At 67.5% G+C, this 114,128-nt stretch carries 101 protein-coding genes (2 of these 101 running past the window's edge); 44 read left to right on the top strand and 57 right to left on the bottom strand.

Going from position 1 to position 114,128, the window contains the following annotated elements:
* From katG to C1926_RS17715, 6 genes are all read right to left on the bottom strand, one after another.
* A protein-coding gene (gene katG, locus C1926_RS17745) for a catalase/peroxidase HPI (protein WP_108760110.1) crosses the window boundary here: on the bottom strand, nt 1-1,567 show its 5' portion. Its footprint begins 674 nt before the window's first position; the window shows 1,567 of its 2,241 coding nt (coding positions 1-1,567); its start codon is at nt 1,565-1,567; its stop codon lies off the left edge, out of view.
* Between the two features lie 146 nt (nt 1,568-1,713).
* The gene (locus C1926_RS17740; protein WP_079221137.1) at nt 1,714-2,364 is read right to left on the bottom strand and encodes a DUF937 domain-containing protein; all 651 of its coding nucleotides are present in this window, start codon (nt 2,362-2,364) and stop codon (nt 1,714-1,716) included.
* Nucleotides 2,365-2,437: 73 nt separating this feature from the next.
* A complete protein-coding gene (gene mutS, locus C1926_RS17735) occupies nt 2,438-4,993 on the bottom strand; it encodes a DNA mismatch repair protein MutS (protein WP_254057317.1) in 2,556 nt (851 codons plus the stop codon).
* 1,010 nt (nt 4,994-6,003) lie between these two features.
* Nucleotides 6,004-6,471: a DUF4145 domain-containing protein gene (locus tag C1926_RS17730; protein WP_108760109.1), complete on the bottom strand. Its 468-nt coding sequence runs from the start codon at nt 6,469-6,471 to the stop codon at nt 6,004-6,006.
* Between the two features lie 239 nt (nt 6,472-6,710).
* On the bottom strand, nt 6,711-7,529 hold the full coding sequence (locus C1926_RS17725) for a reverse transcriptase family protein (RefSeq protein WP_216822029.1): 819 nt from the start codon (nt 7,527-7,529) through the stop codon (nt 6,711-6,713).
* Nucleotides 7,530-8,535: 1,006 nt separating this feature from the next.
* Nucleotides 8,536-9,033: an Lrp/AsnC family transcriptional regulator gene (locus C1926_RS17715; protein ID WP_108760106.1), complete on the bottom strand. Its 498-nt coding sequence runs from the start codon at nt 9,031-9,033 to the stop codon at nt 8,536-8,538.
* A gap of 274 nt (nt 9,034-9,307) precedes the next feature.
* Between C1926_RS17715 and C1926_RS17710 the strand changes: the two genes are divergently transcribed.
* Genes C1926_RS17710 through proC form a run of 7 tightly spaced genes read left to right on the top strand, consistent with a single transcriptional unit; the run spans nt 9,308 to nt 19,010 of the window.
* A complete protein-coding gene (locus C1926_RS17710) occupies nt 9,308-11,557 on the top strand; it encodes a TonB-dependent receptor (RefSeq protein ID WP_108760105.1) in 2,250 nt (749 codons plus the stop codon).
* A 22-nt stretch (nt 11,558-11,579) separates the two neighbouring features.
* Nucleotides 11,580-13,115 (top strand): amino acid permease, encoded by a 1,536-nt coding sequence (locus tag C1926_RS17705; protein WP_254057315.1) that lies wholly within the window; start codon nt 11,580-11,582, stop codon nt 13,113-13,115.
* A complete protein-coding gene (locus C1926_RS17700) occupies nt 13,112-14,551 on the top strand; it encodes an amidase family protein (RefSeq protein ID WP_108760103.1) in 1,440 nt (479 codons plus the stop codon). The genes C1926_RS17705 and C1926_RS17700 overlap by 4 nt, the downstream gene beginning before the upstream one ends.
* Before the next feature lie 13 nt (nt 14,552-14,564).
* Nucleotides 14,565-15,203 (top strand): FMN-binding negative transcriptional regulator, encoded by a 639-nt coding sequence (locus C1926_RS17695; RefSeq protein ID WP_108760102.1) that lies wholly within the window; start codon nt 14,565-14,567, stop codon nt 15,201-15,203.
* The gene (locus tag C1926_RS17690; RefSeq protein ID WP_108760101.1) at nt 15,200-16,192 is read left to right on the top strand and encodes an alpha/beta hydrolase; all 993 of its coding nucleotides are present in this window, start codon (nt 15,200-15,202) and stop codon (nt 16,190-16,192) included. Before C1926_RS17695 ends, C1926_RS17690 begins: the two co-directional genes overlap by 4 nt.
* Complete coding sequence (locus C1926_RS17685) at nt 16,189-18,192, top strand: S9 family peptidase (RefSeq protein WP_254057313.1); 2,004 nt, start codon at nt 16,189-16,191, stop codon at nt 18,190-18,192. Before C1926_RS17690 ends, C1926_RS17685 begins: the two co-directional genes overlap by 4 nt.
* On the top strand, nt 18,189-19,010 hold the full coding sequence (gene proC / locus C1926_RS17680; RefSeq protein WP_108760099.1) for a pyrroline-5-carboxylate reductase: 822 nt from the start codon (nt 18,189-18,191) through the stop codon (nt 19,008-19,010). The genes C1926_RS17685 and proC overlap by 4 nt, the downstream gene beginning before the upstream one ends.
* A gap of 33 nt (nt 19,011-19,043) precedes the next feature.
* Here the strand turns inward: proC and egtB are convergent, their stop codons facing one another.
* From egtB to C1926_RS17605, 15 genes are all read right to left on the bottom strand, one after another.
* Complete coding sequence (gene egtB, locus C1926_RS21945; RefSeq protein ID WP_108760098.1) at nt 19,044-21,191, bottom strand: ergothioneine biosynthesis protein EgtB; 2,148 nt, start codon at nt 21,189-21,191, stop codon at nt 19,044-19,046.
* Nucleotides 21,157-21,738, bottom strand: coding sequence for a DUF308 domain-containing protein (locus C1926_RS17670; protein ID WP_108760097.1), 582 nt, complete (start codon nt 21,736-21,738; stop codon nt 21,157-21,159). Before C1926_RS17670 ends, egtB begins: the two co-directional genes overlap by 35 nt.
* Before the next feature lie 159 nt (nt 21,739-21,897).
* The gene (locus C1926_RS17665) at nt 21,898-22,488 is read right to left on the bottom strand and encodes an HD domain-containing protein (protein ID WP_108760096.1); all 591 of its coding nucleotides are present in this window, start codon (nt 22,486-22,488) and stop codon (nt 21,898-21,900) included.
* 30 nt (nt 22,489-22,518) lie between these two features.
* Nucleotides 22,519-23,106, bottom strand: a complete 588-nt coding sequence (locus tag C1926_RS17660) for a TetR/AcrR family transcriptional regulator (protein WP_079221150.1) — start codon at nt 23,104-23,106, stop codon at nt 22,519-22,521.
* A gap of 63 nt (nt 23,107-23,169) precedes the next feature.
* Complete coding sequence (locus tag C1926_RS17655; RefSeq protein ID WP_216822027.1) at nt 23,170-24,246, bottom strand: sialidase family protein; 1,077 nt, start codon at nt 24,244-24,246, stop codon at nt 23,170-23,172.
* Nucleotides 24,247-24,260: 14 nt separating this feature from the next.
* Nucleotides 24,261-25,820 carry a sodium/sugar symporter gene (locus C1926_RS17650; RefSeq protein ID WP_108746227.1) on the bottom strand — a complete coding sequence of 520 codons (1,560 nt, stop codon included), beginning with the start codon at nt 25,818-25,820 and terminating at the stop codon, nt 24,261-24,263.
* A 26-nt stretch (nt 25,821-25,846) separates the two neighbouring features.
* Nucleotides 25,847-26,749, bottom strand: coding sequence for an SMP-30/gluconolactonase/LRE family protein (locus tag C1926_RS17645; RefSeq protein ID WP_216822026.1), 903 nt, complete (start codon nt 26,747-26,749; stop codon nt 25,847-25,849).
* Nucleotides 26,746-27,531 (bottom strand): SDR family oxidoreductase, encoded by a 786-nt coding sequence (locus tag C1926_RS17640; protein ID WP_108760094.1) that lies wholly within the window; start codon nt 27,529-27,531, stop codon nt 26,746-26,748. Before C1926_RS17640 ends, C1926_RS17645 begins: the two co-directional genes overlap by 4 nt.
* 5 nt (nt 27,532-27,536) lie before the next feature.
* Nucleotides 27,537-28,685 carry a galactonate dehydratase gene (gene dgoD / locus C1926_RS17635; protein WP_108760093.1) on the bottom strand — a complete coding sequence of 383 codons (1,149 nt, stop codon included), beginning with the start codon at nt 28,683-28,685 and terminating at the stop codon, nt 27,537-27,539.
* Nucleotides 28,682-29,302: a 2-dehydro-3-deoxy-6-phosphogalactonate aldolase gene (locus C1926_RS17630; RefSeq protein ID WP_254057311.1), complete on the bottom strand. Its 621-nt coding sequence runs from the start codon at nt 29,300-29,302 to the stop codon at nt 28,682-28,684. Before C1926_RS17630 ends, dgoD begins: the two co-directional genes overlap by 4 nt.
* 25 nt (nt 29,303-29,327) lie before the next feature.
* Nucleotides 29,328-30,044 carry a FadR/GntR family transcriptional regulator gene (locus C1926_RS17625; RefSeq protein ID WP_108760091.1) on the bottom strand — a complete coding sequence of 239 codons (717 nt, stop codon included), beginning with the start codon at nt 30,042-30,044 and terminating at the stop codon, nt 29,328-29,330.
* Nucleotides 30,045-30,143: 99 nt separating this feature from the next.
* Nucleotides 30,144-32,900, bottom strand: a complete 2,757-nt coding sequence (locus C1926_RS17620) for a TonB-dependent receptor (protein ID WP_108760090.1) — start codon at nt 32,898-32,900, stop codon at nt 30,144-30,146.
* 73 nt (nt 32,901-32,973) lie between these two features.
* On the bottom strand, nt 32,974-34,122 hold the full coding sequence (locus C1926_RS17615) for a cellulase family glycosylhydrolase (RefSeq protein ID WP_108760755.1): 1,149 nt from the start codon (nt 34,120-34,122) through the stop codon (nt 32,974-32,976).
* A gap of 122 nt (nt 34,123-34,244) precedes the next feature.
* Nucleotides 34,245-35,303, bottom strand: coding sequence for an aldose epimerase family protein (locus C1926_RS17610; protein WP_254057309.1), 1,059 nt, complete (start codon nt 35,301-35,303; stop codon nt 34,245-34,247).
* Nucleotides 35,304-35,477: 174 nt separating this feature from the next.
* Nucleotides 35,478-36,398, bottom strand: coding sequence for a 2-dehydro-3-deoxygalactonokinase (locus tag C1926_RS17605; RefSeq protein ID WP_108760088.1), 921 nt, complete (start codon nt 36,396-36,398; stop codon nt 35,478-35,480).
* On the opposite strand from C1926_RS17605, the gene C1926_RS17600 reads away from it, so the two are divergent.
* The gene (locus C1926_RS17600) at nt 36,397-37,503 is read left to right on the top strand and encodes a glycoside hydrolase family 43 protein (RefSeq protein ID WP_216822024.1); all 1,107 of its coding nucleotides are present in this window, start codon (nt 36,397-36,399) and stop codon (nt 37,501-37,503) included. The two genes, C1926_RS17605 and C1926_RS17600, sit on opposite strands and share 2 nt — an antisense overlap.
* 96 nt (nt 37,504-37,599) lie before the next feature.
* Here C1926_RS17600 and C1926_RS17595 read toward each other — a convergent pair whose 3' ends face one another.
* Nucleotides 37,600-38,646 (bottom strand): alcohol dehydrogenase catalytic domain-containing protein, encoded by a 1,047-nt coding sequence (locus C1926_RS17595; protein ID WP_216822023.1) that lies wholly within the window; start codon nt 38,644-38,646, stop codon nt 37,600-37,602.
* 107 nt (nt 38,647-38,753) lie between these two features.
* Between C1926_RS17595 and C1926_RS17590 the strand changes: the two genes are divergently transcribed.
* A complete protein-coding gene (locus C1926_RS17590; RefSeq protein WP_108760086.1) occupies nt 38,754-39,692 on the top strand; it encodes a LysR family transcriptional regulator in 939 nt (312 codons plus the stop codon).
* A 66-nt stretch (nt 39,693-39,758) separates the two neighbouring features.
* On the opposite strand, the gene C1926_RS21590 is transcribed toward C1926_RS17590, so the two are convergent.
* Nucleotides 39,759-40,442, bottom strand: a complete 684-nt coding sequence (locus C1926_RS21590) for a hypothetical protein (RefSeq protein WP_159095137.1) — start codon at nt 40,440-40,442, stop codon at nt 39,759-39,761.
* Nucleotides 40,443-40,548: 106 nt separating this feature from the next.
* Between C1926_RS21590 and C1926_RS17580 the strand changes: the two genes are divergently transcribed.
* Both C1926_RS17580 and C1926_RS17575 read left to right on the top strand, forming a co-directional pair.
* On the top strand, nt 40,549-41,004 hold the full coding sequence (locus C1926_RS17580) for a PaaI family thioesterase (protein ID WP_108760084.1): 456 nt from the start codon (nt 40,549-40,551) through the stop codon (nt 41,002-41,004).
* A gap of 63 nt (nt 41,005-41,067) precedes the next feature.
* The gene (locus C1926_RS17575) at nt 41,068-41,529 is read left to right on the top strand and encodes a DUF6130 family protein (protein ID WP_108760083.1); all 462 of its coding nucleotides are present in this window, start codon (nt 41,068-41,070) and stop codon (nt 41,527-41,529) included.
* Between the two features lie 31 nt (nt 41,530-41,560).
* Here the strand turns inward: C1926_RS17575 and C1926_RS17570 are convergent, their stop codons facing one another.
* On the bottom strand, nt 41,561-41,953 hold the full coding sequence (locus C1926_RS17570) for a ribonuclease inhibitor (RefSeq protein ID WP_108760082.1): 393 nt from the start codon (nt 41,951-41,953) through the stop codon (nt 41,561-41,563).
* A 146-nt stretch (nt 41,954-42,099) separates the two neighbouring features.
* Between C1926_RS17570 and C1926_RS17565 the strand changes: the two genes are divergently transcribed.
* Together C1926_RS17565 and C1926_RS17560 are read left to right on the top strand one after the other, a co-directional pair.
* A complete protein-coding gene (locus C1926_RS17565) occupies nt 42,100-42,462 on the top strand; it encodes a glycine zipper 2TM domain-containing protein (RefSeq protein WP_079221169.1) in 363 nt (120 codons plus the stop codon).
* A gap of 147 nt (nt 42,463-42,609) precedes the next feature.
* The gene (locus C1926_RS17560; RefSeq protein ID WP_108760081.1) at nt 42,610-43,986 is read left to right on the top strand and encodes a hypothetical protein; all 1,377 of its coding nucleotides are present in this window, start codon (nt 42,610-42,612) and stop codon (nt 43,984-43,986) included.
* On the opposite strand, the gene C1926_RS17555 is transcribed toward C1926_RS17560, so the two are convergent.
* From C1926_RS17555 to C1926_RS17540, 4 genes are read right to left on the bottom strand one after another with little or no spacing between them, the layout of a single operon-like run.
* Nucleotides 43,955-45,091 (bottom strand): ABC transporter permease, encoded by a 1,137-nt coding sequence (locus C1926_RS17555; protein ID WP_108760080.1) that lies wholly within the window; start codon nt 45,089-45,091, stop codon nt 43,955-43,957. The two genes, C1926_RS17560 and C1926_RS17555, sit on opposite strands and share 32 nt — an antisense overlap.
* On the bottom strand, nt 45,088-46,275 hold the full coding sequence (locus C1926_RS17550) for an ABC transporter permease (RefSeq protein WP_108760079.1): 1,188 nt from the start codon (nt 46,273-46,275) through the stop codon (nt 45,088-45,090). The genes C1926_RS17555 and C1926_RS17550 overlap by 4 nt, the downstream gene beginning before the upstream one ends.
* On the bottom strand, nt 46,260-47,273 hold the full coding sequence (locus tag C1926_RS17545) for an efflux RND transporter periplasmic adaptor subunit (RefSeq protein ID WP_108760078.1): 1,014 nt from the start codon (nt 47,271-47,273) through the stop codon (nt 46,260-46,262). Before C1926_RS17545 ends, C1926_RS17550 begins: the two co-directional genes overlap by 16 nt.
* On the bottom strand, nt 47,266-48,612 hold the full coding sequence (locus C1926_RS17540; RefSeq protein ID WP_254057420.1) for a TolC family protein: 1,347 nt from the start codon (nt 48,610-48,612) through the stop codon (nt 47,266-47,268). Before C1926_RS17540 ends, C1926_RS17545 begins: the two co-directional genes overlap by 8 nt.
* A gap of 175 nt (nt 48,613-48,787) precedes the next feature.
* On the opposite strand from C1926_RS17540, the gene C1926_RS17535 reads away from it, so the two are divergent.
* Nucleotides 48,788-49,339 carry a hypothetical protein gene (locus C1926_RS17535; RefSeq protein WP_108760076.1) on the top strand — a complete coding sequence of 184 codons (552 nt, stop codon included), beginning with the start codon at nt 48,788-48,790 and terminating at the stop codon, nt 49,337-49,339.
* 24 nt (nt 49,340-49,363) lie between these two features.
* Here the strand turns inward: C1926_RS17535 and C1926_RS17530 are convergent, their stop codons facing one another.
* Nucleotides 49,364-50,257: a LysR family transcriptional regulator ArgP gene (locus C1926_RS17530; RefSeq protein ID WP_108760075.1), complete on the bottom strand. Its 894-nt coding sequence runs from the start codon at nt 50,255-50,257 to the stop codon at nt 49,364-49,366.
* A gap of 105 nt (nt 50,258-50,362) precedes the next feature.
* Between C1926_RS17530 and C1926_RS17525 the strand changes: the two genes are divergently transcribed.
* Together C1926_RS17525 and C1926_RS17520 are read left to right on the top strand one after the other, a co-directional pair.
* Nucleotides 50,363-50,977, top strand: a complete 615-nt coding sequence (locus C1926_RS17525) for a LysE/ArgO family amino acid transporter (protein ID WP_108760074.1) — start codon at nt 50,363-50,365, stop codon at nt 50,975-50,977.
* A 69-nt stretch (nt 50,978-51,046) separates the two neighbouring features.
* Nucleotides 51,047-51,613: a hypothetical protein gene (locus C1926_RS17520; protein ID WP_159095136.1), complete on the top strand. Its 567-nt coding sequence runs from the start codon at nt 51,047-51,049 to the stop codon at nt 51,611-51,613.
* 32 nt (nt 51,614-51,645) lie between these two features.
* Here the strand turns inward: C1926_RS17520 and map (C1926_RS17515) are convergent, their stop codons facing one another.
* From map (C1926_RS17515) to C1926_RS17470, 10 genes are all read right to left on the bottom strand, one after another.
* Complete coding sequence (gene map / locus C1926_RS17515) at nt 51,646-52,434, bottom strand: type I methionyl aminopeptidase (RefSeq protein WP_174214135.1); 789 nt, start codon at nt 52,432-52,434, stop codon at nt 51,646-51,648.
* 10 nt (nt 52,435-52,444) lie between these two features.
* Nucleotides 52,445-52,657, bottom strand: coding sequence for a ParD-like family protein (locus tag C1926_RS17510; RefSeq protein WP_079221179.1), 213 nt, complete (start codon nt 52,655-52,657; stop codon nt 52,445-52,447).
* A gap of 64 nt (nt 52,658-52,721) precedes the next feature.
* Nucleotides 52,722-52,982: a MafI family immunity protein gene (locus C1926_RS17505; RefSeq protein WP_108760071.1), complete on the bottom strand. Its 261-nt coding sequence runs from the start codon at nt 52,980-52,982 to the stop codon at nt 52,722-52,724.
* Nucleotides 52,972-53,340: a VOC family protein gene (locus C1926_RS17500; protein WP_079221181.1), complete on the bottom strand. Its 369-nt coding sequence runs from the start codon at nt 53,338-53,340 to the stop codon at nt 52,972-52,974. Before C1926_RS17500 ends, C1926_RS17505 begins: the two co-directional genes overlap by 11 nt.
* A gap of 116 nt (nt 53,341-53,456) precedes the next feature.
* Nucleotides 53,457-54,584, bottom strand: a complete 1,128-nt coding sequence (locus tag C1926_RS17495) for a metallophosphoesterase (RefSeq protein WP_108760070.1) — start codon at nt 54,582-54,584, stop codon at nt 53,457-53,459.
* Between the two features lie 137 nt (nt 54,585-54,721).
* Nucleotides 54,722-56,929 (bottom strand): TonB-dependent siderophore receptor, encoded by a 2,208-nt coding sequence (locus C1926_RS17490; protein WP_108760069.1) that lies wholly within the window; start codon nt 56,927-56,929, stop codon nt 54,722-54,724.
* A 21-nt stretch (nt 56,930-56,950) separates the two neighbouring features.
* Nucleotides 56,951-57,250 (bottom strand): DUF3325 domain-containing protein, encoded by a 300-nt coding sequence (locus C1926_RS17485; protein ID WP_079221184.1) that lies wholly within the window; start codon nt 57,248-57,250, stop codon nt 56,951-56,953.
* A complete protein-coding gene (locus tag C1926_RS17480) occupies nt 57,247-58,827 on the bottom strand; it encodes a PepSY-associated TM helix domain-containing protein (protein ID WP_108760068.1) in 1,581 nt (526 codons plus the stop codon). Before C1926_RS17480 ends, C1926_RS17485 begins: the two co-directional genes overlap by 4 nt.
* Nucleotides 58,824-59,159 carry a hypothetical protein gene (locus C1926_RS17475; RefSeq protein ID WP_200732770.1) on the bottom strand — a complete coding sequence of 112 codons (336 nt, stop codon included), beginning with the start codon at nt 59,157-59,159 and terminating at the stop codon, nt 58,824-58,826. The genes C1926_RS17480 and C1926_RS17475 overlap by 4 nt, the downstream gene beginning before the upstream one ends.
* 93 nt (nt 59,160-59,252) lie before the next feature.
* Nucleotides 59,253-59,681, bottom strand: coding sequence for a helix-turn-helix domain-containing protein (locus C1926_RS17470; RefSeq protein WP_108760067.1), 429 nt, complete (start codon nt 59,679-59,681; stop codon nt 59,253-59,255).
* 83 nt (nt 59,682-59,764) lie between these two features.
* Between C1926_RS17470 and C1926_RS17465 the strand changes: the two genes are divergently transcribed.
* The gene (locus C1926_RS17465; RefSeq protein WP_108760066.1) at nt 59,765-60,934 is read left to right on the top strand and encodes an MFS transporter; all 1,170 of its coding nucleotides are present in this window, start codon (nt 59,765-59,767) and stop codon (nt 60,932-60,934) included.
* A gap of 21 nt (nt 60,935-60,955) precedes the next feature.
* Here C1926_RS17465 and C1926_RS17460 read toward each other — a convergent pair whose 3' ends face one another.
* Nucleotides 60,956-62,371 (bottom strand): GGDEF domain-containing protein, encoded by a 1,416-nt coding sequence (locus C1926_RS17460; protein WP_108760065.1) that lies wholly within the window; start codon nt 62,369-62,371, stop codon nt 60,956-60,958.
* A 201-nt stretch (nt 62,372-62,572) separates the two neighbouring features.
* On the opposite strand from C1926_RS17460, the gene C1926_RS17455 reads away from it, so the two are divergent.
* Nucleotides 62,573-63,526, top strand: coding sequence for a cation diffusion facilitator family transporter (locus tag C1926_RS17455; RefSeq protein ID WP_108760064.1), 954 nt, complete (start codon nt 62,573-62,575; stop codon nt 63,524-63,526).
* 131 nt (nt 63,527-63,657) lie between these two features.
* On the opposite strand, the gene nfi is transcribed toward C1926_RS17455, so the two are convergent.
* Nucleotides 63,658-64,347 (bottom strand): deoxyribonuclease V, encoded by a 690-nt coding sequence (nfi, locus tag C1926_RS17450; protein ID WP_108760063.1) that lies wholly within the window; start codon nt 64,345-64,347, stop codon nt 63,658-63,660.
* Nucleotides 64,348-64,441: 94 nt separating this feature from the next.
* Between nfi and gpmA the strand changes: the two genes are divergently transcribed.
* Entirely contained in the window at nt 64,442-65,191 is a 750-nt protein-coding gene (gene gpmA, locus C1926_RS17445) for a 2,3-diphosphoglycerate-dependent phosphoglycerate mutase (protein ID WP_108760062.1), read from the top strand.
* A 108-nt stretch (nt 65,192-65,299) separates the two neighbouring features.
* Here gpmA and C1926_RS17440 read toward each other — a convergent pair whose 3' ends face one another.
* Nucleotides 65,300-65,761: a hypothetical protein gene (locus C1926_RS17440; protein WP_108760061.1), complete on the bottom strand. Its 462-nt coding sequence runs from the start codon at nt 65,759-65,761 to the stop codon at nt 65,300-65,302.
* Between the two features lie 141 nt (nt 65,762-65,902).
* Here C1926_RS17440 and C1926_RS17435 point away from each other — a divergent pair, with 141 nt between their 5' ends.
* Nucleotides 65,903-67,996 carry a M13-type metalloendopeptidase gene (locus tag C1926_RS17435; protein WP_108760060.1) on the top strand — a complete coding sequence of 698 codons (2,094 nt, stop codon included), beginning with the start codon at nt 65,903-65,905 and terminating at the stop codon, nt 67,994-67,996.
* A gap of 1,186 nt (nt 67,997-69,182) precedes the next feature.
* On the opposite strand, the gene C1926_RS17430 is transcribed toward C1926_RS17435, so the two are convergent.
* The 5 genes from C1926_RS17430 to rlmJ form a co-directional block, all read right to left on the bottom strand.
* Entirely contained in the window at nt 69,183-69,773 is a 591-nt protein-coding gene (locus C1926_RS17430; RefSeq protein WP_079221194.1) for an HD domain-containing phosphohydrolase, read from the bottom strand.
* A 145-nt stretch (nt 69,774-69,918) separates the two neighbouring features.
* Nucleotides 69,919-70,434, bottom strand: coding sequence for a hypothetical protein (locus C1926_RS17425; protein ID WP_108746258.1), 516 nt, complete (start codon nt 70,432-70,434; stop codon nt 69,919-69,921).
* Nucleotides 70,435-70,519: 85 nt separating this feature from the next.
* Entirely contained in the window at nt 70,520-73,984 is a 3,465-nt protein-coding gene (gene mfd / locus C1926_RS17420) for a transcription-repair coupling factor (protein WP_108760059.1), read from the bottom strand.
* 121 nt (nt 73,985-74,105) lie between these two features.
* Nucleotides 74,106-74,651 carry a GNAT family N-acetyltransferase gene (locus C1926_RS17415; RefSeq protein ID WP_079221197.1) on the bottom strand — a complete coding sequence of 182 codons (546 nt, stop codon included), beginning with the start codon at nt 74,649-74,651 and terminating at the stop codon, nt 74,106-74,108.
* Between the two features lie 128 nt (nt 74,652-74,779).
* A complete protein-coding gene (gene rlmJ / locus C1926_RS17410) occupies nt 74,780-75,637 on the bottom strand; it encodes a 23S rRNA (adenine(2030)-N(6))-methyltransferase RlmJ (RefSeq protein ID WP_079221198.1) in 858 nt (285 codons plus the stop codon).
* Nucleotides 75,638-75,672: 35 nt separating this feature from the next.
* Between rlmJ and creB the strand changes: the two genes are divergently transcribed.
* The 7 genes from creB to C1926_RS17375 all read left to right on the top strand — a co-directional run bounded on the left by creB (nt 75,673) and on the right by C1926_RS17375 (nt 83,430).
* The gene (gene creB / locus C1926_RS17405) at nt 75,673-76,401 is read left to right on the top strand and encodes a two-component system response regulator CreB (RefSeq protein ID WP_108760058.1); all 729 of its coding nucleotides are present in this window, start codon (nt 75,673-75,675) and stop codon (nt 76,399-76,401) included.
* Between the two features lie 3 nt (nt 76,402-76,404).
* Complete coding sequence (gene creC / locus C1926_RS17400; RefSeq protein ID WP_108760057.1) at nt 76,405-77,865, top strand: two-component system sensor histidine kinase CreC; 1,461 nt, start codon at nt 76,405-76,407, stop codon at nt 77,863-77,865.
* 81 nt (nt 77,866-77,946) lie between these two features.
* Nucleotides 77,947-79,266 carry a cell envelope integrity protein CreD gene (creD, locus tag C1926_RS17395; RefSeq protein WP_108760056.1) on the top strand — a complete coding sequence of 440 codons (1,320 nt, stop codon included), beginning with the start codon at nt 77,947-77,949 and terminating at the stop codon, nt 79,264-79,266.
* A gap of 10 nt (nt 79,267-79,276) precedes the next feature.
* On the top strand, nt 79,277-79,687 hold the full coding sequence (locus C1926_RS17390; protein ID WP_079221202.1) for a hypothetical protein: 411 nt from the start codon (nt 79,277-79,279) through the stop codon (nt 79,685-79,687).
* Between the two features lie 163 nt (nt 79,688-79,850).
* Nucleotides 79,851-81,407, top strand: a complete 1,557-nt coding sequence (locus tag C1926_RS17385; protein ID WP_108760752.1) for a M20/M25/M40 family metallo-hydrolase — start codon at nt 79,851-79,853, stop codon at nt 81,405-81,407.
* 93 nt (nt 81,408-81,500) lie between these two features.
* Nucleotides 81,501-82,904 carry a glutamate--tRNA ligase gene (gene gltX / locus C1926_RS17380; protein WP_108760055.1) on the top strand — a complete coding sequence of 468 codons (1,404 nt, stop codon included), beginning with the start codon at nt 81,501-81,503 and terminating at the stop codon, nt 82,902-82,904.
* A gap of 34 nt (nt 82,905-82,938) precedes the next feature.
* Entirely contained in the window at nt 82,939-83,430 is a 492-nt protein-coding gene (locus C1926_RS17375; RefSeq protein WP_108760054.1) for a Fur family transcriptional regulator, read from the top strand.
* A gap of 111 nt (nt 83,431-83,541) precedes the next feature.
* Here the strand turns inward: C1926_RS17375 and C1926_RS17370 are convergent, their stop codons facing one another.
* Complete coding sequence (locus C1926_RS17370) at nt 83,542-84,207, bottom strand: hypothetical protein (RefSeq protein ID WP_108760053.1); 666 nt, start codon at nt 84,205-84,207, stop codon at nt 83,542-83,544.
* A gap of 654 nt (nt 84,208-84,861) precedes the next feature.
* Nucleotides 84,862-85,350 carry a bacterioferritin gene (gene bfr / locus C1926_RS17360; protein WP_004151115.1) on the bottom strand — a complete coding sequence of 163 codons (489 nt, stop codon included), beginning with the start codon at nt 85,348-85,350 and terminating at the stop codon, nt 84,862-84,864.
* 124 nt (nt 85,351-85,474) lie between these two features.
* Between bfr and C1926_RS17355 the strand changes: the two genes are divergently transcribed.
* A complete protein-coding gene (locus tag C1926_RS17355; protein ID WP_108760051.1) occupies nt 85,475-87,805 on the top strand; it encodes a penicillin acylase family protein in 2,331 nt (776 codons plus the stop codon).
* Nucleotides 87,806-87,877: 72 nt separating this feature from the next.
* Here the strand turns inward: C1926_RS17355 and C1926_RS17350 are convergent, their stop codons facing one another.
* Nucleotides 87,878-89,266 carry a cation:proton antiporter gene (locus C1926_RS17350; protein ID WP_108760050.1) on the bottom strand — a complete coding sequence of 463 codons (1,389 nt, stop codon included), beginning with the start codon at nt 89,264-89,266 and terminating at the stop codon, nt 87,878-87,880.
* Between the two features lie 142 nt (nt 89,267-89,408).
* The gene (gene asnB, locus C1926_RS17345; RefSeq protein WP_108760049.1) at nt 89,409-91,100 is read right to left on the bottom strand and encodes an asparagine synthase B; all 1,692 of its coding nucleotides are present in this window, start codon (nt 91,098-91,100) and stop codon (nt 89,409-89,411) included.
* 359 nt (nt 91,101-91,459) lie between these two features.
* Here asnB and C1926_RS17340 point away from each other — a divergent pair, with 359 nt between their 5' ends.
* Nucleotides 91,460-92,338, top strand: coding sequence for a tetratricopeptide repeat protein (locus C1926_RS17340; RefSeq protein WP_108760048.1), 879 nt, complete (start codon nt 91,460-91,462; stop codon nt 92,336-92,338).
* Between the two features lie 75 nt (nt 92,339-92,413).
* On the opposite strand, the gene dapE is transcribed toward C1926_RS17340, so the two are convergent.
* The 6 genes from dapE to map (C1926_RS17310) are packed head-to-tail and all read right to left on the bottom strand — an operon-like array spanning nt 92,414 to nt 99,265.
* A complete protein-coding gene (gene dapE / locus C1926_RS17335; protein WP_108760047.1) occupies nt 92,414-93,541 on the bottom strand; it encodes a succinyl-diaminopimelate desuccinylase in 1,128 nt (375 codons plus the stop codon).
* On the bottom strand, nt 93,538-93,909 hold the full coding sequence (locus tag C1926_RS17330; protein ID WP_174214102.1) for an arsenate reductase: 372 nt from the start codon (nt 93,907-93,909) through the stop codon (nt 93,538-93,540). Before C1926_RS17330 ends, dapE begins: the two co-directional genes overlap by 4 nt.
* A 31-nt stretch (nt 93,910-93,940) precedes the next feature.
* The gene (locus C1926_RS17325; protein ID WP_108760046.1) at nt 93,941-94,807 is read right to left on the bottom strand and encodes a hypothetical protein; all 867 of its coding nucleotides are present in this window, start codon (nt 94,805-94,807) and stop codon (nt 93,941-93,943) included.
* Nucleotides 94,808-94,809: 2 nt separating this feature from the next.
* Entirely contained in the window at nt 94,810-95,859 is a 1,050-nt protein-coding gene (gene dapD, locus C1926_RS17320; RefSeq protein ID WP_108760045.1) for a 2,3,4,5-tetrahydropyridine-2,6-dicarboxylate N-succinyltransferase, read from the bottom strand.
* Nucleotides 95,859-98,486: a [protein-PII] uridylyltransferase gene (locus tag C1926_RS17315; RefSeq protein WP_108760044.1), complete on the bottom strand. Its 2,628-nt coding sequence runs from the start codon at nt 98,484-98,486 to the stop codon at nt 95,859-95,861. The genes dapD and C1926_RS17315 overlap by 1 nt, the downstream gene beginning before the upstream one ends.
* A 2-nt stretch (nt 98,487-98,488) precedes the next feature.
* Nucleotides 98,489-99,265: a type I methionyl aminopeptidase gene (gene map / locus C1926_RS17310; protein WP_108747792.1), complete on the bottom strand. Its 777-nt coding sequence runs from the start codon at nt 99,263-99,265 to the stop codon at nt 98,489-98,491.
* A 239-nt stretch (nt 99,266-99,504) separates the two neighbouring features.
* Here map (C1926_RS17310) and C1926_RS17305 point away from each other — a divergent pair, with 239 nt between their 5' ends.
* The 15 genes from C1926_RS17305 to rseP all read left to right on the top strand — a co-directional run.
* Nucleotides 99,505-100,032: a spore coat U domain-containing protein gene (locus C1926_RS17305; RefSeq protein WP_108746297.1), complete on the top strand. Its 528-nt coding sequence runs from the start codon at nt 99,505-99,507 to the stop codon at nt 100,030-100,032.
* 10 nt (nt 100,033-100,042) lie between these two features.
* Nucleotides 100,043-100,777 carry a molecular chaperone gene (locus C1926_RS17300; RefSeq protein ID WP_108760751.1) on the top strand — a complete coding sequence of 245 codons (735 nt, stop codon included), beginning with the start codon at nt 100,043-100,045 and terminating at the stop codon, nt 100,775-100,777.
* Between the two features lie 28 nt (nt 100,778-100,805).
* Entirely contained in the window at nt 100,806-103,151 is a 2,346-nt protein-coding gene (locus tag C1926_RS17295) for a fimbria/pilus outer membrane usher protein (RefSeq protein ID WP_108760750.1), read from the top strand.
* Nucleotides 103,148-104,167: a spore coat U domain-containing protein gene (locus C1926_RS17290; RefSeq protein WP_254057306.1), complete on the top strand. Its 1,020-nt coding sequence runs from the start codon at nt 103,148-103,150 to the stop codon at nt 104,165-104,167. The genes C1926_RS17295 and C1926_RS17290 overlap by 4 nt, the downstream gene beginning before the upstream one ends.
* 67 nt (nt 104,168-104,234) lie before the next feature.
* Nucleotides 104,235-104,510, top strand: a complete 276-nt coding sequence (locus tag C1926_RS17285; protein ID WP_108760043.1) for a hypothetical protein — start codon at nt 104,235-104,237, stop codon at nt 104,508-104,510.
* Entirely contained in the window at nt 104,510-105,226 is a 717-nt protein-coding gene (locus tag C1926_RS17280; RefSeq protein WP_254057305.1) for a fimbria/pilus periplasmic chaperone, read from the top strand. Before C1926_RS17285 ends, C1926_RS17280 begins: the two co-directional genes overlap by 1 nt.
* A gap of 219 nt (nt 105,227-105,445) precedes the next feature.
* Nucleotides 105,446-106,252 (top strand): 30S ribosomal protein S2, encoded by an 807-nt coding sequence (gene rpsB, locus C1926_RS17275; protein ID WP_079221259.1) that lies wholly within the window; start codon nt 105,446-105,448, stop codon nt 106,250-106,252.
* A gap of 126 nt (nt 106,253-106,378) precedes the next feature.
* On the top strand, nt 106,379-107,254 hold the full coding sequence (gene tsf / locus C1926_RS17270) for a translation elongation factor Ts (protein WP_108760042.1): 876 nt from the start codon (nt 106,379-106,381) through the stop codon (nt 107,252-107,254).
* 337 nt (nt 107,255-107,591) lie between these two features.
* Nucleotides 107,592-109,130, top strand: coding sequence for a GGDEF domain-containing protein (locus C1926_RS17265; protein WP_079221257.1), 1,539 nt, complete (start codon nt 107,592-107,594; stop codon nt 109,128-109,130).
* A gap of 119 nt (nt 109,131-109,249) precedes the next feature.
* A complete protein-coding gene (gene pyrH, locus C1926_RS17260; RefSeq protein ID WP_079221256.1) occupies nt 109,250-109,978 on the top strand; it encodes a UMP kinase in 729 nt (242 codons plus the stop codon).
* Nucleotides 109,979-110,075: 97 nt separating this feature from the next.
* Nucleotides 110,076-110,630: a ribosome recycling factor gene (gene frr / locus C1926_RS17255; RefSeq protein ID WP_079221255.1), complete on the top strand. Its 555-nt coding sequence runs from the start codon at nt 110,076-110,078 to the stop codon at nt 110,628-110,630.
* 5 nt (nt 110,631-110,635) lie between these two features.
* Nucleotides 110,636-111,403: a polyprenyl diphosphate synthase gene (uppS, locus tag C1926_RS17250; RefSeq protein ID WP_079221254.1), complete on the top strand. Its 768-nt coding sequence runs from the start codon at nt 110,636-110,638 to the stop codon at nt 111,401-111,403.
* Nucleotides 111,400-112,236: a phosphatidate cytidylyltransferase gene (locus C1926_RS17245; protein ID WP_108760041.1), complete on the top strand. Its 837-nt coding sequence runs from the start codon at nt 111,400-111,402 to the stop codon at nt 112,234-112,236. Before uppS ends, C1926_RS17245 begins: the two co-directional genes overlap by 4 nt.
* Before the next feature lie 2 nt (nt 112,237-112,238).
* Nucleotides 112,239-113,429, top strand: coding sequence for a 1-deoxy-D-xylulose-5-phosphate reductoisomerase (locus tag C1926_RS17240; RefSeq protein ID WP_079221252.1), 1,191 nt, complete (start codon nt 112,239-112,241; stop codon nt 113,427-113,429).
* A 55-nt stretch (nt 113,430-113,484) separates the two neighbouring features.
* Nucleotides 113,485-114,128: the beginning of an RIP metalloprotease RseP gene (gene rseP, locus C1926_RS17235; protein ID WP_108760040.1), read on the top strand. The gene runs 715 nt beyond the window's last position; only the first 644 of its 1,359 coding nucleotides appear in the window; the start codon lies at nt 113,485-113,487; the stop codon falls past the right edge of the window.

The following is a 114,128-nucleotide window of genomic DNA, read 5'->3' as shown; positions in this document are numbered from 1 at the left end:
CCAGCTGCTGCGGCTGGTTCACCGCCCAGTCCTTCTGCGGGGCCAGGCGGATACGCGCGCCGTTGGCGCCACCACGCTTGTCCGAGCCGCGGAAGGTCGAGGCCGACGCCCACGCGGTGGACACCAGCTCGGCGACACTGAGGCCGGTTGCGGCGATCTTCTGCTTCAGCGCGGCGATGTCCTTGGCGTCGATCAGCGGATGCTTCGCTTCCGGCACCGGATCCTGCCAGATGAATTCCTCGGCCGGGATTTCCGGGCCCAGGTAGCGCGCGCGCGGGCCCATGTCGCGGTGGGTCAATTTGAACCAGGCGCGGGCGAAGGCATCGGCGAAGGCCTGCGGATCCTCGAGGAACTTGCGCGAGACCTTTTCGTAGGCCGGGTCCATGCGCAGCGACAGATCAGTGGTCAGCATGGTCGGGCGATGCTTCTTCGACGGATCGTGCGCGTCGGGAATGACCGCATCGGCGTTCTTGGCCACCCACTGGTGGGCGCCGGCCGGGCTCTTGGTCAGTTCCCATTCGTGGCCGAACAGCAGCTCGAAGAAGTCGTGGCTCCACTGCGCCGGGGTGCGCGTCCAGGTCACTTCCAGGCCGCTGGTGATGGTGTCGCCGCCCTTGCCGCTGCCGAAGCTGCTGGCCCAGCCCAGGCCCTGGTTCTCCAGGCCGGCCGCTTCCGGTTCCTTGCCGACGTTGTCGGCCGGGCCGGCGCCGTGGGTCTTGCCGAAGCTGTGGCCGCCGGCGATCAGGGCGACGGTTTCCTCGTCGTCCATGGCCATGCGGGCGAAGGTGTCGCGGATGTCATGCGCGGCCAGCACCGGGTCGGGGTTGCCGTCCGGGCCTTCCGGGTTCACGTAGATCAGGCCCATCTGCACGGCGGCCAGCGGGTTTTCCAGCTTGCGCGAGTGCACGTCGCCATCGGCATCGTCATCGGACACCAGCACGCCGTGGTCTTCCTGCACGCCTTCAGAGCCGTGTGCGTAGCGCACATCGCCGCCCAGCCAGGTGGTTTCGCGGCCCCAGTACACGTCCTGGTCCGGTTCCCAGGTATCAGGGCGGCCACCGGCGAAGCCCAGCGTCTTGAAGCCCATCGATTCGAGGGCGACATTGCCGGTCAGGATCAGCAGGTCGGACCAGGAGATGGCCTGGCCGTACTTCTGCTTGATCGGCCACAGCAGGCGGCGCGCCTTGTCCAGGCTGACGTTGTCCGGCCAGCTGTTGAGCGGGGCGAAGCGCTGCTGGCCGCGGCCACCGCCGCCACGGCCATCGCCGATGCGGTAGGTGCCGGCGCTGTGCCAGGCCATGCGGATGAACAGGCCGCCGTAATGGCCGAAATCGGCCGGCCACCAGTCCTGCGAATCGGTCATCAGCGCCTTCAGGTCGGCCTTCAGCGCGGCGTAGTCCAGGCCTTTGAAGGCCGTGGCGTAATCGAAGCCCGCATCAAGCGGATTGGAGCGGCTGGAGTGCTGGTTGAGCAGGTCCACGCGCAGCTGGTTCGGCCACCAGTCGCGGTTGGTCGTCGCGTCACCGACGACGGCGTGGTTGAACGGGCACTTGGCTTCGCTTTTCATGGGTCTCTACCTGTGGACTGGCGAAAGGTGGAATCGGGGGAGGCCTGACCACCATAGGTGGCGCCTACTGATGGGTAAATTCGATTGATTCAACCGATGCGATAGTGGCGGCCTATCAAGGGCAGGGCTTGGACCGTTGTGCGCGATCAGCGCTTGAGCAGGCCCGCACCGAGCTTGAGCAGATCGCTGGCACCAAACTGGCCGTCGCCGTCCTGGTCGAGTGCGCCCCCCAGCAGGCTGCCGAGGCCGCCGCCAGCGTGCTGGGCTTCCTGGCCGAGGGCCGAGCTGAGTTCGCCGGGATTGCCCTGCTGGGCAAAGCGCTGGGCCAGGAACGACATGACGATGGGGGCGAGAATGGCCAGCAGCTTGCCGGTGGTGCCGCTGTCCAGGCCGGTCTTCTGGCCGAGCAGCTCGGCCGCCTGCGGTTGCTGGCCGCCGAATACATGGCCGAGGATGCCAGCGCCGTCGGTGGCACCGCTGCCACCACCGCCCATCACCGCGCCGAGGATGCCGCCCAGGTCGAAACCGCCGCCGCTGCCGCCGCCAAGATGATCGCGCTGCAGTGCATTGAGCAGTGACTGCGCGCCCTGCGGCTCACTGGCGTTCTGGCCCATCGCGCCCAGCAGCAGCGGCAGCGCGCTGCCCACCGCCTGGGTGGTCTGGCTGCTGTCCAAGCCGAGCTGCTGGGATACCTGCTGCAGGCCTTGCCCCTGCTGCAGCTGCTGGAAGAGGGAAGCGGCGAGGGATTCGGTGTTCACGGCGGTCTCCGTTCTGTGAAGGAAGGACCGCCCGAGCATAACGCCGGGTACACGACGGAAATGCGAAGGGTTCATGGCGCCGGGCGAGGGCCCGGCGCCATGTCAAACCCGCTTACAACAACGTCTTCAACCGGTACAGGGCTTCCAGCGCCTGCTTCGGGGTCAGCTCGTCCGGGTCGATCGCGGCCAGCGCTTCTTGCGCCTTGCTGGCCGGTGCGCTGAACAGGCCGAACTGCTGCGGTGCATCTAGCGCCTGCGGCGAGACTTCAGCGGCATGGCTTTCGCCACCGCGCTGTTCCAGCTCGGCCAGGCGACGGCGAGCCTGCGCCACGGTCGCCCGCGGCAGGCCGGCCAGCGCGGCCACCTGCAGGCCGAAGCTGCGGTTGGCCGGGCCATCCTTCACCGCGTGCATGAACACCAGTGCTTCACCGTGCTCGACCGCATCCAGATGCACGTTGGCGATGCCGCTGCGGCCACCTTCGTGCTGTTCGTCGGCCAGTGCGGTCAGTTCGAAGTAGTGGGTGGCGAACAACGTGTAGCAGCGGTTCTGGTAGGCCAGGTGGCGGGCCACCGCATCGGCCAGGGCCAGGCCGTCGTAGGTGGACGTGCCGCGGCCGATCTCGTCCATCAGCACCAGCGAATGCGCGGTGGCGTGGTGCAGGATGTAGCTGGTCTCGGCCATCTCGACCATGAAGGTCGATTGCCCGCGGGCCAGATCATCACCGGCGCCGATGCGGGTGAGGATGCGGTCGATCGGGCCGATCAGCACGCGGCTGGCCGGCACGAAGCTGCCGATGTGGGCCAGCAGCACGATCAGCGCGTTCTGCCGCATGTAGGTCGATTTACCGCCCATGTTCGGGCCGGTGATGACCAGCATGCGACGGTCCGGATGCAGGTCCAGATCATTCGGCTCGAACGGCTGTTCGCGCACGGCTTCGACCACCGGGTGGCGGCCGCGTTCGATCTTCAGGCAGGGCTCGGCCTGCAGCTCCGGGCGCGCCCAGTCCAGCGCCTGCGCGCGTTCGGCAAAGGCGGCCAGCACGTCCAGTTCGCTCAGCGCGGCGGCGCACTGCTTCAGCGGTTCCAGCTGGCCACCGAGGGTGTCCAGCAGCTGCTCGTACAGGTACTTCTCGCGCGACAGCGAACGGTCGCGCGCGGACAGCACCTTGTCCTCGAAGGCCTTCAGTTCCTCGGTGATGTAGCGCTCGGCATTGGTCAGCGTCTGCCGGCGGGTGTAGTGCACCGGCGCGCGGTCGGACTGGCCCTTGCTGATTTCGATGTAATAGCCGTGTACGCGGTTGTAGCCCACTTTGAGGGTGGCGATGCCGCTGCTCTCGCGTTCGCGCTGTTCCAGGTCGACCAGGAACTGGTCGGCATGGGTGGACAGGCGGCGCAGTTCGTCCAGCTCGGCATCGAAGCCATCGGCCAGCACGCCGCCGTCGCTCAGCTTCAGCGGCGGCATCTCGGCGATGGCGCTGGCCAGCAGGTGCGCGCACTCGTCGTGCTCGCCCAGCGCGGCGTGCAGGGTCTGCAGGCGCGGCGAATCCAGCGGTGCCAGCACTTCGCGCACGGCCGGCAGCAGGCCCAGGCCATCGCGCAGGGTGGAGAAATCGCGCGGGCGCGCCGAGCGCAGCGCCACGCGGGTGAGGATGCGTTCCAGATCGCCCAGGCGACGGAACTGTTCGCGGATGTCGGCGTCGCTGCCGCGGTCGATCAGCGTTTCCACCGCGTGGTGGCGCTGCACCAGCACCTCGCGCAGGCGCAGCGGGCGGTGCAGCCAGCGGCGCAGCAGGCGGCCGCCCATCGGCGTCACCGTGCTGTCGAGCACGCCCAGCAGCGTGTTGCGGGTGTCGCCGTCCACGCGCGTATCCAGTTCCAGATGGCGGCGCGTCGCGGCGTTCATCGCGATCGCTTCACCGGCGGTTTCCATCGCGATCGAGGTCAGGTGCGGCAGGCGCTGCTTCTGGGTCTCTTCGACATAGCCGAGCAGGGCGCCGGCGGCTGCAGTGGCGCGCGGCTTGTCGTCGATGCCGAAACCGCTCAGGTCGTGCAGCTTGAAGAAGGCCAGCAGCTGGCGGCGGCCGCTGTCCGCATCGAACAGCCACGGCGCACGGCGGCGCACGCCGGTGCGCTGGCGCAGGAATTCGGGCCAGTTCTCTTCGTCAGGCACCAGCAGCTCGGCCGGCTCCAGGCGGGCAAGTTCGGCTTCCAGCGCGTCGTCGGTCTCGACTTCGTTGACCAGGAAGCGGCCACCGGCCAGGTCGGCCCAGGCCAGGCCGTAGCCCTGCTTCGTGCGCGACAGCGCCATCAGCAGGGTGTCGCGACGCTCGTCCAGCAGCGCTTCGTCGGTGACCGTGCCGGGGGTGACGATGCGCACCACCTTGCGTTCGACCAGGCCCTTGGCCAGGGCCGGGTCGCCGATCTGTTCACAGATGGCCACCGATTCGCCCAGCGCCACCAGGCGGGCCAGGTAGCCCTCATAGGCATGCACCGGCACGCCGGCCATCGGGATGGGCGCGCCGCCGGAGCTGCCGCGCTGGGTGAGGGTGATGTCCAGCAGCCGCGCCGCCTTGCGGGCGTCGTCGTAGAACAGCTCGTAGAAGTCGCCCATGCGGAAGAACAGCAGCAGGTCCGGGTAGTCGGACTTGGCTGCGAAGAACTGCTTCATCAGCGGGGTGTGTTCGGTACTGCTCTTCGAAGATGAAGTTTTCGTTTTGGAATCAGTGATTTGCAAGAAACGTCCTTACGGAATGTAGCGGTCAATCCGGGTGACTGGCGGCAAGTAACCGTGTTTCTTGTTGCGCCGCGATAGCGCCGGTCACTCAAACGGGATCAGACAGATGTTGCGACGGACGCACAGCGGATCGACCATGGATACGGTTGTTGCGGCGGAGGCACTGCCCCGCGTCGCCGAGGTACTAAGTTTAAGCTGACCTACCGGCAAATCTGCGAACTGAGCGTGGTCAACGGCCCCGTTGAGGGACCACAGGGTCGGGCCTCCCCCTACGCCCGGCAGGGGACGCAGGAAAGCCCTATCGGCTCTTGGATGGTAACCAGGGAGCGCCCACCGGCTTTGGCTTCTACGTAGGCACCACGCGGATGACGTATGAGGTCGTGGTTCGAGGGCCGTCAGGGGTTCGACGGTTCTCGCTGGGAATGTGGCCGATATGCGGCCCAAGCAGGCCTATGTGCTGGCCCGACAGAAGCTGGCTGTGGTTCCGGAGATCGACCCGTCTCGGCAGGAGGCCCGCAGCGAGCACCTGCTTGAGCTCAGAGGGGGCACCCTGCCGATTGCTTTGCCGCCTATATCAAAGAACTCGAAAAGAAGGCTCGCAACAAGAAGGCCAAGCCGGCGAGCGTCCGAGCGGTTCAATACATTCTGGCGCGGTTCGCGCGCGCTGAAGATGGACGGGCCGACAACTTCAACCTCCGGCTGACGGACCTGGACATCAATGAGGCCTTCGAGAACCTGCGGCGTTCGTGGAGCATCATTGCGTCAGTCAGGGGTGAATTTAGGCAATTCTATGATCGTTATGATATGCGCACTTGGTTGGCGTCTTGGGCCTGTACCGAATACTCAGAATATAAGGCGATTGGCTATTTTTAGGGCTAGATCGCCCTGGGAGGTGCTTTGTTCTTAGAGAGGGGCGGTCGATGGCTGGAAATGAAAGGTGTGCCTTAAGGTCCCTTCTTCTTCTTGGGGCGAGCGGGGATGGCTGCCCCAATTTGATCGATTGGTAAGTCAAAGAAGCTTCTTCGTAGAAACTGCTCAAGGACATGGAGAAGGACTGCAAGATCTTCATCGGTCGGGCTCCAGCCGCGGTGGGCGGCAGCGTTACCGGCGTTTACGGCCACCTGCATGTGCTCGGCTTCTATCTTTCCTAGTCGCCCATCATCTAGGAGCTTTTCTATCTTTTTGTTGAGGTCCAAGCTCTCGTCGATCCCGAGTAAGAACGTCGCTCTGTCAAAGGCTATTCGCAGGCCTATAGCTGTGAGAACATTCAAATTGCTAGCTCTGGCAACATACATTTCATGGACAACTTGCGAGAGCACGCTGTCCTTCCGATGCAGATCCCAAGTCCAGTCTGGATTTTCAGACTTGGGCTTTGGCGGCGGGTAGAGGGAGACTGTCTTCGGGTTGAACATCACATCTTGACCTGATTTCGGATCAAACTTGTAGTCCCAGTCTTCTGAGTGCCAGCTTTCAGTCTTGTAGAAGACCGTCTCGCATCCACGGCAGCGGAGAAGTTGATGGCTCGTGCCTCCCCACGTTGGATGCTCCGGATGCGTATGGTCTTCGCTCTCTTCTGTTAGGTCATGCAAAAGATCACAAGAGCGTTCTCCACCGCATCGTGGACAGAGAGTTCGGACGATGCTTTGGTCATTCACGTTGCAATCTCCGACCGGGTCTTGACTGGACGGGCAGTGGCTCTACGTCGACGCCTTGGGCGAGGCAGAGTGCTTCGTAGCTTCTTGGCCTCCGCCTTCAAGCTTGTTCCGCGTTCTTGATCAAGATTTCCTATGTTTTCGAGCTGACCTACTAGCCCACGTTTGGCTTTGATGGTCGCCCGGCCGCTCTCAATCTCAGCCCGCGCCTCATGCATCTCCTTGTGCTTTCTGTTTGGAGCTCGACTGATGCCATGCCGAAATGCGCGGCCCGTGACAACCTTTGCACGGGTCTTCCGAAACAGTTTTGCCTTCTCGACCTTCGAGCTAAAACCGAACCTTCTCAGCAAACGATCCAGCCACTGGATGTCGCCGTGTCCGATTGTGTCCCCAGTGATGGCGACATCGTCAACGTAGAGCGTGAATGTGCCTCCCTGCGTGGCCACACGCTGAGCCATTGAGTCAAACATGTCACGGCAGGCCCAAAAAGAGACGAGCACACTGGCCGGGGATCCAGTTGCCAACTTCCCTTGATAGCAGACCAAGTCGGCCATCGCATCTGCAACGTCTCCACGGCATTGAAAGACGTTTTTGAAAAGCCTGAAGACACGTTGACGTGTGATGCTGGGATAGAAGTCGGAAACATCAACCGTCACGGTTGCCCCCGCCGCGAGCATGTGCTGCTCGGAATTCGAGAGGTGAGATCGCTTGGGGATCCCTGAGTGAAGATAGTCTGGCACGCGAACTTGCTTGAGCAGCACGTTAAGCCGCTTCTGAAGCGGCTTAATGACCTTACTCGGGGCTTGAATCAGACGCATCTTTCCAGTCCTAGGATGAGCCTGGTAGAACTCGCTGAAGTTATCCGGACGTTTGCACAGGGCACGAAGGGCACTCGGTGAACCCTTCCATTCGAGAAATCTTGCGAGTGCCTTTAGCGTCGGCAGCCGATAGAGCGCCGAAGAACTAACGTCATAGCGATTCGCGCTTTTTCGGGGAAGTGTCATGGTCGGCGTCCAGGGTCCATTCCAGAACTTTCATCAGCCTCTTGGCGTTCCTTTGTCGGCGCTCCGAGGGGCCCTCAATTGCTTCGGCGAAGCTTAAGAACGTAGAAGGTGGCACATCGAACACTTCTGCGAACTTGTGTAGAAGTTCCACTGACGCTGCCTTCTTTCCTGACTCAATCTCGGAAAGATGGGAGCGCGATATGCCCAAGCGCTCCGCTAGCTCACCTTGTTGCATTCGGTGAACCTCGCGGACCGTCTTTAAAGCCTGGTGAAGCATTTCTTCTCTTCCCGCATGTGTAGATAAAAAGGAGGGTGCTACTGATAGGTCTTAGAGTCCGAATTTCCTTCGCCGCGCTTAGCGATCGAAGTGGTCATACAACTTCCACACGACCATCAAGAGGCGAAACAACCACGGACCACAAAAAACCCGTTTGAACCATTTCAGCAGCAGCTGGCGCTTGTCATCTTTCCTGTCAACAGGTGAAACCATGTTGGTGTCCTCGATGCACCTCTCCGGGATTGGAGAAGCTCCGTTGCAACATCGAGTGTGGGGAAACGCCAGTACTACCCTCCTCCAATCTATGGCTGCGAGCCGTTGCCGCAGCCACCTGACCCTTCCCAATGGTCCCGACCGTGGCCGGCCGCTGACGCGTCGCTCGGGGTGTTTTGGGCTGTTCGCCCTCGAGTAGTTACCCACTCACACCATTGCACGGATTGTTGCTCCCCGCGATGACGGATCCAGACTAACAGCCATTAAGTAGAATGTCGCTTAGAGCGACATCGTTTCGCAAATTTCGTTCAGTATTTATTCATTCGCCTGTCAGCTGCTTCGCTTCCCGGTCGGACCGTCTCCCAGGGGGTAGCCACTGAATGGCTTCACCTCGTCCATCAGGAACTGCGACACGATCTTCTCCACCCCGTAGTCGCCGCCCAGCAGCAGCCGCGCGATGTCCTTCCAGTGGTGCACATCGTTGACGATCACCCGCAGCAGGTAGTCGTACTCGCCGGAAATGCGGCTGGCCTCGACGATTTCCTGCATGCCCAGGATGCGCCGGTCGAAGGCGGTGAACTCCTCCAGTGCGTGCCGCCTGAAGGCCACCATGGCCAGCACCACCGTGGCCGAGCGGATGCGGTCCACCGCCACGTGCGCGCGGTAGCCGCGGATCAGCTCCTTGGCCTCCAGGGCGCGCACGCGTGCCAGGCACGCGCTGGGCGACAGCGCAACACGATCTGCCAGGGCCTGGTTGGTGATGCGTGCATCCTGCTGCAGCACGTCGAGGATCTTCAGGTCGATGCGGTCCAGCGATTTGGCGATCATCAGGGCTTTCCCGGTGCGGCAGCGCGCCGCAGTTTGTTCGCAATTTGAGGGGCCGGGCCGCAGAACCTGCGTATTTCACATGTGATAACGCCCACATCCACGGCTCCCCATGAAATAAACATAATTCAATCAACACGTTGTCGCTAGTGCGGTGTCCGTTGATTCTGCTGGACAGCGGTGGCTGTTTTCACTTTCACTCGACCTCAGCCATGTGGGTTGCCGCTGCGCAGAGCGCGACCGGCGCCACGTCCATCGCCACCTGGGGGACCGTCTCATGCCGTTGCAGCTCCGCCTTCGCCCGCTCAGCCATGCTGTCCGTTTCGCGTGTTGTTTCGGCCTGTTCGCCACCGCCCCGGCCTGGGCGCAGGAGGCGCCCGCTGGCGCTGCGGCCGACCCGGCCCGTACCTTGGACACGGTGGTGGTCACCGCTGGCAAGCTGAAGGAATCGGTGCGTGAGATCGCCGGTTCGGTCTCGGCAGTCACCGACCAGCAACTGCAGGACATCGGCGCGCAGTCGCTGGCTGATTACATCCAGCGCACTCCCGGCGTGGTCTTCAACAACTACCAGCCGGGTGTCTCGCACGTGGTGATGCGCGGCATCGCCACCAGCGCTGGCAATGTGCAGGGCCAGCCCACGACCGGTTACTTCCTCAACGAAGTGCCGTTGACCGAACCGGGCTGGACCATCGCCATTCCCGATATCGATGCCTTCGACCTGAACCGGGTGGAAGTGTTGCGGGGGCCGCAGGGCACGCTGTTCGGGTCGGCCTCGATGGGCGGGGCGGTGAACTACGTGGCCAACATCGCCGATACCGGCGCCTTCGATGCCGCTGCCGAAGCGACCGTCAGCCAGACCCGCAACGCTGACGTGGGCTTTGCCGGCAAGGCAATGGTGAATGTGCCGATCAAGCAGGACCTGCTGGCGGTACGTGCGGTGGCGCAGTACCGCGACGATCCCGGCTTCATCGACAACATCGGCACCGGCAGGAACGGCGCCAACCGCAGCACGCTCGATGGCGGCCGGCTGTCACTGGTGCTGACCCCGAACGAGGGCACCACCCTGACCTGGCTGAGCCTGCTGCAGAACAGCGACAGCGATGACAACAGTTACCAGATTGCCGGACTGGGTGACCTCACGCGCCGCACCGCGCTGCCCGAATACACCCATACCAAGGTGGCCGTGCACAGCGCGCGGCTGGACCAGGACCTGGGCTTTGCCGACCTGACCGCGCTGCTGGCCTACCAGAAAAAGAAACAGGACTGGCGCTTCGACTACACGCCGGTGCGTGCGGCCTACAACGCCGACCTGGGCCTGGACCTGACCGCGCCGCTGTACATCGCCTCCGGCGGTGAAAGCACCGGCAAGAGCATCGAGCTGCGCCTGTCGTCCAAGCCGGGTGCCCGCATCGACTGGCTGGTGGGTGGCATGTACTTCGATTCGGACAAGAGCCTGCACGAGCAGCTGGGCGCGGAAGGTGCGGCCGCCGCGTTCGACCGTTCGCCGTTGTTCGGCCCCGGCAGTGGCGCGGTGATCGCGCCGGACGGGCAGATCTTCAACGGCTTCCTGACCGACCTGTCCGGCTCGGAAGCGGCGCTGTTTGGCGAAGGCAGCGTGCACTTCAACGAGCAGTGGAAGCTGACCGTCGGCGGCCGCCTGTTCCGCAACAAGGTGCGCACGGTCAGTACCCAGGTGGGCTTCTCGACCTGGCCGGGCGCGCCCAAGGTGTCGACCCAGGAGACCAAGGAAGACGGCTTCAATCCGAAGGTCTCCCTGACCTGGCAGGTGAACCCGGACGTGATGGTGTACGGCCTGGTGTCCGAGGGCTTCCGCTTCGGCGAACCCAACACCGCCGGACTCAGCGCCTACCCGGTGCCGTCCGGGTCGAAGAGTGACAGCCTGGTCAACTACGAACTGGGTACGCGCACCAGCTGGGCCGGCGGGCGCCTGCTGCTGGATGCCACGCTGTTCTACGTGGACTGGAAGGACATCCAGCTGCGGCTGCAGACGCCGGACCTGTTCAACTACGCCAGCAATGGCGGCAAGGCCTACAGCCGTGGCGTCGAACTGTCCGCCACCTGGCGCCCGGTCGACGCCTTCGAATGGCAGGCATCGGCCACCTGGCAGCGCGCCCGCCTGGATGAGGATCTGTTCATCCTGTACTACGGCACCGCGCCGAAGGGATCGCAGCTGCCGGGCTCGGCCGACTGGACGGTGAGCAACCTGCTCAGCTGGCACTTCGATGCGCGTTTCTCGCCGACGCTGTCGCTGTCACACCAGTACGTGGGCGGTGGCATCAGCGATCTGAACTCGGCCGTGCCGGGCATCACGCCCAACCGCCAGGGCAACTACAACCTGTTCGACCTGCGCTACCGCATGACCTTCGGCAACACCGATGTCACGCTGTTCGGCAGCAACCTGACCGACAAGCGTGGCATCACCCGCAGCGTGACCGAAACCAACGGCATCGGCGAAGGCCTGGTGCGGCCGCGCACCGTCGGCGCCACCGTGCACTGGCGTTACTGAGACGATGGACGGGAGCGGCCGCGTGCAGCAACGTTCAATCGGGCGCTGGCAACTGGCAGCGCGGCGCAAATCGCTGGAGGCGGTGGTGGCCGACGGCGAGCGCGCCGGCCTGCAGCGCCGGCTGGGTGCCGGCAGCCTGCTGGTGCTGGGCATCGCCAACATCCTCGGCGCCGGCATCTATGTGGTGACCGGCACTGCCGCGGCCAGTTTCGCCGGCCCGGCGGTGGTGCTGGCCTTCGTGCTGGCGGCGCTGGCCTGCGGCTTCACCGGGTTGTGCTATGCCGAACTGTCATCGGTCATCCCGGTGTCCGGCTCAGCGTATTCGTACTGCCAAGTGACGCTGGGCGAAGGCGCGGCATGGGCGCTGGCCTGGATGGTGATCCTGGAATACCTGCTGGCCGCCGCTGCGGTGGCCGCCGGCTTTGCCGGTTACCTCACCAGCCTGCTGGGCGATCTGCACGTGGTCGTGCCGCTGGGGCTGGCGGTGTCCAGCGTGACCGCCACCGCGCAGGGCGGGCACACCGTGCTGTCCTTCAGCGGCGGCATCAATGCGGTGGCAGCGCTGGCGGTGCTGGCCGCTGCCGCCGTGCAGATTGCCGGGGTAGGGCGCTCGGCACTGGCCAACCTGGTGCTGGTGCTGATCAAGATCGCCGTGCTGCTGGCCTTCATCGCGGTCGGTTCGCAGTTCATCGACGCTGCGCACTGGCAGCCATTCCTGCCGGCCAACGAGGGCGGCTTCGCCTACGGCTGGCCCGGCGTGCTGCGTGCAGCGGCCATGCTGTTCTTCGCCTACCTGGGCTTTGAGACTGTCTCGATGGCCGCCGCCGAAGCGCGCCAGCCACGTCGTGACGTGCCGGTGGGCATCCTCGGCTCGCTGGTGGTGTGCACCGTGCTGTACGTGGCGGCCGGTGCTGTGCTGACCGGGCTGGTGCCGTACCGCGAGCTGGGCGTGCCGGACCCGGTTGCGCTGGCGGTGGACCGCATCGGCTGGCCGGGGTTTGCGGTGCTGATCAAGATCGGCGCGCTGACCGGGCTGGGCTCGGTGCTGCTGGCCAACGCCTACGGCGCCTCACGCATCAGCCTGAGCATCGCCCGCGATGGCCTGCTGCCGGCGTTCTTCACCCGCGTCCACCCCACGCTCGGCACACCGTGGCTGGCCAGCGTGGCATTCGGCAGCGCCAGTGCACTGCTGGCCGCGCTGCTGCCGATCAGCATCCTGGGCGACCTGATCTGCCTGGGCATCGCCTCGGCGTTCATCGTGGTGTGCATCGCGGTGATGTGGCTGCGCTCCACCCGTCCAGAGCTGCGTGGCGGTTTCCGCGTGCCATTGGGCGGGGTCTGGATCGGCGGCGTGTGGCTGGGCGTTGTACCGGTGCTGGGCATCGTGATGTGCGTGGCGATGATGGTGCCGGTGCTGGGCGACATGCTGGCCCAGGTCCGCCGTGGCGATGTGCTGCCGGCCAGCATCCTGCTGGTCTACGTGCTGGCCGGTGCGGCCATCTATGTCTTCTACGGGCAGCGCCGTGCGCGCCGCCGGCTTCAGGAACCCATGGCATGACCCTTGATGATTTTCCGCTGGCCCAGGCACTGCAGCTGGGCCATCTGGATGCGCACGACCAGCACGCGCTGGTGCGTGCCGGCGAACTCTCACCGCGCGAACTGGTTGCTGCGGCACTGATGCGCGTGCGCCACCTGGACCCGATGCTGGGCGCACTCAGCCATGTCGATGCCGATGCGGCGCTGGAGCACGCATCGCGCGTGCGCCGCGATGCACCCATGGCGGGCGTGGCGTGGCTGCCGAAGGATTCACTGCGCTACCCAGGCATGCCCACGCGTGGCGGTTCACGCTCGCGCAGCGCGGTGCCGGCGCTGGATGCGCTGCCATTCGCTCAGCGCTTCGATGCGGCTGGTCTGGTGGCCATCGGCAAAAGTGCCATGCCCGAGTTCGGCCTGATGGGATCGACCGAGCCGCTGCTCGGGCCGGTCACCCGCAACCCGTGGAACCCCGCGTACTCGCCCGGTGGCTCCAGTGGCGGGGCCGGCGCGGCGCTGGCCGCGGGCATCGTGCCGCTGGCGCATGGCAGTGATGGTGCCGGTTCCATCCGCATTCCGGCGTCGGCCTGTGGCGTGGTCGGGCTGAAGCCGGGGCGCGGCGGCACGGTGATGGTGCGCGGACGGCATGCCATTGAAGACCTGATCGTGGCCGACAGCCTGATGTCGCGCAGCGTGCGCGATACCGCGTGGGCGTTCAGTGCGGCCCATCCCCGCGCCGGGCTGGACCCTCGCGGCTGGCTGCAGCCGCCGCGCCGGCTGCGCATCGGCGTCATCAGTGAATCGTTGCCTGGGTTGGCACCGGATCCGGCGGTGGCGGCCGTGCTGGAGCAGACCGTGCAGCTGTGCACAGCGCTGGGCCACGCAGTCGAGGCCACCACCTCCCCGCTGCCGGGCCGTGAGGTCTGGCAGGCCCTCTACACCCTGTGGTCGCGGTTGGGGCTGGATGCGGTCGAGCTGGCGGTGGCGCAGGGCGGCGATGACTTCGCGGCACATGCACTGGAACCGTGGACGCATGGGCTGGCGCGCTTCCACCGCCAGCACTGTGGCGTGCCCGAACTGGAGCAGGCCTATGCGGTGCTGGCGGCACTGCCAGCGGCATTCAACCAGTTCCACCAGCACTACGACGTGCTGCTGACCCCGACCGTGCGCACCTTGCCGCCGCCGCTGGGTGAACTCGCCCCGGACCGCGACTTCGACTCGCTGCTGCCAGCCATGTTCGAGTGGATCAGCTATACGCCACTGCAGAACCTGGCCGGCACGCCGGCCATCTCGCTGCCGGTGGGGCACCGTGACGGCTTGCCGGTGGGCATGCAGTTTGCCGCCGACCGCGGGCAGGAGCCCCTGCTGCTGCAGCTGGCCGCCGAACTTGAACAGGCCGCGCCATGGCGCGACCGCTGGCCTGCGGTGTCCGTGGCCAGCGCACTGGACCAACCCCACTGATGGAGTTCTACTGATGGGCCATGCCCGCGACAGCCGCTACGCCGCCCGCAACCAGGACGACGTGCTGCATCTGCTAGCCAGCCAACCCTTCGCCTGGCTGGTGTCCACCGGCGGCGACGATGCTGCCTTCACCCCTCTGCCGCTGCGTGCCGAGTGCGATGCACACGGCCGGCTGGTGGCCCTGCGCGGCCACCTGGCCAAGCGCAACCCGCACGTGGCACGGCTGCAGCGCGACGGCCGTGCACAGGCGCTGCTGATGGGGCCGCATGCCTACGTCTCGCCCAGCTGGCTGGATGACCGCACCCAGGCGCCGAGCTGGAACTATGCCGCGGCGATGTTCGAGCTGGATGTTGCTGTCAGTACGCAGGACGCGGACATCCGCAACGAGCTGGATGCGCTGATCACGCAGATGGAAGCCGGCCGTGCCAAGGCGTGGTCGCTGCAGGAAATGGGCGAGCGCTATGCGCGGCTGGCCAGCGGCGTGGTGGCGCTGCGCGGTGAGGTGCGCGAGGTGCGCGCCACCTTCAAGCTGGGCCAGGACGAAGCGCGGCACGACTTCGCGCAGCTGCTGGCCGGCCTGCAGGCCGGTGGCGAGCACGCGCTGGCGGACTGGATGATCGACTTCGCGGCCGGCCGCGGGGAGGACGCATGAGCCGCAGCCTGGATGCGCTGGACCCGCAGATCCGCCGCTTCATCGAAGATGTCTGCAACGAAGGTGCGCGCCTGCGCGCCGGGCGCACGCTGGACTGGCCGCAGCGCCGGGTGATTGCCGCACAGGCGCGTGCGCCCTGGCGCGAGGGCGGCCCGCGCATGCGCGACAGCGTGGATGTGCCGCTGGACTCCGCGTACGGGCCGTTCCAGCTGCGCGTGCTGACCCCGCAGCAGCGGCCGGCCGCTCCATCGCCCGCCCTGGTCTATCTGCACGGCGGCGGCTGGTGCATGTTTGGGCTGGATACGCATGACCGCCTGCTGCGCGAATACGCTGATCGCGCGCAGCTGCCGGTGGTGGCGATCGATTACAGCCTGGCACCCGAACACCCGTACCCGGCAGCGTTGGACCAGGCGGTGATCGCGTTGCAGTGGCTGCGCAGCGAAGGCGCGCGCTTCGGCATCGACGGCCAGCGGCTGGCGCTGGGCGGTGATTCGGCTGGTGCCAACCTGGCCGTGGCCAGCGCTCTGCGCCTGCGCGATGCCGGCGACCTCGATTGCATACAGGCATTGGTATTGAACTACGGTGCATGGACACCGCAGTTGTCCGAACAGGCGCGGCAGCAGCTGGGCCAGCCGCAGGACATGCTCAGCGGGGCGGAAATGGATGAGTTCTGGGATGCCTACCTGGGCGCGGATGCGCAGGCCGTGGCCGGTCCGCTGTCAGCGCCGCTGCATGCCGCGCTGCACGGGCTGCCGCCTGCGCTGCTGCTGTGGGGCGACCGCGACGTGCTGGCCGAGCAGAACCAGGCGATGGTGCAGCGCCTGCGCGATGCTGGGGTCACGGTCGACAGCCAGGTCTATCGCGGCGCGCCGCACAGTTTCATCGAAGCCATGGCGGTGTCAGCACTGGCAAACGATGCCATCGGCCGTGGCGCAGAATGGGTGCGCCAGCATCTGCTGCCGCCTGCCACACAGGGGAACCCTGCATGAGCTTGTTGTTGAACCGGATGTGGTGCGCCTGCCTGTGCGTGGCGGTCGCACTGCCATCGCTGGCTGCCGCCCCGGCGGCGCCGGTGCTGCCGACCCCCCAGGCGATCATGGCGCTGAAGGTGGTGGGCGACCCGCAGATCAGCCCGGACGGCAGCCGCATCGCCTATACGGTCGGCATGCCACAGCCGCAGGGCAAGCCGCCGCGCAGCCGCATCTGGTGGGTACCGGCCAGTGGCAAGGCAACCGCGAAGGAACTGCCCGCCGCAGACACTGCCAGCGAAGAGCATCCACGCTGGAGCGCCGATGGCCACTACCTGGACTTCATCTCCACCCGCGCGCTGCCTGCCGACGTGGAGCACGCTTCGCTGGGCGGCGCGCAGGTCTGGCGCGTGGATGCGCAGGGCGGTGCGCCGCAGCTGCTGACCCGCGCAGAGGGCGATGTCAGCGCTTTCGAGGTATCACGCGATGGCACGCGCATCGCCTATCTGTCGGCCGATGTCCCCGATGCGGCCACCACCGCCGCCGGCGAGGCCAGGGATGATGCGCAGCGCGTGGATCATCCCACCACGTTCAGCCGCGTCTGGCTGCGCAATCTGCGCAGCGGCCAGACCCGCGTGCTGAGCGCACCCGGGCAGCAGGTGCATGACCTGGCGTGGTCGCCGGACGGGCGCACGCTGGCGCTGCGCGTTTCGCAGGGCACCACGCTGAATGACTTCTGGTACCGCTCGCAGGTGGTGCTGGTGGATGCCGGCAGCGGTGCGCAGCAGGCCGAGCTGGAACCGCGTGCGTCGGCGCACCCGCTGCAGTGGTCGCCCGACGGCACGCGGTTGCTGTACGGCCACCTCGGCGAACATGGCATGACCGCCGACATCACCGTGCATGCCATCGGCAGCGGCCAGCGCACGGTGCTGGGTGCGGACTGGAACGGTACGCTGTGGCTGGCGCGCTGGCAGGACGACGAGTACCTGCTGGGGCTGGGCCAGCGTGGCGTGCGCGGCGCCTTCCTGCGCCTGGATGCAGCCAATGGCCGCTGGACGGAACTGGCGCGGCCGCAGATTCCCTTCGCCGCGTTCACCACCACGCGCAGCGGGCGCAGCGCCTACCTGGGCATCGGCAACAGCCAGCCGGCGGAAGTCTGGCTGCAGCAGGGCGCAGCGCTGGCAGTGCGCAGCGACCACCACCCGGAAGTTGCGGGCTGGGCGCATGGCAACGTGCGTGAACTGGCATGGACCTCCTCGCGTGACGGGCTGCCGATCACCGGCCTGCTGGTCACGCCGCCCGGCTGGAAGCCCGGCACGCCGCTGCCGACGCTGGTGCAGGGCCATGGCGGTCCGGCGTGGGCGTGGTGGTCGGGGTGGCTGGGTTCCTGGCACGACTGGGCGCAGCTGCTGTCCACGCACGGCTATGCGGTGTTCCTGCCCAACCCGCGCGGCTCCGAAGGCGGCGGCCGCGCGTTCGCCGAGCGGGCGCGCAACGATTGGGGCGGCGGCGATTTCCAGGACATCCTCGACGGCGTGGACCTGCTGGAGAAGGAAGGCGTCGTCGATCCGCAGCGGCTGGCGATCGGGGGCTGGAGCTATGGCGGCTACATGGCGGCCTGGGCGGTGGCGAACAGCCCGCGCTTCAAGACCGCGATCGTCGGGGCCGGGGTCATCGACATCGGTGCGATGGCGCTGACCACCGATACGCCGGATTACCTGCCCGGCTACTTTGACGATCCGCTGCGCAACCGCAGCGTCTACGACCAGCATTCGCCGATCCGCCATGCCAGCAACATCCGCGTGCCGGTGCTGATCCTGCACGGCGAACAGGACAAGCGCGTGCCGCTGTCGCAGGGCGAGATGCTGTACCGCGCGCTGCGCTTCAATGGCACGCCGGTGGAGATGGTGACGTACCCGCGCGGGCCGCACTGGTTCTTCGAGCAGGCGCACGGCCGTGATGTCCAGCAGCGCGTGCTGGACTGGCTGGACAGCCAGCTGGGCACGGAGCCAGTGCGATGAAGGCGGCTGCCGATATCGCGTTCATCGGTGGTGGCAACATGGCGCGCTGCCTGCTGCAGGGGCTGTTGCGGCAAGGCCAGGACCCCGCACGGATGGTGGTGGCCGATCCCTTGCCGGACATCCGCGAGGGCCTGTCTGCCGAGCTCGGCGTGCAGGTGGTCGAACAGGCCACGCAGGCGGCGCAGCGAGCACCGCTGTGGGTGCTGGCGGTGAAGCCACAGGCTGCCGAAGCAGTGTGCCGCGCGCTGGCCGCCACGGCCGCCGCGGTCTCGCCGCAGGTGGTGTCGATCATGGCCGGCGTTACCCACGCCCGGCTGCAGCAGTGGCTGGGTATCGATGTCAGTGTGCGCAGCATGCCCAACCAGCCTGCAGCGATCGGCGCGGGCATCACCGCACTGCATGCCGGCGGTGTGCTGCCTGACGCGGCACGTGCACAGGCGGAAGCGCTGTTCCGTGGCTGCGGGACGATCGTGTGGCTGGACGAGGAAGCACAGATGGACACGGCGACGGCGGTGGCCGGCAGTGGCCCGGCGTATCTGTACCTGCTGGCCGAAGCCCTGCAGCGGGCCGCCGAAGTGCGCGGCCTGCCGGCCGACAGCAGCCGGCAGCTGGCCCAGCAGACGCTGCTGGGCGCAGCGCGCATGCTGGAGGCCTCTGCCACGACACCCGCGCAGCTGCGGGCGCAGGTGACGTCTCCCGGCGGAACCACGCAGGCCGCGCTGGCGGTGCTGGCCGAGGGCGGCTGGCCGGCGATGCTGGACGCGGCCGTCGGAGCGGCCCAGGCACGCGCGCAGGCCATGGCCGCATCAGGTGGCTGAGCTGCGCAGCATCATGGCTGGCGTCGTTTCCCCTCAGGCCAACGACAGCAGGAACAGCCCGTAAGGCAGATCATCGTCCAGCCACTGATCCTCCACGCTCCAGCCGGCACATTCTGCGATTGCCGCCAGGCGCTGGGGCGTGAATTTGTGTGAGCTCTCGGTGTGCAGTCCTTCGCCAAGGGCGAAGTGAAAAGGATGGCCTGCAATCCGTACCTCCTGCTCGCGGCGGCTGACCAGCCACATCTCCATGCGGGACTCGCTGGCATTCCAGTGCGCACGGTGCAGGAATGCACCAGGATCGAAGTTGGCGCCCAGTTCGTCGTTGATCCGCACCAGCAGATTGCGGTTGAAGGCTGCGGTGATGCCGGCGGCATCGTCGTACGCAGCCAACAGCGTTTCTTTGTCCTTTACCAGATCCACGCCGATCAGAAGCTGGGCGCCCGACCCCAGGAGGTTGCGCAGATGCGACAGCAGCGCGACCGATTCCCCTGGGCTGAAATTGCCCAGCGTAGAACCCGGGAAGAAGCCCAGCCGCGCATGTCCATCAGCGAGCGCGGGCAGGGTGACGGCCTGGGTGAAGTCCCCTGCCAGTGCGGCCAGTTGCAGATGGGGATAGTCACGTGCGATGGCCGCGCCCGCCTGCGCAAGCGCGGACGCGCTGATGTCGATGGGTACGTAAGCACCGAGGTGCGGCGAAGCATCCAGGAGGACGCGTGTTTTCAGGCTGGCGCCGCTGCCGAATTCTACGAGCACGGTTCCGGGTTCGATGTGGCGGGCGATGTCGGCCGCCGAAGACCGCAGGAGGGCCAGTTCGGTGCGGGTAAGGTAGTACTCGGGCGTGGCGCAGATCGCCTCGAACAAGCGCGAGCCTTCTTCGTCGTAGAAGTATTTGGCCGGCACATTTTTCGGGGTCGCCGAGAAACCACGAAGCACGTCATCGAGGAACGCGCTTGACGGTGCGGGCACGGCAGGATCGTTGTCGCGTGCCAGGCGCACGCCATTGAACATCCAGCGCTGGGCAGGCGCAAAGAAATTACGGTACGTCGCCCTTGCGTGTCCGGGAGGGGTGATCGAGGAACCACCGCGCAAGACCATCTGGCCCGCCATGAACTTGCCGTTGTATTCGCCCACGGTTCCAGGCGGCGCGCGGAAGCCGGGGTAGGCGTGGTAGGCGCTGCATGTCCATTGCCATGCCTGGTCGTAGAGGCCGCCCAGGTTGGGCAGCGTCATTGCAGCGTGCTCCCACTCGGCTTCGCTGGGCAGGCGCGCACCGGCCCAGCGAGCGTAGGCGTCAGCCTCGTAGTAGCTCACGTGGCGCACGGGGGCGTGTGGATCCAATGGAGTGCGGCCATGCAGCGTCAGGGTGCTCCAGTGGTCGCCTTCATCGCGCCAGTAGAGCGGTGCCTGCCAGCCCTGCGCTTGGGCGGTTGCCCAGCCATCGGCCAGCCACAGCAGAGGCCGCTGGTAGCCGCCATCGGCGATGAAGGCCAGCCATTCCTCATTGCTGACCAGGCGATCGGCAAGCGCGAAGGAGTGCAGGAAGACCGTGTGGCGCGGCATTTCATTGTCGAACGCGAAGTCGTCGCCTGTCGCGCCGATGTTCACCAGCCCCCCGGCGATGTCGGCCCATTGCATGGGCGCGGCAGGCTGCGCGCGGGAGGGGAGTTCCGGGCGATACGCAGGCGACAGCGCCGATCGGGAGAACAGGTGCAGCACGTCCATGAGGATCAGTTCCTGATGCTGTTCCTCATGCGCCAGGCCAAGCTCGACCAGTCCGGTGCAGGCCACCGGCAATGCGTGAAGCAGCCTGTCCATTGCAGCATCGACATGGGCGCGATACGCCAGTACATCGTGGGCGGAGGGGCGTGTCATCAGGCCGCGTTCTGCACGCGGCAGCCGTGGGCCGGCGCCTTCGTAGTACGAGTTGAAGAGGTAGCCGAACGTTGGATCAAACGCAGCGTACCCCGGCAGGTGCGGCGCCAGCAGGAATGTTTCGAAGAACCAGCTGGTATGTGCCAGATGCCACTTGGTCGGGCTGGCATCCGGCATGGATTGGGCCGCCTGGTCTTCCACGCTCAGCGGGACGGCCAGAGCGACGCTGTGCGCACGTACAACACGATAGCGACGGCGTAGATGGCTCACAGACTCAGCCCGATTTGACGGCCGAACGTGCGCGCGCATTCTTGACGGTCACCCAGATGGCCGAGAGCAGGAAATAGAACGCCCCCAGGCCGGCGTAGGGGGCCACCGTGGTGACATCCAGGGCGATGCCACTGCTGGCCTGCTTGAAGAAGAACGCGCCGGCGGCTGCCGATTGCGCGCCACTGAGGATCATGACCCACTGGCCACCTGCGCTCTTCCAGCGACGCACAGCGGTAGCCAGCTGCAGCAGGCCGGAGAGGATCGCCCAGACACCGAAGACCTTGATCGTGGCGACCATGCCGGAAGTGAGGGCAACGCCGATGGCAATGGCAGTCACCACGCTGACGATGAAGTTGAACATCTGCGTGCCGTTCGCACCCAAGCCGCCGGTGCGGCGGGCATCGATGTAGTTCGCCAGCGCATCCCATGCCGGGTACAGCACCAGCAGCACCGCGCCTACGGCTGCGTTCTGCCGGCCAACCACAACGGCCAAGGCGATCCACGCAATGGATACGCCTGCGCGCAGGAAGTAGTAGCGCTGGAGCCAGGCACTTGCCGGGGACACGGAAGGGGCGGTGGCAGTCATGAAATTCTCCGGATTCGAAAGGAAGAAGCGTGGGTGGGTGATAGACTATCTACCAATAGGTAGGCTAGCGACGTGCATGCTTGCCTACCAGTAGGTAGGTCGTCAATCAGTTTCCGTCAGGACTCCGCGCCGGGTTGCCTTCTGTTCATTTCCTGGGCTTCAGCGGGACGCCGGGTGGCCTTGGAAGTGCTCGATGACCCACTGTTCGCAGAGTGCCCACAGGCTCGGCGCGCCTTCGCGGATGACCGGACCATAGCGCTCGAGCACCTGTTCCATGGAGACGCCATTCTCCGTCCAGGTCCCGCCGCCGGCGAATATGTTCGCCAGCAGGGGTTGGAAGCGATCCAGCGCCTTTGCAAACCTGGCGTCGGCGCTGCGCGCGCTTTCAAATTCATGCCACAGCGCCAGCATGTCCTCGCCCTGTGGCTGCGGCAGCATGCCGAAAAGCCGCTGGGCGGCAACGGCCTCCAGCTGCGCCTGATGGGCGGCACTGGTGCCGCCATGGATGGGCATGTCACCCACGTCGATCTCGACGATGTCGTGCAGCAGAAGCATGGTCAGCACGCGTTGGACATCGACCGCTTCCGCGGCGTGCTCAACCAGCACAAGTGCGTACATCGCCAAGTGCCAGGAATGTTCGGCCGAGTTTTCACGCCGGCTGCGGTCGAGCAGGGGCGACTGGCGAACCACATTCTTCAGCTGGTCGATCTCGCGAAGGAAGGCTATCTGCTTCTGCAGTGTCGTCGCCATGGAGCACGCTTCCCGTGGGGTCGAAGGGGATCAGGCGGCCGGGGCCAGGCGATCAAGCGACACCCGGACCAGGGACTCGAACGCCGCCGGTTCGCCCAGGCCACGCGCGGCGAGCATCGCACCATGTACCGCGGCCATGAAGGTGCGGGCTTCCACCTGTGGCGTCGCATGCAGCTGCAGCTGGCCCCGGGAGAGACCCCGCGTCATCGTCGAGGTGAGCCACTGGCTCAGGTCATCGAAATGCCCGCGCACCTCCGCCGCGACTTCGGGCGGCAGCGTGGGCAGCTCGGCTGCCAGCATCGCGCCGATGCAGAACGAGGACGTGCCGCCCAGGATGCAGCTGGACCAGTAATCCGAATAGGCGGTCAGCTCGCCCAGCGGGTTGTCCAGTTGGCCTTCCAGCAGCGCCAGGCCGGCACGGGCTTCGGCGCGGTAGCGCGCCACGACCTCCCGGACCAGATCGACCTTGGTGGGGAAATGGTGGTGAATGCTGGCCTTGCTGATGTTTACCTGCGCTGCGATGTCTGCATAGCTGAAACTGTTGTAGCCGCCAGACTCGAGCAGAATACGGGTGTAGGCGACGATCTCGGCAGCTTTCGGCGAAAGCTCGGTATCCATGAGGCACCTGAAGGTCCAAAGTATCAATCTACCAGTTGGTAGGCTTTGGCGCAACGGACCCGTTCAGCGGTCAGTCGATGGGCGGTAGGTGCCGAAACGGATCTGCACAGCCCCCTCCACCACATTGACGACGCCGATCTCCTGCGGGCCGATCTCGACAACGGCGGACCAGGAGTGACGGAAGCCGAGTGGCCATGCGGGCGGGCGGATCGTTTTCCACGTAACGCCGGCGTCCTCGCTTGCACTGACCTCATTGAGGCAGGAGGTCACGAACATTGCGCCGCTGGCGGTACTCATCACATGCGGGCCGCACTTCTGGTCGGCGAGGGGCGTGCCCAGGCCGACCGGCCATGTGCGGCCGTCCGCTGACGTTTTGTACGACACCGGGCATTGCGGATCGTCGCCGCAGGTTTCCAGCACCATCAGGTAGCCGCCGCCCGGGCGAGCCGAGATGACCGGCATGCCGGGCCGCAGGCGGCCTCCGCCAGGCTGTTCGGCAATGGTCGCCGCTGCAGACCAGGTGCGGCCACCGTCGTTGGATAGGCGCTGCGACACCACCTGGTTGTAGGAGGGCTTTTCGTCGGCGCGGGTCTCATCGGCGTAGACCACCGACAGGCTGCCATCCTGCAGTGGCGTCAGCACGGGTTCCCACACACCGCGGTCCTTGCGGCCGCGCGGCGTTTCGTTGGCGGTAATGGTGCTGAGGAAATGCCACTGCCGGCCCTGGTCATCGCTGGCATACAGGTTGAGACGGTACGAGCGGCGGTCGATCAGCGAGCGCATGGCCAGCAGCACCCGGCCATCGGGCATGACGCGCAGTTCGCCGTTGTCGAGCAGCCGCCCGGGCTCGGACACGCTGGACAAGGGCGCCCACGTGCGCGCGTTGTCATCACTGACCAGCAGCTGCAGCGTGGTCGGGCGGCCCTTGGGATAGTGGGTGGTTACGGCCAGCCAGCGTCCGTCGGGCAGCCGGGCCAGACGGCCCCAACCGGCATTGGCAGCGTCCACCGTCACCGTGTCTCCCCACTCCACGGTGGTTGCAGTGGCAGGCTGGGCGGCGACAAGCAGCGCAGCGAAGCCCAGTGCCAGGCCGCTGCGTCGCAGCGGGCGGGCCAGAGCGTCCATCGGGGGCATTTTCATCAGGCGCATCTCGGTCACCAGTAGGTTGCGTACAGCGCGACAAGGATGGCCACCACGGCCAACGAGGCAACGTTGAACGAAGGCGCGGTAGCGAAGCCCACATCATCGGTACGGATGCGGTCACGATCACCGCGTGCACGGGTGGCCAGCGCCACGCCGACGCCAAGCAGCAGCGTGGCCAGGAACACCACGCCCATGCGGTCCATGAAGGGCAGCAGCGGCCACAGCAGCTTGAACGCCAGCGACAGCACGAACGAACCGATGGCTGCCGCCAGCGCGCCGGCTTCATTGGCACGCTTCCAGAACAGGCCCAGCAGGAAGATCACCACGATGCCCGGAGTGAAGAAGCCGGTGAACTCCTGGATGTACTGGAAGCCCTGGTCGAAGCTGCCCAGCAGCGGCCGCGCGGTCAGCAGGGCCACGATGATCGAAACGGTGGCCGCGAGGCGGCCGACCCGGACCAGCTTGGCCTGCGGTGCGTCCGGCGCGCGCTTGGCGTAGAAATCCAGGGTGAATATGGTGGCCACCGAATTGATCTTGGACGCCAGCGAAGCGACGATGGCGGCGATCAGGGCAGCGAATACCAGGCCGAGAATGCCACTGGGCAGCAGCCCCAGCATGGTCGGGTAGGCGGCATCAGGGCGCTCCAGGTTGGGCGCCAGCATCACCGCGGCAATGCCCGGCACCACCACGATGGCCGGCAGCAGCAGCTTGAGGAAAGCTGCGAACACCACGCCCTTCTGCGCTTCCTGCAGATTCTTCGCGGCCAGCGCCCGCTGGATGATGTACTGGTTGAAGCCCCAGTAGCTCAGGTTGGCGATCCACATGCCGCCCAGCAGCACCGACAGGCCGGGGAGATCCTTGTAGAACGGGTTGTCCTTGCTCAGGATCATCTCGAACCGTTCCGGGTGCGCCTGCCACAGCTGCATGAAGCCATCGCTGACACTGCCGTCGCCGATCTTGCCCAGCGTGATGAACGTTACCAGCAGGCCGCCCAGCACCAGCAGGCAGACCTGCACGATGTCGGTCAGTGCAACCGCCTTCAGGCCACCGTACAGCTGGTACAGCAGCGCGAATGCGCCCAGCAGCACCAGCGCCACGTTCTGGTCCAGGCCGGCCACGCCGGCAATGGCGATCGAGCCCAGCCAGAGGATCGACGTCAGGTTGACGAATACATACAGCCCCAGCCAGAACACCGCCATCAACGTGCGGATGCGGTTGCCGTACCGTTCCTCCAGGAACTGCGGCATGGTGGTGATGCCATTGCGCAGGAAGATCGGCAGGAACCACTTGCCCACGATCAGCAGGGTCAGTGCCGCCATCCACTCATACGAGGCGATGGCCAGGCCGATGGCGTAGCCGGAGCCGGACATGCCGATGATCTGTTCTGCCGAAATGTTGGCTGCGATCAGCGAGGCACCGATCGCCCACCAGGGCAGGCTGCGGCTGGCCAGGAAGTAGTCCTGGGCCGATTTCTGTTGCCCGTCCTTCTCGCGCGACACCCACTGCGCAAGGATGAAGATGCCGGCCAGGTAAGCCAGGACGATGCAGATATCGAGGGTGGAAAGGCTCATGGAATCTCCGCGGGTGGTCCGCGCTGTCAGCGGGGCGGCAGGTGGTCGGGGTTGCCGGCGAACCGGGGCTCGGGAAGGCCGGCGGTGCCGGCATCGATGGCGAACAGATGGCCGGCCAGCGGCTCGCGGAAATGCTGGGCCGGGTCCAGCCCGTCCAGTGCGCTGGTGACGAACAGCGTCCGCAGGTCGCTGCCGCCGAAGGCGGGCCGGGTCGGTTGGCTGGCCGGTACCTGGATGACGCAGTCCTCGCGGCCATCAGGCAGATAACGGACGATCCGTGATGCGCCCCAGCGCGCATTCCACAGGCCGCCCTCTGCATCGACCGCGCTGCCGTCCGGCTCGCCGGGCTCATCACGCAGGTCGGCAAACACCTGCACCGGGCCGAGCGTGTCGCCATAGCGGCAGCACCACAGCAGCTTCTGCTGCGAGTCGCAGAAGTACAGGGTGTCACCGCGCGGGCTGAAGGCCACGCTGTTGGAGATCGCAACCGCTGGCAGGGCAAGGCGCTCCAGCCGCAGATCGGCGTGCAGCCGGTAGAACGGCGCCACGGCCTGCTTCAGGCCCACGGCCGGTTCGTGCAGCATGCCGAACACGAAGCGGCCTTGGCGGTCGCAGGCGCCGTCGTTGGCGCGGGTCTGTGCGACTTCGTCCAGCCGGTGCAGTTCGCGCAGTTCGTTGCGCCCGGGATGGAAGAATGCCAGCCGCGTTGCCAGCGCCAGCAGGAGCCAGCCATCCGCCTCGCACAAGGCCACTGATGCCAGGCGTTCGGGCATCGCCCACTGGTCCACCGCTGCGGTGGCTGGCTGGTAGCGCCACAGCCGGGACTGGACGATGTCGGTCCAGTACACCGCCTGTTCGCGTTCGCACCACACGACGCCTTCGCCCAGCGTATTGGCGGACGCCACCGCAGGAGTCAGGGCTGCATTCACACCCAGCCTCCATCCACGATGAAATCCTGCCCCGTGCACATGCGGCTGTCGTCGGCCGCAAGAAACAGCGCTGCACGGGCAAGGTCATCCGCACGCAGGTAACCGGGCAGGCACTGCGCGCGGCGCAGTTGCGCCTCGCCTTCTTCATCCAGCCACAGCCGCTGCTGTTTTTCGGTGATCACCCAGCCCGGCACCAGCGCGTTGATGCGGATGCGGTCCTGGCCCAGTTCCCGCGCGAGGCCGTTGACCAGGCCGTGCACGGCCGACTTGGCCATGGCGTACATCGGGTAGCCGCTGTTCTTGATCATCCAGCCGGTGGAACCCAGGCAGATGATCGAGCCGCCGCCGAGTGCACGCATGTCCGCTGCGACGGCCTGGATGGCGAAGTACTGGTGGCGCAGGTTGACCGCGATGCTGCGCTCGAAGTCTTCAGCACGCGTGTCGGCGAGGCTGTGGCGGGCGTCGTTGGCCGCGTTGTTGACCAGCACCGCGATGGGGCCGATCTGCCGGCGGGCCTCGGCGATGGCGGCCTGGAAGGACGCAAGCGCGGTGACATCGGCATGCAGGTAGATCGGCACGTGGCGCACATCGGCCAGTGCCTGGACCAGTGCATGGCCGCTGGCATCGTCGATGTCGAGGAAGGCGACCTTGGCACCCTGCCGGGCAAAGTGCTCGACGAAGGCTGCGCCGATGCCGGTGGCACCGCCGGTCACCAGCACACTGCGACCGTCCAGGCTGGGATAGGTGGCCATGGCGGGCTGCGAAGAGAGGGGGATGCTCATGCCGCTCACCACTCGGCCACGCTGCCATCGGCATGGCGCCAGATGGGGTTGCGCCAACGATGACCTTCGGCGGCACGCTCGTCCACGTACGCCTGGTTGATCTCGATGCCCAGCCCGGGGCCATCGGGGATGCTGACGAAGCCGTCCTGGTACTGGAAGGGCGTACGGTCGACCAGGTAGTCGAGCAGGTCGTTGCTGGCGTTGTAGTGGATGCCCAGGCTCTGTTCCTGGATGAAGGCGTTGTAGCAGACCGCATCCAGCTGCAGGTTGGCAGCCAGGGCGATCGGCCCCAACGGGCAGTGCAGGGCCAGGGCCACATCGTAGGCTTCGGCCATGGCTGCGATCTTGCGCGTTTCGGTGATGCCGCCCGAGTGCGAAGGATCCGGCTGCAGAATGTCCACGCCACCGGTCTGCAGCACGCGCTTGAAGTCGAAGCGCGAGTACAGGCGTTCGCCGAGGGCGATCGGTGCCGGCGAAAGCGCGGCCAGTTCCGGAATGGCTTCCAGGTGTTCGGAAAGCACCGGTTCTTCAATGAACATCAGGTTGAACGGGGCCAGTTCGCGCATCAGCACCTTGGCCATCGGCTTGTGCACACGCCCATGGAAGTCCACGGCCAGGCCGACATCGTTGCCGACCGCATCACGCACGGCCTGCACGTTCTCCAGCACGCGGGTGACCTTGGCATGCGAATCGACGAACTGCACCTCCTCGGTGGCGTTCATCTTGACCGCGGTGAAGCCCCGGGCCACGGCTTCGGCAGCTGCACGCGCCGTGTCTGCGGGGCGGTCACCGCCGATCCACGAATAGACCCGGATGCGCTCGCGGACGGGGCCGCCCAGCAGGGTGTGCACCGGTACGCCCAGTGCCTTGCCGTGGATGTCCCACAGCGCCTGGTCGATGCCGGCCAGCGCACTCATCAGGATCGGGCCGCCGCGATAGAAGCCGCCGCGGTAGAGGACGTTCCAGTGGTCCTCGATGTGGCGCGGGTCCTTGCCGATCAGGTAGTCGGAAAGCTCTTCCACAGCGGCGGCAACGGTATGTGCGCGCCCTTCGACGATGGGCTCGCCCCAGCCGCTGATGCCCGTGTCGGTGTCGATGCGCACAAAGCACCAGCGCGGCGGCACGAGGAAGGTAGTGATGGCGGTGATTTTCATGCGTGGGAGTCCGTGTTCGCCTGGTGCCAGGCGTCGATGAAGGCGCGTGCGCGGCGTGCGACCTCGGCCGCCGGGGTTCCCGGGGCATACAGCGCCGAGCCGATGCCGAAGCCGACGGCGCCGGCGCTGCGATAGGCGGCCATGCGCTCAGGGGTGATGCCGCCGACTGGCAGCAGTGCGGTGCCCGCCGGCAATACGCTTGACCAGGCCTTCAATACGGGGGGCGGCAACTGCTCGGCAGGGAACAGCTTGAGTGCGTCGGCGCCGGCGCGCAGCGCAGCGAAGGCCTCGGTCGGCGTGGCAACGCCGGGCGTGCAGCGCATGCCCAGCGCATGTGCCGAAGCGATCACCTCGACATCGGCATGGGGCATCACCAGCAGGCGGCCGCCCGCATTGGCGACGTCCTGTACCTGGCCGGTGGTCAGCACCGTGCCAGCGCCGACCAGGCAACGGTCACCCAGCTGCCGGGCCAGCAGTTCGATGCTGTGCAGCGGCTGCGGTGAATTGAGCGGCACTTCCAGCAGATGGAAGCCGGCATCGGCCAGGGCCGCACCGATCGCGGGTGCTTCCTGCGGGGTGAGCCCGCGCAGGATCGCAACCAGGGGAAGGGGTTGCATCCACGCGGTACTCATCGGAAGTCCTCTATCGAGCGGGTGCGCGCCTGCGCCAGCCACCCTTCAGGTTGGCCTTGGAGTCGGCAATCATGTCCAGCATGGCGGCGCGCGCCGCATCGGGCTGCTTCAGCCTGATGGCGTCGTACACGTCGAAATGCCGGGGCAGGGAGTACTTGAAGTCCTTGGCCGTCTGCGCCGAGAGCAGGAAGAAGGTGCCCAGCGCCGCGTCGATGACCGAGAACAGCGAGCCCAGCAGCTCGTTGCTGGTGGCATCGAGCACGCTCTCGTGGAACGCCAGGTCGGCCTTGGCCCATGCGTCCTGGTCGGTCGCATCGGCCATCGCCTGGTACGCCTCGCCGATCCTGGCCAGCTGCGCGGGCGAGCGTCGCTGGGCTGCCAGCGCCGCTGCCGCCGGCTCGATCACTTCGCGCATCTCCACCAGCTTGTTGACGAAATCCCGGGTGGGCATCAACGCGCAGCGCCACGCCAGGATGTCGCTGTCCAGCTGCTTCCAGTGCCGCGGCTCGCGTACCCGTGACCCGGTCTTCTGGCGTGTTTCGATCAACCCTTTCGAGCCCAGTACCTTCAAGCCCTCGCGCAGCGCGGAACGGCTCACGGACAATGTCTGCGCCAGAAGTTCTTCCTTGGGCAGGAACTCGCCTGGCTGAAGTACGCCGCTGATGATCCGTTGCCCGATCTCCTGGGCGACCTGGTCGTAGAGATTGCGTACCTCGATCCGTTTCACGGGTGCCCCTCTGGCTCGGTGCGCCGCAGGCCGCGGCCACTCCTATTATCCGACAAAAGGGATGCAGCAGGGTGTGGGGGGTGTTCATGCAGTCTTCCTTCAGAGCTTGAACCGGAAGCCGATGCCCACGGTCTTGTCCTGGTAGCGGATGTCACGCGGGCGGGTGTTGCCGTTGCCCCAGTACTGGTGCAGGTTGTTGCCCAGCAGGTTGGTGGCGGAAAACACCACGGTGGTGCGCGGGGTGGCGTCGTAGCTGATCGAGAAGTCCAGCGAGCTGGCAGCCTCCACCTGGTCTTCGGTGCCGGCCACGGTGGGCTGGGTGAAGAAATCGATGTAACGGCTGCGGTAGCCATAGGCCAGGCGCGCCGACATGCCGAAGTTCTCGTAGAACAGCACCGCGTTGTAGTTGTTCTTGGAAACGTTCTGCAGCGGGCGGGTGGTGATCGGGCCGCCGATGAATTCCGGCGACTTGGTGTCACCTTCGATGTAGGTGTAATTGAACTGCGCACCCAGGCCACTCCAGGCGCCGGGCAGGAAGTCGAAGGTCTGCTGGTAGGCGAATTCCACGCCCTGCAGGTGGCCGCTGCCGGCGCTCTGCGGCGAGGACAGCTCGTAGGTTTCCCCGGCAATGTCGACGTTGGTGATGTAGTTCTGGATGTAGCCGTTGATGTCGCGGTAGAAGACGCCGGTGCTGACGTAGCCCACTGGTGAGAAGTACCACTCCAGCGAGGCGTCGTAGTTGGTCGACTTGATCGGGCTCAGGTCCGGGTTGCCGCTGCTGGCCACGCCGGCACGGTTGAGCGTGCCCGGGTTCAGCGAGATCGAAGGATTCAGCGCGCCGAAGTCCGGGTAGCTCATGGTCTTGGCCGCGACCAGGCGCAGCTGCCAAGCCTCGTTGAAGTGCAGGTTCAGGCTGGCATTGGGCAGCGCCTGGGTATCTTTGGTATCGCGGCTGATGGCGCTGTAGACGCCGCTGGCGGCATCGAACGAGTAGGCATTGAGCTCGCGCTTGATCTGCTCGGCGCGGACGCCGACCAGGCCATCCACCCGCAGGTCGCCCAGGTTGAAATCGTACTTGGCCTGCAGGTAGCCGGCCGACTTGCGCTCCTGGATGTCGAAGAAGCGCCCCGGATTCTCTGCCGCCAAGCCGTCGGCCAGCCCGTAGTAGTTGCGCAGCGCATCGGCGTTGCCGATCAGGTAGTCATAGCAGGGCGTCAGGAACGGCTGGTTCAGGGCCGAGTTGCCGCGCTTGCTGCAGAAGAACGTGCCGCCCGGGATCGCGCCGGACGCAAGCAGGGCGTCGACCTGGTTGGCCGGGTTCGGCGAAGCGGTGATGTTGCCGGTGCCGGGGCCGCCCGGCGGCGGGGTGCTGATCTCGACGCTGCCCTTCGCGCTTGCATTGCGGTCCGCATAGCGCAGGCCGAACTGGATGGCGGCGATCGGGCCATCGAGGAATTCGAAGCGGCCATCACCGCGCCAGCTGTTCTCCTCGCCACGCGACTCGCCCCACGTCTGGAAGAGCCCATTGAGGTAGTAGCGCGAGGAGTCGCTGGCCGGGTTGCCGGCCAGATGCCAGTTCTGGTGGTTGCCTGCCGTGCCGTCCCAGATCGTGGTGATCGGGCCGTTCATGAAGGTGTCGATGATGAAGTTCTCATCGCGGTAGTAGCCCGAGGTCCGCGACACCTCCGTGGACAGCTCCAGCTGATCCCCGCGCCACTTGAATCCAAGCGCGTTCTGGATGTCCTGGCCACGTTGCCGATGGGCCTGGGTGCTGCTGGCGGCATAGGTGTCGCCGGTCCATTCGCCACTGCTGGCATCGCAGATGGTCTGCCCGGCCAGGGGGCCGTCAAGGCGGTTGGCATAGCAGTTGTCGCCCACCTGCAGGCGGGTGGGCTGTACCGCGCCCACCGGGAAACTGAACAGGAATGCCTGGTCATAGTCATCGCGCACGAAGTCGTACAGGCCTTCGACATAGACCTCGGTGCTCTCGCTCGGCTTCCACTGCAGCGCGTAGTTGAAGGCGCTGCGCTTGCGGTCGCCCTGGCTGTAATTGGTACCCCAGCCATTCGGCGCCGCCACCAGGTTGCCGGCGTCGGTGCGCATCGGTGTGCCGTCGTCGTTGTTCAGTACCTTGGGGAAGTCACCCCACACCGCGTCGTAGACGTAGTGCTTGCCGACATAGCCGAAGTTGACCATGGCGCCGAACTGCCCGGCGTCGGTATCCCAGCGGTTGCTCAGCAGCAGGCTGGCTGACGGGTCGATGTCACCGCCGTACTTGCTGTGCGTGCCGGTGACCGTGCCGGCAATCTCGGCACCGTCAAAATCCAGCGGCCTGCGCAGTTCGATATCGACCAGGCCGGCAATGCCGCCCAGCGGCAGGCTGGCTTCGCTGCTCTTGTAGACACTGAGGGTCTTGATTGCGGTGGCCGGCAGGTTCTGGAAGGCATAGCCGCGCCCGGAGCTGCTGAAGATCTCGCGCCCGTTGAGCGTGCTCACCACATTGGGCAGGCCACGGATGACGACCCCGGTGGTCTCGCCCTGGTTGCCCTGCGCGACCTGCACGCCGGTCACGCGCTGCAGGGCATCGGCAACGCTGTTGTCCGGCAGCTTGCCGATGTCTTCGGCAACGATTGAATCGACCACCATGGCCGCTTCCTGCTTGAGCGTCTGCGCGGTCTGCAGGCTCTGGCGCAGCGCGGTCACCGTCACGGTATCAAGATCGGTGGCGGTCGGCTGCTGGGCCGCGGGTGAGGCCTGTCCGGCGGTGCTGGTGTCCTGGGCCTGGGCAAGGCCGGGCAGGGCCAGTGCGGACAGGATGGCAAGGGAGAGCAGGGTGCGGGAAGAAGAAACGGTCATGGCGGTAGCTCCGGATTCCGGAAAACAAGCGCAGGTGGGAGCTGCGCCGGGCAGTGCCGGCGCAGCGGAAGATTCAGAGGGCGGGCACGGCGTTGCGCGGGGTCTTGGCCAGGCTGCGGAACAGCTCTGCCTCACGGGCGCGGTAAGGCGTTCCATCGGCCTTCAACAGGTCGTGGAACCAGACGGTGGGTTCTTCCATCGTGTACGGGCGCTGCCAGCTGTCCCACGGGAAGCGGGTCTGGATGGCGCCATCAACGAAGCCCCAGTTGATCATGCCGATGTTTTCGCGGCGGGCGATCGGCAGGATGGTGTCGACATTGGAACCGGCACCGCGGGCCAGCCACTCGGTGCAGATGAGCGGGCGGCCATGCTTGCGCAGCTGCGCTACACGTGCCTTGAAGGCTTCGGGCTGCTCGTAGTTGTGGAAGGTGATCACATCGGACTGTTCCAGCTGGGTGCGCTGGATCGAGGTCAGCGAAGCGGCGCCCGGCGACCAGTCATCACCGATCCACACGCCGCTGGTCAGCGGCTGGGTCGGCTTCCTGCTCCGCGCCCACTCGAAGATCTTCGGCAGCAGCTCGGCAATGCGGGCCTGTTCGCCCTCCAGCTGCTTGTCCATGTAGTTGCCGCCGCCCGGGTTGTCCGGTTCGTTCCACAGGTCCCAGGCCAGCACGCGCTTGTCATCGGCGAAGGCGCCCACGACGCCCTCCACATAGCTGCGGAAGTGGGCGTCATTGGCCGGGTCCACCAGGGTATGGCGGCTGGGGCTCTGCACCCAGCCCGAGTTGTGCACGCCCGGAATGGGACGGTGCTGGGGGCCGAGCACCGGGTCCGGATCCCAGCAGCTGTCGAACAGCACGAACATCGGGCGGATGCCGTGCTTCTGCGCGATCGCCAGGAACGTGTCGATGCGCTTGATCAGGCCCTGCGGGTCCTGCTTCCACAGCAGGTCATGCAGGTACACGCGCATGGTGTTCATGCCGAACTGCTCGTGTGCCCAGCCCAGCTCGCGGTCGATCGCCACCGGGTCGAAGGTCTCGGGCTGGAACATCTCCAGCTGGTTGATCGCGTTGGACGTTGCGTAGTTCGAACCAACCAGCCACTGCTGCTTTGCATACCACGCGTCGGCCTGCGCCGGGGTCCAGCGTGCGGTGTCGCTCGCATGTGCCATCGGCGCGACGGCGAGCAGGGTTGCCAGCAAGGGGGAAAGCCACTTTCGCATGGGATGCATCTCCTTGGTCATGAGCTGCCCGCTCCCGGCAGGTGCCGGAAGGGCGGGGCGTGGTGCGATGTCGTCGGGTCGCGGCGGCCGCGGGTGCCTGGTCGCCGCGACGGAGGCGTGACTCAGCGGCGCGCGGGGGCGTCGCGGTCGGTCGAGAACTGGTAGACGATGCGGTTCAGATAGGTCTGGCCAGGGTCCAGCCGTGCCGAGCCGAACGCAGGCTGGTTCGGCGTGTCCGGGAACAGCTGCGGTTCCAGCGCAATGGCATCACCCTGGCGGTAGACCGAACCGCTCTTGCCCACGGTGCTGCCATCAAGGAAGTTGCCGGAGTAGAACTGCAGGCCCGGCTGCGTCGACAACAGGGTCATCACCCGGCCCGAACGGGGGTCGTGGACGCGGGCAACTTCACGAAGCTCTTTGCTGGGGCTGCGGCTGATCACCCAGTTGTGGTCATAGCCGTGGCCGTGCAGCAGCTGCGGCTCATCGCCACGGCGCAGGTCGCGCCCGATGGGCTTGGCCGTGCGGAAATCAAACGCCGTGCCTTCCACGGGCTGCAGCACGCCGGTGGGAATCAGGGTGGCGTCCACGGGCGTGTAGGCGCTGGCCGGAATGGTCAGCTCGTGCTCCATGGCCGTGCCCGAGCCTTCGCCTGACAGGTTCCAGTAGGCGTGGTTGCTCAGGTTGACGATGGTCGGCGCGTCGGTGGTCGCGCGGTACTCGACCAGCAGGCGGCCATTGCCCTGCAGCGTGTAGGTCGCGGTGACGGTGAGCGTGCCGGGGAATCCCTGTTCCCCATCGGCGCTGACGTGGCGCAGCGTCACGTGGTCGGCCTTGGCCTCGACCACATCCCAGACCACCTTGTCGAAGCCACGGCTGCCGCCGTGCAGGCTGTTGGGGCCGTCATTGGTCGGCACCTGGTAGGTGTGGCCATCCAGGCTGAAGCGGCCTGCGGCGATGCGGTTGGCGAAGCGACCGACCGTCGCGCCGAAATACTGTGGCTTGTCCAGGGTGGCCTGCAGCGTGCCATCAGCGAGCAGCACATCGGCGTACGCGCCATCGCGGTCCGGCACCTGCAGCGAATGCAGTGCTGCGCCCAGGGTCAATACGGTGGCCTGCATGCCGCTGCCGTCGCGCAACTGGATCGACTCGACCCGGGTGCCATCAGCCGTGGTGCCCAACACCGTGCGCGCCTGTCCGTGTGCGGCTGATGCAGCCGCCAGTGCCATCGCCCCGATCAGTCCCGCCGTCTTTCCCTTGCCAGCAAGCATTGCCCCAGACCCCTCTCAATGTCGTGGGCGTACAAAAACATATAATCAGACAATACGCACGTTGCGACGCAGCACGACGTATTCGGCCTAGCTGGCCGCCAGTTGATGAAGCGCATGGAATCCGCGTACCACGGCATCGGCTGAAGCCACCGGACGCGATGCGATGCCCATCCCGGCCAACGCGGCCTGGTAGAGGCGGCACACCGGCGCTGATCCGATCAATGGCACGCAGGCCTGCTGCAGTTGCGGGTACAGCGCCAGCGCATCGGCGATCTCCGCACCGGCGAGCAGGCCACGCAGGTACGCGCTGCTTTCGGTGCGCGGCAGAACCCCGCGCACCACCCGTGCGCGCACGCCGAACAGCAACGTGCCCAACCCCAGCCCACCCCGCACTGCTGCACGCATGCCTTCGGCAAATGCCGGGCCGGCGTCGCCCGGTCCTTCCAGTACCGATGCCAGCAGGCCGCCGCTGGCAAGGCGGTCGAACAGCTCGCCGGACATCGCGGTCATGAAGGAGTGGACGCGGCCATCGACCAGTTCGATCCACTTGGTATGCGTGCCGGGCAGGGCAACAATCGAGGTGGCCTCGATGCCACCACCGGCGAGCAGCCCCAACAACTCGGTCTCTTCGCCGCGCAGCACATCCGGCGCGCCGTCGGCGGTGCGCACACAGGCCATGCCAGGCACGATGCGCATCGAGAGCGTCCCGATGCGGGCCGTGACTAGGTTGCGCGCCACATCGGTCACACCGGCGGGGCAATCCACATAGCCCGCGTCCACCCAGCCCACGGTGGAACCGATCATGCCTGCCGCGTAGACGTGGCCAGCGGCGGGCCAGCGCTGGCGGATCGCATCGGCGGCGGCCACCATGCCATCGCGGTCCAGGCCGGCCACGCCTGCCGGGGCCTCAAGGCTGTCGATCATCTTTCCGGATGCATCGATGAGGTAGGCACGAAGATTACTGCTGCCCCAGTTGATGCCGATGATGCTGTGCACGTCATGCTGCATGTCCCATCCCCACGTCGTGGCCGTTGCCAATTGTCCGATTATATGTTTCTGTGACGGCCGGCTGGCAACCGGCCAGTGTGGACATCAACGGGAGGGCAGGATGGTGCAGAACACACTTCGGGTATTGCTCGCAGCGGCACTGCTGCAGGCAGCTGCAGGGGCAGCAGCAATCGAGCCGGCGCGGGACAATCCGCTGCTCGATTCCGGCCCTGATCCGTGGATCGTCCGCGATGGGCGGACCTTCTACTACATGGCCACCCACGGTGACCGCCTGGCGATCCGCGCAACCAGCGACCTCGCACACCTGGCGCGGGCCCGGGAAGTCACGGTCTGGCGCCCGCCGGCCACCGGGCCCAACGCAACATCCATCTGGGCGCCCGAACTGCACCGCATCGATGGCCGCTGGTACATCTATTACACCGCCGCCGCCAGCGGCGCTGCCGAAGGCCAGGAAGATACCCAGCGCGGCGTGTTCGTGCTGGAGAACACCAATGCCGACCCGACGAAGGGCGAATGGATTGATCGCGGGCGCCTGGCCACGGCACATGCCGGCATCGACGGCACCACCTTCGTGATCGGTGAAAAGCGCTATTTCGTCTATTCGCCTTACGTGGGCCCCGACAGCGTGCTGGCCATCGTGGCCATGGCAAACCCGTGGACCCTGCAGGGCGAGGAGGTCATCATTGCGCGGCCGGACCAGGCGTGGGAGCGCCAGGGTGGCCGGCAGATCCTGGAAGGGCCTGAGTTCCTGAAGGGCCCCAACGGCGACCTCTTCCTGACCTATTCGGGAAGCGCATGCTGGTCCGACGACTACGCGATCGGGCTGCTGCACGCGAAAGCCGGTTCCGATCCACTCGATGCCAGTGCATGGACCAAGGCGAAGGCGCCCATCCTTGCCAAGAACCCTGCAGGCAACGTGTATGCGCCGGGTCACAACGGGTTCTTCCAGGGCAGTGATGGCAACGATTGGATCATCTACCACGGCAATTCCGGTCCGGACATGGGCTGCACTGCCAAGCGCTCGCCGCGCGTCCAGCCCGTGCACTGGGACAAGAAAGGGTGGCCGGTACTTGATCTGCCGGCGGGGCGTGCTGAGCGCAACTAGGCGCTTACCCTCCTGGTGAAGCGCAATGCGCACCCATGCACTGAGTGGGCGGGTGCCCACTCAGTGGAACTGCGGTGGATGTTCTGGGGAAGGTCTTTACGTACCGTGCCCAGTGTCACCCCAAGGCAGGAAGACGCCGCGGAATCTCATTTTCCCCGATGCCAGCCGGTCATAGGCTTCGGTTGCCTGGTCCAGTGCGAAGGTCTCGACCAGCGGCTTCACTTTGCCCGTGGCCGCCAGATTCAATACCTCGCTGAGGTAATGCTGGCCGCCGTGGGTCGAGCCGATCACGCGCTGGCGCATCATGTGGAAAGGCACACCTTCTGATGAGATCGAGAACGGCTGGCTGAAGTCCAGGCCGCAAAGCACGATGCGCCCATCGACCCGCAGACCGGCCATGGCTTCTTCGGCGGAACTGAATTCATTGGTCGTTACCAGCAGCACATCGGCGCCGCCGATGTCCTTCAGTTCCTTTCCGCTGGCGACGACATGGTCGGCGCCGAACTGGCGGGCGAGGGCATGCTTGTCTGCTGAATGGGTAATGGCAATGGTTTCGAAGCCGCAGGCCTTGGAAAGCTGCAGTGCAACGTGCCCCAGGCCACCGATGCCAAGTACGGCGATCTTCTCATTGGGCTGGGGCGCCGCATCACGCAGGCCGCTCCACGTGGTGTAGCCGGCGCACATCATCGGCGCAGCGTCCACATAGGACAGGCCGTCCGGAAGCAGGACCGTGCCCTCGGCGGAGACGGCAATGTACTGGGCATGGCCACCCTGCGCAGCGAAGCCGGTGGTACGGGGGGCCTCGCAGTTCATGGCGGTCTGGCCGGACAAGGGGCGGCTTTCGCGGCAATAGGGGCAGCGGCCGCAGGACGACTGGACCCAGGTGGTGCCCACGCGGTCGCCTGCCCGACGCGAGCGCACGCCCGCACCGACCTCGACGACTTCGCCAACCACTTCATGCCCGGGTGTCTGGGGGTAGATGTCGCCGCCATAGCCCTGGGTCGCCCACACATCGGTGTAGCACATGCCCGATGCGTGGACCTTGACCAGTACCTGGCCCGCTTCGACCACTGGCACGGGCACGTCCTGCACCTGCCACGGACTGTTGGGGCCGGTCATCACAACCGCTTTCATCGTCTTCATCGTCTCGATCCTGTTTCGGTTTGCGGATCCCGAGGGTTGGCACCCGCGGACAACCGTGAGCCTAGAATCGGTTTACTATCAAGACAATATCTCCAATATTTGATCTCATGATGAAAGCGCTTCATCAATCGACAGGCGTTGAGATGACCGCGTTTACGGCGTTCCTGGCGGTGGCGACGCATCGCAGTTTCCGCAGCGCGGCTGCCGAGTTGAACATCACCCCATCCGCGATCAGCCATGCAATCAAGGCGCTCGAACAGCGGTTGGGCGCACGCCTGTTCAACCGCACGACCCGCAGCGTTTCGCTGAGCGATGCGGGCGAGCGCCTGGCAGAAAAGCTGCGGCCAGCCATGGCCTCCATCGAGGAGGCCCTGCAGTCGGTGGATGCAGGCGCAGACGTGCCGCGCGGCACGGTCCGCATCAACGCCAGTGAAGGCGCCATCCGGCTGGTGCTCAAGCCGGTGATGGCGCGATTCCTGCAGCTCTACCCGCAGGTCCACCTGGATATTGTCAGCGACGGTCGGCTGGACGACATCGTGTCGAACGGCTTCGATGCGGGCATCCGATTGGCCGAAGCAGTGCCACGGGACATGGTCGCCGTAGCCGTTGCCCCTCCCATGCGGTTTGCGGTGGTCGCGTCCCCGGCGTATCTGCAGGCGCGCAGCCGCCCAATGCGCCCGCTGGATCTGCATCAGCACGACTGCATCCGTTTCCGGTTCGAAAGCGGGGCCATCTACCGCTGGGAGTTCGAGCGCCAGGGCACGACGGAGCGTGTCAATGTGTCCGGGCCCATGACCCTGACCGATCAGCCCTTGATGGTCGACGCGGCGATGGAGGGCATCGGCATCGCGTTCGTTCCCGAGCATCTGGCGGCCCAGCCGCTCGCCGATGGTCGCCTGCTTCGGCTGCTTGAAGACTGGTGCCCCGAGTTTCCTGGCCTTGCGCTGTACTACCCGGGCCACCGGTACGTGCCGCCAGGACTGAAGGCCTTGATCAGCCTGATTCGAACTGAAGCTCCAGGCGCGCCGTTCGCAGGGGAGGCATGATGTTTCCTTCCACGCGCCGGCTGGGCACACGCCGTGGTGCACGCCAGCGCGGATGCAGTGCCGCGATCACTCTGGTTGTTCGTCGCTGTTGAAGCCCGCGCCGGGCAGAGCTGGGGGATGGCCATGGCTGCCGGGTGTACGCGGCTTGCGCCGACGCAGCGGTCGCGTGCCGGCCGATTGCGCTGGATCGGGAACGATCCGGCCCGGTATCACGACCAGGATGTTTTCAGGCAGGGACGGACTCATTGCCGGGAAGTGCTGCGGGCATGCGATCTGCGCTCCGTACCCGGGGACATTCCAGCAGGAGGCGGCTCGCAACGCGGCTGGATCCTGAGTGTGCTCGGTCGTAGCGAAGGTGTCTGGTCCATCAGGGCAGGCACGGTCGTTCGCATCGGCGCTCTTGGGTGAAGTGCAGTCGGTGGCAGCAGCACCACCTGCGGAGGCCGCAGGCGGTGGCCGGCCCACCCTCGGTGATGCCTGCTGCACCACCTTCCGACACATGAGCATCTGTACGAGCATCGCGTCGGTTTCCGGCCGACGTGGCGCTTGCGCGGCCTGCATCAGCGATGCCTCCGCGATCGCTGGCGCGGGGGGCCTGGCCTGCGCCTTCACCAGGGTCGGGAAGTCCGAAGTGGGGCAGGCAGGCAAACGCGTGCCCTTCCGTTCCACGTTCGGCAGCAGGGCAGGCGTTGTCGCCGGCAGGATACGAACGCTGGTCATGAAGTTGCCCTCGATCAGGTAGCCGCGCATGACTCAACGTGCCGAGCGCGCCGGGTGGGGGGCATCAACACTTCGGGTCGTTGATTGCCAGCCTACCAACTGGTAGATTGGATCGCAACGCAGAGCAGGTACCGCCATGAACCAGACCCCTGAAAGACAGAGCGCAACCGGGCTTGAATTCCTCCGCAACGCAATGGCAGCGGGTGGCCTGGGCAAGGGCATCGGCCAGACGCTCGGACTCTCGATCGATGCCGTTGACGACGGCCAAGTGACCTTGAGCGGCGCGCCAGGCCTGGAGCATGCCAACCCGATGGGCGCTGTCCATGGCGGCTACCTCGCCACCCTGCTCGATGGAGCGATGGCGCTGGCCGTGCAGACGCAGCTCGACATTGGCACGCGTTATGCGACCACGGACCTGAACATCACCTACGTCAAGGGCGTGGCACCAGGCCAAGCGGTCGTCCGTTGCGTCGGCGCCGTTCTCCATCTGGGACGAACGATGTCTCTCGCGGAGGCCAAAGTAGTTGACGACACGGGGAAGCTCTACGCGCATGCAACAGCGACCTTCGCCATTGCTGATCGTCACCCCTGACGGTGCCGCGCGGCTGGATGCTGTGTCGCCGCGGGCAGGATTCTTGTAAACAGGAAGAAGAACTTGAAAAATCATTCCCCCCGCTACCTCGCTGCTTTCCTCATCGCCGCTTTGCCGGGAATTTTCCCAGTCCATGCCGCCGACCACGGCGGTCACGCCATGCCGGCGGCGAAGCAGGCCGTGGCACAGGAAAGCAGGAATGACGCGGCCCCGAAGCTGGTCCTTTCTGCACCACGTGCCGATTTTCTGCAGAAAGGTTACGTGTACGTACCCTTCCGCGTAGAGAACATGACCATCCTGCCGCTGTACGCTGAAATACATGGCGAGGAGGTCACCCATCTGAAGCCGAGGATTGGCCACCTGCACGTCAAGGTCGATGGAAACCAATGGTCCTGGATCCACGCCCAGACGGATCCCATCTATTTCAGCACGCTCCCGTCCGGTGTCCATCATCTGAGTGTGGAGCTGGCCGACGCTGCACACAATGTGATCGAGACGCAGACGATGGAGCTGGTCGTACCCTGATCCAGGGAAGACTGGAATCCTGGATGGGCACCTAGTCCAGCCGCAACGTGATCCGCGGATGGCCCGCGAAAATTTCCATCACGATCTCGAAGTAGGTCTGGCCTTCGCCGCGTTCCAGTGCATCCAGCTGGCGGCGGATCACATCGGTATTGAACGTGCCCGGCTGCTGCAGTTTCGCCTGCAGCCAGGCGCAGGTCGCGTCCACGCCCAGTGCGACGCGGCTGAGCTCGACATCGCGCCAGGCCACGGTGGCCGTGGCGTGCCCGGCCAGCGTGCCGTAGCCGCCGTACAGCAGGTCGTCCAGCGCATCCAGGCTGGCGCCAAGCTGCCAGTCCTCGCCCACCATGAACACACGGTTGAACTCGGCATAGAGGCTGTCGATGCCGGTGATCGCGCGGCCTTCGATCTGCAGGTACAGGGTCATGCATGCACTGTAGGGCACGCGGTGCCAACACCGGCGTCGCATCGCTGAACGCTGCATGGCCCTTCAGGTGGTGACGACCGGTATTTCACCTCCGGTTGGCGTTGCCGGCGGGAGACTGGGCGCACACCGGATCACAGGAGATCGCCATGAACACGTCCCTTCGCGTACTGCTGCTGGGCAGCCTGATTGCGGCGTCGTCGGTAGCCAGCGCACAGAGCTATGGCCCGCGCGATGAAGGCCGCAAGTTCAACGATGGCAGCCGCGTGGTCTGCAAGAACGTGGAAGTGCAGCGCAACTCGCGCGATCCCAACCGCATCGCCGGTACCGCCACCGGTGCGGTGGTGGGTGGCCTGCTCGGCAACCAGGTCGGCGGCGGCAACGGCAAGAAGATCGCCACTGTTGCGGGTGCTGTCGCCGGCGGTGCAGCCGGCCGCCAGATCCAGGGCAACCACCAGAACAAGACCGGTGACCGCGTGGTCGAGCGCCGCTGCGAGCGCGTCTACCGCTGAGTCACTGCACGACCCGATACCCGCTCCCTTCCACGACGCGGTACCTCGAACGCCGGCCCCAGGGTCGGCGTTCGTCGTTGTGGGCGGGCGTATCGCAGGCAACGGCGCGGCCCCTATACTGCGCCGACTTCAACGGATGAACGCCCTGTGAACGAATCGCCCGCTGCCGAACCCGTCGTGCCTGCCAGCCACGCCGAACCCGAGCAGGAGGCGAGCACGCGCTTCGGCCGCCTGCGCGAGCGCACCGATGAGCTGGAGTTGTTCATCTCCGGCCTGCTGGCCTTCGCACTGCTGGCCGTGCCGGGCTATCTGTTCGACATCTGGGCGCGCAGCAGCCTGCATACCGAGGGCATGTACTTCCAGGTGCTGTGGTTCGTCTTCAGCATCAGCGTGGGCATGTGCTACGTGCTGGCGGTGGCGCTGATCGCGCACCTGACCGTGCGCGGCTACTGGATCGGCCTGGTCGGTCTGAAATCACACTTCCCGAAGGGCATCGACTGGGACCACCTGCCGCAGATGGGGCCGGTGTCGCGGGCCTTCATGCGTGCGCGCGATGGCGGCCTGGATGGCAGCATCCAGCGCGCCGACCGGCTGGCGACGATGCTGTTCTCCAGCACGTTGATGTGCGTGCAGACGCTGGCCGGCACCCTGGTGATGGCGATGCTCATCCTCGGCCTGGCGATGGTGGTGGCCGCGCTGTCCGGCGGTTCGGACACCGCGGCGCTGATCTTCATGGGCGTGGTGATGGCGGGCCTGCTGATGCTGGGCCTGCTGCCTGCGATGCTGGAAAAGTCGATCGCGCGGCGGCAGGCGCGCGGGCAGTCGACGGCGCGCCAGCAGCGCATGCTGCAAGGGGTGCTGGGTGGCCTGCAGCGGGTGCCGCTGATGCGCCTGATCCAGACCATGCAGCTGACGATGCAGAGCAACCTGCGCTCGCGGTTCTTCATCGTGGGCTACATGTCCGCGATCCTGGTGGCGATGCTGCTGGGGGGCCTGCAGGTGGCGGGTTCGGTGAAGTTCTCGCTGTTCAACCGCTACCAGGTCGTCACCGAGGAAGCCGTCGACCACGGCATGCTGAGCGCGCACTACGAATCGATGCGCTCGGTGCACGACCAATTGCTGCCGTACCCGATGATCCCGTCCGACACCGTCAGCGCGACCCAGCTGCGGCTGTTCATCCCGCACCGCCCGCAGCGCGACAACACCCTGGCGCGTGAGCGCTGCACGCAGCTGCCGGGGGGGCGGAATGATGCCCGCGGCGCGGCGGCCGCAACTGCGGCAGTGGACTGCCTGGCCCAGCTCTGGACGGTACAGCTGGACGGCAAGCCGGTGGACCTGCACGCCTTCGTGCCGATGGAACGGCGTGACCTGGACATGCGCGGCCTGGCTGGCTACCTGCCGATGGCCGGGCTGGCACCGGGCCGGCATGACCTGCATCTGCTGTGGAATGCCGGCGGTCCGACGCGCGGCGGTGACCGTCGGCGCGAGTACTTCATTCCGTTCTGGTACGCCCCGGATCCCTGATCGAGGGGCCGTGCAGGCGCCAGAAGGCGAGGGCACCGTAGAGCACCAGCAGGACGCCAAGCGTGACCAGCTCATGGCTGACGTCGGCCAGGCCGGCATCCATCTGGGTCAGCCGCACCATCAGGTTGATGCCGGAGGTGGTGGGCAGCAGCTGCGCCAGCCAGACCAGCGGTTGCGGCGTCATCACCGTGGGCCAGGACAGGCCGGCCAGGAAGAACAGCGGGATGGACGTGGCGATGATGTACTGGAAGGCGCGTTCGCGGGTGCGGAAGAAGCTGCCGACGAACAGGCCGAATGCCACCGTGGCGGCGATGAACAGCGTGCCGCCCAGCAGCTGGCCCAAGGGATTGCCGCCGCGCGGATAGTCCTGCACCCAGGCGGTGAACCCGGCGTAGTAGAACAGCCCGAACAGGCCGATCAGGCCGAAGCCCAGGGCCATGCCGACGAGCGTGGGCGGGTCGAAGCGCAGGCGCCGGCCCAGCGCCAGGCGGCGCCCGCCGAGCAGCACGCCGATGCCCATCAGCAGGGTCTGGTGCACGATCAGTTCGGCCACGCCGGGCACGATGGCGCTGCCATAGCCTTCGTGCGTGTTGAACAGTGGCCGCTGCACGAGGTTGACCGGCGGTGCCTGCGGGGCGCCCATGAAGGCCGCCTGGGTGACGGCCGCCTCGCGCCCGAATGATCCCAGCGCATCGGCCACGCTGCCCAGTACCCAGCTGGCGCGGCCAAGGTAGGCACCGTTGCCGAGCAGGACCAGCTTGGCCGGATGGCCACGCAGGATGTCGCGTTCCAGGTTGGCCGGGATCAGCACGATGCCTTCGGCATCACCGGCTTCCAGCTGGCGGCGCGCGCTGTCGATGTCGGCGGGCTGGCCGACCACGCGCGCCACGCGCAGCGCGTCCAGCTTGCGCAGCAGCTCGCGGCTGGTGGCGCTGTGGTCTTCGTCCACCACCAGGATCGGCAGGTTGCCGGCCACCTGGTGCCGGCACGCGGCCGGGTAGAAGAACGAGTACAGGATGACCGCGCCGACCATCACCACGATGGCATAGCGGTCCAGCAGCACCGCCAGCAGGGTCTGCCGCAGGCTGGCCCAGACGCCGCTCATGCGCCGGCCCTTGCGGGCTGCGCGGCCTGCGTGCTGCGGGCAAAGGCCAGCAGGCGCCAGCCACCCAGCCCACCGGCGAGGATGATCATCAGCAGCAGCGTGCCCAGCGGCCACAGCGTGACCGCCAGCGGCGCACCGACGAACTGCTGCTGGGTCTGCAGCTTGATGTACGCGCTGAGCGGCAGCAGCAGGTGCCAGATGCGGGTGAACAACGGTGCATCGATGACCGGGAAGGTGGCGCTGGAAAAGGCCAGCGCGGTGCCGATGCTGAGGCCAACGGCCGACAGCGCCGTGCCCATGTCCCGGGTGATGCCGACGAAGAACAGGGCATAGGCCGCGGTGGCCAGGTAGAACAGCGGCTGGCCGAGCAGCAGCAGGAACACGCTGCCGGCGATGCCGTCGCCACGCAGCCAGGCCAGGTAGCCCACGCCGAGCGCGCCATACACGGAGAACAGCAGGACGTACGGCGCGATCTTGCCGGCAAGCGCCGGCCACGGCGTATGGCCGAGCCAGCCGCGCAGGGTGCCATCGCGGATCTCGCGGCCCAGGCTGCCAGCCACTGCCAGCGCCAGCACCAGCGACAGTACGGCGGGAAAGATCAACGGCAGCAGGAACAGCTCGTAGCTGCGCGCAGGGTTGTACAGGATGTCCGACTGCACGGCGATCGGTGCTGCGCGCAGCTTGCCGGGGCCGACCTGCAGGGCGATGCGCTCGCGCAGCAGGCGCGCGTTCCATGCAGCCACGGCATCGCCGATGTCGCGCGCAGCCGACTGGCCGGTGGTCATGTAGGTGGCGTTGTAATAGGCAAATACCGTGCCCTGCTGGCCACGCAGCGCCTGCCGGGTGACATCGCGCGGCACCAGCACGATGGCATACACCTGCAGCCGGCGCAGCTGCGCGCGGGCGGCGTCGATGTCCACCGGCTGGCTGGCAACGCGCACGCCAGGGCTGGCGTCGAGCATGCGCAGCAGCAGGCGGCTGTCACTGCTGTGGTCCAGGTCGACCACGGCAATGGGCACGTCGCGCATCACCGAGGGGCTGAACATCCAGGCCATCAGCGCCAGCATCAGCAGCGGCAGCACCGTCACCAGCAGCAGGTCGGCGCGGTTGCCACGCAGCGTGCGCAGTTCGCGCCGCCACGATGCAGCGAAGCCGGCCTCGCCCGGGTTCAGTGCCGGGGCCACGCGAACAGCACGCTCATGCCGGGGCGGAAGCCCTCGATGCGATCTGCCGGGCGCACGCGAACCTCGAAGCTGCGCACGTCGTAGCCTGATGACTGGCGGGTGCTGCGCCAGGTGGCGTAGTCACCTGCGGGGTTGATGAAATACACCTTGAATTCGGCGTCCTGGTCGAGCGCCGGGATGCGGCCGCGCACCGTGCTGCCGACCTTCAGGCCCTGCATCTGCGATTCGCGCAGGTTCATCGACACCCACATCCGGTCGATGTCGACCAGGGTGAACACCGGGTAGCCGGCCGGCACCAGTTCGCCCGGATCGGCCATGCGCTTGTTGATCTCGCCCGCCACCGGCGCGCGTCCTTCCACTTCGGCGCGCGCGGCGTTGACCTCGGCCACCGCACCCTGCGCCTGCTGCACCTGGCCCTGTGCCGCGCGCTTGTCCTGCTCGCGGGCGCCGGCCAGCGCCATGTCGTACTGCGCGCGTGCGGCGCGTGCCAGCTCGCGCGAACTGGTGGCCTGGGCCTGCGCTTCGTCGCGCTTCTGCCGGGTCATCACCCCTTCGTTGAACAGGTTCTGCACGCGGCGGGCGGTGGCTTCGGCCAGCGTGGCACCGGCTTCGGCCCGCTTCCAGTTGGCCTCGGCGGCGCGGATGTCTTCGCTGCGTGCGCCCGCGTCGGCCTTGTCGGCCACTGCCTGGGCGGCGGCCAGCGCGCCCTGTGCCTGCTGTTCCTTGGCGGCCACTTCCGGGCTGTCGAGCAGGAACAGGATCTGCCCGGCCTGCACGCGGTCGCCCTCGCGGACCTTCAGTTCGGCCACGCGCGCGGTGATCTTGGCGGCGACGTTGAGGGTGTCCGCGTCGGCCATGCCCTGGATCTGGTCGGCCGGGCGCCGCCAGGCCAGCCACAGGCCCAGCACCACCACGACCAGCAGCACCAGCACCAGGATCACACCGAGGCGGCGCTTGCCCGGAGGCGTGGTGGCGTCGTCGTGCAGCACATCACTCATGGTCGATCACCTCGTCCGCACGGCGCCGGTAGTCTTCGAAACGGTCCATCTGTCCACTGATCTCCAACAGCTGCGCCAGCGCGATGTCGTACTGGTAGGCCGCCTGCGCGCGTTCGACGCGGGCGCCGCCCAGGCCGAGCCGCGCATCGATCACATCCAGCGACGTGGCCTGGCCTTCGCGGAAGGCCAGCTCCTGCAGGCGCAGGTTCTCCTGGGCCTGGGCGATGCTGCTGTCCAGCAGCACGAACTGCTGCCGCGCGCTGTCCAGTTCGTTCCAGGCTTTGCGCACGCCCAGTGCCACCTGGTTCTCGGCTTCGCGCAGGCCGGCCTCGGCCTGTTCCTGCTGCGCGCGCGCCGCACTGATCTGCGCCGGCCGCGAACTGGGCGACAGGAAGGTGTATTTCAATCCGATGCCGAAGGCCCAGTCCGGATCGGTCAGCATTTCATCGCGGCGGCGGAAGTCGTACTGGCCGAAGGCGAAGATCTGCGGTTTCAGCTTGGCCTGCTGCACGCGCACGCCCTGTTCGGCCTGGGCCACCATGGCCTGCAGGCGGCGGATCTGCGGCTGCCGCGCCTGCGCGGTGCGTTCGAAACTGGCCACCGGTTCCAGCGGTGCGCGCTGCACGAACAACGGCGACAGTGGCTGCACCTCGCCGCCGCTGCGCAGCAGGGTGGCCAGCGCGGCCTTCAGCGTGGCCAGGTCGTTGAGGGTCTTCTGGTACTCGCGCTCGGCCTTGTCGCGGGCCACGGTGGCCTGCAGGCGCTGGGCGCGGGTGGCAAAGCCTTCGCGTTCCAGCTTCTGCGCATCGGACAGGTGGCGGTCGAGGCCATCGCGCACGTCGCGGCGCACGTCCACGGCTTGTTCGGCCAGGCGCTGGCCGAAGTAGGCCTGGGCCAGCTGCACGGTGAGCGATTGCCGCTGCGCCTCGCGCTCCGCGCTGGCCTGTTCGCTGGCGGCGCTGGCCGCGCGCTGCGCCGCGGGGATGACGCCACCGGTGTACAGCGGCAGCACGGCGGTCACCACCGGGCGGGTCCGCCAGTCGCGTTCGGTGAACGTCAGGGGCGAGTCGATGCCATACGCCTCGGCCACCGGTTCCAGCGAGCCCAGCGGCAGGGTGAGGGTCTTCTGGAACTGCAGGCGGCGCACCTCACCGGTGATTTCCGGCAGGCGCAGCAGGCGCGTGGCGTCCTGCAGCTCCTGCTTGTTGCGCACGCCGGCATCGGCAGCGGCCAGTGCGTCGGAAACCTGTTCCAGCCGCTGCCGCGCTTGTTCCCACTGCAGCGCGGCCACTGCGGTGTTGTCGGCGCCCGCCTGGGCGTAGCCGGCGGCCGGCAGCAGCGTCGCGCAGACCAGCAGCCAACGTGCGCGGTGCGGTCGCGGGGAAGGACGATGCAGGTGCACGTCGGGTCCGTCATCCGTAAAGAGTCCGGCAAAAACTAGTGGATGAGCCGTGAAGCCGTTGTAGGTGCGGCGCGCGCTACAGTGGTTGCCGCCACGCGGACAGGAGCGCGCGATGCAGGGTTGCCACTGGAAATGCCGACGTGCCCACCTGTGGCTGGCCTGCGCGCTGCTGCTCGCACTGCCATGGGGGTGGGCCGCTGCCACGGATGTGGCGGCGCGCACCGGCCCAGCCATCATCGGCATGCAGGTGCAGGGCAGCGGACGGCTGGCGCATGGCCAACGCGTGCCGTTGCCACGCGTGCTGCAGGCACTGGGCACGCCCTCGCAGCGCGAACCCTCACCCTACGAGTGCGGCAGCGCCTACGACGAGGGCGATATCCAGCTGCTGAGCTGGGCGGGGCAGGCGTGGGAGAGCGACGGCCGCACCGCGGTGCTGCGTCGCTTCGACGTGGGCCGGGAGGGCGCGCTGCTGTTGGCCAATGGCACGCAGATCGGCGCGCGCACCTCGCCTGCCGATGTGCTGCAGCGGGTGCCACGCGCGCACCGCAGCGGTGACACGGTGCATGTCACCCCGGACCCGCGCGGGCTGACCGAAGAGCGCTACGACCTGCGCTTCGATGGCGAGGGACGCCTGTTCCAGATCGACTACTGGATCGCCTGCTGAGCCTGCGGCGTGCGTGCCATGGGCTCAGCGCAGGTTGCCTTCCGCTGCGCTGCGAAGGGCCTGGGTGATGTGCTGCAGCGTGCTCGAGCGCACGGCGGCGTGCTGCCAGAACAGCGGGACATCCAGCCAGCGGCGTGGTTCCAGCACGGTCACCCTGCGCTCGGCCAGCGCCGGCGCGATCAGTGTTTCCGGGGCCAGGCACCAGCCCAGTCCACGCGCGGCGGCTTCGACGAAGCCGGTGGAGGAGGGCAGGTAGTGCACCGGCGGCTGCAGCCGTGCGCGGGTCAGGCGGCGCATGAAGCGTGCCTGCAGTTCGTCCTTGCGGTTGAACACGATCATCGGCGCCACGGCCAGCGCATCGGCCTGCATGCCCTTGCCGAACCAGCGGCGTGCGAAGGCCGGTGATGCGATGGCGTGGTAGCGCATCGCGCCCAGCGGATGCACGTTGCAGCCCTTCAACGCGCGCCCCTCGGCGGTGACCGCGCCAAGCACGCTGCCATCGCGCAGCAGTTCCAGGGTGTGGTCCTGGTCGTCCATGCGCAGGTCGAACAGGTAGCCATGGCGCTGGTGCAGGTCGGCGATGGCGGCGACGAACCACGTATCCAGCGAATCATCGTTGACCGCCAGCGGGATCGGCGTGCGGGTGGCATCGTTGCCGCGCTCGGGCAGCAGCTCGGCCAGCGCTTCGCTCTGCAGCGCCTGCATGGGCCGCACGCTGCGCAGCAGGATTTCACCGGCCGCGGTGGGTCGGCACGGCGCCTGGCGGACCAGCAGCACCTGGCCCAGGCGGTCCTCCAGTGCCTTGATCCGCTGCGACAGCGCAGACGGACTGATCGCCAGCCGGCGCGCGGCGGCCTCGAAACTGCCTTCTTCCAGCACCGCAGCAAAGGCGGCCAGTTGCGGGTGTACCAGATCCATGCCGGGCCTCTTCAGTTTTTCTGCACAGGATAAAGAAAAACCAGCTGGCCTTAAGCGGCGGTGGGCTGCACCCTGCGCGTCCCTTCCTGCTGGATGCCCGTCCCCATGTGGTTCACCGCTGCGCTGGCCGGCCTGTTCGCAGGCGCCGGCCTGATCATCGCCATCGGCGCCCAGAATGCCTTCGTCCTGCGCCAGGGGCTGCAGCGCCGCTACGTGGGCACGGTGGTGCTGGCGTGCATGGGCGCGGACATCGCGCTGATACTGGCCGGTGTCGGCGGGATGGGCGCGCTGGTGCTGCAGTGGCCGCTGCTGCTGCAGGTGCTGCGCTTCGGCGGTGCGGCGTTCCTGGGCTGGTATGGCCTGCAGGCGGGCGTGCGCGCGTGGCGCGGCGGCAGCGCATTGGCGGCCGCCCGCAGCGACGGCGGCAACCGGCGCCAGGTGCTGCTGGCCTGCCTGGCCTTCACCCTGCTCAACCCGCACGTCTACCTTGATACGGTGGTGCTGCTGGGCAGCCTGTCCACGCGCTACCCCGGCGACCTGCGCTGGGCATTCGCCGCCGGCGCCAGCGTGGCCAGCGTGCTCTGGTTCTGCGCGCTGGGCTATGACGCGCGCCTGTTGCAGCCGCTGTTCCGCAACCCGAACGCGTGGCGCGTGCTGGATGCCGGCATTGCCTTGTTCATGGCGGGCCTGGCATTGCTGTTGCTGCTGCGTCCGCTTTAGGCTGCATCCACAGCCCGGATGTTCCGGGTCATCCATTCGACCCGGTGTCTGCCCGAGGGAGGTGTTCTGATGCATCCGGACGTTGCTTCCGGCATGGGCGGCATGCGGGGTCCGTTGTCGCGGCGTGCGCTGCCGCTGATGCTTCTGGCCGGTGCGCTGTTGTCGGCGTGCGGCGCGCACCCACCGCCGTCTGTTTCCGTACCCGCCGATACGGTGGCTGCGGCGGCAGGCGATTCCGGTTTCGCGCGCATGCTGGCAGGCTTCCATCAGTGCCGCTACGAAGGCCTGTTCGTCAACGATCTTCCGGGGCAGGTGGCCACGGCGCCGGATACGGACTGGTTCCGCGCCCATCCCGGGGCCGCCTGTGGGCGTGACGCCGACTTCTACTATTTCTGCATGGACGAACGCTACCGTGGGCTTACGGTGCAGCGCATGGCGCTGCCCGGCACCGGCGGCCTGCCGAGCGTGGCGCTCTACCTGCAGCAGGATGCCGCAACCGCGCGTTCCATTCTGCGCCAGCAGCTGGGCGGCGGCTTCCCGTCCTCGCGCGCCTGCGACGCTGGCACGGCCCCTGAGCTGATGGCCGACCCGGCCGATGCCAATCGTTCGATCCTGGTCTGTACGCGCACGTTCTGAAAGTTCCCGGCCGCTTCCGCCACCCTGGGGTGTCAGTGCTCTGCCTGGTCAATCGCACACAGCGGCGTCTCGCCCGGGCGCAGGGTCAGTACGCGCACGCCCTGCGCGGTCACCGCCACGGTGTGTTCGAACTGCGCCGACAGCTTGCCATCGCGGGTGTACACCGGCCATTCGTCCGGCAGCTGGCGGATGGCCGGCTTGCCCTGGTTGAGCATCGGCTCGATGGTGAACACCATGCCCTCCTGCAGTTCCATGCCGGTGCCGGCGTGGCCGTAATGCAGGATCTGCGGGTCTTCGTGCATCTCCTGGCCGATACCGTGGCCGCAGTACTCCTTCACCACGCTGTAGCCATGGCTGCGCGCATGGCGGGCAATGGCATGGCCGATGTCGCCCAGGCGCGCGCCGGGACGCACCTCGGCGATGCCTTTCCACATGGCCTGGTAGGCCACCTTGACCAGCTTGCGTGCGGCGTAGTCGATCTCGCCCACCAGGTAGGTGGTGCTGGAATCGGCGATGTAGCCGTTCTTTTCCAGGGTGATGTCGAGGTTGACGATCTGCCCGCTGCGCAGCACGTCATCGTGGCTGGGCACGCCGTGGCAGATGACGTTGTCGATGGAGGTATTGAGCACGTACGGAAAGCCGTACTGGCCCTTGCTGGCGGGCCGCGCGTGCAGTTCGTCGACGATCATCCGTTCAACGAAGTCGTTGATGTCCATCGTGCTGCGGCCTTCCAGCGGCAGGGCGTCGAGTGCGGCGAACACCTGCGCGAGCAGCCGCCCGGACTCCGCCATCAGCGCGATCTCGTCGGGGCGCTTGATGATGGCCATCGGCTCAGGCCTGGCCCGCTGGCAGCAGCGGCGGCTGCACGCCGGCCGCGCGCAGTTCGCTGGCGACGATGTCCTGGAAGCTCAGGGTCGGGTTGAGTTCGCACAGCATGCCGACCCGGATCCAGAAGTTGGCCTGGGCGTTGATCGAGCGGCTGGAGACGGTGCAGGCACGACGCAGCTGGTCGTGCAGGGTGTCATCGATGTTGACGATGCCCATGGCGGGTTCTCGATGGGGAATATATGAAGCATATATGATTCATATATTCCCACTCAAGAGGCCCTCAGCGGGGCGGACGCAGCCGGCGCATCAGCGTTGGGGCGGCGGGCTGTCCCAGCAGCGTGTTCAGCTCGCAGAGCTGCAGGTACTCGGCAGGGTGCAGTGTCACGCCGGACTCGTCGATGTCGGCACAGAGCTGGTCCAGTGCCAGCGGCACTTCATTGCGATCCAGCAGGTCCAGGACCATCGCGATGCGATGCTGGGGCAGCCGATCTTCCAGCCGTTGGCCCATCGCGCGCAGGCCAGCGCGTGCATCAATCTCCATCGCGCGGATGGGTGGCAAAGCGCAGGCGGTTGCCGTCCGGGTCGACCAGCAGCATTTCGCGGGTGCCCCAGTCGGTATCGTGCGGCGGCTGCGGGATGGGCACGCCGGCGGCACTGAACGCGCGGAACACCGCGTCGACGTCATCGACCTTGAAGTACACCGCGCCGCCGGGCTGGCAGTCACCGGCATGTTCGCTGAGGAACAGGGTCTGGCCATCGCGGGTGAGCTGGGCGAACAGCGGCATGCCCGGCCCGAAGCGGTGTTCCCAGTCGACGGAAAAGCCCAGGCCCTGCACGTAGAACGGCAGGGTGGTGTCGGCGTGCAGCATGCGCAGCTGCGGGATGACGGTCTGGGGCATGGCGGCGGTTCCTGATGGGCAGCGTCGAGCTTGTTCGACTGGCTTTGAGATCGCGCCAACGGCAGTCGAGCAAGCTCGACTCTACCAATGCCAACGGCAGTTGAGCTTGCTCGGGGTCAGTCATCCACGCCGGGCACGCCTTCAGCCAGGGGCACCCGCGTACCGTCCAGCAGGCCGCGGCTGAGCGTGCCGTTCTCGATGAACAGCAGTTCGCCGTTCTCGCCGTTCTTGATGCTGCTGTCGATGGCGATCACGCGGCCACCATGGAAGCTGCTCACGTGCGGCATCGAGGTGTGGCCGACCACGATCCGCTTCAGCTGCAGCTGATCGAGCACGGCCTGCACGCCGTTGCTGTCCAGGCGTCCATCGAAGTAACCGCGGTACCAGATCGGGCTGGTCTTGCCGTCATACAGCGGCGCGGTGGCCGGGTTGGCCTTCACTTCGGCCTTGGGCGTGCCCAGCGAGGCCTGGTAGGCGGCATTGGTCGCGGCCGGCTGCAGCGCCAGCTGCACGGCGTCAGGCGAGATGCCACCGTGCAGGAACAGGGTGTCGCCGATCTTCAGCAGCACCGGGCGGGTGCGCAGCCACTGGCCGATCACCGAATCGGCTCCATAGAGCTGCGGGTAGCTACGGCCCAGCAGCTGCGCGCTGCGCAGGTACTTGGGATTGACGTAGCGCAGGTCGTCGTACAGCACCATGGTTTCGTGGTTGCCCAGCACGAAATGCACCGCGCCACCGGCCGCTGTGGCCTGCTGCTGCAGCCCGTACAGCAGCCAGAACGCTTCGGTCACCTGCGGGCCACGGTCGAACACATCACCGGCAATCACCAGCGTGTCCTTGCCCAGCGCCCACTGGTCCTGCGCATCGATCACCTTGTTGGCGCGCAGCAGGCGCACCAGCAGGCCGTACTGGCCATGGATGTCGGATACCGCGACGATGCGCGGCGTGGCCGGCAGCACCGAGACCGAGGGCGCCGCCGGCGGCAGCACATGCACGCTGTGGCCGTAGCCGCACTGCGGCGTGATGTCGGTACCGCTGGCTTGGGCGGGCAGGGTGCGCATCTGCACCTGGTCGCCGCAGATCCACTTCGCCCGCAACTGATCGCCGACGCGGAACACGTAGGGGCCATCGGCATCGACATGCTCGGCCGGCGCGGCCACCTCGCGTGCCTGCAGCGACGGCGCGCCCAGCAGGGCCAGCGGCAACAGCAGCAGGGCAGGGTGGAGCAGGCGGCGGTGCAGCATGGGCGGTTCCTCGGTGGGCAACAAAAAGGCGGACCCGAAGGCCCGCCCGTGATGCTACGCCGATGCCCACCCCGGCAGCATGCGCCGAAGGTGGGGGTCACTGTGCGGAGTCGGGTGGCCGGCGCCGCACGGTGGCATCAGAACTTCGCGCGCAGGTTGAACAGCACCCGGCGCGGCTCGCCCCAGTAGCCCGCGTTGAAGAAGCCGACGTTGCGGTAGTAGACCTTGTCGAACAGGTTGGTGACCGTCACGCCCACGCTCAGGTTGTCGTTGATGCGGTAGCGGCCCATCAGGTCGAACAGCACGTAGCCACCCTGGCTCATCCTGCCGGTGGCGGTGACCGGGGTGCCGTTGGGGTTGAAGCGGCCGGTGGGGATCGGCTGCATCTGGTAGATCTCGCTCTGCACGCTGACGCCACCGCCGACGGTCCACTGGCCGTGGCTGTAGGTGGTGTTGAAGCGTGCCAGATGCATCGGGCTGGTGCTGGCGAAGCGGCTGCCATCGGGGTTGCTGCTGTAGCTGTAGGTATAGCCGCCGGTCATGCTCCAGTGGTCGGTGATCGAGCCGGACACTTCAAACTCGCCGCCCTGGGTGGTGATGCCCTTGCTGGCGATGTAGGGCGAGCTGCCATCGGGCAGCTTGATCTCGCCGCCGTTCGGGTCCAGCTCGGCCACGTTGTCCTGCTTCATGTAGAAGCCGTTCAACGAGGTGTACAGGCGTCCGCCGAAGAACTCACCCTTCAGGCCGTACTCGTAGTTGCCGCCGGTGGTCGGGTCGAGCAGCTGGTTGTTGATGTCGCGGCGCGCGGTGGCCTGGAACACGTCCGAGTAGCTGGCGAAGGCAGTGATGCTGCTGCTGAGGTCGTACAGCACGCCCATGTAAGGGGTCAGCTCGTGCGCGGTGGTGCGCGCGCTGCGGCTGGTGAACACACCGTTGACGTCGTAGTTGTCGGTGGTGGTTCGGTAATCGGAATAGCGCGCACCGGCGATGATCTTCAGCGGGTCGATCGGGTTCAGGCGCACGGCGGCGTAGTAGCCGGTTTCGGTGGTGTTCACCGTGTTCGACGGAATGCCGTAGTTGAAGGTGGTCGGCCTGCCGATGTTGCCGTCCCACTGGTAGATGCTGGGGAACGCGTTGACGTTGTACGGGCGCGAGGTGATGCCGGCGCGGATGGTGTCCAGGTCGCGGTCGTAGTGGTTGATGCCCACCACCAGCTCATGCGAACGGCCGAACAGCTGGAACGGGCCGGAGGCGTACAGGTCGAAGGCATCCTCGCGCGTCTCGGACACCGAGTAGGTATCGGCGATGCGCAGGCCCAGGCCGGTCACGGCATCGGCCCAGTTGCCGGTGTTGGAACCGGCCAGCAGCAGCGAGTCGGTGTCGGTGGCGCGGTGGTTGTAGGCCAGGCGGCCGCTCCAGCCGGCGCCGAGCTGCTGTTCGAGGGTGGCGAAGTAGTTGGTGCTCTGGCGGTTCCACTCGTTCCAGCGTGCGGCGGCGCTGTAGGAACGCGGCATCTGCGCGCGCGTTCCGTCGCGGAAGTACAGCGGCGAGGCGCTCCAGGCACCGCCATCCGAACCAGTCTTCAGGTAGTCGATGCCGGCGCGCAGGCGGGTGCTGTCGGTCAGGTCGGCTTCGATGACGCCGTACAGGCTGGGCGATTTGTCATGCTGGAAGCGTACCCAGCTTTCCTTGTCGGTGTAGGCGCCGACGAAGCGGCCGCGCACGCGCCCGCCCTTGCTGAGCGGACCGGACACATCCACTTCCGCGCGCTTGTAATCCCACGAGCCGGCGCTGAGGCTGGTGCTGGCCTGGAAGGTTTCGGTCGGGCGCTTGCGCACCATGTTCACCGTGGCCGACGGATTGCCCGAGCCGGTGACCAGGCCGCTGGCGCCGCGCACCACTTCGATGCGCTCGTAGATGGAGGTGTCGCTGAGGATCGAGTTGCCGCCCGAACCGGTGGTGTAGTTGGTGGGGATGCCATCGAACATGAAGTTGTTGATGGCAAAGCCGCGCGCGTTGAACAGCGTGCGGTTGCTGTCATAGGACTGGATGGTGACGCCCGGGGTCTGCTGCAGCACCTCGGAAATGGTGATGAGGTTGAAATCCTCGATGCGCTGGCGGGTGAACACGGTCAGCGACTGCGGGGTTTCACGCAGGGTCAGCGGCAGCTTGGTGGCGGTGTTGGTGCCATAGACCTGGTAGCCCTCGGTGCGCTGGGTGACCATCACCCGGTCCAGTTCAGTGGTGGTCGGCGCGCTGTCCTGGGCGAAGGCCGGCGCAGCGGCGCAGGCGAGCGACAAGGCGAGGGCGTTCCGGCGCAGGGCGCCAGGCGAAGGCTGCTTCATGATGGAACCTCGGTTTCTGGATCAGGAACGGGAAGACGGGCGTGGCGCCGGCTTGGCCGGGCTGCGGAAACTGAGCCAGAGCACCATCGCCCCGGCACCGGCGGCGAGCACGCCGCACCAACCAACAAACCCCTGTGCAATGCCCCAGGCGGCGATGCTGGCCAGCAGGCTGGCGGCCAGCCCGAGCACGCCCAGCCCCTGCAGCAGGCGACGGCGCGGCGTCGGCGGCGCATGGCCGGCCACATCGCGGTGGTGGCGTTCCATTGCCATGGCCAGGCAGGCGAAGGCGGCGGCCGCCAACAGCAGGGCGAGCACGCTCATGCGCCCGCCTCGGCCGGTGTGGTGGCGCGTGCGGTGCGCGGCTTGCGCTGCGCGGGCACGAAACGGTGCACCTTGCGCGCGGCCCACAGCAGGCCGGCGCCGATCAGCAGCAGGCCGATGTCGATGCCGGCCTTGGCGCCATCCCCGGCAGCAAGCGCGGTCAGCGCGCCACCGTGCCACGCCACCAGGTTGTAGACCGGCAGGCCCAGCGCCAGCACGCCGGCCAGCGCCAGCTGCTCGACCCAGCCGCGACGTGGCGCGCGCAGCATCGCGTGCACCACGCAGGCGGCCCAGGCGTAGAAGAACACCTTCACTTCGGCGTCGCTGCGGTTGGCCACGTCCAGCGGCAGCAGGCGGTTGCCCCAGAGGAAGGCGAGCATCGCCACCGGCAGGCCGGTGACGAAGCCGATGTTCAGGCGTTCGACGATGCGGAAGCCCAGGTGCGGCCGCGCCGGATCCGGCAGCTGGGTGCGCCGCTTCACCGCCCACAGCACCAGCCCGGTGGCCACCATCAGCGTGCCGGCCACGCCGGAAAGGAAGAACAGCCAGCGCATCGTGGTGGGTGCGAAGCGCGCGGCATGCAGGCCGATCATGCCGTCACGGGTGATGACGGCGGCCGAACGCGGCGGCGCCGCATCCAGCAGGTTGCCGCGCGCATCGAAGGCCAGCGTGTCGGCAGCGCCAGCGATCTGGTCGCCCTGTTGGCGGCGCACGCTGATGCGCATCGCTACATCGCCAGGCTGTTCGATCTGCAGCGAGGCCGCATGGCCGCCGCCCCACTGCACTTCGGCACGGCGCAGCACCTCGGCCAGCGCCGGCGGGGTCGCGGCGGTGCCGCTGGCTTCGACTTTCTCCGCACGCGGGAACAGTTCGGCGAAGAACGCATCGCGGCCACCGGGATAGTTGGCATCCACCGCCCACGGCATGTACAGCGTCATCAGGGTGATCAGGCCGGTGTAGGTGATCATCAGGTGGAACGGCAGCGACAGCACGGCCAGTGCGTTGTGGCCGTCCAGCCAGCTGCGCTGGCCCTTGCCCCGGCGGAAGGTGAAGAAGTCGGTGAAGATCTTCTTGTGGGTGATGACCCCGCTGATCAGCGCGATCAGCATCAGCATCGAGCAGGCGCTGATGAACCAGCGCGCCCACAGCACCGGCACGTAGTGCAGGTCGAAGTGCAGGCGATAGAAGAAGTTGCCGCCGCGCGTCTCGCGCACCTGCACCGGCTTGCCGTCGGCATCCAGCGTGGCCTGGTTCGGGTTGCGCTGGCCGCGGCGGCGTTCCTTCTCGCCCTGTGGCTGCCAGCTGACGGCGGTCGCGCTGCTGCGCGAGTCGGGCAGTTCGATGCTCCAGCGCTGCGCATCCGGCGCGGTGCGGGCGAGGAACTGCTGGGCCTGGCTGACGGCCGTGGCGCTGCTGGCGGGCAGGCCGATTTCCGGCTGCATCCAGCGGGTCAGTTCTTCCTTCCAGTACGCAGCGGTACCGGCAATGAAGATCAGGAACAGCACCCAGCCGACCACCAGGCCCGACCAGGTATGCAGTACCGATTGCGATTGGCGGATGCCACCCAGATTGCTCATGCCACGCCCCCGCGCAGCAGCCACGCCAGCAGCGCGCCCAGGCCACCGGCAACCAGCAGGCCCAACGTGGCGCGCAGGGTGCTACGTGCGGCATAGGCCCAGATCGCGGCCAGCGCGTAGACCACGAAGGCGGCCATGGTGGCGACCAGAGTGGCATCGGCCTTGGCGCCGGGCAGCAGGCGCGCCAGTGCGGCGGCCCAGCAGGCGGCCACGGCATAGCCACCGAGCAGGCCGAGCAGGCCACGGGCCCACAGCAGGCCATGGCCGTTACCGCGCGGCACGCGCTTGGCCGGCGCGGTGCCGGCAGCAGGAGGGGAAGAGGGTGCGGCCATAGCCGATGTCAATAGGAATCGTCTGCAATTGCGAGCGAATGCTATTTGACACCGGTAGCGCTGTCGAGTCCCCCATTCGGGGGAGGCGCTGTTTCAGAGCTTGCGCACCACGGTCTGCTCCGCGCCGATGGCGTGGCCGGCCGCGTCCTGCGGCTGCATGTACGCCAGGGCGCTGCCGGTGCTGCGCTCGACCAGGGTGGAGTGGGCCTCGCCGGCGGCGAAGCGATGGCGTTCGCCCCATTGGCGCAGGGCCACCAGCAGCGGGAACAGGTCGCGCCCGGCCGCAGTCAGCACATAGTCCTGGTAGGCGCTGCCATCGGCGGCGGGCTGCTGCACGAGCAGGCCGGCCTCCACCAGCCGGCGCAGGCGGTCGCTGAGGATGTTGCGGGCGGCGCCGAGGCTGCGCTGGAAATCACCGAAGCGGGTGATGCCATCAAAGGCATCGCGGATGACCAGCAGCGCCCAGCGGTCGCCGAGCAGATCGGCACTGCGGGCCACGGGGCAGGGGCTGTCGGCGTGCATGGCGGCGTCCGGATATGGAATGTGGTTGCAGTTTAAAACCGGCAGCGCTACCGTGCATCCAGTTTCAATATGCAACCACGTTGATGAGCACTCCCGTATCGCGGCCATTGCTGGGCTTGCTGGCCATCGCCGCCGGCGCCAGCGTGGCCAATGTCTACTACGCCCAGCCCTTGCTGGAGCGTCTGGCGCAGGCGTTCGCGCTGGATACGGCCGTCGCCGGTGGGGTGCTGGCCGCGACACAGGTGGGGAGCGTGCTGGCCCTGCTCGGCCTGCTGCCGCTGGCGGACCGCGGCGACCGCCGGCGCCTGCTGCGCGTGCAGTTGCTGGCCCTGGTGGCCGCGCTCCTGCTGCTGGCGAGCGCCCGCACGGCACCCTGGCTGTTGGCCGGCATGCTGCTGGCCGGGCTGCTGGGTACGGCACTCACCCAAGGCCTGATCGCCTACACGGCCACGATGGCGCCGGCCGCGCAGCGCGGTCGCATGGTGGGCGTGGTGCAGGGCGGGGTGTTCATCGGCCTGCTGTCGGCGCGCGTGCTGTCCGGCAGCGTGGCCGCGGTGGGCGGATGGCGTGCGGTCTACCTGCTGTCGGCAGTGCTGATGGCCCTGCTGGCACTGCTGCTGTGGCGGCGGCTGCCGGCCTTGCCGCTACCGGCGCTGCAACCGTCGTGGCGGGCGCTGCTGGTGTCGATGGCCACGCTGCTGCGCGACGACCGCGCGCTGCGTGAGCGCGGGCCGCTGGCGCTGCTGCTGTTTGCGGGCCTCAACGTGTTCTGGGCGGCGGCGCCGTTGCCACTGTCGGCGCCACCGTTGCACTGGTCCACCGCCGCGATCGGTGCACTGGGCGTGGCGGGCATCGTCGGCGCGCTGCTGGCCGCGCGCGTGGGCCACTGGATGGATCGTGGTTTTGCGGTGCGCGTCAGCCTGGCCGCGCTGCTGCTGATGCTGGCGGCGTGGTGGCCGTTGCTGGGGCTGCCGCACTCGCTGGCGTTGCTGCTGCTGGGCGTGGTGCTGCTGGACCTGGGCGGCCAGGCGCTGCACGTAGCCAACCAGGCGCTACTGCTGCGCGCACCGGTTGAACAGCATGGGCGCCTGGTGGCGCTGTACATGCTGTTCTATGCGGTGGGCAGTGGCAGTGGCGCAGCGGCGGGCACCTGGGTGCAGGCGCGCCACGGCTGGGGCGCGGTGTGCCTGCTGGGTGCCGGCATCGCGGCGTTGGCGCTGTTGTGGTGGGCGCTGTGTCGCCTGCGCCGCTAGCCGTGCGACGCGAGGGGATATTCAGCGTTGCAGGGCACGGCGCCCGGGTGCGTCGGGCAGGGTGGCATCAGCCAGCACCACCCGGTTGCGTCCGCCACGCTTGGCGGCATACATCGCCGCATCGGCACGCGCCATCAGCCGCTCGTAGTCGGGGTGGCCATCGTGGGCGGCCACGCCGATGCTGGCGCTGAGGTCCAGCTGCTGGCCGTTGGCCAGGCTGACCGGCGACTGCGCGATCTGTCGCCGCAGGCTTTCAGCGATCACCATCGCCTGCGATTCGCTGGCGGCCACCAGCACCACCACGAACTCTTCGCCGCCGTAGCGGAACAGGTAATCGCTGCCACGGGTCAGCTGCCCCAGCAGGGCGGCCACGTGCTGCAACGCGCGGTCACCAGCGTCGTGGCCATGGCCATCGTTGATCGCCTTGAAGTGGTCCAGGTCCAGCAGCAGCAGCGAGAAAGGCGTCTGGTTGCGCGTGGCCAGCTCAATTTCCCGGCGCAGCACGGTCGGCAGGAAGCGGCGGTTGAGCAGGTTGGTCAGTGCATCGCTGCCCGCATCCAGTTCGCCGATGCGCTCGAACAGCAGCGTCATCAGGCTGCGGATGGTGGCCAGGTCTTCGCGGATGGGCGGCAGCACGGCCAGCCGCTGTGCGGTGTCATCGCTCTTGGCGCGCACCAGGCAGGCGTCGATGCGCGCGACCAGGCGGGACACCTGCTGGGTCTCGCTGCTTTCGCCGAAGCTGGGCACGCCCTTGTGGGTGAACCACAGGCCGAACTCGGACGTGGCCAGGCTCGCGCCTTCGCCATCGCAGGTGTGGCCGGCCAAGGTGTACAGCAGGGTATTTTCCCAGTCCAGCAGCAGTGCACGCTGGCGCTCGCGTTCGGTGCTCACGTTCTGCACCAGCGAGAACAGGCGATATGCCGCATCGGTACGCGATGAGCGCTCGCGGGCATGGGTATAGGCCAGGGTCATGCCTTCCATGGCGATGTCCATGGTTGCGCTGAGGCAGTCGATGGCGGCGAACGCCGTATCCGCATCACTAGCCAGGCCACGCAGGCGCACGAACAGTTCGTGCTTGAGCACACGCGCACCGCGGGTGACGAGGTCCACGGGAATGCCGACCCGTGCATGGACATCGCCGATCACACGCTGCGCGGCCACCGCCATGGCCACGCCTTCGGCATCGGTGCACAGCAACTGGTTCAGCCAGCGCTGCATGGCAGGCTGCAGGCGATCCTTCACCTGCTCGTGGGACAGGAAGCGGCGCGCACGCGCATCCTGCAGCAGGACGTCGTAGAAGCGCTGTGCCAGCGCGGGCGGTGCATCCTGCGCGACCTGCCGCAGCAGCGCGGTCGCTGCGGGGCCAGCCTGCAGCAGGCAGTGCTGCCAGGCGTCGGCCAGCGGTTGGCTGGCCTCATCCAGTTGGGGTGTGTCCACGTCGGTATCCAGCGGCGTACGGCAAACCACCGGTATCGGCAGCGCGGGTGTACGGTTGATGGGGGGCGAGCCGGCAGTTTAAGCGGCATGCAGCGTGCCTGCATCGATGGCAGGGCGGCGACGCCTGCAATGTTATAAACAGCGTAATAGTCTCCCGCGGCCACCGCGCGTAGCCTGACCGCATTGCACAGGAGCTTTGCCATGGGCCACGACCACGACCACCTGCCATCGGAAATCCGCCACGAGAAACCGTTGTGGTGGGCGCTCGGCCTGACCACCACGTTCCTGGTGGTGGAGGTGGTGGGTGCGTTCTGGACCAACAGCTTGGCCCTGCTGTCCGATGCCGCGCACATGGCCACCGATACGTTGGCACTGATGATCGCGCTGGTGGCGGTGCGGCTGAGCCGGCGCCCGCCGGATGCGCGACGCACTTACGGCTATGCGCGGCTGGAAGCGCTGGGCGCGATGATCAATGGCGCGATGCTGTTCGTCGTTGCGGGCTACATCCTGTGGGAAGCCATTGCGCGCTTCCGCCAGCCGCAGGAGATCGCATCGACCGGCATGCTGGTGATCGCAGCGATCGGCCTGGTCATCAACCTCATCTCGATGCGCCTGCTGCAGGCCGGCAGCGGTGAAAGCCTGAACGTGAAAGGTGCCTACCTGGAAGTGTGGGCGGACATGCTGGGCTCGGTGGCGGTGATCGTTGGCGCGCTGCTGATCCGCTGGACCGGCTGGAAGCCGATCGATCCGATCCTTGCCGTGCTGATCGGCCTTTGGGTGCTGCCGCGCACCTGGGTGCTGATGCGCGAAGCCATCAACGTGCTGCTGGAAGGCGTGCCCAAGGGCACCGATGTAGCCAAGGTGCGCGCAGGGTTGAGTTCGCATGCTGCCGTGCTGGACGTGCATGACCTGCACGTGTGGGCACTGGCATCAAGCACCCCGGCGCTGACCGCGCACGTGGTGATGCGCGATGGCACCGACGCCGACGCGCTGCGCCGTGAACTGGGCGCACGCCTGCACGAGGAGTTCGGCATCGATCATGTGACCCTGCAGGTCGAGGCTGACCACTGCGGCGAAGCGTGCGGGGAACCGGCCAGGCACGAGCACGATCATGACCATGATGCGCAGGGCCATCGCGGTCATGTGCACCGGTAACAGATCCCGACTGGGTCTCGTCGGCTGGGTAGAGTCGACTGGGTAGAGTCGACTGTTAGTCGACTGCTTTTTGCAGAGAACCCCGCGCTGCGCGCGGTAGTCGACTAACAGTCGACTCTACCCAGTCGACCCTACCCGTCGACTCTACCCTCATCGCGGCGCGAGGCCAGGCGGTCGGCCAGGCGGGTCGGTTCGGGCAGGCGATAGCCGCGCAGCGTGCGCTGCACCCAGGCCAGCGCGGTATCGGCGCTGACCCGGTGGCCGCCCGCCACGAACAACGGCTTGCAGCGGGCCTTGCTGCGCAGCACCCAGCCCAGGTGTTCATCCCCCTGCAGCAGCGGCGCATGCGCGCCGGGCTCGGCGCCGGGCTCGACGTACTGGCCGACCAGCTTCGACTTGGCCACGCCGATGCTCGGCAGGTCGGTCACCACGCCCAGGTGCGCGGCCACGCCCAGGCGCCGCGGGTGGCTGATGCCATGGCCATCGACGAAGACCAGGTCCGGGGTGCGGGGCAGCTGCGCCAGCGCGGCCAGCAGTGCCGGCAGTTCGCGGAAGCTGAGCAGGCCCGGGATGTAGGGCATGACGGTGGGAATGCGCGCGATTTCCTGCGCCGCCGGTTGCAGGGTGGTGGCATCAAGCAGCACGGCGGCCGCGCGGGTGATGGCGCCGTTGTCCTCGAACCCCACGTCCAGCCCGGCCAGCCAGCGCGGCGCGGCCGGCAGCCGGTCCTGGCGCTCGACCCGGCCGGCCAGCTGCACCTGGTGCGCGCGGGCGGCGGCGACGCTGCCTTGCCAGTGGCCCGGATCGATCACGGTCTTCATCGGCCCGGAGCATGGCATGACCGCTGCCACGGCGCGGTGAGCGTGGCCGGGGCTACAATGGCCGCCTGCCTACCCACGCGTTGGAGATCCTGCAGTGACCCGTAAACTCGTACTGTTGCGCCATGGCCAGAGCCAGTGGAACCTGGATAACCGCTTCACCGGCTGGGTCGATGTCGACCTGACCGACCAGGGCCGCAGCGAGGCCGCCAATGCCGGCCGCCTGATGCGCGAAGAAGGCCTGCAGTTCGATGTTGCCCACACCTCGGTGCTCAAGCGCGCCATCCACACCCTGCAGGGTGCGCTGGCCGAACTGGGCCAGGACTGGCTGCCGGTGAACAAGTCCTGGCGCCTCAACGAGCGCCACTACGGTGGCCTGCAGGGCCTGGACAAGGCCGAGACCGCCGCCAAGCACGGCGAGGAGCAGGTCAAGGTGTGGCGCCGCTCGTACGACATCCCGCCGCCGCCGATGGACCTGGAAGACCCGGGCCACCCGATCCACGACCGCCGTTACGCCGGCCTGGACCGCAACGCGCTGCCGGGCACCGAATCGCTGGCGACCACGCTCGACCGCGTGCTGCCGTACTGGCACGACGCCATCGCGCCGCAGCTGAAGGAAGGCAAGACCGTGCTGGTCACTGCCCACGGCAATTCGCTGCGTGCGCTGTACAAGTACCTCAACAACGTGTCGCGCGAGGAAATCCTCGAGCTGAACATCCCGACCGGCATCCCGCTGCTGTTCGAACTGAACGACGATCTGACCGTGAAGTCGTTCCGCTACCTGGGCGACCCGGAAGCCGCCCGCAAGGCCGCTGAAGCCGTGGCCAACCAGGGCAAGGCGAAATAAAACAGAAGGCCGGCGCAAGCCGGCCTTTCCTTTTGTAGCGTCGAGCCATGCTCGACTGACGCCATTGCAGCCCAGTAGAGCCACCCCATGGGTGGCTGCATCTGTCTGCTATGAAGGACCCAACAGGCGCACCCTCGGGGGCTGCAATCCAGCAATGTCGATGACGTGGTCCTGGCATATCACTTGATAGTGCGCGAATGGGCCGGGGTAACGGGTGTCGGCGAAGGTGGCATGGTCCAGATAATCGAGGAACTTCGACCGGCTGTAGCGGCGGAACCGGTTGCCGCTCCAATCTTCGGAGTCGTCGCCGCTCTGGTAACACTCGTTGTGCACGACATAGCTGATGTAGTCATCCCATACCAGCTCGAAGCGCTGCGAATCGGAGGTTATCTCTATCGCGCGCACGTCATCGATCCAATGTCCCTGGCCGAAATTCACGCGGCGGGGTTCTCCTGTCCCCCGTCCCTCCTCGATGACCAGCCGCAGACAGTTGACCTCCGGTTCGCCAATATCCGTCAGGAACAGATAATCGCAGGTGTCAAGAGCCTGTAGCAGCGCAGCTTCGTCCATGGGCGCGAGGTCCGGTGATCGGGAAGACAAGAATACCGGCATGCAGTTGGTTGGCGATGCCACGGCCCCTGTGACCTTTGGCCGGTCCCCGGCATCGCCGCGCCCGCTACGCTGGACGATTCGCCGTCGGAGAGAGACTCCATGAACGTCCGCAACCTGGTCCCGCTGGGCCTGACCATCGCCATCGCTGCTTCGCTGGCCGCCTGTGGCAAGAATGAAACCGCGCCGGCCGCCACCGCCGATGCCAAGCCGGCCTTCGATCAGTCGCAGATCAAGACGCCGCTGATCTCGCTCAACAGCGCCGATCTGGACCCGTCCATCGCCGCCTGTACCGACCTCAATGGCTTCGTCAACAGCAAGTGGCTGCAGGCCAACCCGGTGCCGGGCGACCAGACCACCTGGGGCAGCTTCGAGATCCTGCGCGAGCGCTCGCTGGAAGTGCAGCACGCGCTGGTCGAGCAGGCCGCCGCCAGCCAGGCCAAGGCCGGCTCGGTGGAAGCCAAGATCGGTGACATCTGGAAGACCGGCAACGACGAAGCCAAGATCGAGGCCGCCGGCCTGGCGCCGCTGCAGCCGCAGCTGGACAAGATCGCTGCGCTGAACGACACCGCCGCCATCACCCAGTACCTGCGCGACAGCCAGGCCGAAGGCAAGGGCGTGCTGTTCTCGCTGTTCGGCAACGCCGACTACAAGGATTCGGCCAACGTCATCGCCTACGTCGGCCAGGGCGGCCTGGGCCTGCCGGAAAAGGGCTACTACTTCGACGAATCGCAGGCCAAGATCCGTGACGCCTACGTGGCCTACATCGCCCAGGTGCTGACCTTGTCGGGCATGGACGCTGCGCAGGCCGCCGAGCAGGCCAAGGCCGTGATGGCCTTTGAAACCCGCCTAGCCAAGGCATCGATGTCGCGTATCGAAATGCGCGACCCGGCCAAGCGCTACAACCCGCTCAGCGCTGCCGACGCCGACAAGCTGACCCCGAACTTCAGCTGGACCGCGCTGTTTGACACCCTGAAGGTGCCGGCCGCGCAGAAGTTCTCGCTGGCCCAGCCGGGCTTCTTCGGTGAAATGGACAAGATGCTGGCCGACGTGCCGGCCAGCACCTGGCAGGCTTACCTGCGCTTCCACACCATCGACGACGCCTCGCCGTACCTGAGCAGCCAGTTCGAGAAGGCCAACTTCGATTTCTACGGCAGCACCCTGCGTGGCCAGAAGGAAATGCAGCCGCGCTGGAAGCGCGTGCTGGAATCGGTGAACGGTGGCATGGGTGAAGCCCTGGGCCAGCTGTACGTCGATGCCGTGTTCCCGGCCGAATCGAAGGTCGCCATGCAGCACCTGGTGGAAAACCTGTCGGAGGCGCTGAAGGCGCGCCTGGAGCAGCTGCCGTGGATGGGCGAGGAAACCAAGAAGAAGGCACTGGAAAAGTGGGCCAGCTTCACCCCGAAGATCGGCTACCCCGACAAGTGGCGTGACTGGGCGGGCCTGCAGACCAACGGTGACAGCTACCTGGGCAACATGCAGGCGGCACGCGCGTTCAACTACCGCTACATGCTGGACAAGATCGGCAAGCCGGTGGACAAGACCGAGTGGGGCATGACCCCGCAGACCGTCAACGCCTACTACAACGCGACCAAGAACGAGATCGTGTTCCCGGCGGCGATCCTGCAGGCGCCGTTCTTCGATGCCAAGGCCGATCCGGCGCTGAACTACGGCGGCATCGGTGCGGTCATCGGCCACGAGATGATGCACGGCTACGATGATTCGGGCAGCCAGTTCGCCGCCAACGGCAACTTCGACAACTGGTGGACCGACGGCGACCGCAAGGCCTTCACCGAGCGTACCGACAAGCTGGTCGCGCAGTTCGACGGCTACGAGTCGGTGCCGGGCGTGTTCGTGAAGGGCAGGCTGACCCTGGGCGAGAACATCGGTGACCTGGGCGGTCTGACCGTGGCGTATGACGCGCTGCAGATGGCCCTGAAGGAAGACCCGAAGGCGAATGTCGACGTCGATGGCCACAGCCAGGACCAGCGCTTCTTCATGAACTGGGCCACCGTGTGGCGCCGCAACTTCACCGATGGCGAACTGCGCGTGCGCCTGAACACCGATCCGCACGCACCGGCCAACTTCCGCGCCAACGGTGCACCGTCGAACATGCCGTCCTTCGCCGCTGCGTTCCAGTGCAAGGCGGGCGATGCGATGGTGCGCGCCGACGACAAGCGCGTCGTGATCTGGTAATCGATCGCACGTGATGCGTGATGCAGAAGGCCCGGCGAAAGCCGGGCCTTTTGTCTGGCGGAACGGTGACCCGGTAGAGTCGACCGCTGGTCGACTATCGCGCGCAGCGCGGGGTTTTGTCGGTCTGCGCGAAGGGCAGTCGACCAACGGTCGACTCTACCTGTCTGGCGCAACGGTGACCCGGTAGAGTCGACCGCTGGTCGACTATCGCGCGCAGCGCGGGGTTTTGTCGGTCTGCGCGAAGGGCAGTCGACCAACGGTCGACTCTACCTGTCTGGCGGAACGGTGAACCGGTAGAGTCGACCGCTGGTCGACTATCGCGCGCAGCGCGGGGTTTTGTCGGTCTGCGCGAAGGGCAATCGACCAACGGTCGACTATCGCGCGCAGCGCGGGATTCTGGCGGTCTGCGCGAAGGGCAGTCGACCAACGGTCGACTCTACCTGTCTGGCGGAACGGTGACCCGGTAGAGTCGACCGCTGGTCGACCATCGCGCGCAGCGCGGGATTCTGGCGGTCTGTCCGAAGGGCAGTCGACCAACGGTCGACTCTACCTGTCTGGCGGAACGGTGGCCCGGTAGAGTCGACCGCTGGTCGACCATCGCGCGCAGCGCGGGATTCTGGCGGTCTGCGCGAAGGGCAGTCGACCAACGGTCGACTCTACCTGTCTGGCGCAACGGTGACCCGGTAGAGTCGACCGCTGGTCGACTATCGCGCGCAGCGCGGGGTTTTGTCGGTCTGCGCGAAGGGCAGTCGACCAACGGTCGACTCTACCCGGTAGAGTCGACCGCTGGTCGACTATCGCGCGCAGCGCGGGGTTTTGTCGGTCTGCGCGAAGGGCAGTCGACCAACGGTCGACTCTACCTGTCTGGCGGAACGGTGAACCGGTAGAGTCGACCGCTGGTCGACTATCGCGCGCAGCGCGGGGTTTTGTCGGTCTGCGCGAAGGGCAGTCGACCAATGGTCGACTCTACCTGTCTGGCGCAACGGTGACCCGGTAGAGTCGACCGTTGGTCGACTATCGCGCGCAGCGCGGGATTCTGGCGGTCTGCGCGAAGGGCAGTCGACCAACGGTCGACTCCACCTGTCTGGCGGAACGGTGACCCGGTAGAGTCGACCGTTGGTCGACTATCGCGCGCAGCCCGGGATTCTGGCGGTCTGCGCGAAGGGCAGTCGACCAACGGTCGACTCTACCCGGCCAGCATGCCGCGGAACCGGCCCAGCACGTATGGATCGATCAGGCCACCGGCCTGGTCATCAAGGATGCGCAGCACTGCCTCATGTTCCATCGCCTGGCGGTAGGGGCGTGCGCTGGTCATCGCATCGTAGGCGTCGACCACGGTGAGGATGCGTGCGCCCAGCGGGATCGACTCGCCCTGCAGGCCATCGGGATAGCCGCTGCCATCGTGTGCCTCGTGGTGGGCGCGGATCAGCCGCGCCACCGCCACCGCATCACTGCGGCCGGTGGCCAGGAAAATATGCTCGCCGCGCACCGGGTGCTCGCGCATGACCGCGCGGTCCTCTTCGGTGTGGCGGCGCGCGCTCAGCAGTACGTCATCGGGAATGCCGATCTTGCCGATGTCGTGGAAGCGCGCGGCGAGGGCGGTGTGTGCGCAGCCTTCGCTGTCCATGTCGCAGTGGAGGGCCAGGCGCTGCGCAAGCAGGCCGACGCGGTCGCAGTGGTGGCGGGTATAGGCATCACGCATCTGCAGCGACATCGACAGGGCATCGATCAGGCAGGAACCGGCGTGCAGCAGGTCGGGAGGACTGGAATGAAGCATGGGGGTGGGGCGCCGCCTTGGCATGCAGAAACAACAAGGCCCGCATCTGCGGGCCCGGATGGGGTGGGGGGCGCATAGGGTAGCGCGCGTGGCACGTCGTGCAGGGCCACGCGCGTACCGTGGGCTACGGCATGCGGTGCTGTGTTCAGCCGCTGGTCTGCAGGGTCACGCGGTTGGCCTTGGCGAACGCGTCCTGCGCATCGCTCAGCACCTGCATGTCCTTGTCCATCTTCGTCGTGGCCTGGTCCAGCTGTTCCAGCAGCGGTGCAACCTGTTCTTCGCTGTAACCATCGGGCAGAGCGGCGATCTGCTCCATCACCGCGAACATGGCAGCGGTACTCTGCACCGAGTCACGCAGGTTCTGGTGCAGCGGCTCAGCATCCTTGCCGTGGGGCAGCTGTTCGATGTGGGTCAGGCGGTTGGTGGCTTCCTGGTGCGCGTTCTTCAGGCCGAAGCGGTACTGCTCCAGGCTCTTGCCGTCCTGCAGGGCGGCATGGAACGCTTCGCCACGCGCGCCACTGGTCCACTGCTCGACGGTATGCACCATGCTGTTCCAGCTGGCGACGTTTTCCAGCAGATAGTCGCGATTGCTCATGCCGCTGTTGCAGGCGGCCAGCAGGCCCAGGCTGGTGGCCAGCAGAAGGGGGGCAAATCGATTCACGCAAACACTCCTTGTCTCGGGCGCAGGTTCGGTGGGTGCCAGCCCATCGCCCGCAACGGGCTGGCACCGGTGGTGCGCGGTGGCGTCAGCGCACCGCCAGGGTCAGCAGCAGCGCGCGGGCCGCGTTGAAGCGGTCTTCCGGCAACGGCAGCGGGTGCTTGATGCGCAGCTTGTCCGGCCCTTCCATTGCATACAGGTTGGGCTGCTTCTGGATCAGCTGGATCACCGCCATCGGGTCGATGTTCGGCTTGGATTCGAACACGATGCGGCCGCCGTTCTCGCCCAGGTCCAGTTTGCGGATACCCAGGGTATTGGCCTGCAGCTTCAGTTCGGCGATGGCGAACAGGTGCTTGGCCGGATCCGGCAGCAGGCCGAAGCGATCGATCATCTCCACCTGCAGCTCGCGCAGCGCATCGCTGTCACGTGCGCTGGAAATGCGCTTGTACAGGGTCAGTCGGGTGTGCACGTCCGGCAGGTAGTCTTCCGGAATGAGCGCCGGCACGTGCAGCTCCACCTCGGCGCCGCGCGCTTCCTCGCCGGCATCCAGGTCAGGCAGCTTGCCCTGCTTGATGCTGCGCACCGCGCGTTCCAGCAGCTCGGTGTAGAGGCTGAAGCCCACTTCGGCCATCTGTCCGCTCTGGTCCTCGCCCAGCAGTTCGCCGGCGCCGCGGATTTCCAGATCGTGGGTGGCCAGGGTGAAGCCGGCGCCCAGTTCGTCCATCGAGGCGATTGCTTCCAGGCGCTTTTCCGCGTCCGGGGTGATCGACCGACGGTCCGGCGCCACCAGGTAGGCGTACGCGCGGTGGTGCGAACGGCCGACGCGGCCGCGCAGCTGGTGCAGCTGGGCCAGGCCGAAGCGGTCGGCGCGGTTGATGATGATGGTGTTGGCGTTGGGGATGTCGATGCCCGACTCGATGATCGTGGTCGACAGCAGCACGTTGAAGCGCTGCTTCTGGAAATCCAGCATCACCTTTTCCAGCTCGCGCTCGGGCATCTGCCCATGGGCGATGCCGATGCGCGCTTCGGGTACCAGCTCGGACAGCTCGCGCTGCATGCGGCCGATGCTTTCCACGTCGTTGTGCAGGAAATACAGCTGGCCACCACGCGCAAGCTCGCGCTGGAACGCTTCGCGCAGCAGCGCGTTGTCCCACTGGGTGATGAAGGTCTGCACCGCCAGCCGGTTCGGCGGCGGGGTGGCGATGATCGACAGGTCGCGCAGGCCGGCCATGGCCATGTTCAAGGTACGCGGGATCGGCGTGGCGGTCAGCGTCAGCAGGTGCACGTTGGCGCGCAGCGCCTTCAGGGCTTCCTTCTGGCGCACGCCGAAACGCTGCTCCTCGTCGACGATGACCATGCCCAGGTCCTTGAACTTCACGTCCGGCTGCAGCAGGCGGTGGGTACCGACGATCACGTCGATGGTGCCGGCAGCGACCTTCTCCAGTTCGGCCTTGATTTCCTTGGTGCTCTTGAAGCGCGAGAGCACTTCCACCTTCAGCGGGTAATCGGCGAAGCGGTCGCGGAAATTACGGTAGTGCTGTTCGGCCAGCAGCGTGGTCGGCACCAGCACCGCCACCTGCTTGCCGGCACTGGCGGCGGCAAACGCCGCGCGCACGGCCACTTCGGTCTTGCCGAAACCGACGTCGCCGCAGACCACGCGGTCCATCGGCTGGCTGCTGGCCAGGTCGCGCAGGGTGGCGTCGATGGCGGCCAGCTGGTCCGGGGTTTCCTCGAACGGGAAGCCGGCCGCGAACGGTTCGTACATCGCGCGGTCCACCTGCAGCGCCAGGCCAGCACGCGCCTGGCGGCGGGCCTGGATCTCCAGCAGCTCGGCGGCCACGTCGCGCACCTTTTCGGCGGCCTTGCGCTTGGCCTTGGTCCACTGCTCGCCGCCCAGCGAATGCAGCGGCGCGGTTTCCGCCGATGCGCCGGAATAGCGGCTGATCAGGTGCAGCTGGGCCACCGGTACGTACAGGCGGTCGCCCTTGGCGTATTCGATTTCCAGGAACTCGCCGGGCATGCCGCCGACGTCCATCGCGATCAGGCCACGGTAGCGGCCGACGCCATGGTCTTCGTGCACGATCGGCGCGCCTTCGGTCAGCTCGCCCAGATCACGGATGATCGCTTCCGGCTCGCGGCCGGCACGGCGCGTGCGACGGGTGCTGCCGGCGCGCTCGGGGAACAGCTGGCGCTCGGTCAGTACCGCGATGCGCGGTTCGTCCAGCGCGAAGCCGTCTTCCAGCGGTGCCACCGTGATGGCAAAGCGCGCATCGCTGGCGAGGAAGCTGGGCAGGTCGGCCGCCACCGGCGGCTTCAGCTCGGCGGCCTGCAGCACTTCCAGCAGGGCTTCGCGGCGGCCCGGTGAATCGGCGGCGATCAGCACCCGGCCCGGGTAGTGGCCGAGGAAGGATTTCAGCGCATCGCCGGCGGGTGCCTCGCGCGCGGCCACCGGCAGCGGCGGCAGCGGCTGGTCGCCCAGCGCATGCGCATCGGCAATGCGTGCATGCTCAGGCGCCCACACCTCGATGCGCGCGGCATCGTTCAAGCGCTCGCGCAGCAGTTCCGGCGACAGGTACAGCGACGACGGCGGCAGCAGCGGCCGTTCCACATCGTGGCGGCGCTGCTCGTAACGGTCACCGGTCTGCGCCCAGAAGGCGACCGCTGCTTCGTCCGCACCGGTGCACACCACCGGCAGGCTGCCGGCGGGCAGGTAGTCGAACAGGGTGGCGGTGCGGTCGAAGAACAGCGGCAGGTAGTACTCGATGCCAGCCGGGGCCAGCCCGGATTTCAGGTCCTGGTACAGCGAGCTGCGCCGGGTATCGACATCGAAGCGCTCGCGCAGCGTGCCCAGCACGCGGGCGATGCTGGCATCGTCCATCGGCACTTCGCGGCCCGGCAGCATGTGCACCGACTCGACCTTGTCCAGCGAGCGCTGGCTTTCCGGGTCGAAGGCGCGGATCGAGTCGATGTCCTCGTCCAGCAGCTCGACCCGCAGCGGCTCGTCGGCGCCCATCGGGAACACATCGAGCAGGCCGCCACGCACGGCGAAGTCGCCCGGGTCCATCACCTGCGGCACGTTGCGGTAGCCGGCGCTTTCCAGGCGGCGCTTCTCGGCCTCCAGGTCCAGGCGCTGGCCGACCTTCAGGTCGAAGCTGCCACCGATGACGTAGCTGCGCGGGGCCAGCTGCTGCAGCACCGTCTGTACCGGCACCACCACCAGGCCACGCTTCAGCGTGGGCAGGCGGTGCAGTGCAGCCAGGCGCTGGGAAATGATGTCCGGGTGCGGGCTGAAGCGGTCGTAGGGCAGCGTTTCCCAATCCGGGAAAGCGACCACCGGCAGGTCCGGATCGGTGCCGATCAGGGTCTGCAGGTCGGCTTCGAGCTGGTTGGCGCCGTGGTTGTCACGGGCGATCACCAGCAGCGGCGCGTCATGCGCGCGCGCCGCCTGGACCAGGTACCAGGCCAGGGCGGTCGGCGAAGCGGGGGCGCGCCACCAGGCGCGGAGCTGGCCGGCGCGCGGCAGCGGCGGGGCGGGGTATGAGGTACGCGACATGGACCGCCGATCTTAGCAGAAGGCGGTGTCGCTACCGTGTGCGCAACTTCCGGTAGCGCCGGGCCATGCCCGGCGGATGCCACATCACCGCTGCGCTCGCCGGGCGTGGCCCGGCGCTACCTTAATTGTCCAGTTCCAGCACCATGCGGACCAGGCCGTCGGCGCCGTTGGGGTGCGGTACCGGTTTGAAGCCCAGCGAGGCCGCCAGCTGCTTCATCGGCTCGTTCTCGGCTGCCACGTCGCCATACAGGCGGTCCAGGTACTTGCCGCGGCCCCACTTCACCAGCTTGCGCATCAGCTGCCGGCCCAGGCCCTGGCCGATCAGGAAGCGGCTGATCAGGATCGCGTATTCGGCCTCACGGGTGCCGGGGATGATCGAGGCGCGCGCCACCGCACCCACGACCGCCTCACCGGCGGGCAGCGACTCGGCGGCCACCAGGGTGATTTCGGTCTTGGGGTTGGGATGGGTCAGGCGCTGGGTGGTGTCCGGCGAAAGCTCGGTCACCGACTGCAGGAAACGGTCACGGATTTCTTCCGGCCCGAAGAGGCTGAAGGCGGCCTGCAGCGGCGCGCCGTCTTCCGGGCGGATGGGGCGGATCAGCAGCTCGTGGCCGCTGGGAGCCTTGAAGATCTCATGCCAGGGCGGCATGCGGTTGCGAGTGGCCATACCGGGTGATTCCTTGGTGGTCCATCGATTGTGGCATCACCGGGGCTGCATTCCGTGAACGAAAGGCTCACGTGCGTACAGCCTCGTGAAGACGGCAGATCGTCGCTTGATCGTCGCTTGCGCGTGGGCTATTCGGGCGCCTTCAGCCAATCCAGGCGGGTCGTGGCACCCGGCTCGCCCAGGTGCTGGCGCAGCGCCGGCAGGGCCGGGCCGACCACCCGGTCGAACTGCCAGGGGGCATTGAGCAGCAGCATGCCGCTGCCGTTGAGGCGCAGCGGGGAATCGTCCGGACGCACCAGGAACTCGATGGTCATGGCCGATTTCACCGGCAGGGCGGCAGCCTTGCGCAGGAAATGCAGGATGGTGCGGCGCTGCTTGATCGGGAACCAGACCGCACAGGTCGCCTGCGGCCAGCGCGCCAGGGTCTCGGCCAGGGCGGCCAGGATGGCCTGGTACTCGGCATCCTGCGCTTCATACGGCGGGTCGATCAGGACCAGGCCACGGCCGATCTTGGTGCCGTTGGCCTTCGGCGGCAGCTGCGAGCGCAGCAGGGCATAGCCATCGCCGGGGTGCACGCCGACGCGGCTGTCGTGGGCGAACAGCGCCTTCAGCGAGGCCGCCTCGTCTTCCTGCAGCTCGCAGACGGCCATCCGGTCCTGCGCGCGCATGGCCTGGGCGCTCAGCAGCGGCGAACCGGGGTAGGTGATCATCGCGCCCACCGGGTTGTCGGCCTGCACGGCCTTCAGGTAGCGCTCGACCACCTCCGGCAGCTTGGGCTGGGCCATCAGCCGCATGATCCCGTCTTCGGCCTCCAGGGTCTTGCGGCCCTCTACGCTGGCCAGCAGGTAGCGGCCGGCACCGCCATGGGTGTCGAGCACGAAGAACGGGCTGTCCTTGCGCTTGAAGCTGTCGATCAGGGCCAGCTGCACGATGTGCTTGAGGACATCGGCATGGTTGCCGGCATGGAAGGCGTGGCGATAGTTCATGGGCGGCAGTGTACGGGGCGGCGGCCGCAGCGGCTATGCTGCGCGCCATGACACACCCTGTTGCCCAGGTCCTGGTGGTCGAGGACGAAGCCGCCATCGCCGAAACCGTGCTGTACGCCCTGCGCAGCGAAGGCTACGCGGCCAGCCACTGCCTGCTGGGTGGCGAAGCCCTGCAGCGCCTTCAGGAGGGCGATGTGGACGTGGTGGTGCTGGACGTGGGCCTGCCCGACCTCAGCGGCTTCGAGGTCTGCCGCCGCCTGCGCGCCCTGCCGGGGCCGCAGGCGCAGGTCCCGGTGATCTTCCTGACCGCCCGCAACGATGAACTGGACCGCGTGCTGGGCCTGGAGCTGGGGGCCGACGACTACATGGCCAAGCCCTTTTCGCCGCGCGAGCTGGTGGCCCGGGTGCGCGCCCGCCTGCGCCGCGTGCCACCCGCCGCCCCGGCCGCCGCGGTGGTCGAGCCCGGCTGGCGCGAACACGGGGCCTTCGCCATCGACCGCGAGGGCCGGCGCATCCGCTACCAGGGCCATGCGCTGGACCTGACCCGCTACGAATACGCCCTGCTGGAGGCGCTGCTGCAGCGCCCCGGGGCCATTCTCAGCCGCGCGCAGCTGATGGACCGCGGCTGGGACAGCAGTGCCGACAGTGCCGACCGCACCGTTGATACCCACGTCAAGACGCTGCGCGCCAAGCTGCGCGCCGCGGGGGCCAGCGACGACCCGATCCGCACCCACCGTGGCCTGGGCTACGCGCTGGAGACCTGAGCCATGCGTCTGGTACTGAAGCTGTTCCTGGGCTTCTTCCTGATCACCGGCATCGCCGCGTTCTTCGTGATGCGGGTGTTCGTCAACGAGGTGAAGCCGGGTGTGCGCCAGGCGATGGAATCGACCCTGGTCGATGCGGCCAACGTGCTCGCCGAAATGGCCGCCGCCGACGTCAAGGCCGGCACGATCGGCAGCGGCAGCTTCACCCGCAACCTGGCCAAGGCCCGCCAGCGCGACCTGAAGGCGATGGTCTGGCGCTTCCCGAAGCGCTCGCTGGATTACCGGGTGACGATCACCGATGCGCGCGGCATCGTCATCTACGATTCGCTGGGCCGCGACATGGGCCGCGACAATTCGCGCTGGAATGATGTCTACCGCACGCTGCGCGGCGAGTACGGCGCGCGCTCCAGCCCGGAGATCGCCGGCAGCGAGGGCGACACGGTGATGCACGTGGCCGCGCCGGTCTACGACCCTGCCGATGGCCACACCCTCATCGGCGTGCTCAGCCTGGCCCAGCCCAACCGCAGCATCGATCCGTTCATCGCGGCCAGCCAGCGCGCCATCATGGAGCGCGGGGCGTGGCTGATCGGTCTGTCCGCGCTGGTGGGCGTACTGGTGACGATGTGGCTGACCACCGGCCTGGGCCAGCTCAGCCGTTATGCACGCGCGGTCACCGCCGGTGAGCCGGTGCCGCCGCCACGGCGCCGCCGCGACGAGATCGGCGATCTCGGACAAGCCCTGGAAACCATGCGCCGCAAGCTGGAAGGCAAGGCCTACGTCGAGCAGTACGTGCAGTCGCTGACGCACGAGATGAAGAGCCCGCTGGCCGCCATCCGCGGTGCCGCCGAACTGCTGCAGGAACCGATGCCCGATGCCGACCGCGCGCACTTCGCGCGCAGCATCGTCGACCAGCAGGAGCGGCTGACCGAAACCATCGACAAGCTGCTGGCGCTGGCCGAGGTCGAACAGCACGGCTGGCTGCAGACCCGCGATCCGATCGCGCTGGGCGCGCTGCTGGATGATGCCGCCGCTGCCGCCCAGGTGCGCGCACGGGCAGCCGGTGTGGAGGTGCGCATCGGCGCGGTGCCGGACCTGCGCGTGCACGGCGATGCCTATCTGCTGCGGCAGGCGCTGCACAACCTGATCGACAACGCGGTGGCATTCTCGGCGGCCGGCAGCGTGGTCGAACTGGAGGCGGTTGCCGATGGCCAGGGCGTGCGCCTGCAGGTCGCTGACCGTGGCGCGGGCGTACCCGAATACGCGCGCGAACGGGTGTTCGAGCGCTTCTATTCGCTGGCCCGCCCGGGCAGTGGCCGGCGCAGCTCCGGCCTCGGCCTGCCGTTCGTGCAGGAAGTGGCCCGCCTGCACGATGGCCGCGCCAGCCTCGAGCCGAGGCCCTCGGGCGGGACCATGGCCAGCCTGTGGCTGCCACTGGGTGGGCCGGTGCAGCGCGCCCGCCGCTGACTTCACATCCGCTTCAAATTCGCCACAAACCCCGCTCACCGCCGCCGTCCATCCTGCAGTCCTCTCCAACGAGGATGGACGATGAAATCCCTGAAGATGCTGTTGCGGTTCGCCATCGTCGGCGGACTGATCCTGCTGCTGCTGATCCCGCTGACGATGATCCGCGGCGTCATCAACGAGCGCAGTGCGTACCGCGACGAAGCGTTCGCACGGGTGGCCGACAGCCGCGCCGGTGCGCAGCGCCTGGTGGGCCCGGTGCGGGTGGTGCCGTGGGTCGAGCGCCAGCACGTCGAGGTGGTGGACGCCAAGGGCAACAAGAAGACCGAGGTGCAGGTGACCGAAGGCCATTGGCTGCAGATGCCGGCCTCGCTGGACGTGGGTGGCGAGATGCTGCCCAGCCAGCGCGAAGTGGGCCTGTTCAAGGTGCCGGTGTACAGCTGGAACGGCCAGCTGAAGGCGACCTTCGCCGCCGACGACTACCCGGTGAAGCCCGGCCGCAGCTACGGCCAGCCGTACGTGGTGCTGGGCGTGTCCGATGCCCGCGGCCTGGTCGGCACGCCGGACCTGCGCGTGGACGGCAAGCCGGTGCGGCTGCTGCCCGGTGTCGGCGTAGCCAGCCAGGTGGGGCGTGGCCTGCATGCGCCGGTGGCCGGCTTCAGCGACAGCCAAGGCGGCACGCTGGCCGGCAGCAGCATTGAACTGCAGCTGCGCCTGGATGGCAGCCGCGCGCTGTCGGTGGTGCCGGTGGGCGATGACACGAAGATCGCGCTGCGCTCGCGCTGGCCGCACCCGTCCTTCAGCGGCGCCTTCCTGCCCAACGAGCGGCGCGTCGATGCACAGGGCTTCAACGCGCACTGGGCGGTGTCCTCGCTGGCCTCCGATGCACAGGCCCAGCTGCGTGCCGAGGGTGCAGTCGATTCACAGGCGGTGACCGTATCGCTGGTCGATCCGGTCGATGCCTACACCCAGGCCGACCGCGCTTCCAAGTACGGCATCCTGTTCGTGGTGCTCACCTTCGTCGGCTTCATCCTGTTCGAACTGATCAAGTCGCTGCGCATCCACCCGCTGCAGTACCTGATGGTCGGCCTGGCGCTGGCGATCTTCTTCCTGCTGCTGATCAGCCTGTCCGAGCACATCACCTTCTGGAAGGCGTACCTGGTATCGGCCGTGGCCTGCATCGGCCTGCAGGCGGTGTACCTGGCCCACGTGCTGGGCCACTGGAGGCGTGGCCTGGGCTTCGCCGCGATGCTGACGCTGTTGTACGGCGCGCTGTATGGCCTGCTGGTGTCGGAAAACAACGCGCTGCTGATGGGATCGCTGCTGCTGTTCGTGATCCTGGCACTGGCGATGTGGGTGACCCGCCGGGTCGACTGGTACGCGCTGGGCGCGGACCTGAAGTAAGGAGCACACCATGGGCTGGCGCCAGGGATTGCGGCAACGGGCACGTCAGGGCATACCGGCCCTGCTGGAAGTGGATGCACTGCTGCAGGCACATGGTGTGCTGGCGGCCCTGCCGGGGGCACGGATCGCCCCCGGCCTGGTCCGCTTCCAGCTGGCAGCGGTGACCTGCGAGGGATTGCAGCGCAAGGGGCTGGAATGGCTGGCCGGCGCGCGGCAGGGACGCGGCGCGCTGGGCGGGCGGGTGCCACGCTACCGGCCATGGAAGGCCGGCGCGGCGGCGCTGTCGGAGATCGGCATCGACGGACTGCCGGCAGACTGGCCGGCGCATGCGGCGGTGTATGGCTGCAGCAGCGTGGACCAGCGCCACTGGTTGCTGTTGTTGCCCGGGCGCGCGCAGCTGTGGCTGGGGTGGTGTGGGTGATCGACGCGCCCGTCCATGACCGATGGGACGGGGGCGCTGCGCCCCTGCTGGCTAGACTCGATGGGTTGACGATCGAGCCGAAGGGCAGGGGTGTGGCGTGTTGAAGTGGAACGGGCTGAAGTGGGGCGCGCTGAAGTGGGGTGTGCTGGCCACAGCGCTGGCGATGGGTGGCAATGCAATGGCGCAGCAGCGCGAACCGGTGGACCTGGACATGGTCAGCCGCATCCGCCAGGAGGCCTTCCACCGTTCGCAGGTGATGGATACCTTCAGCTACCTCACCGAGCGCATCGGCCCGCGCCTGACCAACTCGCCGGCGATGGGCCGCGCCAATGCGTGGACGCGCGGCAAGTTCAGCGAATGGAAGCTGGACAACGTGCATGACGAAGCGTTCGACGACTTCGGCCGTGGCTGGGAATTCACTTCGGCCAGCGTGGAAATGCTCGGCGACCGCGTGCAGCCGCTGCACGCCCTGCCCAAGGCGTGGACGCCCGGCACCCGCGGCCCGGTCGAGGGCGAGCTGGTGCACGTGGAGATCAAGAAGCTCGAGGACATCGAGCAGTACCGCGGCAAGCTGCGCGGCAAGATCCTTCTGCTGGGCGAGGCCCGCGAGTACAAGCGCGGTACCGAGCCGGATTCGCACCGGCACGACGCGACCTCGCTGGAAGGCCTGCAGGAATTCACCCTGCCCAAGGATGTGGCCTCCGAGCGGGCCAAGCGGGTGAAGGAATACAAGGAACGCCAGGAACTGGCCGCCAAGGTCAACGCCTTCTTCGTGGAAGAGGGCGCGCTGGCCGCGATCAGCATCAGCAGCTGGGACAACGGCATCATCCGTGTTGCCGGCGGCGGCTCGCGCAAGGCGGGCGAATCGGTGGGCATCCCGGAACTGGCGATGATCGCCGAGCACTTCAACCCGCTGGTGCGCGCGCTGGAGGCCAAGCAGCCGGTGCACCTGCGCGTGGACGTGGCCGCACGCTTCACCGATGAGGCCGACCAGCCGGGCTACAACACGCTGGCCGAGATCCGTGGCAGCAGCAAGCCCGATGAAGTGGTGATGATCGGCGCCCACCTGGATTCCTGGCACAGCGGCACCGGCGCCGCCGACAACGCCGCCGGCGTGGCGGTGATGATGGAAGCCATGCGGATCCTCAAGGCCACCGGCGCCAAGCCGAAGCGGACGATCCGCGTGGCCCTGTGGAGCGGCGAGGAACAGGGCCTGATCGGCTCGCAGGCCTATGTGGCCAAGCACTTCGGTCGTTTCCCGGAGCCCACCGACCCGGCACAGAAGGCGCTGCCGGCGTCGCTGCGCGACCCGACCGGTGCCCTGCAGAAGACCCGCGACTACGGCAAGTTCCAGGTCTACTTCAACATGGACAACGGCTCGGGCCGCTTCCGTGGCATCTACGCCCAGGAAAACCTGGCGGCGATGCCGATCTTCGAAGCCTGGCTGGCCCCGTTCCATGACGTCGGCGCGACCACCGTGGCCACCCGCAACACCGGCAGCACCGACCACATCAGCTTCGACCGCATCGGCCTGCCGGGCTTCCAGTTCATCCAGGACCGGCTGGACTACTTCACCAACGTCCACCACAGCCACCTGGACACCTGGGACCACGCCGAGCCGGACGACCTGAAGCAGGCTGCAGCCATCGTCGCTTCGTTCGCCTACAACGCGGCGATGCGCGAGCAGTCGTTCCCGCGCAAGGCTGAACCGCAGCCCTGAAAAACCGGGCGGGAGGGGCTGGCTGCGTCCGCCCCTCCTTGCCTTTCCGGGGCTGGTGGTAAAATCGGGGGATTCCCGTTCCCCGAGCCCTCCATGATCTGCCGCACCCGCTTCGCCCCCAGCCCCACCGGTTACCTGCACATCGGCGGTGCCCGCACCGCGCTGTACTGCTGGCTGGAGGCCCGCCACCGCGGCGGCGAGTTCGTGCTGCGCATCGAGGACACCGACCGTGAACGCAGCACCCAGGGCGCGATCGACGCGATCCTGGAGGCGATGGACTGGCTGGGCCTGGACTACGACGTCGGCCCGATCTACCAGACCGACCGCGTCGCCCGTTACCTGGAAGTGGCCGAACAGCTGGTGGCCGACGGCAAGGCGTACTACGCCTACGAAACCCGCGAAGAGCTGGACGCGATGCGCGAGGCCGCCATGGCCAAGCAGGAAAAGCCGCGCTACAACGGCGCCGCGCGCGAGCTGGGCCTGCCGCGCAAAGATGACCCGAACCGCGTCATCCGCTTCAAGAACCCGCTGGACGGCACCGTGGTGTTCGACGACCTGATCAAGGGCCGCATCGAGATCGCCAACAGCGAGCTGGATGACATGGTCATCTTCCGCCCGGACGGCTACCCCACCTACAACTTCGCGGTGGTGGTGGACGACTGGGACATGGGCATCAGCGAGGTCATCCGCGGCGACGACCACATCAACAACACCCCGCGCCAGATCAACCTGTACGAAGGCATCGGTGCGCCGGTGCCGAAGTTCGGCCACATGCCGATGATCCTGGACGAGCAGGGCGCCAAGCTGTCCAAGCGCACCGGCGCGGCCGACGTGATGCAGTACAAGGACGCCGGCTACCTGCCCGACGCGCTGCTGAGCTACCTGGCCCGCCTGGGCTGGTCGCACGGTGACCAGGAGCTGTTCAGCCGCCAGGAGCTGGTCGAGCTGTTCGACGTGACCAACTGCAATTCCAAGGCCTCGCGCCTGGACATGGCCAAGCTGGGCTGGGTCAACCAGCACTTCCTGAAGACCGAGGAGCCGGCCAGCATCGTGCCGCACCTGGTCTACCAGCTGGAAAAGCTGGGCCTGGACGTGGCCGCCGGCCCGGCCCCGGTGGACGTGGTGATCGCCCTGCGCGAGCGCGTGCAGACCCTGAAGGAAATGGCCGAGAAGGCCGTGGTCTGGTACCAGCCGCTGACCCAGTACGACGACGCGGCCGTGGCCAAGCACTTCAAGGCCGGCGCCGAACTGCCGCTGGGCAAGGCCCGCGAGCTGCTGGCCGCCCTGCCGGAATGGACCGCCGAAGCCGTGGGCGTGGCCCTGCACGACGCTGCCGCCGCCCTGGAAATGGGCATGGGCAAGGTCGCGCAGCCGCTGCGCGTGGCCATCACCGGCACCCAGGTCAGCCCTGACATTTCCCATACCGTGTACCTGGCTGGCCGCGAACAGGCCTTGAAACGCATCGATGTGGCCATTACCAAGGTAGCAACGGCCTGAGCCCTGCCGCCCAGACCTGAACCGGAGAACGCGCATGCCTGCCAAACCTGCTTCTGCCTGTACCGCCCCGCACCACCACGTCCACGACGCATCGGATTTCGTGGCGGTGGTGGAGCGTGTCTCGCGCGAGCGCGGCCTGCGCCTGACCCCGATCCGCGCCAACGTGCTCAAGCTGATCGCCGAGGCCGGCAAGCCGGTCAAGGCCTACGAGCTGCTGGAGTGGGTGCGCAACGGCAAGGGCGTGGGCGCCGACGCCCCGCCCACCGTGTACCGCGCGCTCGATTTCCTGATGGCCAATGGGTTCGTGCACAAGCTGGAATCGGTCAATGCCTTCGTGGCCTGCCACCATCCCAGCAGCGCGGCGCATTCGGTGCCGTTCCTGATCTGCAACAGCTGCCACAGCGCGGTGGAACTGGAAGACCGCGAAATCGTCACCCAGCTGGAAAAGCGCGCCAAGGAGCTGGGCTTCCAGCCGCAGGCGCAGACCCTGGAAGTGCACGGACTCTGCGCGCGCTGCGCCGCGTAACGGATCGTGATCCTGGGGTCAGAGCCCTTTTGCCAAGGCAAAAGGGATCTGATCCCGCATGAGGTCCGGGGTCGGATCCCTTTGCCCCAGGCAAAGGGCTCTGACCCCCTCTCACAGACGCTGCCGCAGTCGCTTCAGCACGGGCGTGCGCGCAGCAGCCAGCTCGTCGTCCTCCAGCGCCAGCGATTGCACCCAGACCAGCGCCTCGGGCATGCAGGCACCGCGTGCGGCATACAGCGCCAGGCTCCGGCCCCGCGTTGATGGCGCCTGTTGCCACGCCCGTTGCACCAGGCGCAGCAGCGCCTGCTGCATTGCCACTGGCACCACAACGCACTTTTCGAACGACAGCAGCGAGTTCAGCGCGGCCAGCGCCCGCGACGGCGGCGACTGCGGATCGTCCTGGCTGAAGTCGGCCCGTTCGCAGAACGCCAGCAGTGCCGCCACCGACGCCTCGCTGCGCACGTCCTCCAGCACGCTGATCGCATAGGTCACCAGGCGCGGGTCCGACAGCAGCGGCAGCAGCCCTGCAACGCCCTGGTGGCCGAATGCCGCACACGCCTGCGCCCACGGTGCCATCGGTGCGAAGTGCGTGCCATCGGCGTTGTACTGGAATTTCTTTCGCCATCGGTACAGCGCACACAGCCGCTCGATCTCGGCCGCGCCCTCGGCACCGTGCTCCAGCACGAAGCGGATCAGGTCCTCCACTTCCACGTTGCCGCCATGCTCCAGCGGCGCAGGGCCCTTGGCCGCCTTTTTGGCCAGCGCGTTGAATTTCATGTCTGTTGCCTGTTCCTGGCGTAGAGCAGTCGAGCATGGCTCGACTCTACAAATAAAGCGGAGCCGCAGCCCCCGCTTTAGATTTTATTCCTTTGAATCACGTGGCTGACGCGCACGGAAAATGTCCGTGGCCGGGTGGGTGGGCTGCGCAGGGGCGTGAGCCGCATGGATGCGGCGACCGAGCTTACAGGGATGTACTTGCAGCGTCCCCTGCGCAGCCCACCCACCCGGCCCAACCAGCAAACCCCAACCGCAACGATCGGCCACGAGGGGCTCCGCCGTTCGCCGCCCACGGCGAAGCCGCGCTTCTCGGCAGCAAGGCAGTCGACTAACTGTGATCTCTCTGTACGTTGTTCATCCGGGACATCTTTGGAAAATGGTGGTTACCACACCGTTCCAGCCCCCAAAGAGCCCGGATGAACAATCATAAAAATGCCCGTTTGACGCCCTTTAGTCGAGCGCTTCTGGTCCGCCGTATCCTCACCAGAAGCGCTCGACTAAAGGGCGTCAAACGGGCATTTTTATGATTGTTCATCCGGGCTCTTTGGGGGCTGGAACGGTGTGGTAACCACCATTTTCCAAAGATGTCCCGGATGAACAACGTACAGAGAGATCACAACTAACAGTCGGCTCTACCAAGAAGCGCGGCGCCGGTCAGTGCGCCGGGGCGCCGTTGCCGTCGATCTTGCTCAGCTGGTACAGCTCCAGGCCGATGCGCTTGATCAGGCCCAGCTGCTGCTCCAGCCACCAGGCGTGGTCTTCCTCGGTGTCCTTCAACTGCGCCAGCAGCATGTCGCGGCTCACGTAGTCGCCCTTCTCCTCGCACAGCTTCATGCCGGCGGCGAGATTGTTCCGAACGGCGTATTCAGTATCGAGATCCTTCTGCAGCATCTCTTCCACCGTCTTGCCCGGCTCGGTGGCATGCGGGCGCATGTCCGGGTCGCCGCCCAGGAACAGGATGCGGCGCAGCAGCGCGTCGGCGTGCTGGGTTTCTTCTTCCATCTCGTGGTTCAGGCGTTCGTACAGCGCGAACAGGCCCTGGTCCTCGTAGCGGCGGGAATGGATGAAGTACTGGTCACGGGCAGCAAGCTCGCCGCGCAGCAGTTCCTTCAGGCAGGCGATGACGTCCGGGTTGCCTTTCATGGGGGTGCTCCTGTGGATCGATGCGGCATAGGGTGCCGCATTTCAAAATACGGTGATCTAATCGGAATCAGTCGCAGTTGCGCCTGCGGCTACAATCCCCCCTCGAGTGCCGGAAGGACCTGCAATGCGACGTACCTGGCGTTGGATACTGGCAGTGCTCATCGCCATCGTGCTGGTCACCGCACTGGTCCTGTGGCTGCTGCTGCGCGGCAGCCTGGCCGAGCTGGAAGGCGAACAGGCCCTGCCCGGGCTGGCCGCGCCGGTCAGCGTCGAGCGTGACGCGCTGGGCGTGGTCACCATCACCGCCGGCAGCCAGGCCGATGCCATGCGCGCCCTCGGCCACGTGCATGCGCAGGAACGCTATTTCGAAATGGACCTGATGCGCCGCAGTGCCGCAGGTGAACTGTCGGCCCTGTTCGGGCCGGTAGCCATCGACGCCGACAAGCGCATGCGCGTGCACCGGCTGCGCGCACGCACCGAGGCGCATCTGGACGAGGCACTGGGCGCCAACCCGCAGGCCGTGCGCGCCTACGTGGACGGTGTCAACGCAGGCCTGGCCGATCTGTCGGTGCGGCCCTGGGCCTACCTGCTGCTGCGGCAGTCGCCCGCGCCCTGGCAGGCCAGCGACAGCGTGCTGGCCGGGCTGGCCATGTATGCCGACCTGCAGGACCCGGACAACCAGAACGAACTGGCGCTGGCGCGCATCCGCGATGTGGTGCCGCCGGCCCTGCACGCACTGCTGGCCCATGATGGCAGTAGCTGGGACGCGCCGCTGCAGGGCGAGCCGCGCGGCGATGCGCAGCTGCCCGATGCCGCGCAGCTGGACCTGCGCTCGCTGGCCGCCGCACCCGCGGCGCCTGCCGCCGAGGCCGATGCGGTCGGCAGCAACAACTTCGCCGTGGCCGGTGCGCTCACCGCCGATGGCCGCGCCATCATTGCCGACGACATGCACCTGGCCCTGCGCGCACCCAGCCTGTGGTTCCGCGTACGCCTGCGCTACCCGGACCCGAAGGCACCCGGCGGCCAGGTCGACGTCAGTGGCTTCTCGCTGCCCGGCGTACCGGCGGTCATCGTGGGCAGCAACGGGCATGTCGCCTGGGGCTTCACCAACAGCTACATCGACACCGCCGACTTCCGCCGCGAACCGGCCAATGCGGCGGTGACGGTGCACGAAGAACGCATTGCGGTAGCAGGCCAGGGCGAAGTCGTGTTGCCGGTGCGCGAAACCGCCTGGGGGCCGATCCTGCACACCCATGCCGACGGCAGCGGCGATGCCCTGCGCTGGGTCGCCCACCTGCCCGGCGCGGTGCGCATGGATTTCGCGGACATGGCCCGCGCCGGCGACCTCGACCAGGCACTGGCAACGGCCGACCACGCGGGCATTCCCGCGCAGAACCTGGTGATCGGCGACCGCAGCGGGCGCATCGCCTGGCGGCTGGTCGGTGCGCGCCCGGACCGTGGCCCCGGCTGCGTGCCGCAGGGCTTCAACACCGCGCAGAACAGCACGGACTGCGCGCCGTGGCCGATCCGCAGCGATGCCGCACCGGCCCTGGTCGATCCACCGGGGCAACGCCTGTGGACCGCCAACAGCCGCGTGGTCGACGATGCCACCCTGGCCGTGGTCGGCAATGCCGGCTATGACCTGGGCGCGCGCGGCCAGCAGATCCGCAACCTGCTGGCCACCCAGGACCGCTTCGACGAGCACGACCTGCTGGCGATCCAGCTGGACGACCGTGCGGTGTTCCTGCAGCGATGGTGGGTGCTGCTGCACGAAACCGCCGAGCACAGCGACGACCCGTCATTGAAGCGCCTGGCTGCCGCCAGCGAACACTGGGACGTGCGCGCCTCGGCCAATTCAACCAGCTACCGGATCGTGCGCGGTTTCCGCGGCGACGTGCTGGATGCCATCGAGAGCGCGCTGCTGGCACCTGCCAAGGCCAGGCTGGGCGACGACTACCTGCCGCCGCGGCTTGCGCAGCTGGAAGGCGTGGTCTGGCCGATGCTGGAACAGCGCCCGGCCAACCTGCTGCCGCCGGGCGTGGACAGCTGGGACGCGCTGCTGGCCAAGGCCGCGCGCACGCTCGAAGCCGACCTTGAGAAGCAGGGGCCGCTGCAGCAGCGCACTTGGGGCGAGCGCAATGTCGCCGACATCTGCCACCCCGTCTCGCGTGCCCTGCCCGCCTTCACCCGTCGCTGGCTGTGCATGCCCGCCGATCAGCTGCCCGGTGACCGCGACATGCCGCGCGTGCAGGGGCCGAGCTTCGGCGCTTCTCAGCGCATGGTGGTCTCGCCGGGCCACGAAGCCGACGGCATCGTGCACATGCCCGGCGGCCAGAGTGGCCACCCGCTGTCGCCCTATTGGGCCGCCGGCCACGAAGACTGGGTGCATGGCCGCCCCACCCCGTTCCTGCCGGGACCGGCGCAGCACGTGATGAAGCTGGTCCCCGCGCGGTAAATGTAGAGCCGAGCCCATGCTCGGCTGCCTTGGCGCGAAGCCGAGCATGGGCTCGGCTCTACAGCAAACAGATCAGGCCTTGCGGCGCTCGATCAGGTTCAACAGCGGGCCGGTCATCGCCGTGGTCACCAGGGCCATGATCACCAGCACCGCGAACAGGCGGTCGCCGAGCAGGCCCAGCTCATAGCCCAGGTTGAGCACGATCAGCTCCATCAGGCCACGGGTGTTCATCAACGCCCCCAGGCGCCAGGCCTCGCGGTTCTCCATGCCGGTGCTGCGCGCGGCACTCCAGGTGCCCAGCAGCTTGCCAGCGGTCGCCACCACGATCACCACCGCGCACAGCAGCAGATCGCTGGTCTGCAACGCATCGGCGCGCATGCGCAGGCCGGTCATGGCGAAGAACAGCGGCAACAGCAGGGTCGCGGCGAAGGGTTCGACCCTGGCCACCAGCAGGTCGCGCAGCTGCGTGTTGGAGGACACCGCCACGCCGGCTGCGAACGCGCCGAACAGCGCGTGGATGCCCAGCACCTCGGTGACCAGCGCACTGGCCAGTGACAGCAGAAGGATGCCCAGCAGCCAGCGGCCCTCACGGCCCGGCGCGATCTGCTGGCGGAAAAACCACGGCTTGACCGCGCCCAGCATCAGCGCGATGAACAACACCACGCAGACCAGGTTGATGCTGGCCGACAGCCAGCCGGTGGCCTGTGCAGCGGCGACGATCAGCGCCAGCATGCACCACGCCGTGGCATCGCCCAGCGCCGCACAGGCGATGGACGTCTGCCCCAGCGGCGTCTGCGTGATGCCGCGGTCGGCGAGGATGCGCAGCAGCACCGGGAAGGCGGTGATGCTCATGGAAATGCCGACGAACAGCGCAAAGGCCGTGAAGCCGACGCCCTGCGGTCCATGTTCGGGATAGAGCCAGATGGCCAGCCCCACGCCCAGCACGAACGGCAGGGCGATGCCTGCATGGCTGACAGTGAAGGCGAATTTGCGGCGGCCGCGCAGCGCGCCGAGGTCGAGTTCGGCACCCGCCACCAGCAGGAACATCAGCACGCCCAGCTGGCTGAGCATGCCCAGCGGCCCCAGCGACGCAGCCGGGAACAAGGCACCATGCAGCTGTGGCAGCAGGCTGCCCAGCACCAACGGGCCCATCATCAGGCCGGCCGCCATTTCGCCGATCACCGCCGGCTGGCCGAAATACTTCAGCAGCGCGCCCGCGCCCTTGGCCACCAGCAGCAGCACCAGCAGCTGCAGCAGGAACAGGCCCAGCGGCGAGGACAGGTGGTGGGCCCAGTCGCTGCCGACCACGGCTTCGGCCTTGGCTGCAACCGACGGCACGCCCGGCCCGGCATAACGCGCAAGCGCCAGGCCGATCGCCAGCGGAACCCCGGCCCAGGCCAGGTAGCGCCACCCCCACTTCGTCGGCGGCACGCTGCCCCCGGTCTGTACGTCCATGAACATTCCCCAATGTGCAGGGGGCCGATGATACGTCCTTCCTTCGCGCGCCCGCCGGGCATGGCCCGGCGCTACCGGGGAAGGTAGCGCCAGGCCGTGTCCGGCGGAATCATTCGGCGGTAGCGCCGGGCCGTGCCCGGCGCAGACATCAGGCCAGGGCCTGCTCGTGGACGCCGGCGATGGCGCGGCCGGAGGGGTCGGCGGCGGCGGCGAAGCTGGCATCCCAGGCGATGGCGGCCGGCGATGAACAGGCGATCGACTTGCCGCCCGGCACGGTTTCCGCGGCGGCACGGCTCGGGAAGAACTGCTCGAACAGGTGGCGGTAGTAGTACGCCTCCTTGGTCTGCGGCGGGTTGTGCGGGAAGCGCTTGTCAGCCGCCGCCAGCACGCGGTCGCTCACCTGCGCCTCGGCGTGCGCCTTCAGGCCATCGATCCAGCCGTAGCCGACGCCATCGCTGAACTGCTCCTTCTGCCGCCACAGGATGCTGTCAGGCAGGTAGCCATCGAAGGCTTCGCGCAGCACCGCCTTTTCGATGCGGCGGCCACCGAAACCGGCGCCGACCATCTTGTGCGCGGCGTCGAAGCGCATCGCCACATCGAGGAACTCGCGGTCGAGGAACGGCACGCGCGGCTCCACGCCCCAGGCCATCATCGATTTGTTGGCACGCAGGCAATCGTAGTTGTGCAGGGCATCGAGCTTGCGCACCAGTTCCTGGTGGAATTCGCGCGCATCCGGTGCCTTGTGGAAGTACAGGTAGCCACCGAAGATCTCGTCGCTGCCCTCACCGGACAGCACCATCTTCACCCCCATCGCCTTGATGCGGCGGGCCAGCAGGAACATCGGTGTCGATGCACGAATGGTGGTGACGTCGTAGGTTTCGATGTGGCGGATCACTTCGGGCAGCACGTCCAGGCCTTCCTCGAAGCTGTACTCGAAGCCGTGGTGGACGGTGCCCAGTGCTTCGGCGGCGATGGCGGCAGCGGCCAGGTCGGGCGAACCCTTCAGGCCGATCGCGAAGGAATGCAGGCGCGGCCACCAGGCCTCGCTCTGCCCGCCATCCTCGATGCGGCGGCGTGCGTAGCGGGCGGCCACGGCGGCCACCAGCGAGGAATCGAGGCCACCGGACAGCAGCACGCCGTAGGGCACGTCGCTCATCAACTGGCGCTCGACGGCCTGTTCAAACGCCTGGCGCAGTTCGGCCAGGTCGGCCTGGCGGCCTTCCACGTCGGCATAGTCGCGCCACGGCTGCTGGTAGTAGCGCACCAGTTCACCGCTGGCGCTGTCGTAGTAATGGCCCGGCGGGAACTGTGCGACGTCGGCGCAGGAATCGACCAGTGCCTTCATTTCCGAGGCCACGCGCAGGCGTCCCTGCGCATCGTGGCCCCAGTACAGCGGCACCACGCCGACCGGGTCGCGCGCCACCAGCACGCGGCCGGCATCGCGGTCCCACAGGGCGAAGGCGAAGATGCCATTGAGCTGTTCCAGCCACTGCGCCGGCGCACCGCCCTGGCGGTACACCGCGTTGATCACCTCGCAGTCCGAACCGGTCTGGAAGTCGTACGCGGTGGCCAGCGTGGCCTTGAGGGCCTGATGGTTGTAGATCTCGCCGTTGACCGCCAGAGCCAGCTGGCCGTCGGCCGACAGCAGCGGCTGCGAGCCGCCGGCCGGGTCGACGATGGCCAGGCGCTCGTGGACCAGCAGCGCACCTTCGTCCAGGTACACGCCGCTCCAGTCCGGGCCGCGGTGGCGCTGCCGCTGCGACAGTTCCAGCGCGTGGCGGCGCAGGGCGGGAAGATCGTCACCGGCCTGCAGGCCGAAGATTCCGAAGATCGAACACATGGGTGGCGCTCCTGTTGTGGGGGATTACACGGCGGGAAGGTGTTCGACCGGCCAACCAGGCCCGGGAGGGCTGCGCCCGGGCACAAAAAAACCCGCATCGGCCGATGCGGGTTTTCTGGTGTCCGGGCGTATGTTGCTGTCTATCTACCCAGGGCGCAGTCCCGCATCGGCCGCGCACGATTGCGCGCACGGTTATTCCCGCGCAGATTATTGCGGTTGGTATTGTTGACGGCGGTGGCCAGGTGGATCGACATGGCACCGACCGTAACGCGGTTTCCGGGGCCGTGCAACAGTTGCGTTGGCAACCAGCCGGACCGGCTGGCAGCGCATAATGGCCCGCCCTGCACTGTGTAACTGCAATGCAACACCGCAATGGACGCACCGCAGCGCTGACCTCCCTGCTCTGCCTGGGCCTGGCCGCCTGCCAGACGCTGCCCCCGCCCTCCGCGCTGCCGCCGTCCGAGCAGCAGGCGCTGGAAAATCGCGGAAGCGACGGCAGCTTCGAGAGTGCCTGGGATACTGCAGAAACCTTCGAGCGTTTCAACGATCCGCGCGCCATCGTTTACTACCAGCGCGCCGCAGCCGTCATGCCCTGGACCTTCCACAACGCCAGGGCGGAAGAAGCGCTGGGCCGGATCTGGAGCTCCGGTACGCTGCGCTATGCCGACAGTCCCCACATCAACCCGACACCGGTGCTGCGCGCATCCTGGCGACGCGGCGAGCGCGCCTACCTGGCCGCGGCAAACCACGGCAATCCCTACGCGTTCAATGAACTCGCCGCTGCCTATCGCCAGCATGGCGACGCACAGCAGGCGCTGCGCTGGGATCTGCGCGGAATGATCTACCAGCGCTATCCAAGCCGTTCCTCACGCCTGCCCGATGCCGTGGCCGCAGAGGCCGGCACCGTGCACGCACTGGTGGTCGGCATCCAGCGCCGTGCCGAACGCGGCGATGCCGAAGCGCAGGTGGATCTGGGCGCACTGCTGGAACGCGGCGTGGGCCTGCCACGCGATCCTGCACGTGCACTGCAGCTCTACCAGCGTGCGGGAGAACAGGGCAATGTGTTCGGCCAGTACTTCGCCGGCCTGCTGTTGGGCCGCAGTGCGCCTGGCGTGGAGAAGGACACCGAAGCAGCGACCCGCTGGTTTGCCAAGGCCGAAGCGCAGCGCTTCTACATGGCAGCACCGGGCTACTGGGAAAAAGCGATCAAGCCGCCGTTCTTCATTTTCTCGGAATGATCCCAGAAGCCGCCGGGCATGGCCCGGCGCTACCGGTCGGGGTGGGTAGCGCCGGGCCATGCCCGGCGTCATGCCTCATGCGAGCAGCCGTTCCACCAGCCGCTGGTACAGGCCCGGCAGGGCCTCCAGCTCGTCCACGCGCACGTTCTCGTCCACCTGGTGGATGCTGGCGTTGACCGGCCCCACTTCGATGCACTGCGCACCCAGCGGTGCGATGAAGCGGGCATCGGACGTGCCGCCCCCGGTGCTCTCTTCCGGCGCACGGCCGATGTGCTCGGCCAACACCGCACGCGCGGCCGCACGCAGCGGGCCTTCCGGGGTGTAGAACGGCTCGCCGCTGCGGTGCCACTTCAGCGCGTACTGCAGGCCATGCCGGTCCAGCAACGCGGTGATCTCCGCTTCCAGCTTCGGCGCATCCCAGTGCGGGTTGTAGCGGATGTTGAAATCCACCTCCAGTTCGCCGGGGATCACGTTGTTGGCGCCGGTGCCGGCGTGGATGTTGGAGATCTGCAGGCTGGTCGGCGGGAAGCTTTCATAGCCCTCGTCCCAGCGCCGCGCACTCAGTTCGGCCAGCGCGGGCGCCGCCTGGTGGATGGGATTGCGCGCCTTCTCCGGGTAGGCCACGTGGCCCTGCACGCCCTGCACGCGCAGCTTGGCCGACAGGCTGCCACGACGACCGACGCGCAGCAGGTCGCCCAGCGTCGCCGTCGACGAGGGCTCGCCGGTGATGCACCAGTCGATGCGCTGGCCGCGCTCGGCAAACAGGCGCGCGACATGGCGCACGCCATCGATGGCATCGCCTTCCTCGTCGCTGGTGAGCAGCACGGCCAGCGTGCCGGCATGGTCCGGGTGGGCGGCAACAAACTGCTCGGCAGCGATGACGAAGGCTGCCACGCTGCCCTTCATGTCCGCGGCGCCGCGGCCGTACAGCACGCCGTCGCGGATCTCCGGCGTGAACGGATCACTCTGCCACGCCTCGCGCGGGCCCGGCGGCACCACGTCGGTGTGGCCCAGCAGCACCAGCACCGGCGCACCGCTGCCGTGGGTCGCCCACAGGTTGTCGACCTCGCCCAGGCGCAGGTGCTCGCACTGGAAGCCTGCCTGCTGCAGGCGCGCGGACAGCAGCGCCTGGCAGCCCGCATCATCCGGCGTCACCGACGGCCGCGCGATCAGCTCGCAGGCCAGGTCGAGGACGGCGCTCACGCGCCACCCACGCCGAAGCGGGCCTTGAAGCCGTTGTCACTGAAGCCCTGGCTGACCGTACCGTCGGCGGTCACCACCACAGGGCGCTTGATCAGCTGCGGGTACTCGCGCAGCAGCAGCTTCCACTCGGCATCCGAGTCGGCAGCCTTGCGGTTGTCCGGCAGCTGCCGCCACGTGGTGGAGGACTTGTTGACCATCGCGCCCAGGCCGCCCAGCTGCGCGGCCCACTCCAGCAGGGTCTCCGGGCTGGGCTTGTTGTCGCGGTAGTCGACGAAGGTGTAAGGCACGCCGAAGCGGTCCAGCCACTTGGTCGCCTTCTTGCAGGTATCGCAGTTCTTCAAACCGTAGACAGTGGTGCTCATGGCCATCTGTGATGCAGGAAAACAGGTGGCCAGAATCTCACAAGAGGCGCTCGGACACGACCCGGAACGGCACCGTTGGCAGGCGGAATGCCAAGCCTTCGGCCAGGTCCACGCCCATCGCCTGCAGCCGCGGGCAGTGCTGCCCGCCCTGCAGCTGCAGTGGTTGCAGCCGGGCGATATCCACCGGCAGATCGATGCGGGTACTGGCCCAGCGCTGGTCGCAGGTGCGGGCGATGGCTTCGTCCTGGCAGGCCAGGAAGCGCAGCAGGGCCGCGTGGCCACCAAAGGCCGCGGCCCACGCCGGATGATTCCAGCCGTCGGCCGCGCACCACTGCAGGTGCAGGGCCGGGGCACTGCCCTGCCCGCCTTCGATCAGGGTGTGCCCGCCGCCATCGGCGCGCACCCCATGCTCAAAGCGCGTGGACAGATGCGGCTGCATGGCATCGCTGAACGCGCGGGCGCCGGCCACGAAGGCCAGCTGGTCCATCACGTTGCGGTCGAACAGCACCACCGGCGTGCCCTGCGGGTCGTCGTCGCGGCGCAGGTACCAGCGCCAGTTGCTCTGCCAGGGCGAAGGCATCAACGCACGCAGCGGGCCGGCCGCACGCGGGCCGAAGTGGCCGTGGCGATAGCTGAGGATGGTGTACGGGGTACGCCCTTCATGCACGACGTAATGGTGGCCCGGGGGCGGCAGCGGCGCGTGCCGCACGTCCACCCACCAGCTGGCGTAGACCACGTCGCGCACATCGCTGGCCAGCGCGGGCATGGGCCAGCGCCGCGACAGTGCGCGGCGCAGCCGGGTCCACTGCGGGGCATGCAACAGGCGCGGCAGCATCCGCCCGAACGCAGTGTCGGACGGATGCCGGTAGATCGCGGACTGCGCCAGGTCTTCCAGCGCAGTCACCTTCAGTCGGCCAGGCCGCGCAGCAGGTCGTTGACGCTGGTCTTGCTGCGGGTCTTCGCATCGACCTGCTTGACGATCACCGCGCAGTACAGCGAATGGGTGCCGTCCTTGCTTGGCAGCGAGCCGGACACCACCACGCTGTACGGCGGGATGTAGCCGTAGGTGATCTCGCCGGTGGCGCGGTTGTAGATGCGGGTGCTCTGGCTGAGGAACACGCCCATGCCGATCACGCTGTGGTGGCCGACGACCACGCCTTCCACCACTTCCGAACGCGCACCGATGAAGCAGTGGTCTTCGATGATGGTCGGGCTGGCCTGCAGCGGCTCGAGCACGCCGCCGATGCCGGCGCCACCGGACAGGTGGCAGTGCTGGCCGATCTGCGCGCAGGAACCGACGGTGGCCCAGGTGTCGACCATGGTGCCTTCGCCCACGTAAGCGCCGATGTTGGTGAAGCTCGGCATCAGCACCACGTCCTTGCCGAAGTACGTGCCGCGGCGGGCGATCGCACCCGGCACCACGCGCACGCCACCGCGGCGGAACTTCGCTTCGTCATAGCCGGCAAAGCGCGATTCGACCTTGTCCCAGAACGGCGCCGGGCGCGCGTCGACCACGGCCATGTCGTTGACGCGGAAATACAGCAGCACCGCTTTCTTCAGCCACTCGTTGACCTTCCAGCCGCCGTGGCCGTCCGGCTCGGCGACACGGAATTCACCGGTTTCCAGGCCATCGATCACGCGGTTGACCAGCGGCCGGGTGGACCCTTCCAGCTCATGCAGGGTCAGCGTGGCGCGGCGCTCGAAGGCGCTCTCGATGCCGAACTTCAGTTCTTCCACGCCCGGCACCGGCGGCTTGCGCAGCGACTTGCGGGCGATGGTTTCGGCGCGGGCGGCTTCGGCGCTCTTGGCCGGGGCCTTCTTCGCGACCGGCTTCTTCGCAGCGGCAGCCTTCTTCACCGGCGCCTTGGCCGGGGCGGCCTTCTTCGGTGCAGCAGTCTTTTTCGCCGCTGCGCTCTTGGCGGTCGCAGCAGTCTTCTTCACAGGCTTGGTGGCCATCAGGTGGGGTCTCCGGCGTTTCGATCAGGGTCCAGGCAGGCCAGCATCGCGTCATGCAGCTGCTGCCGGGCGGGTTCGGTCAGGGGGAGGTCGTGTTCGTCACTGATCACGAAGGTGTCTTCGGCGCGTTCGCCGAACGTGGCAATGCGCGCGTCATGCACGCGCAGGCCCTGGTTGCGCAGCACGAACGCCACGTCGGCCAGCAGGCCGGGGCGGTCGGGCGCGACCAGGGCAAAACGGGTTGCGCCGGGCTCATCGCGGAACTCGATGCGCGGGGCGAAACGAAAGTGGCGCAGCTGCCGTGGCACCACCCGCCGCGACGGGCGCAGGCGGGTCAGGTCGCCACTCAGCGCTTCGCGCAAGGCAGCTTCCAGGTTGGCACTGCTGCCATCGGCGAAGGTATCGGCCGGGCTCACTTCGAAGGTATCGAAAATGGTGTCGGACGGACCGTCCAGCACGCGTGCGCGATGGATGCCGTAGCCCTTGCGGTCCAGGGTCATCACGATCGCCGCGAACAGGCCATCACGGTCCGGCGAGTGCACGAACACTTCCAGTGCCGGGTCGTCCACGCTGATCCGGCGCACCTTCACCAGGGTGTGGCCCTGCTTGATCGGCACCAGCGCCGAGGCCTGCCAGGCCAGCTGCTCCGGGCGCAGGCGCATGAACCCTTCGTCGGGCATCACCGCGAACTGGCGGTCGATGGTGGCATCGTCGTATCCCTGCTCGCGCACCAGCGCGCGCACGCTGTCGCGCGCCTCGGCCACGCGCTCGGCGGGCGGCACCGGGTGTTCCAGGCCCTCGCGCAGCGCGCGCCGGGTGGCGAAGTACAGGTCGGCCAGCAGCCGGTCCTTCCACGCGTTCCACAGCTTGGGGCTGGTGCCGGCGATGTCGGCGCAGGTCAGCAGGTACAGGTAGTCGAGGCGATCACGGCTGCCGACCAGGGTGGCGAAGCGATGGATCACCACCGGATCGGCGATGTCCTGCTTCTGCGCGGTCACCGACATGCGCAGGTGCTGCTCCACCAGCCAGGCCACCAGCTCGGTATCGGTGCCGCTCAGTGCATGGGCGTGGCAGAACGCGCGTGCGTCCACCGCGCCCAGCTCGGAATGGTCGCCGCCGCGGCCCTTGGCGATGTCGTGGAACAGGCCCGCCAGCAGCAACAGCTCGGGCTTGCGCAGGCGCGGCCAGACTTCGTGGGCGATCGAGAAACGTTCATCGGCACGGCTGCTGGCGAACAGCCCGATGTTGCGCAGGACCATCAGCGTGTGCTGGTCGACCGTGTAGACATGGAACAGGTCGAACTGCATGCGCCCGCTGACCTGGGCGAAGGCGGGAATCCACTGCCCGAGCACGCCCAGCCGCGCCATGCGCGAAAGCGTGTCGACCGGGCGCTGGCCACGCAGCAGGGCCATGAACTGCTCGCGTGCATTGGCGTCGGCGCGGTCGTAGGCCGGCAGCAGCGGCAGCGCCTCGGCCAGCGCGCGTGCGGTGAGCGAATGCAGGCCGCGCACCTGAGGGTTGTTGGCCCAGCCAGCGAACAGGGCGAAAACCTGGCCGACATCACCGCACGGCCACTCCGCATCGTTGGCGGCCAGGTAGCCACGGCGCAGCGAAAAGCCCACGGTGAGGGGTTCAGGCTGCGCCTCGCCGTCGAACTGTTCCTCGAAACGCTGCAGCAGGCGGTCGCTGATCCGGCGCACCACCAGGGCGGCGCGGTAGAACCCCTGCATCATCTTCTCGACGCCCAGGTTCTCGGCGTCGTCTTCGAAGCCCAGGCGCGCGGCCAGGGTCTTCTGGTAATCAAAGCGCAGGCGTTCTTCCGGGCGCCGCGCCACCAGGTGCAGGCCGAAACGCAGGCGTGCCAGCACCGCGCGCTCGCGCTTCAGCGCGGCCGCTTCATCGGCGCCCAGGTGGCCCAGCCCGACCAGTGCTTCCAGGTCACGCACGCCGAAGGCGCGCAGCGCCATCCAGCCCAGGGTGTTGAGATCGCGCAGGCCACCGGGGCCGTCCTTCAGGTCCGGCTCCAGGTTGTCGGCGGTATCGCCGAAGCGCTGGTGGCGGTTGCGCAGCTCTTCCAGCTTGGCCAGGAAGAACGTGCGCGCCGGCCACAGCTCGCGGTCATCGATGGCCCCGCGCAGCGCGCGCCGCGCGGCCTCGTAGGCCACGATCGGGCGCGCTTCGATCAGTGCGGTCAGCACGGTCTGGTCGGCGGCCGCCTCGCGGCACTGCGCCGCCGAACGCACGGCATGGCTGACCGCCAGGCCGCAGTCCCACAGCAGCGCGAACAGGCGCGAAAGCCCGGCCTCATGCGCCAGCTGCGCCGGCGCATCGCCGAACACCAGCAGGTCGATGTCCGAGCGCGGGAACAGTTCGCCACGCCCGTAGCCACCCACCGCGAACACCGACAGGCCGCTGCCGGCCGGCACGCAGCGCTGCCAGGCCAGCCGGATCAGGTGGTCGGCCGCACGTGCGCGCAGCGCGATCAAGCGCTCGATGTTGTCGCCCTGGTCGAAGCGGCGGTACAGGCGCGCATCGGCCTGCTGCAGCGCCTGCCGTGCGGCAGACGCCCATTCGGGATCGTCGAGCGAATCGGCCGGCGCGTCCAGCAGTGAACCCGCCGGCAGCATCGTCAGGAGACCTGCGATTCGCCCGGCGACAGGGTCAGCACGTCCACGCCGGTCTCGGTGACCGCGATCATGTGCTCCCACTGCGCCGACAGCTTGCGGTCCTTGGTCACCACGGTCCAGCCATCCGGCAGCACCTTGTTGTAGCGGGTGCCCTCGTTGATCATCGGCTCGATGGTGAAGGTCATGCCCGGCTGCAGCACCAGGCCCTGGCCCGGGCGGCCGTAATGCACCACCTGCGGCTCATCGTGGTAGACCTTGCCGATGCCGTGGCCGCAGTACTCGCGCACCACGCTGAAACGCTCGCCTTCGGCATAGCTCTGGATGGCATGGCCGATGTCGCCCAGGGTGGCGCCCGGACGCACCGCGCGGATGCCGCGCCACATGGCTTCGTAGGTGGCTTCCACCAGGCGGCGGGCCATCACCGACGGCGTGCCGACGAAGTACATGCGGCTGGTGTCGCCGTGCCAGCCGTCCTTGATGACGGTGACGTCGATGTTGATGATGTCGCCATCCTTGAGCACCTTCCCTTCGCTGGGGATGCCGTGGCAGATGACATTGTTGACCGAGGTGCACACGCTCTTGGGGAAGCCGCGGTAGCCGACGTTGGCCGGCGTGGCGCCCTGCACGTTCACGATGTGGTCGTGGCAGATGCGGTCCAGCTCCTCGGTGGTGACACCAGGCTTGACGTGGGGGGTGACGATGTCGAGCACTTCGCTGGCCAGGCGGCCGGCGATGCGCATCGCCTCGATTTCCTGCGGGGTTTTCAGATTCACGCTCATGGCACCCATTATCGCCGATCCGGCCACAATCTGAACGAACGCCACCCAACTGGGCGCATCGACGATGCACGGATCCGGCAAGGAGCCCGGAAACGTGACCCGCCCCACGCTTTGTCCGACGCAATTATCACTGAATACAGACACTTACCCGCTCTAGGCTGAACAGGACCGTCGTCAACGCGGTGCAGAACGTGCCGCTCCGACCTGTCCAACAGACCCTCGGGTCAGGGAGGCTGTACATGCGATCTGCACTGCGTTCCCCCATCACCTGGGCCGCGGCCCTGCTCCTGGCCGGCCCCGCATCGGCGGCCGACACCACGACATTCAATGTCCTGCTGACCATCAACAAGGCCTGCACCATCACCGCTGCCGCCGCGACCAACGTCAACTTCGGCAACGCAGACGCCAGTTCGACCACGCCGCTCAACGCCCAGGGCACGCTGACCGCCCAGTGCAGCGTGACCACCCCCTACACGATCGCGCTCAATGCCGGCCTCAACGCGGGGACCGCAGCCGACGTGACCACACGGCGCATGCGCAATACCGATACCGGCGTGACCGCCAACAACTTCGTCGGCTACCAGCTGTACCAGGATGCTGGGCACAGCGTGGTCTGGGGCTCCACCACCGGCACCAACACCCAGGCAGGCACCGGCACGGGCGCCAACCAGGTCTACCAGGTCTACGGCCAGGTGGCCAACCCGAGCGTCAACAACGCCGCGCCGGGCGCCTACCAGGACACCATCACCGCCACGATCACCTATTGAGGTGGCGCTGATGGTGCTGCGTACCGACCGCTGGCTGCGAACGCTGGCGTGGGTTGCTTTGGCCCTGCCCGCGAGCCCTTGCCTGGCCGCCAGCCTGCAGGTATCCCCGACCCAGTTCGAGCTGCGGCCGGCACAGAAAGCCGAGGCCCTGTGGATCAGCAACAGCGGCACCGAAACGGTGCAGGTGCAGGTGCGCGTCTTCCAGTGGCAGCAGGCCGACGGCCGTGACCAGTTGACGCCCACGCAGGCGCTGCTGCCCAGCCCGCCGATGCAGGCCCTGGCCGCCGGCCAGCGCCAGCTGATCCGGCTTGTGCGGGCCGAAGAAGGGGCGCCCGCCACGCAGCAGGCATACCGCGTGATCGTCGATGAAATACCGGCGTATGACCCCACACGGCAAGGCATGCAGTTCGTCCTGCGCTATTCGATTCCCGTCGTGGTGCAGCCGGCCGGCAAGCCGCCCGAACCGCGGCTGTCCGCGCGGCTGGTGGAAGCAGGCGCCGCGCAGGCGCAGCTGGAGGTCAGCAACAGCGGCCAGGGGCAGGCCCAGATTGCCGACCTCGGCCTGGTCGTGCGCGGCCACAGGACACCGGTGATGGATGGGCTGGTGGGATACGTACTGCCCGGCCAGACCATGCGCTGGCCGCTGCAGCAGCCCCCTGCGCAACTGCAGGGCGGCACCTTCAGCGCGAGGATCAACGGTGGCTCGGAGCCGATTCCATTGCCCGCCACGCCGCCGGCTCGCTGAGGCCTGCGTGCTGGCCTGCTGCAGCGGCATGGCGTCGCTTTCAGGGCAGGCCCTGGCGCGCGAGGTGGGCGCCGAGGCGATGGACGTCGCTGCCGACGCGTTGCTGCCGCCCCCGACGCCACTGACCGCCAGCCAGGCGCTGTACCTGGAGACCACCTTGAACCAGGCCCCGCGCGGGCTGCTGCGTTTCGATGAGCTGGGCGGACGGCTGCTGGCCCCCGCCGCGACCCTGCGCCAGCTCGGCTTCCCCGTGCAGGGCGACAGCCCGGTCTACCTGGACCAGCTCGCCGGCGTGGTCGTGCACTACGACGCCGGCCTGCAGATCCTGGACCTGCAGGTTCCACTGCAGCTGCTGCAGCTGCCCACCGCCCAGCTGGGGCGCAGCGCGCAGGGCACCCCGGCCGCGCAGTCCTCTCCCGGCATGGCGTTGAACTACGACCTGTATGCCAGCCACAGTGACGGGCTGGGCAACCTGAGCCTCAATACCGACCTGCGCCTGTTCGGCGTCGGCCGCGGCAGCCTGCGCAGCACCGGCCTGATGCGCACCTACCAGCTGCCCGGCGAAGGCTGGCAGCATCAGTCGGTGCGGCTGGACACAAGCTGGCGCCTGGATCTTCCCGACCAGGCACTCAGCCTGACCGTGGGCGATTTCTACAGCGGATTCCTGGAATGGTCGCGTCCTGCGCGCATGGCCGGCATCCAGATCGGGCGCAATTACGGGCTGCAGCCGTACCGGGTGCTCACCCCTACCCCGTCGTTCCTGGGCGAAGCTGTCGTCCCATCCAACGTCGAGCTGTATGTCGATGGCCTGCGCCAGTACGGCGGCCAGGTTCCCGTGGGGCCGTTCCAGCTGGCCACGCAGCCGGGCATCAGCGGCACCGGCACCGCGCAGGTGGTGGTCACCGATGCCTTCGGCCGCATGCAGACCCTGGACTTTTCGTTCTACAGCACGCAGCAGCTGCTGGCCGCCGGCCTGTCCGACTGGTCCGCCGGCATCGGCCGGCTGCGGCGTGATTTCGGCATCCACTCGTTCCGCTACGACAGTGACACGGTCGCCAGCGCCACCCTGCGCCGCGGCATCAGCAACCAGTTCACCCTCGAAGCACATGCCGAAGGCGGTGGCGGTGTCCTCAATGCAGGCCTGGGCGGTGCATGGCTGCTGGGCCGGGCCGGCGTGCTCAGTGCGAACTGGAGCGAGAGCCGGGATGACCAGCGCCGGGGCCGGCAGTACGGGATGGGCTACAACTGGAACAACCGCCGGTTCAACGTGAACCTGGCCAGCCGCCGCACATCCGGCGACTACCGCGACCTGGGCAGCCTGCAGGACAGCCTGCCGCCGCGCATCAGCGAACAGGCCAGCTTCGGCGTGGACCTGCAGCGGCTGGGCACGGTGAGCCTGAGCTACCTGCGGCTTGACCAGGCCGTGCCGGTGCTGGATGCACCGCAACCGGCGCCCGGCCCCGGCCTGCCCTATACCCGCACCCGCTACCTGAGCCTGTTCTGGTCGCGCAGCTTCGGCCGCTGGAATGCCTACCTGTCGGCCACCCAGGACATCGACCAGCGGCAGAACCGCAGCATCTACCTGTCGCTGGGCACCCGCCTGGGCGAGGACAGGCAGGCCACCCTGGCGGTGCAGCGCAATGGCGACGTCGATCGCGCCAGTGCCGAAGTGATGCGGCCGGTACCCGGCGATGGCAGCCGCAGCGGCCCGGGCTGGCGCCTGCAGGCCCGCGATGACGGCGGCCTGGCGGAGATCGGCGCGCTGGGCAGCCACGGTCGCTACTCGGCCGGGCTTTCCCGCGATGCAGGCCAGACCTTCGCCTACGGCAACGCCAGTGGCAGCCTGGTGTGGATGGCGGGCAGCGTGTTTGCCGCCCGCGAAGTACCCGATGCGTTCGCGGTGGTGTCCACCGGGCGCCCCGGCATTCCGGTGATGCTGGAAAACCGCCCGGTTGGCGTGACCAACCGGAATGGGCTGCTGCTGGTCACGCCACTGCTGTCCTGGCAGCGCAACCGGCTGGGCATCGATACCCTCGACCTTCCTGCCGACATGCGCGCCGAGCGTGTCGAGACCTTCGCCACGCCGCGCCAGGGCGCTGGCATGCGGGTGGATTTCAAGCTGGTGCACAGCCGCGGCGCACTGCTGACCCTGCTCGACGAAGCAGGCCAGCCGCTGCCGCTGGGCGCGCGGATCAGCGGTACGGGCGTGACCCCGACGGTGGTCGGCCACGATGGCCAGGCCTGGGTCGAGTTCAGCGGCGAGCCGCCGCGGCTGCTGATCGAAAGCGAGCGCGGGCGCTGCCATGTGCAGATGCCGGCCAGCACCTCGCGCCGCTCGCCGCCGCTGCGCTGCCTGCCGGAGCCTGCGCCGTGAACCGGGTGCTGCTGCTGTTGCTGTTGTGCGGGCTGGCCATGCTGGCACTGCCCGCGCGTGCGGCCACCACCTGCACGCTGTCCAGCCCGACGCTGGCGTTCGGCGCCGTCTCCAATGGGCTGGTCGATACCAGCACGACCTTCAGCGTGACCTGCACCACCGGCGCGGTCGCATTGCTGGCCAACGCGCGGGTGACGTTCTGCCTGGGGCTGCCCGCCGGCACCGGTGGAACCGGCATCGCCCCCTGGCGCACCCTGGCCAACAGCTTTGGTGACCGGTTGAACTACCAGATCTACAGCGACCCCTCGCGAACCATCGCGATCGGCAGCGGCGCAGCGACCAGCCCGACATGGGTGAGCTGGCAGATGCAGTATCCGGTGCCCCTGCTGGGCGGCTCGGGTACCGCATCATTCACGCTGTACGGGCGCTACCCGGCCAACCAGGTGCTGTCAGCAGGTGCGTTCACCAGCGCCCTGGCCGCCACCTTCCAGTACGCGTACAACGAGCCGCTGCTGGGCACGCCCAACTACCCCGCGACCTGCCTGCTGCAGCCTCCGGCGGCGACCGGCAATTCAAACCTGCAGGCGGCGGCGATGACCCTCACCGCCACGGCGACGGTCAACCCGGCGTGCGGCGCCTATGTCACCGCGCCGATGGATTTCGGCGTGAACACCGGCACGGTCGCCGCCAACATCGACCGCACGGCCGTCTTCAGCCTGACCTGCGTCAACCGCAGCCCGTTCCAGATCGGGCTGGACAACGGCACCCACGCCGATGGCGCCGGCAACCGGCGAATGCGGGTCGGCAGCAGCGGCGCCCTGCTGCCCTACGAGCTGTACCGCGACCCGGCGCGCACCCAGCGCTGGGGCAATGTGCTGAATACCTCCACGGCCAGCGGCGCCGGCACCGGCGCGGCGCAGAACCTGACCGTCTATGGCCGGGTGCCTCCCGCGCCAGGCACCGCGACGCCGCCAGGCAGCTACTCGGACACCATCACGGTCACCATCACCTACTGAGGCGGCGCGACAGGCTTCAGACCGGGGCAGTGCCGCCGATATCGACTGCATTGCCCTGGTGCCGCCCATGTCCTCCCTGCGCCTGATCTGCCTGGCCTGCGCCGCCCTGTCCGTTTTTGCCGCGGCAGCCAGCGACATTCCCCTGCCCGACGCTGCGGCGGCTGACCCCGCTCCCGCGCAGGCCGGTGTCGGGGTGACCCTGCAGATCCGCGCACCCGGCACGGCGCAGGCACCGCTGCAGCGCAGCGACTCGGCCGGCGGGCGTGCCGAGCAGATCCGGGCCCTCAGCCCGCCCGCACAGGAAGGCGATGCGGCGCCTGGCCTCGTGACGATTACCTACTGATGGGGAAGGTCGTGCTGCGGGCGCTGCTGTGCGGGCTGCTGGCCGCCCCTGCCCAGGCCTTGGAACTGTCGCGCAGCGGCGTTGAGATCCCAGCCGGAACCAGCCACGACGCGCTGTGGCTGACCAACGACGAGGCCACTGAATGGACCGGCCACGCCACCGTCTACCGCTGGAACCAGCCCGGCCAGGGGGACACCCTGGACCCGGCGGATGATCTTGCGGTCAGCCCCGCGCGGCTGCACATCCTGCCCGGCCAGCGGCAACGGCTGCGGATCGTGCGGCTGGGGCCGGCACCTGAACGGGACGAACGTGCGTACCGGCTGCTGATCGCGCCCCAGCCAGCAACCGCCCCCGGCCGCGCCGAACGCCATTCCCTTCCGGTCTTCCTGCAGCCGGCGGCATCGGCCCGCCCGCTGCCTCTGCAGGCCGCCCTGCTGGCAGGGCCCGGGCAGACGCCGCGGCTGTGGCTCTACAATGGCGGCACGCTGCACGCGCGCCTGGCCGACCTGACGTTCATCGACGCACAGGGGCACAGCGCCCCCGTGCTGCCGGGACTGGCCGGCTACGTGCTGGCCGGCAGCGGGCGCAGCTGGCCGCTGCCGCCCCGCGACGGGGGCTATGCCGGCGGCGGTTTCCGCGCCCATCTGGCCGATGGCAGCGAAGCGGTGCTCACGCCCGCCCCTGCCATTGCACCGCCGGCACTCTCCGGACTATAATCCGCCGGATGTTCTGCCGCCCCGTGCGCGGAACGCCGTCCACGCCGTACGTCATCGGCGAATCCACACCTGCTGCCCCCATCCGTGCCGGGGTGCTCCGCAAGGAGTTCGGCCACGGAGGCAACAGGGAAGCCCAACCCCGGAACCATCAGCGCTTCCACGCGTCCCGCATACCTATCCCGCGGGCGGAATCGCCGGTTCCCCATCAGGAGTTTTGCAATGCCCCAGGTCACCATGCGTCAGATGCTGGAAGCCGGCGTCCACTTCGGCCACCAGACCCGCTACTGGAACCCCAAGATGGCTCCGTACATCTTCGGCGCCCGCGGCAAGATCCACATCATCAACCTGGAAAAGACCGTCCCGCTGTTCAACGACGCGATGAACTTCATCTCGTCGGTTGCCCAGAAGCGCGGCACCGTCCTGTTCCTGGGCACCAAGCGCAGCGCCCGCGAAACCATCCGCGAAGAAGCCGAGCGTTGCGGCATGCCCTTCATGAACCAGCGTTGGCTGGGCGGCACCCTGACCAACTTCCGTACCGTCAAGCAGTCGGTTGCCCGCCTGAAGGAACTGGAAGCCGGTGAAACCGACGGCACCTTCGAGAAGCTGGTCAAGCACGAAGTGCTGGGCCTGCGTCGCGAGCGCGACAAGCTGGAAGCCTCGCTGGGCGGCATCAAGGACATGAACCGCCTGCCGGACGCCATCTTCGTGATCGACATCGGCCACGAAGACATCGCGATCAAGGAAGCCAAGAAGCTGGGCATCCCGGTCATCGCCGTGGTCGACACCAACTACAACCCGGAACTGGTCGACTACGCGATCCCGGGCAACGACGACGCCATCCGCGCTGTGCAGCTGTACGCCCGCGCCGCTGCCGACGCCGTGCTGGAAGGCAAGGCTGCTGCTCCGCACGCTGCTTCGGTGCGTGAAGAAGACTTCGCCGACGCCGCTGCTGCTGAAGAAGGCAAGCCGGCTCGCCGCGCACCGGCCAAGAAGGCCGCTGCTGACAAGGGCGAAGCCCAGGCCTGATCCAGGCCCCCGGTGGGCGCCCAGCGCCCACCTGTCCTGACCGCTGCCACTGGCGCGGCGACCGGACACTGTCACACGGGCCGGCCAACATGCCGGCCCTACCCCTTTCTTTCGTGAGGTAATCCCGTGGAAATCACTGCTTCCCTGGTCAAGGAACTGCGCGAGCGCACTGGCGCCGGCATGATGGAATGCAAGAAGGCGCTGACCGAAGCCGGCGGCGACATCAACGCCGCTGCTGAAGCCCTGCGCAAGTCGGGCGCCGCCAAGGCCGACAAGAAGGCTGACCGCGTGGCCGCCGAAGGCCGCCTGGGCCTGGCCCAGGACGGCGGCAAGGCCGTGCTGGTCGAGATCAACTCGGAAACCGACTTCGTTGCCAACGACGTCAACTTCAAGAACTTCGTCGATTCCGTCGCCGCTGCCGCCCTGGCATCGGGCGCCGTTGACGCCGAAGCCCTGAAGACCGCCAAGCTGGCCTCCGGCGAGACCGTCGAAGAAGCCCGCGCCACCGCGATCCAGAAGCTGGGTGAAAACATCCAGATCCGTCGCCTGGTCAAGGTCGACACCACCGGCAACGTCGGTGCCTACGTCCACACCAACGGCAAGGTCGGCGTGCTGGTTGACCTGATCGGCGGCGACGCCGAGCTGGCCCGCGGCCTGGCCATGCACGTGGCTGCGCTGAAGCCGCCGCACAACAAGGCTGCCGATGTGCCGGCCGAGTTCGTGGAAAAGGAAAAGGAAATCGAACTGGCCAAGATGTCCGAGAAGGACAAGTCCAAGCCGGCCGACATCCTGGAAAAGATCATCAGCGGCAAGATCAACAAGATCGTCAGCGAAGTGACCCTGTACGGCCAGACCTACGTGCTGGGCGACACCACCGTCGAGCAGGTGGTCAAGGCCGCCGGCGCCGACGTGGCTGGCTTCCAGCTGCTGGTCGTTGGCGAAGGCATCGAGAAGGTGGTTGAAGACTACGCCGCCGAAGTTGCCAAGGCGATGCAGGTCTGATTCCAGCCCACCGGCTGCGAAACGACCAGAAGGAGCCGCGGGAAACCGCGGCTCTTTTTTTGTGCCTGCAGGTGCGCACCGTTGGTGCACCCACCCTCTCCCCCCCTGTGGGTGCGCACCACTTCCCCCTGTGGGTGCGCACCGTTGGTGCGCACATCCTCTCCCCCTGTGGGTGCGCACCGTTGGTGCGCACATCCCAAACAAGGATCTTTGCGTTATCGCCCATTCAAGCCGATACTCGGCATAGGGGAATACGCAATCACATAACAGGAACAGAAGTCGCAGACTGTGATGCATTCCTAGGTACTCTTGTCCTAATGGAATTGAACGATCCGACATGCCTCCTGAGCTGACTGCTGCCCTGGCGTTGTGCCGCAACCTGCCCTCGCCCCCCGGTATTGCCCTGCGCATCATCGAACTGGCCCAGGACCCGGAAGCGGACATCGCCACCGCCGCCGACATCATCGCCATCGACATGGCGCTGAGCGCTCGCATGCTGCGCATCGCCAATTCGCCGCTGTACGCCAGCCGGCGCCGCATCGAGAACCTCGGCCAGGCCCTGACCATGCTCGGGCTCAACGCCACGATCAGCCTCGCCCTGGGCTTCACCGTGACCCAGGGCCTGACCGGTGGCAGCGGCGCCGACCACGACCTGCGCCAGCGCGCCTGGAAGCGCAGCATCCTCAGCGCCCTGGCCGCCAGCCAGCTGGGCCAGGCCCGCGGCCTGCGCCGGCTGGAAGAACTGATGCTGGCCGGCCTGCTGCAGGACATGGGCGTGCTGTGCCTGGCCCAGGCCGAATCGGAGCGTTACCTGCCGCTGCTGCGCGAAGCCGGTGACAACCTGGACCTGATCGCCCGCGAGCGCGAGGAACTGGGCTGCACCCACGCCGACGTCGGCGCCTGGGTGGCCGAACAGTGGGGCCTGCCGCGCTACCTGGTGGACAGCATCCGCCTGAGCGAGTCCGAGCCTGCCACCGACAATGCGTTCCAGGCCTGCGTGCAGCTGTCAGGCGCGGTCGCCGACATCTGGCTGGACGCGGATGCCGACGCCGCCCGCGAACGCGCCCTGCATGAGGTCCACGAGCGCCTGCAGCTGGACAGTGCCCGCTTCGACCAGGTGCTCGCCCGCATCAGCGACGCGCTGCCGGACATCGCCAGCCTGTTCGAGACCGGCCTGAGCTCGCCGTCGCGCGTGCGCGAGCTGATCGACCACGCACAGGAGCTGACCACGCTGCGCAACCTGCGCGAGATGCAGGATGCCGAACAGGCGCGCCGCCGTGCCGACGAATTCGAGGCGCGGGCCAAGCGCCTGGCCGACCAGGCCCACCGCGACGCCCTGACCGGCGTGCTCAACCGCCGCCAGCTGGAAACCGTGCTCGACCAGGAGTTCCAGCGCGCCGGCCGGCATGGCTGGCCGCTGTCGGTGGCCTTCATCGACCTGGACGATTTCAAGAAGATCAACGACGCCCACGGCCACCTGACCGGTGACGAAGTGCTGCGCGTGTTCGCCAACAAGCTGCAGGGCCAGCTGCGCAACAGCGACACCGTCGCCCGCTTCGGCGGCGAGGAGTTCGTGGCGCTGCTGCCCAACACCAGCGAAGCGGTCGCCCTGGACGTGATCCGCCGGGTGCTGGCCAACATCGTCTCCACCCCGATGGTCGAACTGGAGAGCGGGCCGCTGTTTGTGACCTTCTCCGCCGGCGTGGCCACCCAGGGCGGTTACGAGCGCTTTGCCGGCGTGCAGGACCTGCTGCGCGCCGCCGATGACGTGCTGTACCGCTCCAAGAACCTGGGCCGTAACCGTGTCATCGCACGCTCTCCCGGCGAACTGGGGCATGATGAGCTGTCTGCCACGGCGGGCGCCGAACTGGGCTGAACCCGCCGCCCCGGCTGAACGGGGCGGTGCAGCTTTCTGCGCCGCAGTGCACAAAATGCTTTGGCCGCGCGCCGCATGCGCGTAGAATCCCCCGCGATTTCCACGCTCACGAGGTCCATATGTCCAAGCTCGCCTATCGCCGCATCCTTCTGAAACTGTCCGGGGAGGCGCTGATGGGAGATGAGGACTACGGCATCGACCCGAAGATCATCAACCGCCTGGCCCGTGAAGTGATCGAGGCCCAGCAGGCGGGCGCCGAAGTGGCACTGGTGATCGGCGGCGGCAACATCTTCCGCGGCGCCGGCCTGGCCGCAGGCGGCATGGATCGCGTCACGGGCGACCAGATGGGCATGCTGGCCACGGTCATCAACGCCCTGGCCATGCAGGACGCGCTGGAGAAGCTGGGCGCCAAGGCCCGCGTGATGAGCGCCATCAAGATCAACGACGTGTGCGAGGACTACATCCGCCGCCGCGCCATCCGCCACCTGGAAAAGGGCCGTCTGGTGATCTTCGCCGCCGGCGTCGGCAGCCCGTTCTTCACCACCGACTCGGGCGCGGCCCTGCGTGCGATCGAGATCGGCGCGGACCTGCTGCTGAAGGCCACCAAGGTCGATGGCGTGTACGACAAGGACCCGAACAAGCACAGCGATGCGGTCCGCTTCGACAGCCTGAGCTACGACGAAGTGATCCGCCGCGGCCTGGAAGTGATGGATACGGCCGCCTTCGCGCTGGCCCGCGACAGCGACCTGCCGATGCGCGTGTTCGACATGGGCCAGCCGGGCGAGCTGCTGAAGATCCTCGGCGGCGCCAACATCGGCACCCTGGTCCAGGGCCGCGACCCGGCCTGAGCCTGAGCGCCAGGCGTGCTCCGGGCCGATTCAGGCCCGGCAGCGTCCCGTATTCGCCTATAATCGCCCGATTCCAGTTACATCCAGGACCCGGGCGATGCTCAACGACATCAAGAACAACGCGCAGACGCGCATGGCCAAGAGCATCGACGCTCTGAAGCACACCCTCACCTCGATCCGCACCGGGCGTGCCACTCCCGCCCTGCTGGACCGCGTTACGGTCAATGCCTACGGCAACGCCAGCACCCCGCTGAACCAGGTCGCGTCGATCTCCAACGCCGATGCCCACTCGCTGCTGGTCACGCCTTTCGACAAGAGCATGATCAAGGAAATCGAGAAGGGCCTGTACAACCACGAGTTCACCCCGAACACGCTGGGCGCCGCCATCCGCATCAACATGCCGCCGCCGACCGAAGAGCGCCGCAAGGAGCTGGCCAAGCAGGTGCAGAAGGAAGGCGAAGGCGCCAAGATCGCCGTGCGCAACATCCGCCAGGATGCCAACAAGGAAATCGCCAAGCTGGTCAAGGACAAGGCCATCAGCGAAGACGAGAAGAAGCGCGGCGAAGACGACATCCAGAAGCTGACTGACACCAGCATCAAGGACGTCGACAAAGTCGTCGCCGACAAGGAAAAGGAACTGTTGTCGGTCTGAAGTCGATGCCTTCAGTCCCGCCTCCCTTGCCGGCCGCCCTGCCCCGCCACCTTGCCATCATCATGGATGGCAACGGGCGCTGGGCACAGCAGCGCCGCCGTCCGCGCGTGATCGGCCACCGTGCCGGCGCGCGCGCGGTCAACCGTACCATCGACCGTTGCCTTGAACTGGGCATTCCGGCGTTGACCCTGTTCGCGTTCTCCAGCGAGAACTGGGGCCGCCCGCAGGAAGAAGTCGATGCCCTGATGAAGCTGTTCCTCGGCGCGCTCGACCGTGAAGTGGACGAGCTGCACCGTCGTGGCGTGCGCGTGCGCTTCATCGGCGAACGCGACCGCTTCGGTGCAGGGCTGGTCAGCCGCATGCAGCTGGCCGAACAGCGCACCGCCGACAACACCACCCTGACCCTGTCGATCGCCGCCAGCTACGGCGGGCGCCAGGACATCGCCCGCGCCGCCCGTGCGCTGGCGGCGGAAGTGGCCGCCGGCCGCCTGCTCCCCGAGCAGATCGACGAATCTCTGCTGGGCCGCCAGGTCGCCCTGGCCGACCTGCCGCCGCCGGATCTGTTCATCCGTACCGGTGGCGATACCCGCATCAGCAACTTCCTGCTGTGGCAGCTGGCGTATACCGAGCTGTGGTTCACCGAGGCACTGTGGCCGGACTTCGATTCCGCGCAGCTGCAGCAGGCGCTGGACGCCTACGCCAATCGTGAACGCCGCTTCGGCCTGACCAGCGCCCAGATCGCCGCCCTGGCCACCGAGACGCCCAGCCCATGACCAAGACCCGAGTCCTCGCCGCGCTGATCATGGCGCCGGTGGCCATTGCCGCGATCCTGCTGCTGCCCACCCAATGGCTGGCTGCGGCCGCCGCCGCCGTGTTCCTGATCGGCCTGTGGGAATGGCTGAAGCTGGCCGGCATCGAAGACACCCTCGCCCGTACCGTGCTGCTGGTGCTGAACCTGCTGCTGATGGTGCTGATGGTGTGGGCCGATGGCAGCTCGCTGGTGCTGTTCCAGCTGGCCACCCTGGTCGGCGTGGCCTGGTGGCTGGCCGCCCTGGTGTGGCTGCGCTTCTTCACCTTCGGCGCGCAGCCGGGCAGCCCGGCACGCATCCTCAAGCTGCTGGCCGGCACCCTGGCCATCGTGCCGGCATGGGCGTCGCTGGTGCTGATCCATGCCGGTGGCGATCCGCCGGGCCACCAGGGCCACCTGTGGCTGCTGGCCGCGCTGGCGCTGGTCTGGGCCGCCGATTCGGGCGCCTATTTCGCCGGCCGCCACTTCGGCAAGCACAAGCTGGCCCCGCGCATCAGCCCCAACAAGACCTGGGAAGGCCTGTTCGGCGGCCTGGTGGCCGGTGTCGCCGTGGCCGTGGGCCTGGGCCTGCTCGCCGGCGTGGATGTCGCGCACCTGCCGGGCCTGCTGGTCACCTCGGTGGTGGCCGTGTTCGCGTCGGTGCTGGGCGACCTCTACGAAAGCCTGATCAAGCGCCACGCCGGCGCCAAGGATTCGGGCCACCTCATTCCTGGCCACGGCGGCGTGCTGGACCGCGTCGACGGCGTGCTTGCCGCCCTGCCGGTGTTCGCGCTGGGCAAGGAAATCTTCGGATTCTGACCATGGATGCTGCTGCAGACCTGCGCCGGGTCGCCGTATTCGGCGCCACCGGCTCGATTGGTGCCTCCACGCTGGACGTGATCGCACGCCACCCGCAGCGTTACCAGGCCACGGTGCTGGCCGCCGGCCGCCAGGTGCAGGCCCTGCTGGCGCTGTGCCGCCAGCATCGCCCCGCCCATGCCGTCATCGCCGATGACAGCCTGTACGCCGAACTGCGCGACGGCCTGCGCGACGCCGGTCTGGCCACCGAAGCCCACGCCGGCGCTGCCGCGCTGGACCAGCTCGCCGCCAGCGATGCCTGTGACACCGTGGTTGCCGCCATCGTCGGTGCCGCCGGCCTGTCCTCGACCCTGGCCGCTGCCGCCGCCGGCAAGCGCATCCTGCTGGCCAACAAGGAATCGCTGGTGCTGGCCGGCGAGCTGCTGACCCGCACCGCCGAACGCGGCGGCGCCGAGATCATCCCGATCGACAGCGAGCACAGCGCCATCTTCCAGTGCCTGCGCTCGCGCGATGCCAGCCTGGACGGGGCCGGCGTGCGCCGGATCCTGCTGACCGCCTCCGGTGGCCCGTTCCGTGGTCGCAGCCGCGCCGAACTGGAGCAGGTGACCCCGGCCCAGGCCGTTGCCCACCCGAAGTGGTCGATGGGCCCGAAGATCTCGGTCGATTCGGCGACGTTGATGAACAAGGGCCTGGAAGTGATCGAGGCGCACCACCTGTTCAAGGTGCCCGGCGAGCGCATCGAGGTACTGGTCCATCCGCAGAGCCTGGTCCATTCGCTGGTCGAGTTCGTCGACGGCTCGACCCTGGCCCAGCTGGGCCTGCCGGACATGCGCACCACCCTGGCCGTCGGCCTGGGCTGGCCGCAGCGCATCGAATCGGGCGTATCCGGGCTGGACCTGCTGGCCCAGGGCCGGCTCGATTTCGAAGCGCCCGATACCGAGGCCTTCCCCTGCCTGGCCCTGGCCTGGCAGGCGATGCAGGCCGGCGGCACTGCTCCGGCGGTGCTGAATGCCGCCAATGAAGAGGCGGTTTCAGCGTTTCTTCAGGGCAGGATCGGTTTCCTGAGCATTCCCGCGCTGGTTGCTAACGCTCTTTCAACACTGCCGACCGAAGCAGCCGATACACTGGACGGCCTGTTGTCCGCCGACCAGCGGGCCCGCCAGTTGACCCTGAACGCCATCGACGCCGCCTGAACGCCACGCCCATACCGCATGACGCCGCTGCCATTGCCCGCCACCGTGAGCCTGCATGACTGACTTCATCGGATCGGTCTGGTGGATGATCGTCAGCCTCGGGCTGCTGGTCACCTTCCACGAGTTCGGGCACTACGCCGTGGGCCGCCTCTGCGGGGTCAAGGTGCTGCGCTTCTCGGTCGGCTTCGGCCGCCCGCTGTGGTCGCGCCGCGACAGGCACGGCACCGAGTTCGCCATCGCCGCCCTGCCGCTGGGCGGTTATGTGAAATTCCTCGACGAGCGCGAGGTGGAGGTACACCCGCACGAGCGGGGGCAGGCCTTCAACCACAAGACGGTCTGGCAGCGCATCGCCATCGTCGCTGCCGGGCCGATCGCCAACCTGCTGCTGTGCATCCTGCTGCTGTGGGCGATGTTCGTGATCGGCAAGCAGGACTATTCGGCCACCATCGGCCGCACCACGGGCATTGCCGCCAGCGCCGGCCTGTCCAGCGGCGACCGTGTGCTGCGCGTGGACGACCGCGACGTGGTCACCCTGGGCGATGCCAGCATGGCCCTGACCGCCGCGGCGATGGACCGGCGCGACGTCACCCTCGAAGTGCTGGACAGCAGTGACCAGGTGCGCAACCGCACCCTGCCGCTGTCGCAACTGCCGGCCGGCTTCGATGAACGCCGCGTGCCCAGCCTGGCGGGCCTGCAGTG

The sequence above is a fragment of the Stenotrophomonas sp. ZAC14A_NAIMI4_1 genome, assembly GCF_003086915.1.
Classification (GTDB): Bacteria; Pseudomonadota; Gammaproteobacteria; order Xanthomonadales; family Xanthomonadaceae; genus Stenotrophomonas.
The sequence above is the reverse complement of the archived record's forward strand: the minus strand, read 5'-3'. Positions and strand labels throughout refer to the sequence as shown.

Excerpts from the sequence above, each read along its gene's own strand:
- C1926_RS17740 (WP_079221137.1), bottom strand. The coding sequence starts at position 2,364 with ATGCTCGGGCGGTCCTTCCTTCACAGAACGGAGACCGCCGTGAACACC.
- mutS (WP_254057317.1), bottom strand. The coding sequence starts at position 4,993 with ATGAAGCAGTTCTTCGCAGCCAAGTCCGACTACCCGGACCTGCTGCTG.
- C1926_RS17730 (WP_108760109.1), bottom strand. The coding sequence starts at position 6,471 with ATGTTCAACCCGAAGACAGTCTCCCTCTACCCGCCGCCAAAGCCCAAG.
- C1926_RS17725 (WP_216822029.1), bottom strand. The coding sequence starts at position 7,529 with ATGCGTCTGATTCAAGCCCCGAGTAAGGTCATTAAGCCGCTTCAGAAG.
- C1926_RS17715 (WP_108760106.1), bottom strand. The coding sequence starts at position 9,033 with ATGATCGCCAAATCGCTGGACCGCATCGACCTGAAGATCCTCGACGTG.
- C1926_RS17710 (WP_108760105.1), top strand. The coding sequence starts at position 9,308 with ATGCCGTTGCAGCTCCGCCTTCGCCCGCTCAGCCATGCTGTCCGTTTC.
- C1926_RS17700 (WP_108760103.1), top strand. The coding sequence starts at position 13,112 with ATGACCCTTGATGATTTTCCGCTGGCCCAGGCACTGCAGCTGGGCCAT.
- C1926_RS17695 (WP_108760102.1), top strand. The coding sequence starts at position 14,565 with ATGGGCCATGCCCGCGACAGCCGCTACGCCGCCCGCAACCAGGACGAC.
- C1926_RS17690 (WP_108760101.1), top strand. The coding sequence starts at position 15,200 with ATGAGCCGCAGCCTGGATGCGCTGGACCCGCAGATCCGCCGCTTCATC.
- C1926_RS17685 (WP_254057313.1), top strand. The coding sequence starts at position 16,189 with ATGAGCTTGTTGTTGAACCGGATGTGGTGCGCCTGCCTGTGCGTGGCG.
- proC (WP_108760099.1), top strand. The coding sequence starts at position 18,189 with ATGAAGGCGGCTGCCGATATCGCGTTCATCGGTGGTGGCAACATGGCG.
- egtB (WP_108760098.1), bottom strand. The coding sequence starts at position 21,191 with ATGCGCGCGCACGTTCGGCCGTCAAATCGGGCTGAGTCTGTGAGCCAT.
- C1926_RS17670 (WP_108760097.1), bottom strand. The coding sequence starts at position 21,738 with ATGACTGCCACCGCCCCTTCCGTGTCCCCGGCAAGTGCCTGGCTCCAG.
- C1926_RS17665 (WP_108760096.1), bottom strand. The coding sequence starts at position 22,488 with ATGGCGACGACACTGCAGAAGCAGATAGCCTTCCTTCGCGAGATCGAC.
- C1926_RS17660 (WP_079221150.1), bottom strand. The coding sequence starts at position 23,106 with ATGGATACCGAGCTTTCGCCGAAAGCTGCCGAGATCGTCGCCTACACC.
- C1926_RS17655 (WP_216822027.1), bottom strand. The coding sequence starts at position 24,246 with ATGAAAATGCCCCCGATGGACGCTCTGGCCCGCCCGCTGCGACGCAGC.
- C1926_RS17650 (WP_108746227.1), bottom strand. The coding sequence starts at position 25,820 with ATGAGCCTTTCCACCCTCGATATCTGCATCGTCCTGGCTTACCTGGCC.
- C1926_RS17640 (WP_108760094.1), bottom strand. The coding sequence starts at position 27,531 with ATGAGCATCCCCCTCTCTTCGCAGCCCGCCATGGCCACCTATCCCAGC.
- dgoD (WP_108760093.1), bottom strand. The coding sequence starts at position 28,685 with ATGAAAATCACCGCCATCACTACCTTCCTCGTGCCGCCGCGCTGGTGC.
- C1926_RS17630 (WP_254057311.1), bottom strand. The coding sequence starts at position 29,302 with ATGCAACCCCTTCCCCTGGTTGCGATCCTGCGCGGGCTCACCCCGCAG.
- C1926_RS17620 (WP_108760090.1), bottom strand. The coding sequence starts at position 32,900 with ATGACCGTTTCTTCTTCCCGCACCCTGCTCTCCCTTGCCATCCTGTCC.
- C1926_RS17615 (WP_108760755.1), bottom strand. The coding sequence starts at position 34,122 with ATGCGAAAGTGGCTTTCCCCCTTGCTGGCAACCCTGCTCGCCGTCGCG.
- C1926_RS17600 (WP_216822024.1), top strand. The coding sequence starts at position 36,397 with ATGTCCCATCCCCACGTCGTGGCCGTTGCCAATTGTCCGATTATATGT.
- C1926_RS17605 (WP_108760088.1), bottom strand. The coding sequence starts at position 36,398 with ATGCAGCATGACGTGCACAGCATCATCGGCATCAACTGGGGCAGCAGT.
- C1926_RS17595 (WP_216822023.1), bottom strand. The coding sequence starts at position 38,646 with ATGAAGACGATGAAAGCGGTTGTGATGACCGGCCCCAACAGTCCGTGG.
- C1926_RS17590 (WP_108760086.1), top strand. The coding sequence starts at position 38,754 with ATGATGAAAGCGCTTCATCAATCGACAGGCGTTGAGATGACCGCGTTT.
- C1926_RS21590 (WP_159095137.1), bottom strand. The coding sequence starts at position 40,442 with ATGCGCGGCTACCTGATCGAGGGCAACTTCATGACCAGCGTTCGTATC.
- C1926_RS17580 (WP_108760084.1), top strand. The coding sequence starts at position 40,549 with ATGAACCAGACCCCTGAAAGACAGAGCGCAACCGGGCTTGAATTCCTC.
- C1926_RS17570 (WP_108760082.1), bottom strand. The coding sequence starts at position 41,953 with ATGACCCTGTACCTGCAGATCGAAGGCCGCGCGATCACCGGCATCGAC.
- C1926_RS17565 (WP_079221169.1), top strand. The coding sequence starts at position 42,100 with ATGAACACGTCCCTTCGCGTACTGCTGCTGGGCAGCCTGATTGCGGCG.
- C1926_RS17555 (WP_108760080.1), bottom strand. The coding sequence starts at position 45,091 with ATGAGCGGCGTCTGGGCCAGCCTGCGGCAGACCCTGCTGGCGGTGCTG.
- C1926_RS17545 (WP_108760078.1), bottom strand. The coding sequence starts at position 47,273 with ATGAGTGATGTGCTGCACGACGACGCCACCACGCCTCCGGGCAAGCGC.
- C1926_RS17535 (WP_108760076.1), top strand. The coding sequence starts at position 48,788 with ATGCAGGGTTGCCACTGGAAATGCCGACGTGCCCACCTGTGGCTGGCC.
- C1926_RS17530 (WP_108760075.1), bottom strand. The coding sequence starts at position 50,257 with ATGGATCTGGTACACCCGCAACTGGCCGCCTTTGCTGCGGTGCTGGAA.
- C1926_RS17525 (WP_108760074.1), top strand. The coding sequence starts at position 50,363 with ATGTGGTTCACCGCTGCGCTGGCCGGCCTGTTCGCAGGCGCCGGCCTG.
- C1926_RS17520 (WP_159095136.1), top strand. The coding sequence starts at position 51,047 with ATGCATCCGGACGTTGCTTCCGGCATGGGCGGCATGCGGGGTCCGTTG.
- C1926_RS17510 (WP_079221179.1), bottom strand. The coding sequence starts at position 52,657 with ATGGGCATCGTCAACATCGATGACACCCTGCACGACCAGCTGCGTCGT.
- C1926_RS17505 (WP_108760071.1), bottom strand. The coding sequence starts at position 52,982 with ATGGAGATTGATGCACGCGCTGGCCTGCGCGCGATGGGCCAACGGCTG.
- C1926_RS17500 (WP_079221181.1), bottom strand. The coding sequence starts at position 53,340 with ATGCCCCAGACCGTCATCCCGCAGCTGCGCATGCTGCACGCCGACACC.
- C1926_RS17495 (WP_108760070.1), bottom strand. The coding sequence starts at position 54,584 with ATGCTGCACCGCCGCCTGCTCCACCCTGCCCTGCTGCTGTTGCCGCTG.
- C1926_RS17490 (WP_108760069.1), bottom strand. The coding sequence starts at position 56,929 with ATGAAGCAGCCTTCGCCTGGCGCCCTGCGCCGGAACGCCCTCGCCTTG.
- C1926_RS17485 (WP_079221184.1), bottom strand. The coding sequence starts at position 57,250 with ATGAGCGTGCTCGCCCTGCTGTTGGCGGCCGCCGCCTTCGCCTGCCTG.
- C1926_RS17480 (WP_108760068.1), bottom strand. The coding sequence starts at position 58,827 with ATGAGCAATCTGGGTGGCATCCGCCAATCGCAATCGGTACTGCATACC.
- C1926_RS17475 (WP_200732770.1), bottom strand. The coding sequence starts at position 59,159 with ATGGCCGCACCCTCTTCCCCTCCTGCTGCCGGCACCGCGCCGGCCAAG.
- C1926_RS17470 (WP_108760067.1), bottom strand. The coding sequence starts at position 59,681 with ATGCACGCCGACAGCCCCTGCCCCGTGGCCCGCAGTGCCGATCTGCTC.
- C1926_RS17465 (WP_108760066.1), top strand. The coding sequence starts at position 59,765 with ATGAGCACTCCCGTATCGCGGCCATTGCTGGGCTTGCTGGCCATCGCC.
- C1926_RS17455 (WP_108760064.1), top strand. The coding sequence starts at position 62,573 with ATGGGCCACGACCACGACCACCTGCCATCGGAAATCCGCCACGAGAAA.
- nfi (WP_108760063.1), bottom strand. The coding sequence starts at position 64,347 with ATGAAGACCGTGATCGATCCGGGCCACTGGCAAGGCAGCGTCGCCGCC.
- C1926_RS17440 (WP_108760061.1), bottom strand. The coding sequence starts at position 65,761 with ATGGACGAAGCTGCGCTGCTACAGGCTCTTGACACCTGCGATTATCTG.
- C1926_RS17435 (WP_108760060.1), top strand. The coding sequence starts at position 65,903 with ATGAACGTCCGCAACCTGGTCCCGCTGGGCCTGACCATCGCCATCGCT.
- C1926_RS17430 (WP_079221194.1), bottom strand. The coding sequence starts at position 69,773 with ATGCTTCATTCCAGTCCTCCCGACCTGCTGCACGCCGGTTCCTGCCTG.
- mfd (WP_108760059.1), bottom strand. The coding sequence starts at position 73,984 with ATGTCGCGTACCTCATACCCCGCCCCGCCGCTGCCGCGCGCCGGCCAG.
- C1926_RS17415 (WP_079221197.1), bottom strand. The coding sequence starts at position 74,651 with ATGGCCACTCGCAACCGCATGCCGCCCTGGCATGAGATCTTCAAGGCT.
- rlmJ (WP_079221198.1), bottom strand. The coding sequence starts at position 75,637 with ATGAACTATCGCCACGCCTTCCATGCCGGCAACCATGCCGATGTCCTC.
- creB (WP_108760058.1), top strand. The coding sequence starts at position 75,673 with ATGCTGCGCGCCATGACACACCCTGTTGCCCAGGTCCTGGTGGTCGAG.
- creC (WP_108760057.1), top strand. The coding sequence starts at position 76,405 with ATGCGTCTGGTACTGAAGCTGTTCCTGGGCTTCTTCCTGATCACCGGC.
- creD (WP_108760056.1), top strand. The coding sequence starts at position 77,947 with ATGAAATCCCTGAAGATGCTGTTGCGGTTCGCCATCGTCGGCGGACTG.
- C1926_RS17390 (WP_079221202.1), top strand. The coding sequence starts at position 79,277 with ATGGGCTGGCGCCAGGGATTGCGGCAACGGGCACGTCAGGGCATACCG.
- C1926_RS17385 (WP_108760752.1), top strand. The coding sequence starts at position 79,851 with ATGGGTGGCAATGCAATGGCGCAGCAGCGCGAACCGGTGGACCTGGAC.
- gltX (WP_108760055.1), top strand. The coding sequence starts at position 81,501 with ATGATCTGCCGCACCCGCTTCGCCCCCAGCCCCACCGGTTACCTGCAC.
- C1926_RS17375 (WP_108760054.1), top strand. The coding sequence starts at position 82,939 with ATGCCTGCCAAACCTGCTTCTGCCTGTACCGCCCCGCACCACCACGTC.
- C1926_RS17370 (WP_108760053.1), bottom strand. The coding sequence starts at position 84,207 with ATGAAATTCAACGCGCTGGCCAAAAAGGCGGCCAAGGGCCCTGCGCCG.
- bfr (WP_004151115.1), bottom strand. The coding sequence starts at position 85,350 with ATGAAAGGCAACCCGGACGTCATCGCCTGCCTGAAGGAACTGCTGCGC.
- C1926_RS17355 (WP_108760051.1), top strand. The coding sequence starts at position 85,475 with ATGCGACGTACCTGGCGTTGGATACTGGCAGTGCTCATCGCCATCGTG.
- C1926_RS17350 (WP_108760050.1), bottom strand. The coding sequence starts at position 89,266 with ATGTTCATGGACGTACAGACCGGGGGCAGCGTGCCGCCGACGAAGTGG.
- asnB (WP_108760049.1), bottom strand. The coding sequence starts at position 91,100 with ATGTGTTCGATCTTCGGAATCTTCGGCCTGCAGGCCGGTGACGATCTT.
- C1926_RS17340 (WP_108760048.1), top strand. The coding sequence starts at position 91,460 with ATGCAACACCGCAATGGACGCACCGCAGCGCTGACCTCCCTGCTCTGC.
- C1926_RS17330 (WP_174214102.1), bottom strand. The coding sequence starts at position 93,909 with ATGGCCATGAGCACCACTGTCTACGGTTTGAAGAACTGCGATACCTGC.
- dapD (WP_108760045.1), bottom strand. The coding sequence starts at position 95,859 with ATGGCCACCAAGCCTGTGAAGAAGACTGCTGCGACCGCCAAGAGCGCA.
- C1926_RS17315 (WP_108760044.1), bottom strand. The coding sequence starts at position 98,486 with ATGCTGCCGGCGGGTTCACTGCTGGACGCGCCGGCCGATTCGCTCGAC.
- map (WP_108747792.1), bottom strand. The coding sequence starts at position 99,265 with ATGAGCGTGAATCTGAAAACCCCGCAGGAAATCGAGGCGATGCGCATC.
- C1926_RS17305 (WP_108746297.1), top strand. The coding sequence starts at position 99,505 with ATGCGATCTGCACTGCGTTCCCCCATCACCTGGGCCGCGGCCCTGCTC.
- C1926_RS17300 (WP_108760751.1), top strand. The coding sequence starts at position 100,043 with ATGGTGCTGCGTACCGACCGCTGGCTGCGAACGCTGGCGTGGGTTGCT.
- C1926_RS17295 (WP_108760750.1), top strand. The coding sequence starts at position 100,806 with ATGGCGTCGCTTTCAGGGCAGGCCCTGGCGCGCGAGGTGGGCGCCGAG.
- C1926_RS17285 (WP_108760043.1), top strand. The coding sequence starts at position 104,235 with ATGTCCTCCCTGCGCCTGATCTGCCTGGCCTGCGCCGCCCTGTCCGTT.
- C1926_RS17280 (WP_254057305.1), top strand. The coding sequence starts at position 104,510 with ATGGGGAAGGTCGTGCTGCGGGCGCTGCTGTGCGGGCTGCTGGCCGCC.
- rpsB (WP_079221259.1), top strand. The coding sequence starts at position 105,446 with ATGCCCCAGGTCACCATGCGTCAGATGCTGGAAGCCGGCGTCCACTTC.
- C1926_RS17265 (WP_079221257.1), top strand. The coding sequence starts at position 107,592 with ATGCCTCCTGAGCTGACTGCTGCCCTGGCGTTGTGCCGCAACCTGCCC.
- pyrH (WP_079221256.1), top strand. The coding sequence starts at position 109,250 with ATGTCCAAGCTCGCCTATCGCCGCATCCTTCTGAAACTGTCCGGGGAG.
- frr (WP_079221255.1), top strand. The coding sequence starts at position 110,076 with ATGCTCAACGACATCAAGAACAACGCGCAGACGCGCATGGCCAAGAGC.
- uppS (WP_079221254.1), top strand. The coding sequence starts at position 110,636 with ATGCCTTCAGTCCCGCCTCCCTTGCCGGCCGCCCTGCCCCGCCACCTT.
- C1926_RS17245 (WP_108760041.1), top strand. The coding sequence starts at position 111,400 with ATGACCAAGACCCGAGTCCTCGCCGCGCTGATCATGGCGCCGGTGGCC.
- C1926_RS17240 (WP_079221252.1), top strand. The coding sequence starts at position 112,239 with ATGGATGCTGCTGCAGACCTGCGCCGGGTCGCCGTATTCGGCGCCACC.